This window comes from Streptomyces sp. NPDC090083 (genome assembly GCF_044747445.1).
Classification (GTDB): Bacteria; Actinomycetota; Actinomycetes; order Streptomycetales; family Streptomycetaceae; genus Streptomyces.
This window is the reverse complement of record NZ_JBIVED010000004.1, coordinates 286962-402304: the sequence shown is the minus strand read 5'-3', so window position 1 is coordinate 402304 and position 115343 is coordinate 286962. Positions and strand designations below refer to the sequence as shown.

96 protein-coding genes and 2 pseudogenes (2 of these 98 cut by a window edge) are annotated in these 115343 nt (G+C 71.2%); 42 read left to right on the top strand and 56 right to left on the bottom strand.

Annotation, left to right across the window (positions count from 1 at the left end; genetic code table 11):
* The 5 genes from ACIPTO_RS17085 to ACIPTO_RS17065 all read right to left on the bottom strand — a co-directional run.
* Positions 1-624, bottom strand: partial view of a glycoside hydrolase family 43 protein gene (locus ACIPTO_RS17085; protein ID WP_401192720.1) — the start only. The gene continues 828 nt to the left of window position 1, outside the view; 624 of the gene's 1452 nt are visible here — the first part of the coding sequence; the start codon lies at positions 622-624; its stop codon lies beyond the left edge, outside the window.
* A gap of 63 nt (positions 625-687) precedes the next feature.
* Positions 688-1635 carry a carbohydrate ABC transporter permease gene (locus tag ACIPTO_RS17080; protein WP_401192718.1) on the bottom strand — a complete coding sequence of 316 codons (948 nt, stop codon included), beginning with the start codon at positions 1633-1635 and terminating at the stop codon, positions 688-690.
* 1 nt (position 1636) lies between these two features.
* The gene (locus tag ACIPTO_RS17075) at positions 1637-2542 is read right to left on the bottom strand and encodes a carbohydrate ABC transporter permease (RefSeq protein WP_401192715.1); all 906 of its coding nucleotides are present in this window, start codon (positions 2540-2542) and stop codon (positions 1637-1639) included.
* A gap of 35 nt (positions 2543-2577) precedes the next feature.
* The gene (locus tag ACIPTO_RS17070) at positions 2578-3924 is read right to left on the bottom strand and encodes an extracellular solute-binding protein (RefSeq protein ID WP_401192713.1); all 1347 of its coding nucleotides are present in this window, start codon (positions 3922-3924) and stop codon (positions 2578-2580) included.
* Positions 3925-4062: 138 nt separating this feature from the next.
* Positions 4063-5889 (bottom strand): glycoside hydrolase family 2 protein, encoded by a 1827-nt coding sequence (locus tag ACIPTO_RS17065; protein ID WP_401192711.1) that lies wholly within the window; start codon positions 5887-5889, stop codon positions 4063-4065.
* A 175-nt stretch (positions 5890-6064) separates the two neighbouring features.
* Between ACIPTO_RS17065 and ACIPTO_RS17060 the strand changes: the two genes are divergently transcribed.
* Entirely contained in the window at positions 6065-7081 is a 1017-nt protein-coding gene (locus ACIPTO_RS17060) for a LacI family DNA-binding transcriptional regulator (protein WP_366317992.1), read from the top strand.
* Between the two features lie 50 nt (positions 7082-7131).
* On the opposite strand, the gene ACIPTO_RS17055 is transcribed toward ACIPTO_RS17060, so the two are convergent.
* The 3 genes from ACIPTO_RS17055 to ACIPTO_RS17045 form a co-directional block, all read right to left on the bottom strand.
* On the bottom strand, positions 7132-7839 hold the full coding sequence (locus tag ACIPTO_RS17055) for a beta-glucanase (RefSeq protein ID WP_401192708.1): 708 nt from the start codon (positions 7837-7839) through the stop codon (positions 7132-7134).
* A 201-nt stretch (positions 7840-8040) separates the two neighbouring features.
* Positions 8041-9219, bottom strand: coding sequence for a macrolide family glycosyltransferase (locus ACIPTO_RS17050; protein WP_401192706.1), 1179 nt, complete (start codon positions 9217-9219; stop codon positions 8041-8043).
* Positions 9220-9271: 52 nt separating this feature from the next.
* Positions 9272-9925, bottom strand: coding sequence for a CatB-related O-acetyltransferase (locus ACIPTO_RS17045; RefSeq protein WP_401192703.1), 654 nt, complete (start codon positions 9923-9925; stop codon positions 9272-9274).
* A gap of 97 nt (positions 9926-10022) precedes the next feature.
* Here ACIPTO_RS17045 and ACIPTO_RS17040 point away from each other — a divergent pair, with 97 nt between their 5' ends.
* A complete protein-coding gene (locus tag ACIPTO_RS17040) occupies positions 10023-10631 on the top strand; it encodes a TetR/AcrR family transcriptional regulator (protein ID WP_401192701.1) in 609 nt (202 codons plus the stop codon).
* A 50-nt stretch (positions 10632-10681) separates the two neighbouring features.
* Here the strand turns inward: ACIPTO_RS17040 and ACIPTO_RS17035 are convergent, their stop codons facing one another.
* Positions 10682-11857 (bottom strand): S1 family peptidase, encoded by a 1176-nt coding sequence (locus ACIPTO_RS17035; protein ID WP_401192698.1) that lies wholly within the window; start codon positions 11855-11857, stop codon positions 10682-10684.
* Between the two features lie 638 nt (positions 11858-12495).
* Between ACIPTO_RS17035 and ACIPTO_RS17030 the strand changes: the two genes are divergently transcribed.
* Complete coding sequence (locus ACIPTO_RS17030; RefSeq protein WP_401192695.1) at positions 12496-13374, top strand: oxygenase MpaB family protein; 879 nt, start codon at positions 12496-12498, stop codon at positions 13372-13374.
* A 111-nt stretch (positions 13375-13485) separates the two neighbouring features.
* Here ACIPTO_RS17030 and ACIPTO_RS17025 read toward each other — a convergent pair whose 3' ends face one another.
* The 7 genes from ACIPTO_RS17025 to ACIPTO_RS16995 form a co-directional block, all read right to left on the bottom strand.
* Entirely contained in the window at positions 13486-15075 is a 1590-nt protein-coding gene (locus ACIPTO_RS17025; protein ID WP_401192693.1) for an alpha-1,2-mannosidase, read from the bottom strand.
* Between the two features lie 299 nt (positions 15076-15374).
* Positions 15375-15947, bottom strand: a complete 573-nt coding sequence (locus ACIPTO_RS17020; RefSeq protein ID WP_401192691.1) for a hypothetical protein — start codon at positions 15945-15947, stop codon at positions 15375-15377.
* Positions 15948-16029: 82 nt separating this feature from the next.
* Positions 16030-17652: a cellulose binding domain-containing protein gene (locus tag ACIPTO_RS17015; RefSeq protein WP_401192688.1), complete on the bottom strand. Its 1623-nt coding sequence runs from the start codon at positions 17650-17652 to the stop codon at positions 16030-16032.
* A gap of 253 nt (positions 17653-17905) precedes the next feature.
* Entirely contained in the window at positions 17906-18907 is a 1002-nt protein-coding gene (locus ACIPTO_RS17010) for a nitronate monooxygenase family protein (protein ID WP_366318011.1), read from the bottom strand.
* Between the two features lie 51 nt (positions 18908-18958).
* Positions 18959-20113 (bottom strand): acyl-CoA dehydrogenase family protein, encoded by a 1155-nt coding sequence (locus tag ACIPTO_RS17005; protein WP_366318013.1) that lies wholly within the window; start codon positions 20111-20113, stop codon positions 18959-18961.
* Positions 20097-22220: an acetate--CoA ligase family protein gene (locus ACIPTO_RS17000; RefSeq protein WP_401192684.1), complete on the bottom strand. Its 2124-nt coding sequence runs from the start codon at positions 22218-22220 to the stop codon at positions 20097-20099. The genes ACIPTO_RS17005 and ACIPTO_RS17000 overlap by 17 nt, the downstream gene beginning before the upstream one ends.
* 94 nt (positions 22221-22314) lie before the next feature.
* Positions 22315-23856 (bottom strand): APC family permease, encoded by a 1542-nt coding sequence (locus ACIPTO_RS16995; protein ID WP_401192681.1) that lies wholly within the window; start codon positions 23854-23856, stop codon positions 22315-22317.
* Positions 23857-24037: 181 nt separating this feature from the next.
* Here ACIPTO_RS16995 and ACIPTO_RS16990 point away from each other — a divergent pair, with 181 nt between their 5' ends.
* The 3 genes from ACIPTO_RS16990 to ACIPTO_RS16980 all read left to right on the top strand — a co-directional run bounded on the left by ACIPTO_RS16990 (position 24038) and on the right by ACIPTO_RS16980 (position 27945).
* Positions 24038-25408: a flavin monoamine oxidase family protein gene (locus tag ACIPTO_RS16990; protein ID WP_401192679.1), complete on the top strand. Its 1371-nt coding sequence runs from the start codon at positions 24038-24040 to the stop codon at positions 25406-25408.
* Positions 25409-25437: 29 nt separating this feature from the next.
* The gene (locus ACIPTO_RS16985) at positions 25438-26328 is read left to right on the top strand and encodes a TetR family transcriptional regulator C-terminal domain-containing protein (protein WP_401192676.1); all 891 of its coding nucleotides are present in this window, start codon (positions 25438-25440) and stop codon (positions 26326-26328) included.
* Between the two features lie 300 nt (positions 26329-26628).
* Positions 26629-27945: a cytochrome P450 gene (locus ACIPTO_RS16980; RefSeq protein WP_401192673.1), complete on the top strand. Its 1317-nt coding sequence runs from the start codon at positions 26629-26631 to the stop codon at positions 27943-27945.
* Here the strand turns inward: ACIPTO_RS16980 and ACIPTO_RS16975 are convergent.
* Positions 27939-29834, bottom strand: a complete 1896-nt coding sequence (locus ACIPTO_RS16975; protein ID WP_401192671.1) for a glycoside hydrolase family 5 protein — start codon at positions 29832-29834, stop codon at positions 27939-27941. The genes ACIPTO_RS16980 and ACIPTO_RS16975 overlap by 7 nt on opposite strands.
* Positions 29835-30056: 222 nt before the next feature.
* Between ACIPTO_RS16975 and ACIPTO_RS16970 the strand changes: the two genes are divergently transcribed.
* Positions 30057-30629: a MarR family transcriptional regulator gene (locus tag ACIPTO_RS16970; protein WP_366318027.1), complete on the top strand. Its 573-nt coding sequence runs from the start codon at positions 30057-30059 to the stop codon at positions 30627-30629.
* Positions 30630-30632: 3 nt separating this feature from the next.
* On the opposite strand, the gene ACIPTO_RS16965 is transcribed toward ACIPTO_RS16970, so the two are convergent.
* The 10 genes from ACIPTO_RS16965 to ACIPTO_RS16920 form a co-directional block, all read right to left on the bottom strand.
* Positions 30633-31364: a gamma-glutamyl-gamma-aminobutyrate hydrolase family protein gene (locus ACIPTO_RS16965; protein ID WP_401192669.1), complete on the bottom strand. Its 732-nt coding sequence runs from the start codon at positions 31362-31364 to the stop codon at positions 30633-30635.
* A complete protein-coding gene (locus ACIPTO_RS16960; protein ID WP_401192666.1) occupies positions 31361-32851 on the bottom strand; it encodes an aldehyde dehydrogenase in 1491 nt (496 codons plus the stop codon). The genes ACIPTO_RS16965 and ACIPTO_RS16960 overlap by 4 nt, the downstream gene beginning before the upstream one ends.
* 133 nt (positions 32852-32984) lie before the next feature.
* Positions 32985-34445 (bottom strand): APC family permease, encoded by a 1461-nt coding sequence (locus ACIPTO_RS16955; protein WP_401192663.1) that lies wholly within the window; start codon positions 34443-34445, stop codon positions 32985-32987.
* A 160-nt stretch (positions 34446-34605) separates the two neighbouring features.
* Positions 34606-35205 carry a TetR family transcriptional regulator gene (locus ACIPTO_RS16950; protein WP_366318035.1) on the bottom strand — a complete coding sequence of 200 codons (600 nt, stop codon included), beginning with the start codon at positions 35203-35205 and terminating at the stop codon, positions 34606-34608.
* A 28-nt stretch (positions 35206-35233) separates the two neighbouring features.
* Positions 35234-36079, bottom strand: a complete 846-nt coding sequence (locus ACIPTO_RS16945) for a fumarylacetoacetate hydrolase family protein (RefSeq protein ID WP_401192661.1) — start codon at positions 36077-36079, stop codon at positions 35234-35236.
* 9 nt (positions 36080-36088) lie between these two features.
* Complete coding sequence (locus ACIPTO_RS16940) at positions 36089-37042, bottom strand: 3,4-dihydroxyphenylacetate 2,3-dioxygenase (protein ID WP_401192659.1); 954 nt, start codon at positions 37040-37042, stop codon at positions 36089-36091.
* Entirely contained in the window at positions 37035-38495 is a 1461-nt protein-coding gene (locus tag ACIPTO_RS16935; protein WP_401192657.1) for an aldehyde dehydrogenase, read from the bottom strand. Before ACIPTO_RS16935 ends, ACIPTO_RS16940 begins: the two co-directional genes overlap by 8 nt.
* A gap of 130 nt (positions 38496-38625) precedes the next feature.
* Positions 38626-39438, bottom strand: coding sequence for an acetoacetate decarboxylase family protein (locus ACIPTO_RS16930; protein WP_401192654.1), 813 nt, complete (start codon positions 39436-39438; stop codon positions 38626-38628).
* A 12-nt stretch (positions 39439-39450) separates the two neighbouring features.
* Positions 39451-40662, bottom strand: a complete 1212-nt coding sequence (locus tag ACIPTO_RS16925) for an NAD(P)/FAD-dependent oxidoreductase (RefSeq protein ID WP_401192652.1) — start codon at positions 40660-40662, stop codon at positions 39451-39453.
* Positions 40662-40850 (bottom strand): ferredoxin, encoded by a 189-nt coding sequence (locus ACIPTO_RS16920; RefSeq protein WP_366318047.1) that lies wholly within the window; start codon positions 40848-40850, stop codon positions 40662-40664. The genes ACIPTO_RS16925 and ACIPTO_RS16920 overlap by 1 nt, the downstream gene beginning before the upstream one ends.
* 372 nt (positions 40851-41222) lie before the next feature.
* Here ACIPTO_RS16920 and ACIPTO_RS16915 point away from each other — a divergent pair, with 372 nt between their 5' ends.
* Both ACIPTO_RS16915 and ACIPTO_RS16910 read left to right on the top strand, forming a co-directional pair.
* Complete coding sequence (locus ACIPTO_RS16915) at positions 41223-42536, top strand: glutamine synthetase family protein (protein ID WP_401193637.1); 1314 nt, start codon at positions 41223-41225, stop codon at positions 42534-42536.
* A 28-nt stretch (positions 42537-42564) separates the two neighbouring features.
* Positions 42565-43851, top strand: coding sequence for a cytochrome P450 (locus tag ACIPTO_RS16910; RefSeq protein WP_401192650.1), 1287 nt, complete (start codon positions 42565-42567; stop codon positions 43849-43851).
* Positions 43852-43942: 91 nt separating this feature from the next.
* On the opposite strand, the gene ACIPTO_RS16905 is transcribed toward ACIPTO_RS16910, so the two are convergent.
* From ACIPTO_RS16905 to ACIPTO_RS16895, 3 genes are all read right to left on the bottom strand, one after another.
* Complete coding sequence (locus ACIPTO_RS16905; protein ID WP_401193634.1) at positions 43943-45019, bottom strand: glycoside hydrolase family 19 protein; 1077 nt, start codon at positions 45017-45019, stop codon at positions 43943-43945.
* A 152-nt stretch (positions 45020-45171) separates the two neighbouring features.
* Positions 45172-45990 (bottom strand): lectin, encoded by an 819-nt coding sequence (locus ACIPTO_RS16900; protein ID WP_401192648.1) that lies wholly within the window; start codon positions 45988-45990, stop codon positions 45172-45174.
* A 229-nt stretch (positions 45991-46219) separates the two neighbouring features.
* Positions 46220-47335: a serine hydrolase domain-containing protein gene (locus ACIPTO_RS16895; protein ID WP_401192646.1), complete on the bottom strand. Its 1116-nt coding sequence runs from the start codon at positions 47333-47335 to the stop codon at positions 46220-46222.
* A 123-nt stretch (positions 47336-47458) separates the two neighbouring features.
* Here ACIPTO_RS16895 and ACIPTO_RS16890 point away from each other — a divergent pair, with 123 nt between their 5' ends.
* A complete protein-coding gene (locus tag ACIPTO_RS16890) occupies positions 47459-48340 on the top strand; it encodes a GyrI-like domain-containing protein (protein WP_401192643.1) in 882 nt (293 codons plus the stop codon).
* A gap of 214 nt (positions 48341-48554) precedes the next feature.
* Positions 48555-49790, top strand: coding sequence for an MFS transporter (locus ACIPTO_RS16885; RefSeq protein ID WP_366318054.1), 1236 nt, complete (start codon positions 48555-48557; stop codon positions 49788-49790).
* A 74-nt stretch (positions 49791-49864) separates the two neighbouring features.
* Here the strand turns inward: ACIPTO_RS16885 and ACIPTO_RS16880 are convergent, their stop codons facing one another.
* Together ACIPTO_RS16880 and ACIPTO_RS16875 are read right to left on the bottom strand one after the other, a co-directional pair.
* The gene (locus ACIPTO_RS16880) at positions 49865-50950 is read right to left on the bottom strand and encodes a dipeptidase (protein WP_401192641.1); all 1086 of its coding nucleotides are present in this window, start codon (positions 50948-50950) and stop codon (positions 49865-49867) included.
* On the bottom strand, positions 50947-52260 hold the full coding sequence (locus tag ACIPTO_RS16875; RefSeq protein WP_401192638.1) for an amidohydrolase family protein: 1314 nt from the start codon (positions 52258-52260) through the stop codon (positions 50947-50949). The genes ACIPTO_RS16880 and ACIPTO_RS16875 overlap by 4 nt, the downstream gene beginning before the upstream one ends.
* Before the next feature lie 184 nt (positions 52261-52444).
* Here ACIPTO_RS16875 and ACIPTO_RS16870 point away from each other — a divergent pair, with 184 nt between their 5' ends.
* Positions 52445-53278 carry an IclR family transcriptional regulator gene (locus ACIPTO_RS16870; RefSeq protein ID WP_401192636.1) on the top strand — a complete coding sequence of 278 codons (834 nt, stop codon included), beginning with the start codon at positions 52445-52447 and terminating at the stop codon, positions 53276-53278.
* Positions 53275-54231 carry an ornithine cyclodeaminase family protein gene (locus ACIPTO_RS16865; protein ID WP_401192634.1) on the top strand — a complete coding sequence of 319 codons (957 nt, stop codon included), beginning with the start codon at positions 53275-53277 and terminating at the stop codon, positions 54229-54231. Before ACIPTO_RS16870 ends, ACIPTO_RS16865 begins: the two co-directional genes overlap by 4 nt.
* A gap of 51 nt (positions 54232-54282) precedes the next feature.
* Here the strand turns inward: ACIPTO_RS16865 and ACIPTO_RS16860 are convergent, their stop codons facing one another.
* Positions 54283-55395 carry an aminotransferase class V-fold PLP-dependent enzyme gene (locus tag ACIPTO_RS16860; protein WP_401192631.1) on the bottom strand — a complete coding sequence of 371 codons (1113 nt, stop codon included), beginning with the start codon at positions 55393-55395 and terminating at the stop codon, positions 54283-54285.
* A gap of 424 nt (positions 55396-55819) precedes the next feature.
* Positions 55820-57532: an MFS transporter gene (locus ACIPTO_RS16855; RefSeq protein ID WP_401192629.1), complete on the bottom strand. Its 1713-nt coding sequence runs from the start codon at positions 57530-57532 to the stop codon at positions 55820-55822.
* A gap of 289 nt (positions 57533-57821) precedes the next feature.
* On the opposite strand from ACIPTO_RS16855, the gene ACIPTO_RS16850 reads away from it, so the two are divergent.
* On the top strand, positions 57822-58595 hold the full coding sequence (locus ACIPTO_RS16850; protein WP_401192626.1) for a TetR/AcrR family transcriptional regulator: 774 nt from the start codon (positions 57822-57824) through the stop codon (positions 58593-58595).
* Between the two features lie 163 nt (positions 58596-58758).
* Here the strand turns inward: ACIPTO_RS16850 and ACIPTO_RS16845 are convergent, their stop codons facing one another.
* Positions 58759-59928: a glycoside hydrolase family 75 protein gene (locus ACIPTO_RS16845; protein WP_401192623.1), complete on the bottom strand. Its 1170-nt coding sequence runs from the start codon at positions 59926-59928 to the stop codon at positions 58759-58761.
* 651 nt (positions 59929-60579) lie between these two features.
* Here ACIPTO_RS16845 and ACIPTO_RS16840 point away from each other — a divergent pair.
* A complete protein-coding gene (locus ACIPTO_RS16840; protein WP_401192620.1) occupies positions 60580-61863 on the top strand; it encodes a CBM35 domain-containing protein in 1284 nt (427 codons plus the stop codon).
* Between the two features lie 86 nt (positions 61864-61949).
* Here the strand turns inward: ACIPTO_RS16840 and ACIPTO_RS16835 are convergent, their stop codons facing one another.
* The 4 genes from ACIPTO_RS16835 to ACIPTO_RS16820 form a co-directional block, all read right to left on the bottom strand.
* On the bottom strand, positions 61950-62807 hold the full coding sequence (locus ACIPTO_RS16835) for a dioxygenase (protein WP_401192617.1): 858 nt from the start codon (positions 62805-62807) through the stop codon (positions 61950-61952).
* A 55-nt stretch (positions 62808-62862) separates the two neighbouring features.
* On the bottom strand, positions 62863-63705 hold the full coding sequence (locus ACIPTO_RS16830; RefSeq protein ID WP_401192614.1) for a citryl-CoA lyase: 843 nt from the start codon (positions 63703-63705) through the stop codon (positions 62863-62865).
* Positions 63698-64888: a CaiB/BaiF CoA transferase family protein gene (locus tag ACIPTO_RS16825; RefSeq protein ID WP_401192611.1), complete on the bottom strand. Its 1191-nt coding sequence runs from the start codon at positions 64886-64888 to the stop codon at positions 63698-63700. Before ACIPTO_RS16825 ends, ACIPTO_RS16830 begins: the two co-directional genes overlap by 8 nt.
* Positions 64889-64960: 72 nt before the next feature.
* On the bottom strand, positions 64961-65782 hold the full coding sequence (locus ACIPTO_RS16820) for an IclR family transcriptional regulator C-terminal domain-containing protein (RefSeq protein ID WP_366318080.1): 822 nt from the start codon (positions 65780-65782) through the stop codon (positions 64961-64963).
* A gap of 276 nt (positions 65783-66058) precedes the next feature.
* On the opposite strand from ACIPTO_RS16820, the gene ACIPTO_RS16815 reads away from it, so the two are divergent.
* From ACIPTO_RS16815 to ACIPTO_RS16805, 3 genes are all read left to right on the top strand, one after another.
* Positions 66059-67507: an amidohydrolase family protein gene (locus ACIPTO_RS16815; RefSeq protein WP_401192607.1), complete on the top strand. Its 1449-nt coding sequence runs from the start codon at positions 66059-66061 to the stop codon at positions 67505-67507.
* A 93-nt stretch (positions 67508-67600) separates the two neighbouring features.
* Positions 67601-68737, top strand: coding sequence for a serine hydrolase domain-containing protein (locus ACIPTO_RS16810; protein WP_401192604.1), 1137 nt, complete (start codon positions 67601-67603; stop codon positions 68735-68737).
* A gap of 283 nt (positions 68738-69020) precedes the next feature.
* Positions 69021-69515, top strand: a complete 495-nt coding sequence (locus ACIPTO_RS16805) for a helix-turn-helix domain-containing protein (protein WP_401192601.1) — start codon at positions 69021-69023, stop codon at positions 69513-69515.
* A gap of 206 nt (positions 69516-69721) precedes the next feature.
* Here the strand turns inward: ACIPTO_RS16805 and ACIPTO_RS16800 are convergent, their stop codons facing one another.
* Entirely contained in the window at positions 69722-70687 is a 966-nt protein-coding gene (locus ACIPTO_RS16800; protein ID WP_401192598.1) for a PepSY domain-containing protein, read from the bottom strand.
* A gap of 145 nt (positions 70688-70832) precedes the next feature.
* On the opposite strand from ACIPTO_RS16800, the gene ACIPTO_RS16795 reads away from it, so the two are divergent.
* The 3 genes and pseudogenes from ACIPTO_RS16795 (at position 70833) to ACIPTO_RS16785 (ending at position 74248) form a co-directional block, all read left to right on the top strand.
* Complete coding sequence (locus tag ACIPTO_RS16795; RefSeq protein ID WP_366318090.1) at positions 70833-71522, top strand: response regulator transcription factor; 690 nt, start codon at positions 70833-70835, stop codon at positions 71520-71522.
* 544 nt (positions 71523-72066) lie between these two features.
* Positions 72067-73149, top strand: a pseudogene (locus ACIPTO_RS16790) (sensor histidine kinase); the annotation flags it as partial.
* A 235-nt stretch (positions 73150-73384) separates the two neighbouring features.
* Positions 73385-74248, top strand: coding sequence for an endo alpha-1,4 polygalactosaminidase (locus ACIPTO_RS16785; RefSeq protein WP_401192595.1), 864 nt, complete (start codon positions 73385-73387; stop codon positions 74246-74248).
* A 27-nt stretch (positions 74249-74275) separates the two neighbouring features.
* On the opposite strand, the gene ACIPTO_RS16780 is transcribed toward ACIPTO_RS16785, so the two are convergent.
* The 3 genes from ACIPTO_RS16780 to ACIPTO_RS16770 form a co-directional block, all read right to left on the bottom strand.
* Positions 74276-75316 (bottom strand): LacI family DNA-binding transcriptional regulator, encoded by a 1041-nt coding sequence (locus ACIPTO_RS16780; RefSeq protein WP_366318096.1) that lies wholly within the window; start codon positions 75314-75316, stop codon positions 74276-74278.
* A gap of 84 nt (positions 75317-75400) precedes the next feature.
* Positions 75401-77179, bottom strand: coding sequence for a discoidin domain-containing protein (locus ACIPTO_RS16775; protein WP_366318098.1), 1779 nt, complete (start codon positions 77177-77179; stop codon positions 75401-75403).
* An 11-nt stretch (positions 77180-77190) separates the two neighbouring features.
* Entirely contained in the window at positions 77191-78285 is a 1095-nt protein-coding gene (locus ACIPTO_RS16770) for a DUF1996 domain-containing protein (RefSeq protein WP_366318100.1), read from the bottom strand.
* A 626-nt stretch (positions 78286-78911) separates the two neighbouring features.
* On the opposite strand from ACIPTO_RS16770, the gene ACIPTO_RS16765 reads away from it, so the two are divergent.
* Positions 78912-81461: a discoidin domain-containing protein gene (locus ACIPTO_RS16765; RefSeq protein ID WP_366318102.1), complete on the top strand. Its 2550-nt coding sequence runs from the start codon at positions 78912-78914 to the stop codon at positions 81459-81461.
* A 224-nt stretch (positions 81462-81685) separates the two neighbouring features.
* On the opposite strand, the gene ACIPTO_RS16760 is transcribed toward ACIPTO_RS16765, so the two are convergent.
* Positions 81686-82309, bottom strand: a complete 624-nt coding sequence (locus ACIPTO_RS16760) for a TetR/AcrR family transcriptional regulator (RefSeq protein WP_401192590.1) — start codon at positions 82307-82309, stop codon at positions 81686-81688.
* Between the two features lie 171 nt (positions 82310-82480).
* On the opposite strand from ACIPTO_RS16760, the gene ACIPTO_RS16755 reads away from it, so the two are divergent.
* The 4 genes from ACIPTO_RS16755 to ACIPTO_RS16740 all read left to right on the top strand — a co-directional run bounded on the left by ACIPTO_RS16755 (position 82481) and on the right by ACIPTO_RS16740 (position 85802).
* On the top strand, positions 82481-83071 hold the full coding sequence (locus tag ACIPTO_RS16755) for a hypothetical protein (RefSeq protein WP_401192587.1): 591 nt from the start codon (positions 82481-82483) through the stop codon (positions 83069-83071).
* 303 nt (positions 83072-83374) lie between these two features.
* The gene (locus ACIPTO_RS16750) at positions 83375-84178 is read left to right on the top strand and encodes an alpha/beta fold hydrolase (protein ID WP_401192584.1); all 804 of its coding nucleotides are present in this window, start codon (positions 83375-83377) and stop codon (positions 84176-84178) included.
* Complete coding sequence (locus ACIPTO_RS16745) at positions 84175-85455, top strand: PP2C family protein-serine/threonine phosphatase (protein WP_401192581.1); 1281 nt, start codon at positions 84175-84177, stop codon at positions 85453-85455. The genes ACIPTO_RS16750 and ACIPTO_RS16745 overlap by 4 nt, the downstream gene beginning before the upstream one ends.
* Before the next feature lie 11 nt (positions 85456-85466).
* Complete coding sequence (locus ACIPTO_RS16740) at positions 85467-85802, top strand: STAS domain-containing protein (protein WP_401192578.1); 336 nt, start codon at positions 85467-85469, stop codon at positions 85800-85802.
* A gap of 149 nt (positions 85803-85951) precedes the next feature.
* Here the strand turns inward: ACIPTO_RS16740 and ACIPTO_RS16735 are convergent, their stop codons facing one another.
* Positions 85952-86620 carry a DedA family protein gene (locus tag ACIPTO_RS16735; RefSeq protein ID WP_401193632.1) on the bottom strand — a complete coding sequence of 223 codons (669 nt, stop codon included), beginning with the start codon at positions 86618-86620 and terminating at the stop codon, positions 85952-85954.
* Between the two features lie 331 nt (positions 86621-86951).
* Here ACIPTO_RS16735 and ACIPTO_RS16730 point away from each other — a divergent pair, with 331 nt between their 5' ends.
* Together ACIPTO_RS16730 and ACIPTO_RS16725 are read left to right on the top strand one after the other, a co-directional pair.
* Entirely contained in the window at positions 86952-87617 is a 666-nt protein-coding gene (locus ACIPTO_RS16730; protein ID WP_401192575.1) for a nitroreductase, read from the top strand.
* A gap of 215 nt (positions 87618-87832) precedes the next feature.
* Entirely contained in the window at positions 87833-88279 is a 447-nt protein-coding gene (locus ACIPTO_RS16725) for an ankyrin repeat domain-containing protein (protein ID WP_401192572.1), read from the top strand.
* Between the two features lie 297 nt (positions 88280-88576).
* On the opposite strand, the gene ACIPTO_RS16720 is transcribed toward ACIPTO_RS16725, so the two are convergent.
* Positions 88577-89164, bottom strand: a complete 588-nt coding sequence (locus ACIPTO_RS16720; protein WP_401192569.1) for a TetR/AcrR family transcriptional regulator — start codon at positions 89162-89164, stop codon at positions 88577-88579.
* 109 nt (positions 89165-89273) lie between these two features.
* Here ACIPTO_RS16720 and ACIPTO_RS16715 point away from each other — a divergent pair, with 109 nt between their 5' ends.
* Positions 89274-90155 carry an SDR family NAD(P)-dependent oxidoreductase gene (locus ACIPTO_RS16715; RefSeq protein WP_401192566.1) on the top strand — a complete coding sequence of 294 codons (882 nt, stop codon included), beginning with the start codon at positions 89274-89276 and terminating at the stop codon, positions 90153-90155.
* A gap of 161 nt (positions 90156-90316) precedes the next feature.
* On the opposite strand, the gene ACIPTO_RS16710 is transcribed toward ACIPTO_RS16715, so the two are convergent.
* Positions 90317-90958, bottom strand: coding sequence for a hypothetical protein (locus ACIPTO_RS16710; RefSeq protein ID WP_401192563.1), 642 nt, complete (start codon positions 90956-90958; stop codon positions 90317-90319).
* Positions 90959-91651: 693 nt separating this feature from the next.
* On the opposite strand from ACIPTO_RS16710, the gene ACIPTO_RS16705 reads away from it, so the two are divergent.
* Positions 91652-92845 (top strand): PP2C family protein-serine/threonine phosphatase, encoded by a 1194-nt coding sequence (locus ACIPTO_RS16705; protein ID WP_401192560.1) that lies wholly within the window; start codon positions 91652-91654, stop codon positions 92843-92845.
* Positions 92846-92985: 140 nt separating this feature from the next.
* On the opposite strand, the gene ACIPTO_RS16700 is transcribed toward ACIPTO_RS16705, so the two are convergent.
* Together ACIPTO_RS16700 and ACIPTO_RS16695 are read right to left on the bottom strand one after the other, a co-directional pair.
* Positions 92986-93369, bottom strand: coding sequence for a VOC family protein (locus ACIPTO_RS16700; protein ID WP_401192557.1), 384 nt, complete (start codon positions 93367-93369; stop codon positions 92986-92988).
* 1 nt (position 93370) lies between these two features.
* On the bottom strand, positions 93371-95332 hold the full coding sequence (locus ACIPTO_RS16695) for a PAS domain S-box protein (RefSeq protein ID WP_401193629.1): 1962 nt from the start codon (positions 95330-95332) through the stop codon (positions 93371-93373).
* 689 nt (positions 95333-96021) lie between these two features.
* On the opposite strand from ACIPTO_RS16695, the gene ACIPTO_RS16690 reads away from it, so the two are divergent.
* The 3 genes from ACIPTO_RS16690 (at position 96022) to ACIPTO_RS16680 (ending at position 99976) form a co-directional block, all read left to right on the top strand.
* Positions 96022-97410 carry a hypothetical protein gene (locus ACIPTO_RS16690; protein WP_401192554.1) on the top strand — a complete coding sequence of 463 codons (1389 nt, stop codon included), beginning with the start codon at positions 96022-96024 and terminating at the stop codon, positions 97408-97410.
* Positions 97411-97544: 134 nt separating this feature from the next.
* The gene (locus tag ACIPTO_RS16685) at positions 97545-98228 is read left to right on the top strand and encodes an alpha/beta hydrolase (protein ID WP_401192551.1); all 684 of its coding nucleotides are present in this window, start codon (positions 97545-97547) and stop codon (positions 98226-98228) included.
* Between the two features lie 446 nt (positions 98229-98674).
* Complete coding sequence (locus tag ACIPTO_RS16680; protein WP_401192548.1) at positions 98675-99976, top strand: class I SAM-dependent methyltransferase; 1302 nt, start codon at positions 98675-98677, stop codon at positions 99974-99976.
* A 384-nt stretch (positions 99977-100360) separates the two neighbouring features.
* Here the strand turns inward: ACIPTO_RS16680 and ACIPTO_RS16675 are convergent, their stop codons facing one another.
* Positions 100361-101095 carry an SDR family NAD(P)-dependent oxidoreductase gene (locus ACIPTO_RS16675; protein WP_401192545.1) on the bottom strand — a complete coding sequence of 245 codons (735 nt, stop codon included), beginning with the start codon at positions 101093-101095 and terminating at the stop codon, positions 100361-100363.
* A gap of 114 nt (positions 101096-101209) precedes the next feature.
* Between ACIPTO_RS16675 and ACIPTO_RS16670 the strand changes: the two genes are divergently transcribed.
* The 3 genes from ACIPTO_RS16670 to ACIPTO_RS16660 all read left to right on the top strand — a co-directional run bounded on the left by ACIPTO_RS16670 (position 101210) and on the right by ACIPTO_RS16660 (position 105862).
* Positions 101210-101830, top strand: a complete 621-nt coding sequence (locus ACIPTO_RS16670; protein ID WP_401192542.1) for a TetR/AcrR family transcriptional regulator — start codon at positions 101210-101212, stop codon at positions 101828-101830.
* A 1042-nt stretch (positions 101831-102872) separates the two neighbouring features.
* A complete protein-coding gene (locus ACIPTO_RS16665; RefSeq protein WP_401192540.1) occupies positions 102873-104777 on the top strand; it encodes an alkyl/aryl-sulfatase in 1905 nt (634 codons plus the stop codon).
* Positions 104778-104947: 170 nt separating this feature from the next.
* The gene (locus tag ACIPTO_RS16660; protein WP_401192537.1) at positions 104948-105862 is read left to right on the top strand and encodes a hypothetical protein; all 915 of its coding nucleotides are present in this window, start codon (positions 104948-104950) and stop codon (positions 105860-105862) included.
* Here the strand turns inward: ACIPTO_RS16660 and ACIPTO_RS16655 are convergent.
* A pseudogene (locus ACIPTO_RS16655) lies at positions 105859-106835 on the bottom strand (sensor histidine kinase); the annotation flags it as partial. The gene ACIPTO_RS16660 and the pseudogene ACIPTO_RS16655 sit on opposite strands and share 4 nt — an antisense overlap.
* A 61-nt stretch (positions 106836-106896) precedes the next feature.
* Here ACIPTO_RS16655 and ACIPTO_RS16650 point away from each other — a divergent pair.
* A complete protein-coding gene (locus ACIPTO_RS16650) occupies positions 106897-107019 on the top strand; it encodes a hypothetical protein (protein ID WP_401192534.1) in 123 nt (40 codons plus the stop codon).
* 133 nt (positions 107020-107152) lie between these two features.
* Here the strand turns inward: ACIPTO_RS16650 and ACIPTO_RS16645 are convergent, their stop codons facing one another.
* Entirely contained in the window at positions 107153-107557 is a 405-nt protein-coding gene (locus ACIPTO_RS16645) for a type II toxin-antitoxin system PemK/MazF family toxin (protein WP_401192531.1), read from the bottom strand.
* 268 nt (positions 107558-107825) lie between these two features.
* Entirely contained in the window at positions 107826-108521 is a 696-nt protein-coding gene (locus tag ACIPTO_RS16640; RefSeq protein ID WP_401192528.1) for an SDR family NAD(P)-dependent oxidoreductase, read from the bottom strand.
* Between the two features lie 102 nt (positions 108522-108623).
* Here ACIPTO_RS16640 and ACIPTO_RS16635 point away from each other — a divergent pair, with 102 nt between their 5' ends.
* The gene (locus tag ACIPTO_RS16635) at positions 108624-109502 is read left to right on the top strand and encodes a helix-turn-helix domain-containing protein (protein ID WP_401192525.1); all 879 of its coding nucleotides are present in this window, start codon (positions 108624-108626) and stop codon (positions 109500-109502) included.
* Between the two features lie 12 nt (positions 109503-109514).
* On the opposite strand, the gene ACIPTO_RS16630 is transcribed toward ACIPTO_RS16635, so the two are convergent.
* Complete coding sequence (locus tag ACIPTO_RS16630) at positions 109515-111116, bottom strand: ArnT family glycosyltransferase (RefSeq protein ID WP_401192522.1); 1602 nt, start codon at positions 111114-111116, stop codon at positions 109515-109517.
* Between the two features lie 152 nt (positions 111117-111268).
* Between ACIPTO_RS16630 and ACIPTO_RS16625 the strand changes: the two genes are divergently transcribed.
* From ACIPTO_RS16625 to ACIPTO_RS16610, 4 genes are all read left to right on the top strand, one after another.
* Entirely contained in the window at positions 111269-111664 is a 396-nt protein-coding gene (locus ACIPTO_RS16625; protein ID WP_366318151.1) for a GntR family transcriptional regulator, read from the top strand.
* Positions 111665-111674: 10 nt separating this feature from the next.
* Positions 111675-112640, top strand: a complete 966-nt coding sequence (locus ACIPTO_RS16620) for an ATP-binding cassette domain-containing protein (RefSeq protein ID WP_401192519.1) — start codon at positions 111675-111677, stop codon at positions 112638-112640.
* Entirely contained in the window at positions 112637-113653 is a 1017-nt protein-coding gene (locus tag ACIPTO_RS16615; protein WP_401192516.1) for a cell wall protein, read from the top strand. The genes ACIPTO_RS16620 and ACIPTO_RS16615 overlap by 4 nt, the downstream gene beginning before the upstream one ends.
* A gap of 98 nt (positions 113654-113751) precedes the next feature.
* On the top strand, positions 113752-114519 hold the full coding sequence (locus ACIPTO_RS16610) for a Stf0 family sulfotransferase (protein WP_366318157.1): 768 nt from the start codon (positions 113752-113754) through the stop codon (positions 114517-114519).
* Here ACIPTO_RS16610 and ACIPTO_RS16605 read toward each other — a convergent pair.
* Positions 114484-115131 (bottom strand): DUF5825 family protein, encoded by a 648-nt coding sequence (locus tag ACIPTO_RS16605; RefSeq protein WP_401192514.1) that lies wholly within the window; start codon positions 115129-115131, stop codon positions 114484-114486. The genes ACIPTO_RS16610 and ACIPTO_RS16605 overlap by 36 nt on opposite strands.
* Positions 115128-115343 carry the 3' portion of a RiPP maturation radical SAM C-methyltransferase gene (locus ACIPTO_RS16600; RefSeq protein WP_401192512.1) on the bottom strand. It continues 1740 nt past the right edge of the window, so the window shows 216 of its 1956 coding nt (coding positions 1741-1956); its start codon lies off the right edge, out of view — the gene reads right to left on this strand; its stop codon occupies positions 115128-115130. The genes ACIPTO_RS16605 and ACIPTO_RS16600 overlap by 4 nt, the downstream gene beginning before the upstream one ends.

The following is a 115343-nucleotide window of genomic DNA, read 5'->3' as shown; positions in this document are numbered from 1 at the left end:
GTCGATCGCGACCGCGTCGCCGGAGACGGTGTACGGGTTCGACAGGGGCGCGATGTTCAGGCCGTTGTGCTGGTAGGCGTTGATGCCGCTGTAGGCCAGGTACAGGCGGCCGTTGTGGGTGAAGACGCTGGGGTCGATCGCGAAGTCGCTCGTGTGGTTGGGCGGGATCAGCGCCGACTTGAAGTGGTAGGGGCCGGTGGGCGAGTCGGCGTCGGACTCCAGGACGTAGACGCGGTGGTGGTCGTCGACGCCGTCGTCCGCCGTGTAGTAGAGGTACCAGCGGTCGCCGAAGCGGTAGAACTCCGATGCCCAGATGTTCTTGTTCCGCGAGGAGTCGGTGTCGGTCCAGACGGTGACCGGGTCCGACTCCAGAAGGGTGGCCAGGGACGCCGAGCGCCACATGCGGATGCTGCCGCCCTGGGTCGTCGTCATGTAGTACGAGCCGTTCCAGTACGTCAGATACGGGTCGGGCCCGGTGTTGAGCGGATTGCGGAACGTCTTGGAGGTGACGGCCGCGGCCTGGGGCGCCGCGGTCGACGTCGGGGTGGAGACGAGCGAGAACACCACGGCCAGCAGCAGGGCGACCAGCGCCGCCGTGCGTGCCGTGCGGGGGGACGAACTCATGTGCGGCTCCAATGGATCGTGGTGGTGAGTGGGGTGGTCGCGCCTTTCAGGAAGGGGGCCGGCTCACTGGCCGCCGAGGCCCGTCGTGGCGACGGACTTGACGATGTGCCGCTGGAAGAACAGGAAGACGACCACCAGCGGCAGGGCGGCCAGCACGGCCGAGGCCATCGACTGCGCGTACTGGACGCCGTAGGCGTCCTTCACCGACGTGATGCCGACGGGCAGGGTCATCAGGTCGGGGTCCGAGGTGGAGACGAAGGGCCACAGGAAGTTGTTCCAGGCGCCGATGAACACGAAGATCGCCACCGCCGACAGCATCGGACGGGACAGCGGCAGCAGCACGGACCAGAAGATCCGGAAGTGTCCCGCGCCGTCTATGCGGGCCGCCTCCTCCAACTCCTTGGGCAGGGAGTCGAAGTGCTTCTTCAGGATGAACACCATCACCGGCGCCACCGTCTGCGGCAGGATCACCGCCGCGTAGGTGTCGAGCAGGTTCAGGCTCAGCATCTGCTGGAACCACGGCACGATCAGCATCTGCGGCGGCACCAGGACGGCCGCCACCGTGACCGTGAACAGCCATCTGCGGCCCGCGAAACGGGTTCTGGAGAAGGCGTAGCCGGCCATCGCGGACACCGCCACCGTGATCACCGTGACGACGGCCGCGACCAGGAAGCTGTTGAACATCCACAGCGGCAGCTCCCCGCGGTCCCACACACTGCGGAACCCGGCCAGCGTGAACCCGTGCTTCGGCCACAGCCAGTGCACCGGATCGCTCGCGTCCTGCTCCGACTTGAACGCCGTCAGCAGCCCCCAGGCCATCGGCAGCAGCCACAGCAGCGCGAGGACGGTCAGCACCGCGAACGTGAGCACCCGCGCGGTACGGCTCTCGCCCAGGGAGAGATGGGTGCGGCGGGCCTCGGCGCGGTAGCGGCGGGCCGCCACCTCCCGGATGACCGGAGAGCGGGGCGCCGACTTCGGCCGGGGCAGGGGCAGTTCGGTGGTGGAGGTCATGTCACTTCTCCCGGCGACGGAGGGCGGCGTACTGCGCCGCGGAGGCGAGGATGACGAGGGCGAAGAACACGTAGCTGATCGCCGAGGCGTAACCGAGCCGGTAACCGGTGAAGCCGACGTCGTACATGTACTCGATGACCGGGCGCGTGGAGTTGTCCGGACCGCCCTTGGTCAGCAGGTAGATCTGGTCGAAGACCTTCAGCGAGGCCAGGATCTGGAGCACGGTGACCACCACGGTGATCCGGCTCAGCTGCGGCAGCGTGATGGAGAACAGCCGCCGCCAGGCGCCCGCGCCGTCGATCGCCGCCGCCTCGTACAGATGGTCCGGCACCGACTGGAGGGCCGCCAGGTACAGCAGGAAGTTGAAGCCGACCGTCCACCACAGGGTGGTCAGCACGATCGCCCACATCGCGACCGACGAGTCGCTCAGCCAGGCCACCGAGTCGAGGCCCACGGCGTTCAGTACCTGGTTGAACAGGCCGAGATCGCCCTGGAAGAGCCACACCCACAGCAGGCTCACCACACCGACGGGCAGCAGGTACGGGGCGAAGAACGCCAGCCGCCACACCCACTGGCCGGGCAGTCCGGTGTGGACCAGCAGCGCCATGCCGAGAGCCACCACGACCAACGGGACGGTCGACAGGACGGTGAACCACACGGTGTGGCCGAGCGCCCGCCACATCTCGGCGTCCCGCAGGGCCTCCGAGAAGTTGTCCAGGCCGACGAAGCCCGGCGTGTGGGCCGACAGCGAGGTGTCGGTGAGGCTCATCCACAGTCCCTGGACCAGCGGCCAGACCATGAAGAGGGCGAACAGGACGAGGAAGGGCAGGGCGAACAGCAGGCCGGGGGAGAGGATCCGGCGCGCGGTGAGCGTCCCGGTCCGGGACGGGGGGAGGGGAGAGGACATCGTTGTGCCTCCTGCGCGGATGGTTCGCGGCCGGATCAGGCCGGGCTGGGCTTGGAGAGGAAGGTGTTGAGGCGCCGGGTCATCGCGCGGGCCGCGCGGTCCGGGCTGGTGTCGCCGAGCAGGGCCTGCTGGAGGACCTGGCACATGGCGTTCTGGAAGTCGGAGCCCGCCCCGGCGAACCACACCGACGGGTCGAGCACGACATGGCCGGCGGCCTGGGCGTAGTGCGCCTGCGGCTGGAGCGCCGCGTAGGCGGCGGTCCGGGTCACCGGCTGGAACGCCGGGATGTGGCCCGCGGTGGCCCAGATCTGGCCGGCCTTCAGCAGCGCGGCCACCGCGCGGTGGGTGCGCCTGCGGTGCTCCTCGTCCGGGTGGTCCCGGTGGGGGAGGACGAAGGAGTGCGAGTCGGCGTAGACGGCGGGGGTGTCGAACACCGTCGGGAAGGGGGCGGCGCCGACGTTCTTGTCGCCCGCGCGGAAGGTGCCCAGTTCCCATTCGCCGGAGAGGATCATCGCCGTCTGGTTGTTGACGAAGGAGGCGATGGCGGACGCGTAGTCGAGGCTCTTCGGGTTCACCTTGCCGTCGACCACCTTGGCCATGAAGGCGATCACCTCGGCCATCCGGTCCTCGTCCACCTCGGCCGGTCCGCCCGCGGGCAGCTCGAACCGGCCGCCGGTCTGCCGGTACAGGCCGTAGAACAGCCGCCAGCACTGGGCGGTGTCGGTGACGTAGCCGAACGCGATGCCCTGCTTGCCGGAGGCCTTGGCCAGTTCCCTCCCCGCGGCGAGGAAGCCGTCAGGGGAGGAGAACGCGTCCGCGTCCAGCGTGCCGTCGGCGGTCAGCAGGCCCGCCTTCCGTGCCGGTTCCTGGTGGTAGAAGACGATGAAGGGGTGGGTGTCCAGCGGGACGGCGTAGGTACGGCCGTCGAGCTGGGTGCGTGACCACACCGCGTCCGCGAAGTCGTCCGGGGCGATGCCGTACTCGGCCAGGACGTCCAGGTCCCACGGGTCCAGCAGCCCGGTGGGCGCGTACCCGGCGAGACGGGACAGGTGCGAGACGGCCACGTCGGGCCCGCGCCCGCCGGCGGAGGCCATGGCGAGCTTCGTGTAGTACGGGGTGCCCCACTCCAGGACGGTGCGCTCGATGTGCGTGCCCGGCATGTTGGGCCGGGCCTTGGCCACCATCTCGTTGAGGAGACCGCCGTCGGCTCCGCTGAACAGGTCCCAGAGACGGACCGTCGACCCGTCGTCGGCCGCGAGAGCCGATCCGCAGCCGCTGAGCGCCCCGGCGCCGAGGGCCGCGGCGCCGGCGGCGAGTGCCGTCGTCAGGACACGGCGTCTGGTCGGTCCGTGGCGGGGGACCTGGGCGGGTGTGCCGGTCATGTGCTTCCTTCCCGGTGGGCGGCGACGCGTCGGACATCTCGGTCCGTGCGGCCACGCCGCCCACCATGCGTTCTTACATCGATGTAAATCTTGTGCGGAGTGCGGTGTGTCCGCTCACGTGGAGCGGGACACCGGCTCCTACGGCGTGTCCTCGTACGCCGCCGGGCGCAGCTGGGCGGCGCGCAGCTGCGCGGTGTCGGCCTTCTCGGAACGGTCGAAGCGGTAGACGCCGTTGCGTTCCTGGAAGACGTCGGTGAGCTGCGTGTAGCAGTAGCCGAACATCCCCGGATCGCCGAGCAGCACGCCGGTCAGACCGCGGAACCGCTCCACGAACTCGTCCTCGGTGCGCGGCCGTTCGCCGTACCCCCAGGAGGTGCCGGTGTCGTCGCCGGCCGCGGCGGCGGTCTCCGGGTCCCACCAGATGCCGCCGAACTCGCTGCAGAAATAGGGCTGTCCGCGGTACGGCACCGACCACGCGCGGCCCTCGGGGCCGGTGTTGACGTACGGCCGGTCCTCGGCGAGCCCGGCCATGATCTTGGCGAACGCCACCGGGTCCTGCTCGTAGCAGTGCGAGTCGTAGACGTCGGTCTCCGGCACCCGGTGGGCGTAGCCGGAGGCGTCGACGACCGGCCGCGTCGGGTCCGCCTGCTTGGTGGCGAGGAACATGCCCCGCGTGACGTCGTCCAGCACGGTGATGCGGTCGTGCAGGTTCTGGTACGTCTCGTTCAGCGGGCACCAGCCCACGATCGACGGATGCGAGTGGTCCCGCTCCAGCGCCTCCAGCCACTGCGTGAGGTACGAGGCGTCGGGCCGCTGGTTGTCGTCGCGGACGCCGGTCTCGCAGCCCCAGTCGCCGAACTCGCCCCACACCAGGTAGCCGAGCCGGTCGGCGTGGTAGAGGTAGCGCTCCTCGAAGACCTTCTGGTGCAGCCGGGCGCCGTTGAACCCGGCCTCGATCCCCAGCTCGATGTCCCGCAGCAGCGCGGCGTCGCTGGGCGCGGTCATCAGCCCGTCCGGGTAGTAGCCCTGGTCCAGCACCAGCCGCTGGAAGACGCGTTCGCCGTTGAGCAGCAGTTCCTTGCCGCGTACGGAGACCGAGCGCAGACCGGCGTAGGACCGGGCGCTGTCGACCGCCTCGCCGTCCGGGCCGAGGAGTTCCAGGGTGAGGTCGTACAGGTGCGGGTCGGCCGGTGACCAGGTCCGCTGCCGGTCCGTGGGGACGGTCAGCACCAGGCGCGGGCACAGGTCCAGATCCGCCCGGCCCTCGGCGGTGACGACCGTGCCGCCGGCGTCGGCGAGCGTGGCGCGCACCCGGTGCCCGGCGATGTTCGCCGACAGCGGCAGCTCCACCAGGAAGGACCCGGTGGCCAGGTCGGGGGTGATGCGGGGGCGGCGCAGGGCTACGGCGCGGGGGACCGGCTCCAGCCACACGGTCTGCCAGATGCCGGTGGTCCGGGTGTAGTGGCAGTGCGAGTTGGCGTACCAGGTGGCCTGCTTGCCGCGGGCCTGCACGGTGTGCCGGCTGTCCCGGGCGCGCACCACGACGGTCAGTTCCTCGCCCGCCGCGGCCACCGCGCCGAGGTCGGCGGTGAACGGGGTGAACCCGCCGCGGTGGCGGGCGACCTCCTGGCCGTTCGCCCACACCGTGGTGTCGTGGTCCACCGCCCCGAAGTGCAGGAGGACCCGGGCGTCGGCCCACTCGGCGGGCACGGTCACCGTGCGCCGGTACCAGACGGCTTCCAGGAAGTCCGTCTCCGCGATGCCGGACAGCTCGGACTCGGGGCAGAACGGGACGAGGATGCGGCTGCTCAGTTCGCGGTCGGTCAGTCCGCGTTCCAGGCCGGTGTCGGACCGGTCGGTCTCGAACTGCCACTCGCCGTTGAGATTCAGCCAGGCGTCCCGCGTGAACTGCGGCCTGGGGTACTCGGGGCGGGGTGGCGCGTCCGGGAGGTACGGGTCGGGCATGGTGCTCCTCGTGACGAGAGTGCAGGTCGGTGCGTGGTGGAGGTTGTGCGGGGTCATGGCACCATGGCGATTACATCGATGTAAATAGTTCGGACGCAGTTTGTGTGCGAGCGACTGGCCGGAAAGCGATACTCGACGGTCGGTACGATCAGCCAAGTTCGGAAGGAAGGGCAGCGTGGCGGCCAGACCGAGGATCAAGGACGTGGCGGAGTACGCCGGCGTCTCGCCCAAGACCGTCTCCAACGTGATCAACGACTTCGAGCACGTCTCGGAGCAGACGCGCACGGTCGTTCGCGAGGCGATCGACGCCCTCGGCTACCGCGTCAACATGGCCGGCCGCCAGCTGCGCCAGGGCCGAACGGGCATGATCACCCTCGCGGTGCCCGAGCTCGACGTCGCCTACTTCTCCGAGCTGGCCCGGCACGTCATGGAGGCGGCCGGGAGCAACGGCCGCACCGTGCTGATCCACCAGACCGGAGCGGAACGCGACCGCGAACTGGCCGCGCTGCACGGCTTCGACACCCAGTTCTGCGACGGCGTCATCCTCAGCCCGCTCTCCCTGCTGCCCCGCGACCTCGCCACCCGGGACCGCCGGATGCCCGTGGTGCTGCTCGGCGAACGCTCCGCCGAAGGACACACCGACCACGTCGGCATCGACAACGTGCGCGCCGCCCGGGAGGCCACCGAGCATCTGCTCGCCCGAGGACGCCGTCGTATCGCGGTGATCGGCGGCGCGGTGCGCGGTCAGCAGGGCACCGACCGGCTGCGCACCGACGGCTACCGCCAGGCCCTGGCGGCGGCGGGCGTGGCCTTCGACGCCGGTCTGGTGATGCCGGTGGAGGCCTACCACTGGCGGGACGGCGCCGAGGCGGCGGCGCGGCTGATGCGGGACGGATCACCGCCCGACGCGCTGTTGTGCCTGAACGACAACATGGCGCTCGGGGCCCTGCGCACCCTGTACGAGAGCGGGGTGCGGGTGCCCGACGAGATGGACGTCGTCGGTTTCGACGGCATCGAGGCGACCGGCTTCAGCGTGCCCAGCCTCACCACCGTCTCGCCCGACAAGCGGGAGATCGCCCGCGCGGCGGTGTCCCTCCTGCTGAACCGCATCGACACCCCGGACTCGGGCCTCCCGTACCGGGACGAGGTGATCGGGCACCGGATCGTGGTCCGGGAGAGCAGCGGAGGCTGACACCGGCGGAGGGACCCGCAGTCCGTGGCGGTGACGGTCCCGGGTCCCGCCTACGGCTCCGTGCCGGCCGCCGACGCGTCGACACGGGATTCCACCGCGTGCGGTAGCGCACGCCGACGCACCGTCAAGTTCTCGACGCGGTACGACAGTTCGGTGGTCCCGGGGGCGGGGCCCGGGTGGTAGCGGCCGGCGCACACGGACAGGTTGACGATGAGGTAGGCGTACCAGCCGGAACCGACGCCCCGGCCGTCGGCGAAGACCCGGGCGCCGTTCAGGGTCCAGACGACGCTGCGTCGGCCGAAGGTGACCCCGAGGTCGACGACCGCCCCCGGACGGACCGCCGGGTGACGCAGATAGCTGTGTCCTTCGCGGACGTGGTTGCTGAGTTCGAGCAGGTCGGGGTTGTCGGGGTGGTACTCGAAGACGTCGACCTCGTTGCCTCCGTCGCGCCAGGTCCAGACGGCCGGCCAGGCACCCAGTCCCGTGGGCAGGCACACACGGACCTGGAGCCGGTCCCCGGTACGGACCGTGAAGGCCTCGTCGCTTCCCTCGGTGGTCAGCAGCCCAGTGTCCCACGAGCCGTCGGTCCTGGGGGTGGCGCGGAAGGTGCCGGTGCGGGAGTAGGCCGGGTCGGGGGTGAGGTGGTCCAGCTTGTTGTCGCCGGGGTTGGTGGGGCCGCCGTCGGGATAGGCCCAGGAACGGCCTGCCACCCATTGGCTGGCGGAGGTGAAATCGGCCGTGAAGACGACATCGCTCACATACGGCTCCCTCGGTGGCGGAGACGGCGTCGGGTGCCGCAGTGCTGCCCGGCCCGGCGGCCGGCCATGCGGTGGCCGCCCGAGCCGCGGGAATCCTCGCACCTGCGGGTGACGGGCCCGCGGCCCCGGCCCGAACGCCCGGGTGGGAAACGAACCTGTGCTCCCGCACCGACCGGGTACCACCTCGGCCGGAGCGCGGGCTCAGGCGGGCAGCAGCTCCTCGATGAGGTCGGCGGCGCGTGCGGTGCCGCCCTCGGTCCGGGCCTCGGCCCGCAACCGGCGCGAGCGGTCGACGCGCCGGGGATCCGCGACAAGCCCGGTCAGCGCCGTGCGAAGGGTCTCGGCCGTGGCGTCGGCGGTGTCCACGCGGCGGCCGACGCCCAGTTCCACGAGCCGGTCGGCGTTCATGAACTGCTCGGCGCCCTGCGGTACGGCGATCATCGGCACCCCGGCGAGCAGCCCTTCGCCGCATCCGCCCATGCCGGCGTGGGTGACGAAGGCGTCGGCCTGTTCGAGGATCGCCCGCTGCGGCACCCAGGAGTGCACTTCGACGTTGGGCGGAACCGTGCCGAGTTCCTCGGGGTCGGTGTGCCTGCCGATCTGGAGGACTACGTGCCAGCCGGGCAGGTCGCCGAAGGCCGCGAGGCACTGGCGGTAGAACGCGGGCCGGTGGGTGTACGCCGAGCCGAGCGAGATCAGCAGGACGTTGTCCGCGGACGCTGGGCGGGTCCAACTGCCCAAGTCCGCCGGGGTGTCGAAGCACGGGCCGACGAAGGTCACCGTGTCGGTGTCGACCCGGTCGGCGTGGGGCTGCATCGCTCGCGGGATCAGGGCGAGGGACCTGGCGGGCGGCCCGGCGAACGCGTCCACGTCCTTCGTGGTCGCCCCGCAGCCGGCGAGCCACCGCGCGAACCTGTCCCGGTACGCGTCGGCGCCCGGCAGCTTCCGCAGGTGCACCGCGACGTCCTCCTCGTAGCCGTCCCAGCCGACGAAGGTCGGGGACAGCTGCACCAGGGGGCGGCCCTGGGCTTCGGCGAGGGCGCGGGCGGCGTAGGCGCCGATGTCGTAGAGATACAGGTCGGCCGGATCGTCGTCGTAGGCGGAGCGCAGTTGCGGGAGCGCCTGGACGGCGTCGTCGAGGAAGAGGCCCGCCGCCGCGATGGGATCGTCGGGCCAGTTGTCGTCCGCGAAGGGCAGCGTGGAGGTGCAGCGCACCGGTTCCGCGCCGGTGGCCTCGATGCGCTCGGCCATGAACGGGTCGTTGGCGTAGGTGACGCGGTGTCCGCGGGACACCAGTTCGCGGATGACCGCGAGGCTGGGCAGGACATGGCTGACGATGGGGACGCCGACCATGGCGACATGGGCACGGCGACGGGGCATGGGCGATCACTCGTCTCTCGCGCGGAGGCGCGGGTGGGGTGAGGGCGTGCGGTCAGGGCCGGTCGAGCCGTGCGGCGGCCTCCTCCAGGTCCGCGACGGAGCCCGACATGATCGTCCGTACGTGCTCGGTGATGTGCCGCACCGGCCAGTCCCACCACGCCACGGCCAGCAGGCGGGCGGTGTCGGCGGCGTCGTAGCGGGTGCGGATGAGCCGGGCGGGGTTGCCGCCGACGATGCCGTAGTCGGGGACGTCGCCGGTGACCACGGCGCCGGCGGCGATGATCGCGCCGTGCCCGATGCGGACCCCCGGCATGATCGTGGTGCCGTGGCCGAACCACACGTCGTGGCCGACGACCGTGTCGCCCCGGCCGGGCAGACCGGTGATCAGGTCGAAGTGCTCCGCCCAGGAGCCGCCCATGGTCGGGAACGGGAAGGTGGAAGGGCCGTCCATGCGGTGGTTGGCGCCGTTCATGATGAACCGGGTGCCCGTCCCCAGTGCGCAGTACCTGCCGATGACGAGGCGCTCGGGACCGTAGTGGTAGAGCACGTTGCGCGTCTCGAACGCGGTCGGGTCGTCGGGATCGTCGTAGTAGGAGAAGTCGCCGACCTCGATCAGCGGGGACTTCACCAGGGGCTTGAGCAGCACCACGCGCGGGTGCTCGGGCATCGGGTGGAGCACGGTGGGGTCGGCGGGGACGGGCGGCATCGCGGGTGCGGTTCCTCTCCGGACGCTATGGCGACAGTTGTCGCGTTAGGATGCTTGCACAGCCCTGCCGCCGTGCTCAACCGGATACCGGGTGCCGATGACAGACCCACTGGACACGACGTCGGACCGCCGCCCGGGCGGCCGTAGCGCCCGGGTGCGCGCCCAGGTTCTCGACGCGGTGCGCGCCGAACTCGCCGAAGGCGGTCACGAAGGGCTCACCATGGAGGCCGTCGCGTCCCGGGCCGGAGTGCACCGCGCCACCGTCTACCGGCGCTGGCGCGATGTCGGCGGGCTGCTCGTCGACGTCATCGAGGCCGCAGGCGAGATGGACTGGCGACCGCCGGACACCGGCTCGCTGCGCGGCGACCTGACGGCCCTCAACCAGGAGATCCAGGAGTCCCTGGTCGTGCTGCCGTCGTTCGCCGTCGCGCTGATGGCCGCCTCGTTCCACTCCGAGCGGGCCGCGCGGGCCCAGACGCGGCTGTGGGCCGACCGGTACGCCCAGTGCGAGATCCTCGTCGAGCGGGCCGTCGAGCGCGGTGAACTCCCCGCGCGGCGCCAGGACGCCCGGAGTCTGCTGATCGCCGCCACGGCGCCGCTCTACCACCAACTGGTGCTCATGCGCGCCGATCCGGACCCCCGGCTCCCGGAACGGGCCGCGGAGACGGCGGTCCTGGCCGCCGCGGCGGGCGCCTTCTCCCGGTGAACGGACGCCCGCCCGGCTCTCGATGAGCCGGGCGGGAATTCTCCGCTGGATCAGGCGGTGACGAGGGTCAGGCCGTAGGTGCTGAGGATCTCGTTGACCGGCTGGAACCAGGTCTGGCCGCCGTTGGTGCAGTCGCCCCAGCCGCCGGAGGTCACGCCCTGGGCCTGGTCGCCGGTGATGAACGAGCCGCCGGAGTCGCCCGGTTCGGCGCAGACGTTGGTGCCGGTCAGCTGGTAGACCGATCCCTGGCTGTAGTTGACGGTCTCGTTCTGGGTGAGCACGGTGCCGCAGTGCCAGTGCGTCGTCGAGCCGGAGCGGCAGATCGACGAGCCGACCGGCGCCACCGCTGAGCCGCGCACCAGGACATCGCTGACGGTGCCCCAGCCCAGCACGACCGGGACGGTCCACCACCCGTTGCCGATCCGGATGTACGAGTAGTCGTTGCCCGGGAAGGAGGAGCCGGCGAAGGTGCCCATCGCCGAACCGTCCCAGCCGACCACCGAGCTGCCGGGCGTGCCGCAGTGTCCGGCGCTGACGAAGCCGCCGACGACGGAGAAGCCTATGGAGCAGCGGGTGTTGCCGTTGATGTAGTACGGGTCGCCGCCGACGGTGCCCGCGGCGAAGGTCTGCGGCCTCCGCTCCGTGGCGACGCCGGTGAGGGTGAGCAGTCCGGCCGCGCGCGCCGGGGCGAGGAACTTCGTCACGGCCGCGCTGTGTTCGGCCCCCTTGCGCACCTCCGCCACGACCTTGCTGGTGCGGGGGTCGACATGCCAGCTCTGGACGGCCGTGGGGGCGCCGTCCGCCTTGGCGACGGCGTCGAGTGCCGACTTGGTGGCGTCCAGGGTGTGTGCGCTGTGCGCGACCCGCACCACGGTGGCGCCGGTGGACCGTACGGAGTCGGCCGCGGCGCCACCGGTGTCGGTGAGCCCGACGACGAGGGTGCCGTGCGCCGCGTCGTACCAGGAACCGCCGAAGGTCCGTCCCGCGGCCCGTTCGGCCTGAGGAGCGAGCTGGGTGGCGGCGGCCTCGTGTGCCAGCCGTGTCCGGGCCTGCGTCGCGGTGAGTCCGAGGTCCCGTTGGAGGGCGGTGGTCAGCCCGGGGGACAGGGTGGTGACCGACGGTGTCGACTGCGACGGCGAGGCGGCGGCGGGTGACAGGCCCAGGGCTCCGGTGCCCAGGGCCAGCAGGACGGACAGGCCCAGGCAGAGTTTCGTGGGGGTTCTCATGGAGCGCTCCTTCATTTCCGTGTGGGGCGGGAAGAGGGGTGGAGCTGTGCGGCGCCGGTCTCCGGTGTGGTGTGCCCATGTCAGTCGTGGGGGTGGGTCGGTCGAGCTGCCAGAGGTGGTCGGAGGTGCCGTTGTCGTTCCGCTGCGTCGACGAGCGTTCGACATCGTTGTCAGCGTTCTGTGCTGACGAGGTGTCACGACTGAACGTTTGTCATGTCGACAGTGCTGAGGGCGGACGGACCGGTGTGGGGCGGGCCGTCGCATGCGGGTGCTGCGCCAACTCGCCGTCTGTGGACGGCGAGTGCGGTACTCAGGGATGACAGCAGTCCTCGGGACCGCTGTCCAGCCCTCGCGCAACACCCGCCCCTTGCCGGGGAGTTCAGGACCGGCACCGGAGTCCCGGTCGATCGGCCGATGGGCATGGTTCCCGGGCAGTTTCTCCCGCGCTGAGTTTCCCTTGTCGGACGACCGGTCGCCGACCGCATCCGACGGTGTCTCCGGCCCGGAAGGGAGGGCGGAGTGCGCGCTCGCGGCCCACCGCACCGGGACCCAGGGGCAGCGCTTCCCCGGGGCCCTCCTGAGTCGGGTACGGAGGGTTCCGGCAGAATGGAAGACAGGTCGGCGGAAGGCAGTGACCCATGAAACCCACCTGCGCCGGGCGGCTCGGCCCGCGTGAACGACTGGGCGCCGCCCTGTTCGCGCGTGTCGCCGGACCGGACGGCCCCCGCAACCGCGCCGAGATCCACGAGACCCCCGGCCCGCGCTGGTTCGGCCCGGAGCAGCCCGTCCGCCGGGTGCACGGTGACGCCTCGATGTTCATCGGCGGGCTGTCCGCCCTGCTCCTCCAGTCGCTGCATCCCCTGGCCATGGCGGCCGTGGCCGCCCACTCCGGCTTCCGCGGCGACCCCTGGGGCCGACTGCAGCGGACCAGCACCTTCCTGGCCACGACGACCTACGGCACCGCCGACCAGGCACAGCGGGCCTGCGACCAGGTCCGGGCCGTTCACGAGCGCGTCCGCGGCGAGACCGACCGGGGCGAGGCATACCACGCCGCCGATCCGCACCTGCTGTGCTGGGTGCACATCGCCGAGGTGGACAGCTTCCTGCGCGCCCACCAGTGCTACGGGGCGCGTCCCCTGACGGACGCGGAGTGCGACGGGTACGTGGCGGACACCGCCAGGGTCGCCGTGGCGCTCGGTGTGCCCGACCCGCCACGGAACCGCGCCGAGTTGGCCGAGCGCCTGCTCGCCTACCGGCCGGAACTGGAAGCGACCCCGCAGGCACGCGACACCGCACGCTTCCTCCTCCTGAACCCGCCCATCCCGCTGGCGGCCCGCCTCCCCTACGGCGCGCTCGCCGCCAACGCGGTCTCGCTCCTGCCGCGTTGGGCGGCGGCGGAGCTGCGGCTGCCCCGGCTCGCGGCGGTGGACACGCTGTGCGTACGCCCGCTCGGCTCCGCCCTGACCTCGATGATCCGCTGGGCGATGGCCCCCGCGCCCCGTCCGGCCGGAGCGTGACCCGGAGGCCGACGTCGTGACCCGTCGGGCGGCTGTCCGCACCCGGCGGCCGGATGTCCGGCCGCCGGGCCGCCCATGGCCCTTCGGGCCCGCGGGTCCGGCACCGGGCCGTCAGGAGTTCTTCAGGTAGGACGCCAGCTTGCCGATGAGCCGGGCGGCCTCGTCCAGACCGCGGGCGGTCTCGCCCAGGTCGCCGGCGAGCAGCTGCTGAAGGGCTTCCCCCGCTTCCTGGCCCGCCTGCTGACCGGGAGCGTCGGACCAGGGGCCGGGGACGGTCGTACCCCGGTAGCCGACGGGGTCGCCCCCGAGGACCGTGCGGTAGCCGGTGAAGTCGGCGGCGCCGTGCGTCGGACCGGAGGCCGGGGCGTCGGCGGTGAGGAACTGGGTCCGGGAGAGCTGGGTCATGTCGGAGCCGTTGTTGCCGTCGATGCTGAGGCGGTAGCGGGCGAAGGACATGGGGGAGGCGACGGGGTACTCCTTCGTCTCGTGCCTGCTCCTGAAGGACTCACCGGTGCGGGTGTCCAGGGTCGTCCAGTGACTGCCGTCGTGCGATCCCTGCAGTTCCCAGTCCCGCGGGTCCCGGTCCGGGCAGTCGTTCGCGGACGTCAGCCGGTAGACGGCCACGGCGGCGGGCCGTGCGAAGGTGAAGGTCAGCTCGGCTGTGTCCTCGTGCGCAAGCCACTTGTTGTGGGACTTGCCGAGCAGGTTCTCGGCCACCTCGCCCCACTCGGCGAACTCGTCGCTCGCCTCGACGTCCTCGACCGTGCGCGTGATGTCCCGCAGTTCGCCGCCGGGTTGCGGCGCGGCCGGTGTGCCGGTGGAGCTCGCGCCGCTCAGGGCGATCGACACGGTGGTGCCGCGCCGGTCCGTCCAGGACACGCGTTCCAGGGGTGCCCCGCCGTCGTCGAGCAGCAGTCGCAGCTCGCCCGCGGGGGACCAGGTGCTGTCCTGTCCCGACTCCGTGGAGAAGCGGTGCAGCCGGGCCCCGGCCGTGCCCTCCGGGTAGGCCCAGCGGTCGGTGAGTGAGCCGCGGTACTCGGTGACCGTGCCGTCGGCGGCCCTGCGGTGCCCGAGGAAGCCCGTCATGTCGGCGCGCAGCCCGATGGCCGCCTCCGCTCCGTCCGCCGTGCGCCAGGAGAGGTGCGAGGGCAGGGCGGACTCGCCGAGGTCGACGTGCAGGAGGAGCCGGGGCGCGGGCTGCCAGACGGTGGTGCCGGGAGCGCGGACCTCGGCGCCGAAGGCGACGACGGACCGGTGGGCCGCCCGGGCCGCCACGGCGTGCCGCGCCTCCTCCTGCCCGTGGGCCGGGGCGACGGTGACGGCACGCAGCAGCAGGAGGGTGTCCGAACCCTCCGGGCTGCGGATTTCGAGGAGGTTGGTGCCGGCGACCAGGAGGTCGCCCAGCGCGCTGAGAACGATGTCCCGCGGGTCGCCGTGGCCCTCGTCCGCCGGTATCGCGAGCCGCTCCGCGAGAGCCTTGCCGTTGAGCAGGACGTCCATCGGGGCGCTCGGACCGAGCACGGTCACCGTGACGACGGCCTCCTCGTCCTCCTTCCGTCCCTCGGCCGTGAAGTCCACCTTGATGTGACCGCCGGCGCCCAGAGCGAGGTGCGAGGGCGCGATGCCGCAGCGGTGGTGGGTGACCACGGCGTTCGAGAGCTGGGCCGGAGTGGTGGAGAAGTCGGCGAATACGGGTTGCATGCGTGTCCCTACGTCGTGCTGTCCGGGCGTACCGGGGCTGCCGGTCGTGATGTGAGTGGCGCGGCCTCGCGGTCCGCGGCACGTGCAGAACGTATCGGCTGCCACTGACAACGCGCCTCATCCGCATGTGAGTTGACCGTGTATGGACACCAACAGCCGATCTGGCCGCCGTACTTGACGAGCCGTCACAGCGTTCGTCCGCGCCGGGCGGGTCGGCGGACGGGGCCGGCGCAGGTCGGCGGGACCGTCGGCGGTCCGGGTCGCCGACCTGCGGCCTGTGTCCTGTCGGGTGGAGGGCCTCACATGTGTGGCGGCGGAGTGGTGATCAGGAGGTGCAGGAGAACGGTCCAGAGGCCGGCCGCGGTCGCCATCACGCGGAGTCTGCGGCGGCGGGCGGGTGTGACGGGATCAGGTCCCGCTCCCACCGGAAGGGCGACCGCGACCTGTGCGTGCCGGACGACGCCCCTTGGTGCCGCGGATGCCGTCGGAGGGGACGGCTGGAGTGCCGGACGCGGCTGCGGCCGGCTGCTCCGGTGCCGTGGGCGAGGCTTCGCGGCCCGCCGGGGCGGGTGCACCACGGGCGGTGCGGTCCCGGCCCCGGCCTCGGCGGCCGATGGGGCCAGCCCTTGGGCGAGGCCGCTCAGGAACGCGGCGTAGGCGGCCCGGCGCATACCCGTCGGGGTGGTGCGGCCGGTTTCCCAGGACCGCACCGTCGCCGCGGTCACGCCGAAGGCCGCGGCGACCTGCTCGTCGGTGAGCTGCCATGCCCGGCGCAGCCGGGCACGGACCTCGGGGGCGGGCAGGGGTGCTCTTCCGTCCCTGCGGCGCGGGTGGGACGGCATGGGGTGCTGGGTCGGAATCTCGATCGTCATGACCGTATGACAACCCGTCAGATGGTGATGTGACTCCGCGTCAGGAAATGCACCCGTTCGCCGTAACCCGTCCTGCCGGGGTTCAGCCCGCGTAGGCCGCGAACAGTTCGGAGAACTGGTACGGGGTCTGTGGGATGTTCGTGCACTCGCTCAGGCCGCCGGTGCAGGCGTTGCCGTCGCGGGTGACGTCCCAGAAGCCCAGCTCGCCCAGGTGGTTCTGGCGGGCGAAGGCGAGCACCTGCTGTGCGTCGGCGACGGTGAACACCTCGCTGGCGGTGTCGTTCTGGCCGAGCATCGGGGTGAGGCCGACCATGGCCCAGGTCTGGGCGGTGGTGAGGTTCGGCCAGACCGAGGCTATCTGGGCGCGGGTCGAGGTCGCGGCCTGGATGGCGTACGTACCCATTTTCCCGGACGGGCTGGGAGCGGCGCTGTCGCCGTAGTCCATGGCCATCAGGTTGACGGTGTCGACGTTCAGGTTGTGCGACTTGGCGGAGTTGAGGATGTAGAGGCCGTCCGCGGTCAGGCCGCTGGGCAGGACCGGGAGGGTGAGCGTGACCTTGAGGTCGCGGCCCTTGGCGCGCTGCGCGGCCTGGACGGCGGCGACGGCCGTCGAGCGCCGGTCGATCGAGGCGTGGTCGACCGTCGCGGCGCCTTCGATGTCGAAGTCCACGCGGTCGAGCGCGTAGGCGTCCACGACCTTCTGGTACTGCGCCTGGAGCGCGGTGGTGCTGGTGCAGGCGAGGGCGAGTTCGGTGCCCGCCTCGCCGCCGAAGGACGGCCGCACGTCGCCGCCCATCGCGCGCAGCGCGTCGAAGTCCGCCCGGTCCCAGGCCGTGCCCGGGTCGAAGGAGTTGAACCAGCTGGCGTTGCAGCCGGTCGACCCGGCCGTGATGAAGCCGAGCGAGAACTGCCGCAGCCCGGTGTCGGTGGCGATCTGTGTGAGGTTCGGCGTCGGGTAGGCGCCGAGGTCGACGAAGGGGGCCGCGACGCCGGGAGTCGCACCGCTGCCCGCGGTCCCGGTGAGCGTCGCGGAGTGCGCGGACTCGTTGGCGGAGTCGTCCAGCGCGGTCACCGTGAAGCTGTGGCTGCTGCCGGGGAGCAGGCCGGTCACCTTGAACGTGGTGCCGGTGCCGGAGGTGGTGGCGAGGACGTTGCTGCCCTCGTAGACCCGGTAGCCGACCACGCCGACGTTGTCGGTCGAGGCGTTCCAGCCCAGCGTGACACTGCCGGGGCCGGTGTCACGGACGGCGAGCCCCGAGGGGGTCGAGGGTGCGACGGTGTCGGCGGGGACTCCGGCGCACGGGCCGTTGTTGATCAGGCAGGCGCTCGGCTGGACGACCGAGCCGCTGTAGCTGAAGTCCATGCCGACGACGGGTGCGGAGTCGCCGGGGGCGAGCGGTGCCTCCCAGGTGGGGGAGGTGATCGTGTACCGGGTCCCGCTGTGGGTGACCGTGCCGTTCCACGAGCTGGTGACGGCCTCGGTGGCGGGCAGGGTGAAGGTGATGGTCCATGAAGTGACCGTGTGGGTGGACCTGTTGGTGACCGTGTAGCCGCCCTCGAAGCCGGCACCCCAGGTGGAGGTGATGCCGAAGGACGCGATCAGGCCGGTGTTGTCGGCCGCGTGGGCGGCCGGGGCGGCGGTCGTGGCCGTGCCGCCGGCCAGCAGGGCGGCGGTCAGGGCGGCACGCAGCGACGCACGTCTCATGCGGATGCTCCTCCGTGGGGCGAGGCCGCGCACGGCGTCGCGCCGGTACGCGGATTGCGGTGCCCTGCACGCCCGTCGCACGGTGGGGAGGCGCGGGTGGGAGGTGCCGTGCGTGATCAGGGCGGGATGTGGCGGGGGGAAACCGTCGAACGGCGGGTCGAGAAGTTAATCGGAAACTTTCCTTACATCTGCCTGCGTAGCGAAGCGTGGCTGGCCGCGTCGCCCGGCGTCAAGGGATCTGGAGGAGATTCGTCTAGACCAATTTCGGTTCCGTGGGCGCGAGTTGCCGCCGGAGACGGTCGCGGACGATGTCCTCGGCGTCCGCCACGATCGTGCTGACCACCGTCTCGCAGCTCTCCACGCTGTCGATCAGACCCTGCGCCTGACCGGCCCACCACATGCCGCCCTCGACGTCGCCCTCACTCAGCACCCGCTGCCTGCCGCGTTTCCCCGAGGCCAGTTCGGCGACGTCCGAGAAGGCGGCGCCGGGGCGCGCGCCGATGCGGGCGATGTCCTGCGACACCGCGTTGCGCGCCACCCGGGCGGTGTTGCCGAACTCCCGGAAGACGATCTGGGTGCCGCGCTCGTCGTTCGCGACGATCCGGGCCTTCACGTTCGGGTGGATCGGCGCCTCCTCGGTCGCCTCGAACCGGGTCCCCATGTTGATCGCGCACGCCCCGAGCGCCAGGGCCGCGACGAGCCCGGCGCCGGTGGCGAAACCGCCGGACGCGATGATCGGGACACGCAGCCTGCGGGCGGCGGCCGGGATCAGGACGAGGCCGGGGACGTCGTCCTGACCGGGGTGCCCGGCACACTCGAACCCGTCGATGCTGACGGCGTCGACACCCAGGGCCTCCGCCTTGAGCGCGTGCCGGACGGCGACGGCCTTGTGCACGACCTTGACCCCGGCCCGCCGGAACGCCGGCAGATGCGGTGCCGGGTTGCTGCCCGCGGTCTCCACGACCCGCACGCCCGAGTCGATGATGACGGCCCGGTAGTCGTCGTACGGCACCGGCTCGATGGTCGGCAGGATGGTGAGGTTGACGCCGAAGGGCCTGTCGGTCAGTTCGCGGCAGCGCGCGATCTCCCGTGCGAGCGCCTCCGGGGTGGGCTGGGTCAGCGCGCTGAGGAACCCGAGCGCGCCGGCGTTCGCGACGGCCGAGATCAGCTCGGCGGTGCCCACCGCGAGCATTCCGCCGCACACGATGGGATGGTCGACCCCGAACATCTCCGTGAACTCGTTCCGAAAGGTCATGTCACTCCTGTTGCCGGGCCACGGTCTGGGACGTCATGGGGGGCGGGGCCGTCAGAGGCGCCGCGAGATGATCAGCCGCATGATGTCCGAGGTGCCCTCCTCGATCTCCTCCAGCTTGGCGTCGCGCATCCACTGCTCGACCGGGAACTCGCGCGAGTAGCCCCATCCGCCGAGGGTCTGGACGGCGCCCCAGGTGACCGCCATCGCGGTCTCCGATGCCTGGAGCTTCGCCATCGCCGCGAGCTTCGTCGCGTCCGCTCCGGCGTCCATCCGGCGGGCCGCGTGCAGGGTGAGCAGCCACGCGGACTCGATCCGGGTCGCCATGTCGGCCAGCCGGAACGCGACCGCCTGGTGCTCGATGATCGGCCTGCCGAACTGCTTGCGCTCACGGGCGTAGCCGAGCGCGTACTCGTAGGCGGCGCGGGCCGCTCCGGTCGCCGCGGCGGCCAGCACGATCCGCGAGATGTCGAAGGTCCTCATCAGACCGCGGAAGCCCTGCCCCTCGTCCCCGAGACGGTCGGACGCGGGCACGAAGACCTCGTCGAAGAAGATCTCGCGGCAGACGATGGCGCGCTGGCCCATCTTCCGCATGGGCTCGCCGAACGTCATCCCCTCGGCCCCCTTGCGCAGCAGAAAGGCGGAGACCCCGGAGGAACCCCGGGCGGTGCCGGTCCTGGCGAAGACCACGTACTGGTCGGCCAGGCCCGCGTTGGAGATCCACGCCTTCTGCCCGCTGACGGCGTACCCGCCGTCGACCCGCACGGCGGTGGTGGCGATGGACGCGGCGTCGGAACCCGCTTCCGGTTCCGTCGTCGCCAGCGCGGTGTAGAGGGGGTTCGGGCCGGCCAGGGGACGCAGCCACTCGGCCTTCTGCTCCTCGGTGCCGAGCGCGAGCAGCGGGTCGGCGAAGAACCCGTTGGAGCAGACGAAGTTGCCGATGCCCGGGTCGCCCCAGCACATCTGCTCCTGGACCAGGCACTGGGTCACGACATCGGTGAATCCGCCCCCGCCGTACTCCTCGGGCAGCATGAAGTCGGTGATGCCGACCCGGGCCGCGGCCCGGAAGACGTCCAGCGGCGACTCGATGTCCCGCTCGTCGACCTCGCGTCCGCGCGGCCGGATCTCGTGGGCGGCGAACTCCCGGCACAGGCCGACGATCGCCCGCTGCTCGTCGGTCAGCGGCCAGGGCTCAGTGGACGTGCTCACGTGATGTCTCCTGCTCCTCGGTGGTTGTCCGGGGGCGGTGCGCCCCGGACGGGTCACTCGCGGCTCGCGCCACGACGTCCTCGGCACGCGGGACGACGAGTGCGTCCACGGCCAGCGCTCCCTCGGGCCCGACCCGGATCGGGTTGATCTCGATGTCCGCCAGGCCGGGGCTCGCCGCGATCGTCTCGGACACGGTGACCACGGCGTCGATCAGCGCGTCGAGGTCGACCGGGGGCTGTCCGCGCCAGCCGTCCAGCAGTCGGCGCGAGCGCAGACGGTCCAGCATCCCGGCCGCCGTCCGCCGGTCGACCGGTGCCAGTTCCACGGCCACGTCCTGCCAGAGTTCGGCGAGGACTCCGCCGTGCCCCACGGTCACGGTCGGCCCGAAGCCGCGGTCCCGGCGGGCCCCGATCAGCAGCTCGACGACGCCCGGCCGGGTGTCCTGCTCCTCGACGACGTACTCGCCCGGTCCGAGCCGCTCGTACATCTCGCGGAACACCGCGTCGGCGGTGGCCGGGTCCAGGCCGGTGCGGACGGCCCGGTGCTCGCTCTTGTGCTCGATCCAGCCGGCCTTGAGCACCAGCGGTGGGCGTAGCGCTGCGCAGGCCGCCGCGAACCCGGCCGCGTCGGTGACGCGCCTCGCCCGGGGCATCGCGATGCCCAACTCCGTGAGGAAGGTACGGGCCGCCCAGTAGCCGGGCGCCGGAACCGCCGCCCCGATCCGCTCGGCCGCCGGAGCGGGGCGGGGCCCCGCGCCCAGCCGGGTCACCCGGCCGAGCGCGCCCAGGGCCGCGTCGACGGTGTCGAAGACCGGGACGCGATGCTCCCGCAGCCGGGTGACCGCGGGCGAGGCGGCGCTCATGCTGTGCACGATCAGCGGTACGTGCGCCGTCTCCGCCCCCTGGCGTCGGCCGAGGCGGTCGATGACGGCGGACTCGGCGTCCACGAGGCTCGGCGAGTCCTCGCCGTAGCAGCCCAGATATCCCGACAGGACGATGGAGTCGACCTCGCCGGAGGCGGCCACCACTTCCGTGACCTGCGCGTACACCCGCAGGTCCGCCTCTCCCGCGCCCGCGAGGTCCACCGGATTGGCCACCGACGCGGCGGCGGGCAGCAGATCGCGCAGGCGCGCCCGGAGCGGTTCGCTGAAGACCGGCGCCCGCAGACCCCGGTCGGCGGCGAGGTCGGCGGCGATCCCGCCCTGCCCGCCGCTGTCGCTGACGACGGCGACCCGGTGCCCGCGCGGAGGTGCGGTGACGTCCAACACCCGTGCGGCGTCGACGAGTTCGCGCGGTGTCGCGACCCGGAGCGCTCCGGCGGCACGGCACGCGGCGTCGACGACGTCGAGCGGCGAGGTCATCGAACCCGTGTGGGACCGCGCGAGCAGACGGCTGCCCTCGCTGGCGCCGGTGGTGAGCAGCAGCGCGTGTTTGCCCGCACGGCGGAGGGCGGCGAGGGCGGTGACGATCCGCGCTCCGTCGGCGAAGCTCTCCAGATAGAGCGCCACGGTGCCGGTGTGTTCGTCGGAGACGAGCGATTCGAGTACGTCGACGGCGCCCACGTCGAGCTGGTTGCCGACCGAGTAGAAGCGCGACACACCCAGCCCGGCCCGTGCGCCGAGGCCGGCGATCTCGGAGCCGACCTGACCGCTCTGCGAGACGATCGCCAGCCTGCCGGGTGTGAAGGTGCCCCAGGCGAGCCGGAGTCGGGCGGCTGCGTTGAACAGTCCGAGGCTGTTCGGTCCGATCATCCGCGCGCCCGACGCGCGCAGCAGCGCGGCGAGTTCGGCCTCGTCGGCGCCGAGCCCCGCCGTGATGGCGAGGAAGGCGCGGCACCCCTTGGCGAGCGCGTCCCGGACGACGGGCAGGACGTGTGGGGGCGGCACGCACAGGGCGACGAGGTCGGGGGCCCGGGGCAGGTCGCCCACCGTCGGACGGCAGGACTGGCCGAGGACCTGTGCGGCACGGCGGTTGACCAGCCACACCTGTCGCCGGTCGGCCCCCGCGAGGGCGCCGGTGGCGAGCCAGTGGCCCCATTTGGCGCGGTCATCGGTGGCGCCGACGACGGCGACGGACGAGGGGTCGACGAAGGCCTGGGGAAAGGACACGGGCGGTCTCCCGGATGCGGGGCGCGGGTGGGTAAGTCCCGGACGGACGGAGGAAGTTCGGGCAGCGGACCCGGGCCCGGGCCCTGACCCGGACTCAGGAGACGCGGGCCGCGACGGCCGGGCGGCGTGCGAAGAACGCGGGATACAGGCGCCGGCAGACCAGAAGGGCGAGCAGTCCCAGCACGACCGTCCCGGTGCCGATCACGAACGTGCCGCCGACGCGGGACCCCGAGGAGAACGGGACGGTCCAGCTCGTACCGCTGTTGACGGGGTCCCACGCCTGCACCAGGCTCCAGGCGCCCGCGCCGAGCAGGACGACCCCGCCGATCGCGGGCAGGACCACGGTCAGCCAGAGGTCCGCCGTCCTGGCGCGCGGCTCGGCGCGGTGCACCCAGGCGGAGGTGAGTCCGGTGAGCCCGTAGTAGAACGCGATCAGCAGCCCGCACGCGGACACCGCGTCGCCGAGGACGAGACCGTGACCGAGGAAGTTCAGCGCGACGTACACCACCGCGCCGACGACGCCGACCGCGATCGTGCCCACGTGCGGGATGCGGAAGCGCGGGTGCACCCGGGCCAGTGCGCGGGGGAGCGCGCCCTGGTCGCCCATGGACAGCATCGTGCGGCTCAGGGTCAGCACGGTCGTCTCTGTCGAGGCGGCGGCCGAGGTGAGGACCATCAGGATCAGCAGGTGCCACAGCACCGAGCCGAAGCCGCTCGAACCGAACACCGCGGTGCCGAAGCCGTACAGGACGTCCCCGGAGTTGGCAGGGTTGTTCAGACCGATCCCGGTGGCGCCGATGCCGGCGAAGGAGAGCGCGGCAACCGTGGCGAGGAGGTAGAGCGCCACCAGCAGCACCGTGGACCAGGTCGCGGCCCGGCCGGGGACGCGGTGCCGGTCGGTGGTCTCCTCGTTGACGGTGAGTGCGGTCTCCCATCCCCAGTAGATGAACAGCATCAGCACCAGCGCGCTGACGAACGCGCTCAGGGACGCGCCCTCGAACGGGTTGAGCCAGGACAGGCTCGGCCGCCGGGACCCGGCCGGCGCGGAGCCGCCGTAGGCCCTGACGAGGGCGACTGCGGAGAGGACCACGAGCATGCTGAACTCCAGGAACAGCAAGGCTCGTTGGACCGCTGCGGCGATCTCGATGCCGCGGTAGCAGATCAGGGTCATCAGCGCGAGCCAGCCGAGGCCGGCCAGCAGGACCCGCCAGTCCGCCGGTGCCGAGCCGATGCCTTCGGCGCCCACCAGGAGGAACACGTACTGTCCCGCGACCTGGGCGAGGCTGCCGATCACGAGGACGAACGAGGCGATGATCGCCCAGCCGCCGAGGAAGCCGAGGTTCGGGTTCAGGGCGCGGGTGGCCCAGGTGAAGATCGTGCCGCAGTCCGGATCGCGCCGGTTGAGCGCGGCGTAGCCGAAGGAGACGAACAGGATCGGGACGAAGGCCAGCACCACCACGGCCGGGGCCTGGAAGCCGACGTAGCCGACGACGAAGGCCAGGGTCGCGGTGAGGCTGTAGGCGGGCGCCGCGGACGCCACGGCGAGGATCAGGCTGGTGGCCATGGAGAGCGCGCCGGAGCGCAGTCCCTTGTCCGTCTGGACCTCGCGTATGTGGAGTTGCGAATCAGAGGTCATTGCCACTCCCGATCTATTGGTCTACGGGTACCGACAAGAAAACGCAATGACTGATTGGCGAGTCAGCCTGGCTCCGGCCGGAGGTGCTGTCAAGACTTCGATCGCAATTTCGTGGAGCATCTTGACTGATGAGTCAACATTGCGACACGGTGACGGTGTGACGACATCTGACACTTCTGCCGTGGACGCCGACGTCGTGGTCGTGGGCGCCGGATACGCGGGACTGACCACCGCGTGGCGGCTGGCCGAGGCCGGCGTCGACGTGATCGTGCTGGAAGCGGCCGACCGCGTGGGCGGCCGGGTGCTCAGCCAGGTGACCCCGTCCGGGGTGCGCGTCGACCACGGCGGACAGTGGATCGGACCGAGCCAGCGACGCTTCCGGGCGCTGGCGGCCCGGTTCGGCTGCCGGACCTTCCCCACCTGGGAGACCGGCCGGCACGCCGAGATCCGGGCGGACGGCACGCGCGTCGACTACGCGGGCGGCGCACCGGACACCGGACCGGGCATCGAGGAGTACGAACGGGTCACTGCCCTGCTGGACGACCTCGCCCGTACCGTCGACCTCGAACTGCCGTGGGCCACCCCGCGGTTCACGGAGTTCGACGCCCTGTCGGCCGAGGACTTCTTCCGCGCGCAGACCGACGACGAGGACGCCCTCGACCGGCTGGCGCTCGCCGTCCAGGGCGTCTGGTGCGCCGAACCGCACGAGATCTCCTTCTTCCACGTGCTGTTCTACCTGGCCTCGGGCGGCGGCTACGAGCAGCTGATGGAGACCCGCGATTGCGCCCAGGACGCCCGGTTCGCCGACGGGGCCGACGCGGTCGCCCACGCGCTCGCGACATCGCTGGGCGACCGGGTCCGGCTCGGCGAGCCGGTGCGCTCCCTGCGGCAGACCGCCCACGGAGTGGAGGCCCGCACCGGCCGTACGACCGTCCGCGCGCGGCGGGCCGTGGTCGCCGTACCCCCGGCGGTGACCGAACGCATCGCGTTCGACCCGGCCCTGCCCGTCGCGCGGCGCGGCTGGGTGCGCCACTCCCCGATGGGACGCGTCGCCAAGGTGCACGCCGTCTACGAGGAACCCTTCTGGCGCACGGCGGGACGCTCCGGCATCGCGACGCTCTACGGCGACAGCCCGACCGGCGTCGTCTTCGACAACTCACCGGAGGACGCCTCGCACGGCGTCCTCGTCGCGTTCGTCTACGGCGACCGGCTCGACCGCTGGTCCGCAGGCACCGACACCGAGCGTCGACGTGACGTGCTGACCGCCCTGTCCGCGGTCGTCGGCCCCCGGGCCGGACAGCCCGTCGACTACGTCGAGAAGATCTGGCCGCGCACCGGCTGGACCGTCGGCGGCTACGCGAGCTTCCTGACCCCGGGCGGCTGGACCCGGCACGGCAGGCACGGCTGGCGTGAGCCGTCCGGGCTCGTCCACTGGGCGGGGACCGAGACCGCCACGGTGTGGAACGGCTACATCGACGGGGCCATCTCGTCGGGCGAGCGCGCCGCGGCCGAGGTGATCGACGCCCTGGCGGCCGTCGTCCACCCGGGGTGAACCGCCTTGGCTGACATACTGACCGCGTTATGACCAGCATCGAAGAGCGGCCGGCCGGGACCGCCGACACTCTGCCGGAACGCGTCCGGACGGCCATCCGTGCCGCCGCCGTCTCACAGCGCGAACTCGCCCACCGGATCGGAATGGACCCCACCGCCCTGTCCAAGGCGCTCCGCGGAAACCGGCGGCTGCGCGACGAGGAGGTCGCCGCCATTGCGAAGGCCTGCGGGGTGTCCACGGCGTACCTCGTCGAGGGCGCCGGCCCGGCACCCGTGCTCCCGCCCGAGACCGGACGGGACCGGGCACAGCCGGTGACCGGGCAGGAACGCCGGGAACAGATCCTGGAGGCCGCGACCGTCCTCATCGCCCGCCGCGGCTACCACAACGTGCGGGTCTCGGACATCGCCCGCTACTGCGGGACCAGCACGGCGACCGTGCACTACCACTTCCCCAGCAAGGAAGCCACGCTGCACGCGGCGCTGGAGTACTACGCGCAGCGGTTCCGCACCCGGCTGGAGGAGGAGTTCGGCCGGGCGACGTCCGCGCGTGACAAGGTGCGCCGTCTGATCGAGGTGCAACTCCCGCTCGACGCGGCGGACATCGACGAATGGTCGGTGTGGATCCAGTTCTGGAACCAGGCGATGCTCGAACCCGGCCTGCGGTCGGCGCAGCGGCGGATCTACGCGGGCTGGTACCGGGTCGTGGTGGACGTGCTGCACGAGTGCCGCTCCGAGGGCCTGGCACCGGAGGCGGACGTCGAAGCGCTCGCCGACCGGTTCACCGCCATGGTCGACGGCCTGGCGATCCAGATCCTCGCCGGCTCGACCCACATGCGGCCGGACCGTATGCGCTCGCTGCTGCTGCACGCCTTCGAGCCGCACCTCGACCTGACCGACCGGCCCTCGCCACCCGCCGCCTAAGTCACCAACTCCCTTTTGCTCAACCACATCTGACCTCATGTCACCACATCTGGAAAGCGCCGGACGCGATATTGCCGGACGCACGAGACCGTGGCACGATCGAAAAAATATTCGCCCTGACGGCAGTGAGGTGTTCATGAAACGGACACGGCGCCTGATGGCCCACCTGGTGGGCCGCAAGCGGGTCAGCGGACGCTACATCTACTGGCCCTACCACGCCCGCTAGCCCGACCTGTTCAGCGCGAACGCCGATCGCAGGATCCCCGACAAGGGGTCCTGCGATTCACCGGGGGAGGGCGCATGGCGCAGAGCGAGGAGCGCAGCCGGCCGCCGGGCCCGCGCGGACACCGTCTGACGGGCAACACCCGCGCGTACGAGGCCGACCGGATCGGATTCCTGCGCCGCTCCCACCGCGAGTACGGCGACGTCTTCTCCTACGACGCCCACACCCTCTTCGTCATCGACCCCGACCTCGCCCACGAGGCGCTCCTGCGCACCGGCGACACGTTCGTCACCGAGCTGGCGCCGTTCGACATGGAGCGGGACACCGGCCGGGCCGCCCAGCACGCCGCCTCCTGGATGCCCGAGCGGCGCTCCGCGTGGCCCGGCCTCAACCGGACGGCGGCGGCCACCACCGACGAGCCGACCCTCACGATCCTCGACGCGGTCCTCGCCGACGGGGCCGGGCAAGAAGTCGACGTCCTCGCCACCATGCGGACGCTCACTGCCCGGACGATCGCCGAGTACTGCTTCGGCGCGGATCACGCCGGAGTCCCCGAGCTGCTCCAGGAGACCGTCCGCGCCACCCAGCCCTTCGCGGAGGTGTCCCGGGAGTTCCCCGCGTGGCTGCCGCTTCCCCGCCATCGCCGCTACTTCCGCACCTATCGGCGCCTGACCGCGACACTGACCGCCCTGGTCCGCGAGCGGAGTGCGTCGCCGTCCGGACGGTCACGCGACGACCTCCTCGGATTTCTCCTCGCCGGGGAGCCGGCCCCGTCCGTGGACACCATGGTGTCGACGCTGCACAGCGTCCTCATGGGCGGCCACGGGGTCCCCGCCGCCGCCCTCACCTCCATTGTGTGGGAACTCGCCCGCCGCCCCCGGCTCGTGCGGGACCTCCGTGACGAGGCGGACGGAGCGCGGGACGGCGCCACCCCGCTGGCCGAGGCCGTGGTCCGGGAGACCCTGCGGCTGTATCCGCCCGCGTGGCTGATGACCCGGACCGCCGCCGCGGCGACCACCCTGGGCGCGTGGTCGCTCAGCCCCGGCGACGACGTGCTGCTCAATCCCTACCTGATCCACCGTGACCCCCGCTGGTGGCCCCGGCCGGACGAGTTCGACCCCACCCGATGGCTGACGGGGCAGGCGGCGCCGGGACGGGCCTACCTCCCGTTCGGCGCCGGACCGCGCGTGTGCCTGGGTGCCGCGCTGACGCTGCGCCAACTGACCCTGATCACCTCCTGGTTGGCCCGCGGCTTCACCGTCGAGTCACCGAACGCGGCCTCGGTGACACTGGAGTTCGTCGACCGACTGGCCCCGGCACACCTCAGGGCCCGCTTCCTGCCGGTCGAGCGCGCGAGTCGACATGACGACCGGATCGACATCCCCCTTCAGTGAGCCAGTTGGCGGCAGAGCAGGGCGGCGGGACCCGGAGAGCTGCCGAGGCGGGCGGTGTAGGCGATGCCCGCGGCGTACTCGTCGTCCGCGCACTGGCCCTTGTAGTCGCCGCTGGCGAAGTCACCGCCGCCGGCGGGCCGGTTGTCGGACCGGTCGAACCACACCGTGCGTCCCGTGCCCGCCAGCGCGACTCCGGCGGGCACGCAGAGGGCGGCCGATGTCCGCACCCCCCGGTGGCTGTAGCCGATGAGGAACTGGCCCTGGGCGCACTGGAGTTTGGTGTATCCGGAGGCCCAGTCGCCGCCCTGTGGGACGTTGCGTTCGTCGGTGACGACCGACTGGGCGCCGTCCGCGGCGCGCAGGTCTCCGGCGGTGACGTCCGTGCACAGACCCCGGCCCGAGGTGTGCCCGAGACCGATCAGCCGCAGACCGTCCGGGCAGGCGGCCTTGCTGGCCCCCGAGTCCCAGTCGCCGGTCGCGCGCACCCGCACGGACTCGACGTAGTCGCCGTGGTCGGTGTCGAGCATCTGCCAGGCGGGGACCTTGGCGACCGGACCGGTGAGCGAGGCGGCCGACATCAGCCGCTGCCACCCGGCCCCGCGCCAGTCCGCGTCGTCCAGCAGGCCGTGCCGGGTGCCGTCCGTGTCGTAGCGCAGCAGGGCCCAGTCGTCGTGGCCCTGCCAGCCGACCAGCGGCCAGTAGGCGAAGTCGGCGTCGTGGTCGGCGAAGTAGTCGGTGACATTGCCGAACCATGCGCGGGCCGCGGCGCCGGTCTCGCCCGCTCCGATGCCGAACTCGCTGATCCAGACGGGCGCGGTGTAGTGCTTGCCGTCGTCCTGGGAGACGAAGAACGCCTCGTCGTAGAGGGCTTGGAACAGATCGTCGCGACTGAGGTCCTGGTAACGGGGGTCGCTGGTCTCGCCGATGCCGGTGGCACCGCTGTGGTGGGGGCCGGTGTAGCCGTAGAAGTGGGCCGAGTAGACGAGTTTGTGGGTGGCCACCAGGGTGTGCGACAGGGTGCGCGCGGGGGTGAGCACGGGGCGGCCGTGGGCGAATCCGTCGATGGGCAGGCCGGTCCAGTTGATGCCCTCGATGACGATCAGCAGGTTCGGATCGGCCTCGGTGAGGATGCGGTCGGCGGCGAGTTGGGCGGCGGCGAACCAGTCGTGCGCGTCGCCGCTGCCCCAGTTCGGGTCGTCCCAGACGTCACGGCGCACCTCGTTGTAGAGGTCGGCGCCCACCACCCGGGGGTCGGAGGCGTAGCGGCGCGCCATGAACACCCAGTCGTCCGCCCACTGTTGGGTCGACTGGCTGCTGTTCCACCGCTCGTTGCCGTCGACCCCGCAGCACCAACGGGATGTGTTGGTGTGGTTGTTGAGGATGACGGCGAAGTCGGCCGAGGTCAGCGCGGAGACCACGGCGTCGAACACCTGGAGCGGAGTCAGGCCGCGCAACTGCGGGTTGGCCGCCACGGCGGCGTCCGGTACGGCGGTGGTGTCATGGATCATCGCGTTGGAGAACGGCAGCCGGACGCTGTTGATGCCCACCGCGTGGAAGTCGGACATCAGTTGGGCCAGGGGCACGCGGTCCAGGCCCAGGGGGATGCCGTACGAGTTCTGTCCCGCGTGGTGGTTGGCGCTGTCGGCCTGGCTGCCGCTGCCCGTCCATGAGCCCTGGGCGCCGTCCCAGTTGGCGGATTCGAGCCGGAAGCGGTTGCCGTTCGCGTCGACGATGTAGCGCCCGCGCGTGGACAGGGGCGGTTGCCAGGTGCTGGTGCTGGTGGCGGGCGCGGCGGCGGCTGTCGGAGACGTGGAGGCCGCTGCGGTGGGCGGGAACAGGAGAGAGGCACCCAGGACAAGTAGTGTCAGGTACCGGACAAGTCTGGCCATGGAGTGCCCTCCGTGCTGATACCGGCAGATGGCGACGCTCCCGGAACGTGGGGGAGCGGTGGCCTGTGGGAGATTACCCGCGGCCTGCGGACCTGTCGACGTGGTCGTCCGCCGGCGACTTCCGCACGCCGCCGGCCCGCGACGGCCCGTCCCCGGGCGGGGCTCCGTACAATTTGATCCCGAACGATCAGTGCCAGTGTCCGTGAGAATGAGGGAGGGCCCGTGCCCGGCCATCGATCGATTACCGAAGCCGAGAAACTCGCCGCGCAGAGGCTCGGCGGTTTCCCGATACGCCGGGATCAGATGGCGGCGGTCGCCAACATCCACCGGGCCGCGGCGGCGGTGCGCCAGCACCTGGAGAACTCCGTGCTACGGGGCTCCGATCTGACCTGGACAGCCTTCGTCGTCCTGTGGGTCGTCTGGGTGTGGGACGAGTCCGAGACCCGGCACGTCGCGGAGGAGGCGGGAATCTCCAAGGGCACGCTGACGGGTGTGGTCCGCACGCTGGAGTCGCGCGGGCTGCTCAGGCGGGCCGGTCATCCCACCGACGGCAGGCTGGTCCTGCTCAGCCTCACGGACGAGGGCGAGCGGCTGATGCGGCGGCTGTTCCCCGAGTTCAACGAGGAGGAGGCCTTCGTCACCGGCCAGCTCAGCGACGAGGAGTGCCGCGGCCTCGCCGACATGCTGCGCCGCGTCGTGCTCCAGGTGGAGGACCACGGCGAGGACCGCCGGGAGTCCCTGCTGGACGGCGCGGAACCGGCTCCCCGCCGCAGCGGGCGACGGCCCAGGGCCTGAACGTCAGCGTGCGCGCCGAGCCGCCCCGACGAGCGCGTCGAACAGGCCCTGCTGCGCCGCCTTCTCGGGCGCGGTGTCCTCGGGATGCCACTGCACGGACGTGAACCAGCCGTGGGCGCCCGGGAGTTCGAGCCCTTCCACGGTCCCGTCGGAGGCCCGCGCCACCACCCGCAGTCCGCCGCCCAGCCGGTCGACGCGCTGGTGGTGGTAGCAGGAGGCGTCCACCTTCTCCGCGCCCGTCGCCCGCGCGAGGAGCGATCCCGGCTCCAGCGCCACCGGATGCACGACATGCCGGTGTTCGCGCTCCGGTCCGCCCATGTCCTGCTCCAGGGTGCCGCCGAGGGCCACGTTGACGACCTGGAGGCCGCGGCACACCGCCAGCAGCGGCAGGCCCGACTCCAGTGCCTGCCGGGCGACTTCGAGGTCGAAGCCGTCCTGCCGGTCGTCGACGTCGTACACGCTCGCGTGGGCCGCGTCCGCTCCGTAGCGATACGGAGCGAGGTCCCCGCCGCCCGGCAGCAGTACGCCGTCGAACCGGGCCAGGCGGGCGGCGACCTCCGCCGGATCGGCGGTGCCGCCGGGGGCGTGCGGGTGCAGGGACGCCGGTTCGCCACCCGCCCGCCACACCGCCTCGACGAGAGCGCGGGCGTTGACCTCGGCGGCGTACCGCAGCGCGGAGGCATTGGCGGAGAAACGGGCGGGCAGCGCGATCAGCGGGCGCGCCGGGACGGTCACAGCTGGATCCAGGTCGTCTTGAGCTCCGTGTACTTCTCCAGGGCGTGCGCGGACTTGTCGCGGCCGTTGCCCGACTGCTTCATCCCGCCGAAGGGCACGGTCAGATCGCCCTCCTCGTAGCAGTTCACCCAGACCGTGCCCGCCCTCAGCGCGCGGGAGACCCGGTGCGCGGTGCCCAGGTCCGAGGTCCACAGCCCGGCGGCCAGGCCGTACTCGGTGGCGTTGGCCAACTCCACCGCCTCCTCAAGGGTGTTGAAGGAGACGATGGACAGGACGGGCCCGAAGATCTCCTCGCGTGACAGCCGGGTGCCGGGGTCGACCCGGTCGAAGACGGTCGGTTCGAGGAAGCTGCCGCCGGAGTCGGCACGGGTGCGCCCGCCGCCCGTGCGCAGCCGGGCGCCCTCGTCGACACCCTGCCGCACATGGCCGAGTACGCGGTCCAGGTGCCTTTCTCCGACCAGCGCGCCCATCTCGGTCGCCGGGTCCAGCGGATCGCCCACCCGCAGCTCCCGGGCCCGTGCGACGACGGCCTCGGTGACCCGCTCGGCGACGGAGGAGTGCACGAGCAGCCGGGACGGGGCGGTGCACATCTCGCCCTGGTTGAAGAAGATGCCCCATGCGGCCGTCGCGGCGGCCTTGTCCAGGTCGGGGGCGTCCGGGAGCACGATGTTGGGAGACTTGCCGCCCAGCTCCAGCCAGACGCGCTTCAGGTTGGAGTCGGCGGAGTAGCGCAGGAAATGCCGGCCGACGGCGGTGGAGCCGGTGAAGGCGAGCACGTCGACGCCCGGATGGAGTCCGAGCGCGCGACCGGCGCCCGGACCGTCCCCGGCGACCACGTTGAGCACGCCCGCGGGCAGCCCGGCCTCGGTGGCCAGCCGCCCCAGGACGAGCGCCGACAACGGCGAGTTCTCGGACGGCTTCAGCACGACCGTGCAGCCGGCCGCGAGGGCCGGGGCCACCTTCCAACTCGCCAGCGTCAGAGGGAAGTTCCACGGGACCACGGCGCCGACGACACCGGCGGGCTCACGGGTGACGAGCGCCAGCGCGTCCGGTGCGGTGTGCGGGGACTCGTCCGTCAGCTTGTCGGCCACCTGCCCGTACCAGCGGAAGGTGTTGATGGCCGCGCGCAGCTCGATGTCATGGGCGTCCGTGACCGGCTTGCCCATCTCCAGGCTGACCGTGAGGGCCAGCGACTCCCGCTGCTCGTCGAGGAGTTCGGCGAGGCGGAGCAGGACCCGGCCGCGTTCCGCGGGGGCCAGGCGTGGCCACGGGCCGGTGTCGAAGGCGCGGCGGGCGGCGGCCACGGCCGCGTCCACCTCGGCGGGGCCGCCGTCGGCGACCTCCGCGACCACCTGGCCGTCGCGGGGCGAGACGACCCGGAAGGTGCCACCGGCTCCGGGCTCGTCGGCACCGTCGATGTGGTGGGCGCCGTCCACGTGGAACGCCTTGGCGCGACGGAGCCATTCGTCATGGGTGACGGCCGGCATGGGGATCTCCACTTCGTCTTCGTCTTCGTCTTCGGGTGAAGGGGGTTGGGGGTTGGGCGGTGCGGCCCGGCTGCGCGCTGTGCGCGCCCCGGTGCGCGCCCGTGTCGGGGGACGCGCACCGGGGGAGGGGCACTCAGCCGTCGGCGCTCGCCGTGCCGCGGCGGGTCAGCCGGGCGGCCACGACGCTCAGCGCCATGACCGCCGGGACCGACAGGGCCAGCCAGAGGGCCGTGGTGCTGTCGCCGCCGATGAGGGTGGTGAAGTTGGCGAGGATGAGCCACACGGCGCCGGCGACCGCGATCGTGGCCAGGACCGGGGCGACCAGCGTGTTCCACAGCCGCACCTCCAGGCGTTCACGGCGGAAGAAGAGCACCACGGACACCGAGGTCAGCAGGTACAGGAGCATCATCGCGAGGACGGCGACCCCGCTGAACCAGGAGAAGAGCGTCAGCACCGGGTCCTTGCCCGCGATGGCGAACGGCACCACCAGGGCGACTGCGACGACCGTCTGCACACAGCCGGCCGTCCAGGGCGCGTGGCGGCTGTTGAGGGTGCACAGGCGCCGGGGCAGCAGACCGTCGCGGCCGAGGGAGAAGAGGTAGCGGTTGGCCGAGTTGTGGAAGGTGAGCAGACCGGCGAAGAGGGAGGTGGCGAGCAGGACCGGGAGCACGTCGTTGACCCAGCCGCCGAACTGCGCGGCGATCGGCGCGAAGACGAACGCCGTGGAGTCGCCGCTCGCCAGTGCCTTGCCCGCCGCGGCGGCGGCCTTGGAGGGGCCGTAGGCGGAGACCAGCATCCAGGAGGTGAGCGCGAAGAAGCCGACGACCACGACGACCGCCAGGTACGTGGCCCGGGGGACCGTCTTCTTCGGCTCGCGCGCCTCCTCGCCGTAGATCGCGGTGGCCTCGAAGCCGAACATGGACGCGACGGCGAACATCACGGCCACGCCTGGTGCGCCCTGCGTCACGGCGCTCGGTGAGAAGGACTTCGTGAAGCCGAGGCCCTCGGGGCCGCCGCCCTTGAAGAGCGTGACGAGGCTGAAGGCCAGCAGGATGCTGAACTCCGCCAGGACGAACACGGCCAGCAGCTTGGCGCCCATGTCGATGCCGGTGGCGCCGAGGACCTGGACGACGGCCATGGTCAGCAGCGTCCACACCCACCACGGCAGATCGAGTCCCGTGTGGGCGTCCACCAGTCCGCTGACGATGGAGCCGTAGAGCCCGTACATGGCGGCCTGGATGGAGCAGTACGCGAAGAGGGCCACGCCCGCGCTGCCGGCCCCGGTGGTGCGGCCGAGCCCGGTGCCGATGTAGGTGTAGAAGGCGCCCGCGTCGACGACGTGCCGGCCCATGGTGACGAAGCCGACCGAGAAGAGCAGGGTCACCACGCCGACCAGCACGTACGCGCCGGCGGTGCCGGGGCCGTTGCCGATGCCGACGGTGATCGGGACCGCTCCGGCGATGCCGGTGAGCGGCGCCTGGGCGGACAGAACGAGAAAGAGGATGCCCAGCACGCCGAGCGCGTTGGGTTTGAGCGTGCCTGCCGTGGGTTCGTCCCGCACGGACCGCTGGGATGCGACCGCCTGACTGTCCACTCGGATCACCTGCCAGATAAGGGGAGGGTCGTTTCAGGCCAAACGAGTTGCCTCATCGTGGGGCTGAACTATCCGTTTGGCAAGGGGGTGGCGCGGAGAATCCGGGACCGACGCGGATTTCTTACGAGGCCGTAACGGGCCGGGGAGGAAGGGCGGGAGGTCAGCTCCCGTCGCGCTCCCGCGCGAGCAGCCGCAGCACGTTGCGCAGCTCGTCCAGGGCGCCCTCGATGACCTCGCGCTCACCGAAGACGAGCTGGTGCAGCACCAGACCCTCCAGGGTGGCGAAGACCATCCGGGACAGCCCCTCGTCGACCGGCCCGGGCAGCATCTGGGTCAGCTCGCGCCGGGTGGCGGCGAAGTACTCGTCGTACAGCGCGCGGAGGTGGGACAGCAGCTCCGGCCTGCGCCGGGCCTCCAGGAGCAGTTCGTACTGGAAGGCCTGGAGGTCCGGCCCCGAGTCCACCATCTCGGTCAGCCCGTGCGAGAAGTCCTCGGGCCGTCCGGTGCCGGGTTCGAGATCGCTGCTGCCGAGCGACGCGTGGATGGCGTGGGCGAGCGCCGCCTCGATCAGCGCGTCGCGGGTGCCGAAGTGGTGCACCACGAGCCCGTGCGTGACCCCCGCCTCCTCCGCGACGGCACGGTAGGTGAGCCCGCGCAGCCCGCCGCGTGCCACCACGCGCACCGCGGCGTCCAGCAGGGCCTCGCGGCCCTCGCCGTAGGTGACGCGCTTGCGGGGGCGGCGGCCGGCGGGCTCGGTCATGCAGCTGACCCTACCGGCGACGGGGTGCTCACCTGCGCGGCGGCCGGATGCCACGGAATTCCCAGTCGCCGCCGAGCGCCGTGGACAGCACCTCTTCCGACTCGGTCGGCTGGGCGCCGACATCGGTGCGGACCGGGACGGGGCCGTCCACGACGTGGTTGGTGAGCCGGCCCAGTCCCTCGACCTCGACCTCGACGACGTCCCCGGGCCGGACGGGACGCGAGTGGGCGGGCGTGCCGGACAGCAGCACGTCCCCCGGGTACAGGGTGATGGTGCGGGCGATGTCGGCGACGAGATAGTGCATGTCCCACTTCATCTCGTCGGTCGAACCGTCCTGCACCACCTCGCCGTTGACGTACGTCCGCAGCCGCTTGCCGTGGAAGTCCCAGTCGGTGACCAGCCCCGGGCCCAGCGGGCAGAGGGTGTCGGAGCCCTTGACGCGCAGCATGGAGCCCGCGTCGGTGTCCCGGAAGTCGTGCAGGCCGTAGTCGTTGGCGACGGTGTAGCCCGCGATGAACTCCCCTGCTTCCTCGGGGGAGATGTTGCGCGCGGTCCGCCCGATGACGATGGCCACCTCGCCCTCGTAGTTGAGCCACTTGCAGCCCTCCGGGCGGACGATCGCGCCCTTGTGCGCGTTGAGGGAGGACGTCGGCTTGTGGAAGTAGGTCGGGGTGTCGGGGAGGTCGATCCGGAACTCCTCGACGCGGCTGCGGTGGTTGAGGTGGACGGCGATCACCTTCGACGGGGCCACCGGGGGCAGGTGCAGTGCCTCGTCGGACGTGACGCGGCGGCCGTCACCGGCGACGAGTGCGTCGCCGTCGACGGTGACCTCCACGGTGGCGCCGTCCAGCAGAATGCGGCGGTACTCGGGCATGTCGCTCTCCTAGGCGCGGCTGTGCGGGGTGCGGGGCGCGGGCGGTGCGGCGGGCACGGGCAGGCCGGCGCCGGTCCAGCCGTCGGCGGGCCGGTCGAACCAGAGGTGGACCTGGCCGGTGCCGACGGAGTTCTCGTACTCGCCGTACTGGCGGGCCCTGGCGGTGCAGGCCTGTTCGCCGAGGGCGCCGGCCATCATCAGGTAGTGGAAGAACTTCGCCTCGGGCCTGTGCTTCCAGAACTCGTCCATGGTGTCGAGGACCTTGTCGTGCCGGCCCTCCTTGAACCAGGCGATCCGCTCACGGTCGGCCTCGCGGGCCTCGGGCGTACGGATGTGCGCGGGGTCGCTGGCCTCGTGGTCGCGGATCTCGCGCAGCGGCCAGAAGGTGTGCGAGAGGGCGCCGGAGGCGATCAGCAGGACCCGGCGGCCGGGGGTGGCCGCGATGCCGTCGGCGAGCGCGCGGCCCAGGCGCAGATGGTCCTCCATGTCCCCGGTCTGGCAGACGCCGATGGTCACCCACCGCTTGTCCGGGAGGCCCTCGCCGAGGAACTTCCAGAGGTTGATGGTGGCGTAGTACACGGGGAGGAAGGCGTCCTCGATCGGGGTGATCCAGGTGCCGTGCCGGTCGGCGAACTCGGCGATGTTCCGGGCGAGTTCGGGGTCGCCGGGATAGTCGTACGGCATGCGGCACATCCCGCGCGGCAGTTCCTCGGAGGTGAAGAGGCCGGCGCGGCGCGGCTGGGCGGTGACGACGAACTCGACGGTGGTGGCCCAGTGGGAGTCGAGGACGACGACGGTGTCGTAGTCGTCGGCGGCAACCCCGTCGAAGACGTCCTCGCGGAGCTGGTGGAGACCGGTGACGAGGGTGATCTCCTTGCCCTCGTTCAGTTCCAGGCGGTCCGCCTCGGGCAGCACGATGGTGGGGACATGGGCCAGCAGTCCGGCCCCGACGATCTCACCCATGGTTGTTCCATCCGTTCGGGGCGGTGACGGTGTTCTTCAGGTCGCAGTAGAAGTCGAAGCTCCAGGTGCCGCCCTCGCGGCCGACGCCGGAGAGGCGGGAGCCGCCGAACGGTGCCTGGAGGTCGCGCACGAAGAAGCAGTTGACCCAGACCGTGCCCGCGACCAGCCGCGCGGTGACCCGGTCGGCGCGCTCGCGGTCGCCGGTGGCGAGGGTGGCGGCGAGGCCGAAGCGGGTGTCGTTGGCGAGCCTGACCGCCTCCTCCTCGTCGCTGAAGGTCTGGAGGGTCAGGACCGGTCCGAAGACCTCCTCCTGGACGATCTCCGCGTCCTGGGCCACGTCGGTGAGGAGGGTCGGCGCGTAGTACTGGCCCTCCGCGCGGTGTCCGCCGACGACGACACGCGCCCCGGCCGCGACGGCCCGCCGGACGAACCCGTCGATCTTCTCCAGCTGGCGCGGGTGGATGGTGGGCCCGAGGTCGGTGGCCTCCTCCCGCGGGTCTCCCTGGACCAGGGCCGAGGCCTTCTCGGTGAAGCGCCGTGTGAACTCCTCGGCGACCGACTCCTCGACGAGCAGGCGGGTGGCGGCCAGGCACACCTGGCCGGCGTTGTCGTACTGCTCGACGGCGAGGTCGACGGCGAGGTCGAGGTCCGCGTCGGCGAACACCAACAGCGGTGACTTGCCGCCGAGTTCGAGGCTGAGCGGGGTGAGGTTGGCGGCGGCCGACGCGGCGATCCTGCCGGCCGTGGGCACCGAGCCGGTGAAGCTGATCCGGCGCACGTCCGGGTGCGAGGTGAGGGCGTCGCCGATCTCCGCGCCGTAGCCCTGGACGACGTTGAGCACTCCGTCCGGCAGTCCGGCCTCGGCGGCGATGTCGGCCAGCAGCGAGGCGGTGAGCGGGGACCACTCGGCCGGTTTGAGGACGACGGTGTCGCCGGCGGCGAGGGCCGGGGCGACCTTCCAGGTGGCCAGCATCAGCGGCGCGTTCCACGGGGTGATCAGGACGCAGGGTCCGGCCGGGTCCCAGCTCACGTGGTTGGTGTGGCCGCGCGTCTCGAAGTCCTCGTGGCCGAGCGTGAGCAGCCAGTCGGCGAAGAATCGGAAGTTGTGCGCGACGCGGGGCATCACGCCCCGGCGGTGCGAGCGGAGCAGTGCGCCGTTGTCGTGGGTCTCGACGATCGAGAGTTCCTCGACGCGCTTCTCGACGCCGTCGGCGATGGCGTGCAGGAGGCGGGCGCGCTCGGCGCGCGGGGTGGCGGCCCAGGCGGGGAACGCCTCGCGGGCGGCGGCGACCGCGGCCTCGGCCTCGGCGGGTCCGCCGCGGGCGATGCGGCCGAGGACCCGGCCGTCGATGGGGGAGAGGTCCTCGAACGTGTCGGCGGAGGCGACGCGTTCGCCGCCGATGAAGTGACGGGTGTCGACGGAGACTCCGGCGACGAGCGTCTTGTCGGTCATGGTTCAGGCTCCATGTCGAAGGATTCGAAAGAGGGGAACGGTCCCCGCCCGGGGGTGCGGGCCGCATCGGTGTGCGGGTCCGCCGCGTGGGCGCGACCAGCCGCGGCGGACCCGCGGTGATCCGCCGGCCTCAGTCGGCGCCTGCTCCGGACGTGCCGGACTCCAGCAGCCGGCCGCCGTCCCAGACGACGCCCACCTGCCGGTAGTACGCGGCGATCGGTTCGCGGACCTCCAGCCGGGCCAGCTCCTCGGTGGGTGCCTCGAACAACGCCAACTCCGCCTCGCCCACCCAGGGTTGGCCGCCCTCGAAGTCGGCCGCGCCCGTCTCGATCAGCTCGTCGAGTGCCAGCCCCTTGCCCTTCTCGACAGAGGGGAGCCAGCGGTGATGGGCCATGGGATGCGCGTTGACGAACCCGTTCGTCCCGGCCGGCTCCCGCAGGGTCACCACGGTCTCGGCGAGCCGCCGGTCGGCCGCCGCGAGGGTCGCCCCGAAGCGCGCCCCCGCCTCGATGCGGGGTGCGGGACCGTAGGGGTGCGGTCGCGTCTGGTGGATGGAGCCGAGCTTCTTCGGGTAGCCCTGGTGCAGGCCGCGCGCGATGGCGAAGTCCTTGTCGACCCAGATGTACACGCACCGCGAGTACGTCCGGCCCCGGAACGAGCACCGCACGACCGCGAACGCCTCCTTGTACTGTGCGCGCACGGGGTCGAGCAGTTCGTCCCCCGGCTGCGAGCAGGACTGCCAGTCGGCCCAGATCAGCGCGACCGCGCCCGGGTCCTCGTCGGCCAACTCCAGTGGTTCGGGCAGCAGTTCACGGACCCGTGCGGGATCGGTGCGGTACTCGACGGTGAGCAGGTCGCCCGAGTAGCGCCAGGGCGGCGCGGGGATCAGCGACGACGATCCGGTCGCGGTCTTGGGGTGGAGGTAACCACGGACGCTGGCCATGACGTTGGTTCCTTACGCGGTGGGGGCGGGCTGCTGGAGGAGCGCGGCGCGGTAGCGGGCGGCCCGCGCGGCCGTGGTGGGAGCGCCGAGCGCGACGACGCCGACGAGCAGGTCCTCGTGGTGGTAGCCGACGATGACGTCCCCGGCCGGGTCGCCGTCCAGGACCCGGACGTCGTCGAGGCCGAGCAGGGGCGAGCCGAAGGACTGCAACCGGAAGTCGTGCTGGTCGCTCCAGAAGGTGGGCAGTGGCGCGAAGGCCGCCAACTCCGCCCGGGCGCCGGTGAGATGGGCGACGAGGGCGCGGGCCGCGTGCTTGGCGCTGTCGGTCGGGATGGACCAGTGCTCGACCCGGCGCGGCACCCCGTCGTAGCGGGCGTTCGGGAAGCGGGCCACGTCGCCGACCGCGACGACGGACGGCAGTCCCCCGACCCGCAGCAGCGCGTCGGTGAGCACGCCGTCGCTCAGGTCGAGGCCGTTGCCCTCCAGCCACTCGGTGTTGGCGAGCGAACCGACCGACTCCACCACCACGTCGGCGGCCAGGACGGTGCCGTCGCTCAGTACGACACCCGTCACCCGGTCGTCGCCCTCGAAACCGGCGACCCCGGTGCCGAGCGCGAAGCGCACCCCGCGCTGTTCGTGCCGCCGCAGCAGCGCACCGGCGAGCAGTCGGCCGAGCGGCCCCACCATGGGCAGCGGCAGCGGATCGACCACGGTCACCTCGGTCACGCCGAGGCCCATGGCGGTGGCGGCCACCTCGCAGCCGATGAACCCGGCGCCGACGACGACCACGCGCACCCCCGGCCGGGTCAGTTCGGCGCGCAGGCCCTGGGCGTCGGCGAGGGTGCGCACGGTGTGGCGGCCGGTGAGCGGTCCGGGGCAGCGCAGCCGCCGGGGGCGCATTCCGGTGGCGACGACGAGACCGTCGTAGGGGAGCGGCGAGCCGTCGTCGAGGGTGAGGACGCGTTCGGTGAGGTCGGACGTGACGGCCTTGCGGCCGAGCCGCCACTCGACGTCGGCGGCGCTCGCCTTGGGGGTGAACGCGAGGGAGGCGAAGGACGCCTTGCCGGCGAGGACGTCCTTGGAGAGCGGGGGCCGGTTGTAGGGCATGTGCGGTTCGTCGCCGACGACCGTCACGGACCCGGTCCAGCCCGCGGTCCGCAGCTGTTCGGCGGCGCGCAGGCCGCCCATCGAGGCGCCGACGACGACCACGCTTCCGCCGGTCATCACTCCTCGATCCGGATGGCCTGGAGCGGGCAGACGTCCGCGGCTTCCTCGACCTCGTCGCGCAGGGCGTCGTCGGGGTCGGGGACGTAGCCGAGGTGTCCGTCGGCGTCCAGGTGGAAGACGTCGGGGGCGGCGAAGACGCACTGGCCGTGGTCCTGGCACTTGTTCATGTCGACGACGACCTTCATGGCCGGTCCTCCTGGGGTGAGGGCGTCGGAGAGGTGGTGGGAAGAGGGGCCCGGCGCGATGGCCGGGCCCCCGGCCAAAGGGGCTCGAAGACCGGCCCCTGACTCGTTTGGCTTCAAACAAGATAGGAAGCGGCGGGGGTGGGGTCAATACCTATCCGGATGGATAATTTTATTGCCGTCGCCTCTTGCGGGACGCGTGGACCGCTCCTACCGTTTGGCGTCAAACAGCGTTGCCGGGGTCGCCCGTGACCATCACGTCCGGGCCCCTCATTCCCCCGCCGCCCGCCTCCGGACCCCGAACCGGAGGTGCCCCACCGTCCGCCCGAGGAGACAACGGTGAGCGTTCAAGACATCCCGGAGGTCCGCCGCCACATGGAGCGACTCGCCGCCGACGGCATCGACGTGGTCCGCGTGACCTACCCCGACCTCATCGGCACCGACCGCGCACGCGACGTCCTGCTGGAGGAGCTGCCCCGGGCCGTGGAACACGGACTCGCCTTCTGCCGCGCCGTCTACCACACCAGCCCGCAGGGCGACGTCGTTCCGGTCCGCGGCGGCCTGGACGCCGGCCTGCCCGACATCTGCGTCCGCCCCGACCTCGACACCCTGCTGCCGCTCCCCTGGGAACCCGGCGTGGCCACCTGCCTCGGCGAGGTCGTGGACCCGGCGACCGGGGAACCGGCCCCCGAGTCGCCCCGCGACCTGCTCAAGTCCGTCCTCGCCCGGTGCGCGGAACACGGACTGCGGCCCGTCGTCGGACCGGAGCTGGAGTACTTCCTGTGCGAACGCGACCTCGCCGCGGGCTGGCGCCGCTACGCGTCCGACCCCGGTGTCGTCTACACGGCCGGGCTGCGCGCCGACCCCGACAACCACCTCCTGCGCACCCTGCGACAGGTCCGCGACCTCAACATCGGCGTGCTCAGCGGCAACCACGAGTTCGACGGCGGACAGTTCGAGATCAACCTGGTCCACTCCGAGGCCATGTCGGCCGCCGACCGGGCCTTCCGCTTCAAGGCGGCGATCAAGGAACTCGCCCGCAAGGAGGGCAGACTCGCCACCTTCATGGCGAAGCCGTTCAACGACGCCGGAGGATCCGGCTTCCACCTCCACCTGTCCGGCGACGACACCGAGGGCCGCAACGCCTTCGACGACCCGTCCGGCGCCTACGGCCTCTCGGCCACCGCACGGCACTCCGTCGCCGGAGTGATGGCCCACGCGCCCGCCCTCGCCGCGCTGCTCAACCCGACCGTCAACTCCTATAAACGCTTCGGACCCGACACCCTCGCACCCTGGCTGATCGACTGGGGCCTCGACAACCGCAGCGCCATGGTCCGCATCCCGCCCGAACGCGGCTCCGGGGCCCGGCTCGAACTGCGGCTCGGCGACGCCAGCGCCAACCCCTACCTCGCCATCGCCGGCACGATCGCCGCCGCCCTGCTCGGCGTGACGGCCGGCGAGGAACCGCCCGGCCCGCTGGAGGGCTACGGCTACGACCCGGCCCGCTCCGCCGTGCTGCCCGGCACCCTGGCCGAGGCCCTCGACGCGCTGGAGGCGGACACCGCCCTCGCGGAGATGCTCGGCAAGGACTTCACCCAGTCCTTCCTCTCCTACAAGCGGAACGAGGTCGAGCGCTTCCAACGGCACGTCACCGACTGGGAGTTCACCGAGTACGCCTACCACCTGTGACCCGCCGTACCACCCCGAGGAGCCACCGATGACCGAGACCGCACTGACCGCCGCGGCGAACGAACCACTGCCCCTCGCCGACGTCGACCTCGCGAACCTCGACAACTTCACCGACGGCGTGACCCCGTGGCGCATGTTCCACACGCTGCGCCACGAGGAGCCCGTCCACTGGCAGCCCGAGGAGGCCCCCAACTCCGGCTTCTGGTCGGTGACCCGGCACGCCGACATCGCCCGCGTCGACCGCGATGCCGAGACGTTCACCTCCACCCGGTTCGTCAACCTGGAGGAGGTCGACGACGACCAGATCAAGAAACGCGCCTCCATCCTGGAGCTCGACGGCGTCCGGCACCGGGCGCTGCGCAGCCTGATCCAGCGGCAGTTCGGGGCCGGGGTGATCAACAGCTACGCGGACTTCCTGCGCGGTCTGACCGCGCAGACCCTCGACGCGGCCCTGGCCAAGGGCAGCTTCGACTTCGTGAAGGAGATCTCCGCCGACTTCCCCATCAACGTGCTCGCCCGGCTGCTGGACGTCCCGCCGGAGGACAACCAGCAACTCATCGACTGGGGCAACCGGATCATCGGCAACACGGACCCGGACTACGCCGACGTCCTCCTGCACAGCGAGGAGAGCGAGAAGTACCGCGACCTGCCGTTCCGTTCCCCCGCCTCACTCGAAGTCTTCGCGTACGGAAGGGAGTTGGCCCGGCAGCGGCGTGGCGGCGACGGCACGGACCTGGTCTCCAAGCTGGTCAACACCGCCCCGCGCGACGGTGTCCCGCTCTCCACGCAGGACTTCGACAACTACTTCCTGCTGCTTGTCGTCGCCGGCAACGAGACCACCCGGCACACCATCACCCACTCCATGCTGGCCCTGCTCCAGCACCCCGAACAGCTCGCCCGCCTCAAGGACGACCCCTCCCTGATCCCCACCGCCGTCGAGGAGTTCCTGCGCTGGGCGTCCCCGGTCTACCACTTCCGCCGCACCGCCACCCGCGAGGTCGAACTCGGCGGCAAGCGCATCAAGGAGGGCGACAAGGTCGTCATGTGGTACGCCTCCGGCAACCGTGACGAGGAGGTCTTCACCGACCCCTACGACCTCGACGTGGCCCGGCAGCACAACGACCACGTCACCTTCGGCAAGGGCAGCCCCCATCTGTGCCTGGGCAACCTGCTGGCCCGCACCGAGATCCGCATCATGTTCGAGGAGCTGATCCCGCGCCTCGCGGACATCCGGCTGACCGGCGACGTCCCGCGCGTGCGCTCGAACTTCGTCAACGGCATCAAGAGACTGCCGGTGGAGGTGACCCTCGCCTGAGGCGGAGCCCCGTCCGGCCGCAACGGCCGTGGCGCGAGGGCCGGTTCGCGGACGAACCGGCCCTCGCGTCGGACGGGGTCGAGGGCAGGCCTCAGCAGTAGAGGTTGCTACCGGGGCTGACCCCGAGGATGGAGGTGAACCGGTTGTAGGCGTCGACGCGGCTCTGGACCTGCGCGGGGTTGCGGCCGTCGCACTCCAGGGAGCCGTTGATGGACCGGATGGTCTGGCCGAAGCCCGCGCCGTTCACCATGGCGTTGTGCGGGGTCATGGTGCCCGGTCCCGACTGGGTGTTCCAGTACCACAGGCCGGTCTTCCAGGCGACGGCCGAGTCGTTCTGCACCAGCCAGGGGTTGTTGAGGAGGTCGATGCCCAACGCGTCGCCCGCCGCCTTGTAGTTGAAGTTCCAGGACAGCTGGATGGGGCCGCGTCCGTAGTAGGCGGCCTGTCCGGCCGGGCAGCCGTAGGACTGGCTCGTGTCGCAGTAGTGGGGGTAGTTGGCGGTGTTCTGCTCGACGACGTAGACGAGGCCGCCGGTCTCGTGGTTGACGTTGGCGAGGAAGGCGGCGGCCTCCTGCTTCTTGACCGTGTCGGAGCCGGTCTTGGCGAAGCCGGGGTACGCGGACAGGGCGGCGGTCAGGCCCTGGTAGGTGTAGAAGCCGTTCCGGCTCGGGAACATCTGGTTGAACTGGGCCTCGCTGACGACGAAGCCGGACGGGGTGGTGCCGCCGCCGCTCGCCGGGGCGTTCCACTTCTGGTTGGCGCCGCCGGTGCAGGTCCAGATCTGCAGCCGGGTGCTGTTGGCGGAGTTGTTGCCCGTGACGTCCAGGCACTTGTTGGCCTGCGGGTTGACGATGTCGTTGGCGGAGCTGACGGCCCACTTCTGCGCGGCGGAGCCGTTGCAGTCGTAGAGCTGGACGGCCGTGCCGTCCGCCGTGCCGCCCGAAGTCACGTCCAGACACTTGCCGAGGGCGCGCAGTGTTCCGTCACCGGGGTTGGACCAGGTCTGGGCGCTGGTGCCGTTGCAGTCGTAGAGCTGTACGGCGGTCCCGTTGGCGGTGTTCGCCCCGGCGACGTCGACGCACTTGCCGGCCAGGCCGGTGATCCTGCCGTCCGCCGCACGGGCGGGGGAGACGGTGAACAGGGCGGACAGGGCCGCGGCGAGCAGCATGACGAGGGTCAGTCTGCTCAGAGCCGTGAGTCTGTGGAGACCCGGTATGAAGTGGGGGGTGGACATGGGGCGTTGCTCCTGTGGTCGAGGGGCGGAACAGGCGGTCGTGCTGCTTCGGCCGTCCGGTACGCGAGCCGGGCGGGCCGCACTCGTCAGCCCAGAACCGTCTGGGTGACGACGATGTGTCCGGCGTCCGGGTCGAGGACGCCTCCGAGGCGGCCGAAGGCGCCGTCGGTGAGATCGAGGCACTTCGGTTCCTGCGGGGTCTGGGCGAAGGTCCCGCGGTCGTTGATCCGCACGGTCAGGGAGCGGCCGTTGGCGACATTGGTGACCTGGACCCGGGTGCCGAAGGGCAGTTGGGGCTGGCGCGAGAGCGAAGTGGCCGCCGTGTCCGCGTTGTTGTCGAAGACCTCGCCGCTGGCGGTGAGGGCACCGGCGGGCTGGGGGCCGTAGTGCGTGGCCCAGCACTGCTCCCCGGACGGTTGCGCGGGGGCGTTCCACTTCTGGTTGCTTCCTCCGGTGCAGGTCCAGATCTGGATGCGGGCCCCGTTGGCGGAGGAGTTGTCGGAGACGTCGAGGCACTTGTTCGCGGCCGGGTTGACGATGTCGTGCGCGGCGGTGACGGTCCAGCGCTGGTTCGCTGCGCCGGTGCAGGTCCACAGCTGGATCCTGGCGCCGTCGGCGGTCGAGTTGCCGGTGACGTCGAGGCATTTGCCCAGCGCGCGCACGCTGTTGTCGGTGCCGACGGTCCACTGCTGGGCGCCGGTGCCGTTGCAGTCGTAGAGCTGGACCGGTGTGCCGTCGGCGGAGTCGGCTCCGGCGACGTCGAGGCACTTTCCGGCGAGGCCGGTGATGGAGCCGGTCGCGGCGGCGGCCGGTGTCGCGGTGGGGAGGCCGATCAGCAGGGCGAGCAGCGCGAGGACGGGCGTGCTGCGCAACGCGAGGCGGGGGAGGGGGGAACGACTGGCCATGGGGGTGGCGGGCCCTTTCGAGCGGTTCGGCGCGCACGGAAGAGGGCGCCGGTCTCAACTGGGCGCGTGCCGATAGGAGTTGACCACTCGAAAGTAAAAGTCTAGACCAATAAGGTCAAGGTGTGTGCATGACAGTTGTGGCGGGAGTCCTCAACGCGTCCGGGTGCGGGGGAAGTTGATGAATGGGGGCCTCCGTCCGGACCAACTCTGACTCCAGGAAAGCGAGTTGTCACCGGAGCCCACCGTAGGCGGCCATGATGATCTCCATGCCGCGGTTGTCCTCCTGCCGCTCCCGGTCGATCATCTGGTTCATCACGTAGGCCACCGTCATCCGCGCGTCGGGGTCGCTCACCACCAGCGAGCCGCCCCATCCGCCCCAGCCGAAGGCGTTGCCGAACTTCCCGAAGCCCACGGTCCAGGCCATCGGGGTCCGCAGCACCCGGTCCTCGCCGCGGAACACCTCCTGCCACGCGGGCGCGCAGCCCTCGGGGGACAGCAGCCGCACGCCACCGGCGGAACCCCGGTTCGCCAGGACCGACTGGACGAGCGCCACGGACCGGGCGTTGCCGAAGCCGTTCACCGCGGGGATCTGCGCACGGCGCCAGGCAAGGGAGTTGGCATCCCGGACCCGGACCGCGACACCGTCGTACTCCTGTCGGGTGCCGTCCGGTCCGGGCGGTGCGACGGCGGTGTGGTCCTCGGTCAGTGACGGTGGCGGGATGAGCGGTGCGACGCGGTGGTCGTCGTCCGGGGAGAGCCCGATGTGGAAGTCCGCACCCAGTGGTCCGGCGACCTCCTCGGCGAAGAAGTCGCCCAGGCTGCGGCCGGTGACGCGGCGGACGATCTCACCGATCAGGAACCCGAAGGTAAGCCCGTGGTACCCGGCGGCGGTGCCCGGTTCCCATGCCGGGGTCTGCGCGGCCAGCGCCGCCGTCACGCCCTCCCAGCCGTAGAGGTCCTCCACCGTCGTCGCCCCGGACAGGTCCGGCAGCCCCGCGGTGTGGGACAGCGCATGGCGTACGAGCAGACGCTCCTTGCCCGCCACCGCGAACCCGGGCCAGTAGTCGGCGACGGGTGCGGACAGGTCGAGCAGGCCACGGTCGGCCAGGACGAGGGCGCACAGGGCGGTCATGTTCTTGGTCGTCGAGTTCACGCACACGAGGGTGTCGCGCTCCCAGCGGGCACTGCGGTCCGCGTCGGCGTACCCGCCCCAGAGGTCCACCACCGGTTCGCCGTCGAGACGGACGGCGACCGAGGCGCCCACGTCGTCCTTGCCGAGCGACGCTTCGAGAGCCGCCTCGACCGCGGCGAACCGCGGCTCGCACCACCCCTTGAGATCAGTCATGTGCGCAAGCCTCGGGCAGGGCCGAGGACCGCGGCCCGACAATTCCCGTACGGCTTCTGTCGGGCCGGGCGCGGATGAACCACCCGCACCATCACCTACCTACCTTCCTAGGGACGGACCCACGTGCTGGAGCGGCTGAACGAGGCGCTGAACCATCTGGAGGCCGGTCTCGACCGCGAGGTCGACGTGACCGAGGCGGCCCGGATCGCCGCGGTCTCGGAGTACCACTTCCGGCGGTTGTTCTCCGCTCTCGCCGGGATGCCTCTCCCCGTCTACGTGCGGCGCCGGAGGATGACGCTCGCCGCTGCCGAGGTGCTGGCCGGTGAACGCACCCTTCTCGACATCGCGGTGCGGTACGGCTACGGCTCGGGCGAGGCCTTCGCCCGCGCCTTCCGGTCGGTGCACGGCATCGGGCCGGGCGAGGCCCGGCGCACGGGCGCGTTGCTCACGGCCCAGCCACGCATGTCCTTCCGTGTCGTCGTCGAGGGAAGCACGACCATGCGGTACCGGATCCTGGAGAAGGAGGCGTTCAGGGTCGTCGGCAGGAAGGCCCGGGTCCCGCTCGTCCACGAGGGGCTCAACCAGGCCGCCGCCGCGCACCTGGAAAGCCTCGACGAGCGGACGATCGTACGGATGAAGGAACTGGCCGACCGGGAACCGGAAGGAATCCTGTCGGCGGCGGTGTACCTGACCGGCGGACGGGAGGAGGGCGACGAGGCGGACTACTGGATCGGCGTGGCCACCGGTCCGCGGACGGTCGCCGCGGACCTCGACGCCCTCGACGTGCCGGCCGGGACCTGGGCTGTCTTCGACAGCGACGGCCCCTATCCGACCGCGCTCCAGGAACTGTGGCGGGACGTGTTCACCCAGTGGTTCCCCTCGAACCCGTACACGAGCAGACCCGGTCCCGAACTCCTGCGGACGCGGCCGGTGGAGCTCGGCGCGGAGACCCGCTCCCAGCTGTGGATCCCGGTCGAGCGGAGCAGGGGCGCCGCCGACGTGTGACGCAGACCACGACGCGCGTCGCCCGATCTTGGAATGCGTGAGCGCCTGCCACCGCTGAAACGGTTGTAGACCTTCTCTGCCCTCAGGGGCGCATCGGGCAACGGTGGCCGGCGCGACAGGCTACAGAAACAGGGCGAACGGGACGTACGACAGTCATCCCCGCTTCACCCGCGTCCGCACGCAGACCACCGCCCGCGAAAGGTACTCGCGCTCCATGCCACTGGCCCTGCTGGCCCTTGCCCTCGTCGCGTTCGGAATCGGTACGACCGAATTCGCCACGATGGGACTCCTGCCCCAGATCGCCGACGGAGTCGGTGTGTCCGTGCCGCACGCCGGCAACCTAGTCTCCGCCTACGCGCTCGGTGTCGTTGTCGGGGCGCCCGTCCTGACCGGCATCGGGGCGCGCATCGCCCACAAACGGCTGCTGCTCCTGCTGTCCGCACTGTTCGTGATCGGCAACGTCGCCTCCGCTCTCGCCCCCAACTTCGGCCTGCTGTTCGCCGCCCGGTTCCTGGCGGGCCTGCCCCACGGAGCCCTGTTCGGCGTGGGAGCCGTCGTCGCCTCCCGGCTGGTCGCCCCCGAACGAGCCGGGCGGGCCGTGTCGAGGATGTTCCTCGGCCTCACCGTCGCCAACATCGTCGGGGTCCCGGCCGGCACCGCCCTCGGACAGCAGCTCGGCTGGCGGTACGCCTACTGCGCGGTCGCCGTCATCGGCCTGGTCGCGCTCGCCGCGCTGGCCGTGTTCGTCCCCCATCAGCCCCGCACCGGCCAGGCCGGCATCCGGCACGAACTGCGGGCGATGGGCAACCGGCAGGTCGCCCTCGGCCTGGCCACCGCCGTCGTCGGATTCGGCGGCTTCTTCGCCGTCTACAGCTATCTGGTGCCGATCCTGACCCATGTGACCGGCATGGCCGACTCCTCCACCACCTGGGTGCTCGCCCTCTACGGCATCGGAATGACGCTCGGCACCCTGATAGCGGGCCCGCTCACCGACCGGGCCCTGCGGCCGACGCTGTACGGCGGTCTCTTCCTGCTCGGCGCGGCGCTCGTGGCCTTCTACTTCACCGTCCACAGCACCGTCCCCGCCCTGGTGACCCTCGCCTTCATGGGCGCGATGGGCGCCCTGGTCACCACCCCCGTGCAGATGCTGCTCATGGCCAAGGCGAAGAACGCCCCGACGATGGCCGCGGCCTCCAACCACTCCGCCTTCAACCTGGCCAACGCCGGCGGCGCCTGGCTCGGCGGCCTGGCCATCTCCGCCGGGTGGGGCTGGGCCTCACCGGCCCTGGTCGGCGCGACGCTCGCCGCGGCCGGTCTCGGCCTCGCCCTCTTCGCGGGCTTCACCGACCGGGACACCGGCAGCTCCACACTGATCACGTCCTCACCGGCCCAGCACCCGGCGGAGCCGGTGCCTACGAAGTCCCAGGCGCAGACCGGCAGCGAGGCCTGACCTCGCGCCGGACGCCGGCTTCGTCGGACCGGACGGAGCCGGATGCCGGACTCCTGGACCGCGGGCGCTGACGCTCAGGGCGTCCAGACGCGGTCGGCGTAGTCGAGGAAGTTGCGGCCGAGGATCTTCTCGACACGTGCGGAGCGGTAGCCGCGCTTCTCCAGGAGGCGGGCCAGTTCGCGGAACTGGTCGACGCCGCGCAGGTCCACCACGAAGGGGTAGGTGTCGGCCCGTTCGCCCGCCGCGCCGACCCCTGCCGCCCGGCGGGCGGCGACGTGTTCGGCGAGAGCCGCGCGATAGGCGTCGAGATCGTCCACGGCGGTGACGCTGCCGTCGGTGCCGATGCCCACGTGGTCCTCGCCGCAGACGTCGACCGCGTGCACGATGTGGTCGACGACGTCGGCCGCCGTGGCGTGACCGGTCGGGTTGAGGAAGGGCATGAAGTAGATGCCGACGAACCCGCCCCGGTCGGCGACCAGGCGGAGTTCCTCGTCCGTCTTGTTGCGCGGGAGGTCGGCCAGGGCACGGCAGCCGGTGTGGTTGATCGACACGGGCTGCCGGGAGTGCCGGGCCGCGTCCAGGCAGGTGTTCTCCCCGCTGTGGGAGAGGTCGACCATCAGGTGGTGGTCGTTGAGGGCCTCGACGACCTGGTGGCCGAACGGGGTCAGGCCCCGGTTGGCGCCGGCCATGGAGCCGTCGCCGAGGTGGTTGGCCTGGTTGTAGGTGAGCTGGACCACCCGCACCCCCGCCTCCGCGAACCCGGCGACACGGCTCTCGACGAGGGCGGGGTCCTCGCCGACGGCGACGGCGTTCTGGAAGCCGTAGACGACACCGATCCGCCGCTCGTGGTGGGCGCGCCGGATGTCGTCGGCCGTACGGACCTTGAGCAGGTCGGCCGGGTGCGCGTCGAGGATGCCGTCCCAGACCGCGATCTCGTCCAGCGTGTGCTCGTACGGCGGGAGGTCGCCCATGGTGTAGCCGAGGGTGATGTTGACGGCGGTCAGGCCGGAGGCGCGGGCTTCGGCGATCGCGCGCGCGTCGACCGCGAGCTGCGCGCTGTCGGGATTGAGCTGCGTGGCGGCGGCCCGGGCTTCGGGGGTGTTGGGGTTGTCTAGCTGCCCCAGCGCGTTGACGATCATCGGGTGGGCGGCGGTGGTCACTGGCTGTCCTTCTCGAAGTCGGCGCGTGTGTAGCGGTGGCCGCGCTTCACGGTGAGGGTGATGGTGCGCAGGTGGGCGATGTCCCGCAGCGGGTCCTCGTCCAGGACGGCGAAGTTCGCGAGCTTTCCGGCTTCGACGCTGCCCATGTCCGCCTCGGTGCCGGCGGCCCTGGCGCCGATCAGGGTCGCCGCGCGCAGGGCGTCGGCGGTCGACATGCCGCACCGGTCGACGAGGAAGGCGAGTTCGCCGTGGAGGGCGGGGAACGGGTCGCCGGGGTCGGTCTCGAAGTCCGTGCCGGTGCAGACGGCGACTCCGGCGCGATGCGCCTGAGCGGTGACGGCGGCGGCCAACTCGCTGTTGCGGCGGGCCCGTTCGACGGACTCGGCGCTGTCGCCCCGGAGCTCGTCGCTGGTCCACATGGACGCGGTGGCGTCGAGGACCGTGCCCCGGCGGCGCATCTCGGCGAAGAGCGCGGCCAGTCGAGGGTCGTCGCCCGCGGTGAAACGGTCGTGGTCCACCGGGGGCTTGGTCTTGTAGCTGCTCAGCGGCTCGCCGGCGTGCTCGAAGGCGAGCAGGGTGACGTGGGAGACGCTGTCCACGCCCGCGGCGACGACCTCGCCGGGCGCGGCCGGGAACACGGTGGCGTGCGCCCACACGGCGATGCCCTGGCGGTGCGCCTCGGCGGTGACGGCGGCGACGGTCGCGGCGTCCAGGTCGGCGTAGACCTTGATCGCGGCGGCGTGGGTGCCGCGGGCCAGGGCGACGGCGACGGTGAGGTCGGTGTCGGGGGTGACGGCCTGCATCCAGGGGACGGCACCGGGCGTGGCGCCCCGGGAGACCTCGTGGGTGCGCGGGTCGTCGAAGAAGGACGGTCCGGCCATGAGCGCCGCGTAACGGATGTCGGGGCCGGGGATCTCGCCGACCAGGGTGGCCCGGGCGAGGTCGCCGATCTGCCGCAGGTCGTCGGCCATGTCACGGACGGCGGTGACCCCGCTGTGCACCAAGCGGCGGAGGACGGCCTCGGCGACGGGCCGGTCGGGCGGGGTGGCCAGGTGCTGGTGGCTGTCGATCAGGCCGGGGACCACGAACCTTCCGTCGAGGTCCACGCGGGGCGCGTCGGCGGCGAGCGGGGGCAACGGGTCGCCGTCGGCGACGACGGCGTGGATCCGGGCGCCGTCCGTGACGATCGTGGTGTCCGCGCGGGACCGGTCGCCGGTGCCGTCGAAGAGGGTGGCGCCGGGGTAGACCGTGACGGTTCCGGCGGGCGGTGCGGCCCAGGGGGTCGGGGCACCCGGGGGCAGTTCGGTCATGGTCACCTTCGGTCCGCGAGAGCTGTGTTGTTACGCTCTATGCAACATCTGTATCGTGTGATGAAAACGCGGTAACTGTACTCCGCCACCGTCGGATCACCGCAAGGACCCGAACCGGACAGGCCGCCGTGCCCGGACCCCCGGTCCGTGGCCGCACCGCGGACGAAAGGGAAGAACCGCCGCCATGCCCGTCGCCCCCCGTGCCCCGGCACCGCCCCGGTCCGCCGTCGACAAGGCGCTCGACCTGGTCGAGGCCGTCTCGCGCGCACCCCACCCGGTACGGCTGACCGATCTCGCCGCCGAGGTGGACCTGCACCGCGCCACCGCCTACCGGATCCTGCTGGACCTGGTCAGGCGGGGCTGGGTGCTGCGGGCCGGTGACCGCTATCTGCCCGGTGCCGCCGTGCTCCGGATGTCGGCCTCGGCCGCGGGCAACTCGCTGACCGCGCTGGCCCGTCCGGTGCTGGAACGGCTGTCCGCCGCGACCTCGATGATGGTCAACCTCCAGGTGCTGGAGGAGGGCGGCGCCCGGGTGATCGACGTGGTCAGGCCCGAACGGCTGGCCATGATCAGCCACTTGCGGGGCGACCTGCTTCCGGTACGACGGTTCGCCGGGCCGCTGGCCCTGGTCGCCGCCCTCGAACCGGACGCCAGGGCACGGTGGTTGGCCGGACTCGGCGATGAAGCAGCGGACGTGGAAAGGGAGTTGGCCGAGGTGGAACGGACCGGCGTCGCCGTGGAGCGCGGGCGTAACGACAAACTCGTGGCCTCCGTCAGCAGGGCGGTGGTGCCCGACCCCGGCGCTCCGGTGTGCGCCCTGACGGTCGTGGGACCGGTCGCCGAGTTCGACGGACCCGAACTGGCCTCGGTGGAACGGGAGTTGCGCACGGCGGCGGATGAGCTGGGCGCGGCACTGACCGCCGGCACGGCCCCGACGGCCGGTACGGCCCTGATGGCGGGTACGCCTCCGACCGCCGGAACGACCCTGACCGCCGGTAGGACGGAGGCCGGCCGGTGAACGGCCTCCTGGTGCTGGACCGTCGGCAGACGGCCGCCGCCCTGCTGCCCGACGCCGTCCTCGACGCGGTGGGCCGAGCCCTGGTCTCCGTCGCCCGCGACGAGGTCTCCGTACCGCCACGGATCGCCGCACGGACCCCGACCGGCCTGCTCGGCGCGATGCCCGGCTATGTCCCCGGGCTCGGGCCGGCCGCGAAACTGGTGACCGTGACCGCCGACCCACGGCACCCCGGGCGCGGTTTCCACCGGGGGCTGGTGGCACTGTTCGACGAACACGACGGACGGCCGCTGGCGCTCGTGGACGGCGAATCGCTGACCGAGGTCCGCACGGCGGCCGTCGCCACCCGCGGCGCGCTGGCCCTCGCCGCCCGCCCCGGACTCGGCCGGGTGACCGTGGTCGGGACCGGCGCCCAGGCCCGCGCCCAGCTGGCGCTGCTCGCGACGGTGCTGCCGGAGGCCGAGGTCACGGTGGCGGGCCGCGATCCGGTACGGGCCGGTGCGGCGGCAGCGCTCTATCCGGGCGCACGGGTCGCCGCCGGTGTCGAGGAAGCGGTCCGCGAGGCCGATGTGGTGTTCTGCTGCACCGACGCCACCGCGCCCGTCGTCCGACGCGAGTGGCTCGGTCCCGGCGTCCATGTCTCGTCGGTCGGCGGCTCCCACGGCCCCGAACTGGACCCCGGCATCGTCCGGGACGCGGTCCTGTTCGCCGAGTGGACCGGCGCGGCCACCGAACCACCACCGGCGGGCGCGCATGAACTCCAGGATCTCGCCCCCGGCCGGACGGTGACCCTCCTCGGCTCCGTGCTCGACGGAAGCCATCCGGGCCGTGCCGGTGACACCGATGCCCTCACCGTCTTCAAGTCCACCGGCCACGCCGCCCTCGACGTCGCGGCGGTCCGGGTCGCCTACGACGTGGCGCTCGAACGGGGGTGGGGCGTGCGCGTGGACCTGTGAGGGACGGGGCCGGGTGACAGCCGTACGCCTGGCGTTCGGCGCTCGGTCGGGTCAACTCCCCAGCGAGGCAAGCGCCGTTGCCACCCGGGCGCACGCTTCAGGCGGAGTCGAGGCGTGCGGGGAGAAGCGGAGGGAGTCGGCGCGGACGGTCGGCGTGACCCCCTCGCCGTGCAGCGCCTTCGCGACGACGGACGGATCGTGCCCCGGCATCGCGAAGGAGAGGACGCCCGCCCGCCGCGCCGGGTCGGCGGGGGAGAGCACGCGACCGCCGTGCTCCTCGACGACCTCGGTCAACTCGGCGACCCGCAGGGCGATCGCGGCCTCGATCTCCGCGACCGTGTAGCGCTCGACCAGCCCGAGGGCGGCAGCGAACGCGGTGGCCGTCACCGGGCTCAGGTTGGTGATCGACCAGCGCCGCGCGTCCCCGGCGGGCGCGTGCTCGGTCCCGTCGAAGACACCGACGTCCTCGACCCCCGTCCAGCCGGTGAGGACCGGTTCCAGGGACTCCAGGGCACGGCCCGACAGGATCGCGAAGCCGGTGGCCCACCCCGCGCGCAGCCATTTCTGACCGCCCGCGACCACCACGTCGGCCGCGTCCCAGGCCATCCGCGCCACCCCGAACGCCTGGATGGCGTCCACGATCAGCAGCCGGTCCGGTCCGATCGCCTCGCGCAGTGCGGCGAGGTCGGCACGGAAGCCGGTGCGGAAGTCGACGGCACTGACGGACACACCGACGACGTCGTCGGTCAGCGCGGCGCGGACGAGATCGGGGGTGACTCCCGCACCGGGTACGGGATCGAGCCAGCGCGGTTCGGCCCGGCCGAGTTCGGCGCTGCGCCGCCACGGATAGTGGTTGGCCGGGAAGTCGGTGCGCGGTGCGAGGACGACGCCCGCAGGGATTCCGAGAGCGGCGTGGAACAGCCCGGTGGACGCGTTCGGGAGAAGCACCGTGTGGCGGCCGTCGGTACCGGCCAGGCGGGCGGCCGTGTCGCGTGCCACCGCTTCCGCGTCCATCAGACCGTCCACGGTGGTGTGGTCGGCACGAGCGGACTCCTCCATGGCCCGCGCCGTCGCGGCCACCACGTCCCGCGACGGCGGCCCGAACCGCGCGAAGTCGAGATATCCCGCAGGCGTGTCGAAGTGATCTGCGTACGACGTGAGCACGGGGCACGTCCTTCCGGGAGGGTGCGGGATCCGCGGGATGCGTGGGGTCCGCGGGGTCTGCTGGGGTTACGGCGGTTGTGTGCGGTCGTGTGCGGCGGGCTGCCGCGCGGCTCGCCGAGCGGTCTCCGCCACCGGTCGGCACGCGCGTGTTCCCGCCTGCCCGCACGCTACGCGGCGCGCCCCGCTCGGGCCTGACCGGGGTGAACGGACATCGTCCCCGCGCGACGGACCACGGCCGGCGAATGGTCCGCGTGAGTCCCGCGTGCCCTCCGCGATCCCGGACCGTACGGCGCGGAACCCGGCCCGGGACCACGCACCGCAGGCCCGACCCACCCCACCGCTTGCCGTGCCGACACGGACCACGAGGCGGTCGTAGCCTCGAAGGTTCTACGACCGCCCCGTGCGTGCCGGTTGCCGGCCGGGCTCAGTGACCGGCGGAACCCTCGGGGCGGGCGTGGCGCGGCAGGAGGAAGGAGAGCAGGAGGGTCAGTGCGAGCATTCCGTCGACGATCCAGAGCAGCGTCTGCATGACGGAACCGAAACCGCTGCGGAAGGCAGACGAGGCGGTGGTCTCCAGGGCGGCGGATATCCGGGCGCCTGCCTCGGGCGTGGTCACCGCAGAGCGGGTGTCCTTCCCCAGGAGAGCGCAGGACGCCGGGGTCGCCGCGGGGTCCTTGGCAGTGGCACGGTCGGAGGCGCACCGGCGCAGGTCGGCGACGACGCGGTCCTGCGTCGCCGGAGCGACGTGGGCCACGGTCAGCTGGCCGCGCAGGTCGTCCGAGTGGTGGTCCACCGCACCGGCGATCCCGCCGCCCAGCAGGCCGAAGAACACGGTGCCCAGGATGGCCACGCCGAACGCGCCGCCGAGCTGCTGCACCGCGGTCATCGTGCCGGACGCCGAACCGGTCTCGTGCTGTTCGACGCTGGCGAGGACGATGTCGAAGAAGGGCGCCATGAGCAGACCCATGCCGATGCCGGTGACCAGCAGTGACGGCAGGAGCTGCCAGGGGCCGACGCCGGACCCGACCTGGTCGAGGGTCAGCCAGACGCCGAACACTCCGAGCGCCATGACCACCGTGCCCGCCTGGAGCACGGCGCGACCGAAACGGACGAAGCCCTGCGCGACCCCGAAGCCGACGATCATGCCGCCGGACCAGGGCACCATCACCAGGCCCGCCTTGAGCGGCGAGTAGCCGAGGCCGATCTGCGTGTACAGGTTGAACACCAGCATGAAGCCCTGCATGGTCGAGAAGAAGACCAGGCCGAGGACCATGCCGCCGCTGAAGCCGCGCTTGCGGAAGAGACTCGGGACGACCAGCGGGTCCTGGCCGTTCCGGCTGCGCGACGACTCGTACTGGGCGAAGACCGCGAAGACGGCGATCGACGCGGCCATCATCACGAACGTCCACACGGGCCAGTCGTACTCACGCCCCTGCACCAGCGGGAAGATGAGGAGCAGTGCGGCCAGCGAGACCAGGAGCATGCCGGGGATGTCGAGCCGCGGCTTGGTCTCGGAGCGTCCGCGCGGCAGGTAGCGCAGGGCGCCGAGGATCGCCGCGGCCCCGAGCGGCAGGTTGATCAGGAAGATCATGCGCCAGCCGGTGCCGAAGTAGTCCGCGTCGACGAGCCAGCCCGCCAGGATCGGCCCGCACACCGCGGACAGCCCCATGACCGGGCCGAACATGCCGAACGCCTTCTGGGACTCCTTCGGCGGGAACATCTCCTTGATCATGCCGAGGCCCTGCGGCAGCATCACCGCGCCGAACAGGCCCTGCACGATCCGCGCGCCGATCAGCATCTCGGGCGACACGGAAATCGCGCAGAGCAGGGAGCCCAGCGTGAATCCGGCAGCTCCCACCAGGAACATCCGGCGGCGGCCGTGGATGTCCCCGAGCCGTCCGCCGGTGACGAGCCCGACCGCCATCGACAGGGTGTAGGCGGCGGCCAGCCATTGCAGCGTGGAGGCTCCGCCGCCGAGGTCGGCCCGCATGGAAGGGCCGGCGATGTTCGTGACGACGGCGTCGAGGAGGTCCATCACCTCGGCCGCCAGGATCACGAAGAGCGCCGCCCAGCGCCACCGGTAAGGCGCTGGTGAGTCGATGGGCGTCTCCGTGGACGCGACACCGGTGGTGGACATCGGAACTCCTCGAATCGGAAAGGGCACGCCCGCGGGAACGACCCGCGGGTGCGGTGGAACGGACGGTTGCTGCGTCTCGGCTCCCTGGGGGAGACCGGGGTGAAGCGGGGGAGAAGTAACCGAGCCCCGGAGAACAGTGTTCACTTTAACAGAACACCGCTCACCGAGAGAACGGCGTTCATTAAGATATAGCGCAAGTGCTCGGCGAAGACAAGATATATCGCGTGTCTCGCGGTGAACGCTGCTCACCCGAAGAGAACACCGCTCTCCCGGCGCCTAGACTGTCCCTATGACTGACGCGGCCGCCGACACCCCCGCATCGCCCCCGCCCTCCCCCTGGGAGCGCGAGCGCCCGGCACCTGCACGTGTCACCCCGGCCCGTACCCCCCTGTCACGCGAGCGCGTCGTCGACGCCGCCTTCACCGTCCTCGACCGGCAGGGGCTCGAGGGCCTGTCGATGCGTCAGGTCGCGGCCGAACTCGGGGTCACCGTCTCCGCCCTCTACGCCCACGTCAGCTCCAAGGACGACGTCCTGGAACTCATGTACACCCGCCTCTTCGACGGCTTCGAGCCACCCGAGACCGACCCGGAGCGCTGGCAGGAGGAGGTGCGTGCGTACGCCGTCGAGGGGCGGCGGCGCCTGCTGGCGCACCGGGACATGGCCAGGATCTCCATGGCCCACGTCCCCTTCACCGCCGAACTCCTGCCCCATGTCGAGGCGCTGCTGGGGGTGTTCCGTACCGCGGGGCTGCCCGACCGCATCGCGGCGGAGGCCAGCGACCTCATCTCGACCTACATCGACGGGTTCGTGCTGGAGGAGGGCATGTGGCGGGACCGGGCCGAGCAGCAGAACGCGGACGCCTCCTCGCCCGCCCGCCCGGACTGGCGTGACATGGCCGGCGAGATGCAGAACTACTTCGCGGCCCTGCCCGCCGAGGACTTCCCGCATCTGCGCGCCCTCGCCGGGGTCATGGTGACGGACTCCTCCGACGAACGGTTCGACATCGGCCTGGAGATCATCCTGCGCGGCCTCGCGAGCTACCTGCCGCGCGACCCGGCCTGACCCGGACCGGCTTCACCCGACCTGAACCGGCCTGACCTGAACGGGCCGCGCTCCTCGGCCGGTTGGTCCACCTCACGCCGGAGTGACCGGTGGCTTGTGGGCCACCGGTCACAGGTCGGGGATCAGGGTTCAGGTCCGTAGACGGGGTGGTTGGGGCATTGGGTCACACGATGATGCGGTCGAGGTTGGGTGCCCCGGCGGAGGGGTTGGAGAACTCGATGGTGTTGGTACCGGCCTTGAGCTGCACGGTGACGTCCTTGGTGACCACCGTGTTGTAGTCGGGTGTCTCGGGGAAGTTCACGGTCTGCTTGACCCCGTTGACCGTCACGACCGCGCTACGGGCCTGGCCGACACTCATGAACGACACACTCATGGTGTAACTGCCCGCCGCCGGCTCGGAGACATTGCTGAAGGTCGCCGTCCCGCCACTGCCGAGATAACTCAGCTTCTTCCCGCCCGAGCAGTGCGCACAGTTCGTGACCGTCGTCCCCCCGGCCAACGTCGCCGCCTCAGCCTCGTACGACACACCGCCCCCACCCGACGGAGGTGAGGTGGGCGGCGGGCTTGTCGGGGGAGTCGTGCCACCGTTCATGCTCGCGCCGAGGCTGTCCAGGGCCGTCTGGACCAGGGCCTGGGTGTTGGTGTTGAGGCTGGAGTTGGTGCCGTTGACGACCCACTTCGAACCGGAGAACATCACCACGGTCACGCCGTCGTCGACACCGCCGGTGGTTCCGCTGCTGGGTATGCCGAGCAGTTGGGCCGCCTTCACGGACGCCTCGCCCAGTTCGCGGGAGTCGTTGTCCGAGGTGGTCTGGCTGTTCGCGGTCTGGGTGTCGCCGAAGATCGAGCCGATGACCTTGCCGTTGTAGAACATCAGCGCGAACTGCCGGCCCGACATCCCGCGCTCTTTGTAGTAGAAGTGCGGGCAGGGGCTCTTGCGGTCCCAGCAGTCGTCGCCCAGGACGTAGAACGGCACGTGATGGGCGCCCAGCGCCTGGCCGTTGCTGTCCTCCCAGGTCGTCTCGCCCTGGTGGTCGGGATCGGGGTCGGAGTCGCTGCCGTCGGTGTCGATGGCCATGCCGGAGGTGTAGGAGTACACGCCCGGGGCGACCTGGTACACGTTGACGTTCTGAGCCCGCGTCATGGTGTTGATGTGCGGTTTGGTGTTGACCTGGTTGGCGGCCGTCGAGTTCTGCTTGACGCCCGCCAGGACCTGGGCGGCGGTGTACGAGGTGGCGGCCTGGGCCGCGTTGGCTGCTGTGGGGGTCGTCGCGGCGTCGGCGTGGCCGACGGCGAACGGAGCGGCGAGCGCGACGGCTGAGGCGGCTGCCACAGCGAGGCGCGTACGGATCGATGACATGGCGGTGTTTGGCCTCCGTGGTTCGTTAGTAACGTTTCCTAACAGACGGAAGCAGGGGTGGCCGCAGTCACACAATCGTCTCGTTAAGGAGCTTTACTAAGTCCATACCTCCAACGAGAGGCCCGGCCCGCCGTCCTGACGCCATGTCAGTCTTTAAGTGTGCAGGTCAACCAGTACTTGGCGTGGCGGCTGCGGCGGCAATCGGGGCGGCGCCCTCTCCTGGCCCCGCCTCGGCCCCGATCCGGGTGGCGGCGGCCGGCCAAGTGGCCCTCGGGGGGCGCCGGTTGTCGGCTTCCGGCTGTCGCGGAGTACGTCCCTCTGGGGTCCGACTCCGTGTGCGGATGCTCTGTTAGGAAACTTTCCATTCCATTGTATTGACGGGTCCCGTCACGGAGGGATTGACTGCGGGCGCCGCCGACGAGACGTCACCGCATCCCCCACGCCATCGCCTGTGCACCCATCACCTCGACGCGGCTCGCGGCGCTCTGACTGCGTTTGAAAACCCGGCAGTTGCTGTCAAGGGCCGGCTTCTCGGGCATGCCCTGTCTCGATTCCCACTGGAGGACCCACGTGACATGGTCACGACTTGCCAAGGGGCTTGTTTCGACACTTCCGATAGCGGTGGTGGCGCTGAACATCAACGCGACCGCCAGCGCCAGTCCTCAGGCGGCGAACGCCTTCCCGGCCCACTACGCCGCGCCCTACCTCGAACTCTCCAGCGGCACGGCCGGTGACATGGCGGCCGACATGAAAGCCACCGGGCTCAACGACTACACTCTGGCCTTCCTCATCCCCAAGTCGGGCTGCACTCCGCAGTGGGAGGCGGGCAACAGCGCACTGGGCGCCTTCACCTCGCAGGTCAACTCCCTCAAGGCGGCCGGCGGAAACGTCATCATCTCCTTCGGCGGAGCGGAAGGCGGAGAACTGGCGCAGACCTGCACGTCCGTCTCGGCACTCACCGCCGCCTACGCCAGTGTGGTCAACACGTACGGCATCACCCGGCTCGACTTCGACATCGAAGGCGACACCCTGGGCGACACCGCGGCCAACACCCGGCGCAACCAGGCCCTCGCCGCCCTCCAGGCCCAGAACCCGAACGTCGAGGTCGACTACACCCTGGCCGTCGACCCGTCCGGCCTGGAGTCCGACACGCTCAACCTGCTCAAGGACGCCAAGAGCAAAGGCGTCAAGGTCAACCTGGTCAACATCATGACCATGGACTTCGGCGACGGCGAGAACGCCCTCAACGACTCGCTGTCCGCGGCCAAGGCCACCGCCGCCCAACTCGCCTCGCTCTACGGCATCTCGACCGCCCAGGCCTACGGACGCATGGGCCTGACCCCGATCGCCGGCAAGAACGACGACGACGAGAACTTCACCCAGGCCAACGCCGGCACCCTGGAGTCCTTCGCCGCCACCAACGGCGTCCAGGAACTGTCCTTCTGGGAGGTCGACGGCTACGACAAGGGCACCGGATACGCCTACTCCCGGATCTTCAACAAGATCACCGGCGGCGGTACGACTCCTCCGTCGGGTGGGGGCGGTGTGTCGTACGAGGCTGAGGCGGCGACGTTGGCCGGGGGGACGACGGTCACGAACTGTGCGCACTGCTCGGGCGGGAAGAAGCTGAGTTATCTCGGCAGTGGCGGGACGGCGACCTTCAGCAATGTCTCCGAGCCGGCGGCGGGCAGTTACACCATGAGTGTGTCGTTCATGAGTGTCGGCCAGGCCCGTAGCGCGGTCGTGACGGTCAACGGGGTCAAGCAGACCGTGAGTTTCCCCGAGACACCGGACTACAACACGGTGGTCACCAAGGACGTCACCGTGCAGCTCAAGGCCGGTACCAACACCATCGAGTTCTCCAACCCCTCCGCCGGGGCACCCAACCTCGACCGCATCGTCGTGTGACCCAACCGCCGCGTCCACCGTCCTGAACCCGTGACCGGTGGCCCACAAGCCACCGGTCACACACGTCAGCCGTCAGCCGTCAGCCGTCAGCGGGGCTGGAGGGCGAAGTCGTACTCGGCGTGCAGGTACGGCACTTCGAGCGTGCCGCCGTCGGGTGCGGTGCCGGCCGGGTGTTCGCTGAACGGGATGATCAACGCGTCCTTCGTGCCGAAGACGACGTCGGAGTCGAGATAGTCGCTGCCCGCCTGGAACAGATGGGTGATGAGTTTCCGGTAGCCCGGCTCGTCGATCAGGAAGTGGACGTGGGCGGGCCGGAAGTGGCTGATGTCCGTCCTGCGCATCAGGTCGCCGACGGGACCGTCCATGGGGATGGCGTACCCGCGCGGCGCGATGGTGCGGATGCAGTAGGTGCCGTCCTCCCGGGTGCGGTACTTGGCCCGCAGGCGTGCCTCGTCGATCTCGGGGAGCTGGGCCTCGTAGGCGCCTTCCGCGTCGGCCTGCCAGACGTCGAGCACGGCGCCGGCGAGGGGCTTGCCCTCGGTGTCGGTCACCTTGCCTGTGATGAACAGCGGTGTGCCCGGGACGCCGTCCGACATGTCGAAGCCGTGGGGCGCGGTCGGTGAGCCGTCGATGTGGAACGGCCCGAGCACCGTGGCGGGGGTCGCCTGCGGGGTGAACGTGTTGTTCAACTGGACGACCAGCGTGCTCAGTCCGAGCACGTCGGAGGTGAGGATCAGTTCCTGGCGCTTCTCGTCGCTGATCCCGCCGGCCGCGGTCAGCCACTCGATCGCGGCCATCCACTCGTCCTCGGTGAGCCGCACCTCGCGCGAGAAGGCGTGCAGATGGCGGACCAGCGCGGTCATCAGCTCGCCCAGCCGCGGGGAGTGAGCCGTGGCCCACCGCTCGACGGCCAGCTCGGTGATGTTGTCCTCGTCGACGAACACGGTCGTGGCTCCTTGGTCTGCGGTGCGGGTGGATGGTGGCGGGGCGGGCGCGGGGTCAGTCCCCGCGACGGTCCCTCGTGAGCGGGTCCGGGGTGTAGGGCTCCGGCCGGACAGGGGAGTTGTTGAGGTCGACGGAGAGGAAGACGTCCTGTGCGACGGGGTGGCGCAGTTCCTCGGCGAGTTGGCCGATCAGTCCGGCGGTCCGGGCCAACAGCGCGAAGCCGCGCAGGAGTTCGAGCGGGAGGCCGAGATCCGCGAGGGCGGCGCCGCACACTCCCGCTCCGTTCAGCGGGAGCGTCCGGTGCAGCACCTTCGGGTGCACCCGGCCGATGGCGGCGAACAGCCGCAGATGCGGGCCGTAGACACCTTCCTCCTGGGCGATCCGGATCAGCCTCGGTGTGCGGGGGTCGCCCTCCTTGTGCACATGGTGCCCCAGTCCGGGGACGAACTCCCCGGCCGCGCGCCGCCGTTCGACCGTGCGCAGCGCGACCGCGTCCCAGCCGGCCTCGTCGGTGGGCAGGTCTCCGTCGAGGGACTCCAGTACGTCGTGCAGGAAGCGGCCGGTGTCCTCGGTGACGCCGAGGAACCGGGAGCCGCCGCCGAGCAGTCCGGCGGCGAGTGCGCCCTGGACCGAGTCGGGGGCGGAGAGGTAGGTCAGGCGGGTGACGATGGCCGTCGGGGTGAAACCGTGGTCGGCCAGGGCCGCGAGCACGGCCTCGAAGACACGGGTCTCGCCGGGTGTGGGCCGCCGCTGGGTGGCGAGCCAGAACGCGAGTTCACCGAAGCCGACCGAGCCCATGATGTCCTCGGCCAGGTCGTGCCCGAGCAGGGTGATGGTCCGGAGGCTGGAGGCGCCGAGTGCCGTGGGGTAGACGGGGCGGGGTGTCGGCTCAGCCATGGTCGGCCTCCTGCGGTCCGGACAGCCAGGCGCGCAACTCCGCGCCGTGTTCGTCGAGTTCGGGCGGCGGCAGCCGATAGGAGGCGGGCGTGGCGGAGAGCCGGATGGGATGCCGTGTGGTGGGCACCGCGCGGTCCCCTTCTCCTACGGTGACGACCGGGTCGAGTCCGAAGCGGTCGGCCATGGCGAAGCCGCCGTCGATGGTGTTGATCGGTCCGCTCGGTACCCCGGCCTCCACCAGCGCCTCGAACCACTCGGTGGCGCCGCGCGTCTTCAGCCGCTCGGCCAGCAGCGGCCGCAGCAGGTCCCGGTGGGCGGTGCGGTCGGCGTTGCGCGCGAACCGCGGGTCGTCGGCCACTTCGGGGATGCCGAGGACCTCGCACAGCTTGCGGAACTGGCCGTCGTTGGCGGCCGTCACGATGAGGTCGTTGTCGGCGGTGGGCAGCGGTTCGTAGGGGAAGACGCTGGGGTGGGCGTTGCCCATCCGGTAGGGCACGGTGTCGCCTGCGACGTAGGCCGAGCTGTGGTTGACCAGTCCGGTCAGGGCCGAGGACAGGAGGTTCACCTCGACGAGCTGGCCCGTGCCGGTGGCGTCGCGGTGGCGCAGTGCGGCGAGGATGCCGATCGTGGCGTGGTTGCCTGCCATCACGTCGAACACGGATATCCCGGCCCGGTAGGGCGGTCCGTCCGGGTCGCCCGTCAGGCTCATCAGCCCCGAGATGGCCTGCACCATGAGGTCGTAGCCGGGGACGTGCCGGCCGGGTCCGGTGCCGAAGCCGGTGATCGACGTGTAGACGAGCCCGGGGTTGTCCTGCCGGAGCGAGTCGTAGTCCAGGCCGTACTTCGCCATGCCGCCCGGTTTGAGGTTCTCGATCAGGACGTCCGCGCGGCGGGCGAGGCTCCGGGCGATCTCGGCGTCGTCCGCGTCCCGCAGGTCGAGGGCGATCGACCGCTTGCCCCGGTTGACCCCGAGGTAGTAGGTCGACACCTCGTCCCGTGTGGGCGGCATCCAGGCGCGGGTGTCGTCGCCGGCCGGTCCCTCGACCTTCACGACGTCGGCCCCCAGGTCGGCGAGCAGCATCGTGGCGTACGGCCCGGCAAGGATGCGTGAGAAGTCCGCGACCAGCACCCCGGAGAGCGGGCCCACCGGGCCCGGCGGTGTGTGCTCGGCGTTCTGCGACATGAACCGCGCCTTCCTGTCCGTACACCGGACAGTCGTCCGGACAGCGATTCTCTGTCCAGGACGGCGGAGGCGTCAAGACGTCACGGTCGCGCCGGACGGCCGGACGGCATGGGGTGCGGACTCCAGTCGGGCGAAGTCCACGCTGATCTCGCCGGCGGCCTGGAGGAGGAGCGGCAGGTAGTCGTTGAGCAGCACCTCCACGGAGGTCTCCGCCGCGTGGGCGTTCACGTTGACGCTCGCGACGACGCGGCCAGAACCGTCGCGCAGCGGAGCGGCCACCGAGCGGATGCCCCTGGCCAGTTGCTCGTCGGTCATCGCCCAGCCCCGCGCGCGCACCTCGCGCAGCTCCGCCTCCCATTCGGCCCGGCCGGGGTGCCACACGGAGTCCAGGCCCGAGCGGCTCGGCTCCGCGAGGACCCGCGCCGCCTCGTCGGGCGGCAGCGCGGCCAGCAGGACCTTGCCGAGCGAGGTGGGCAGCGCGGGGAAGCGGGTGCCGATCTGCACGGCGAGGGTCACGATCCTGGGCACCGAGACCCGGGCGACGTAGACGATGTCGGAGCCGTCGAGCTGGGCGATCGAGCAGGACTCGTTCGTGCGCTCCACCAGCCACTCCAGGTGCGGGCGGGCCACGTCCCACAGTCCCGTCGAGCGGACGTAGGCGACGCCGAGGTCCAGCACGCGCGGGGTCAGCACGAAGCCGCCGGACTGCTGGCGCACGTAGCCCAGTTCGGTCAGCGTGAGCAGGATCCGGCGGGCGGTCGGCCTGGCCAGCCCGGTCGCGGTCGCCACGTCGGACAGTGACATCACGGGCTGCCGGGGCCGGAAGGCGGTGATGACCTCCAGACCCCGGGCCAGCGCCTCGATGAAATCGGGTCCGGTTCCTTCGCGCGGCATGGTGGCTCCTCTGGTCGCCGTGGGCTTCGCTCCGGGGTGTCCGCCGTACGGACACCTTGTCGAGGGCACTCTACGCAGCGGGGAAGGTGAATGTCCCTGCCGCTCGGGCGGGGCGGCCTCTGGTGGGACCGTGGAGCGGACAGCTGAGGACATTCCCGGGCGGAATTCGGAATCCGCGGAGTATTGACACCGGACGACACCCTGACGACGATCGGTCACCAATCAGCAGTAGCCGTCATGCGGACAGGCGTCCGGTGTCGAGTGGGAGATCCAGTGATGAGTCAGTCCACCCCATTCCAGAAGGGACGCCCCGTCGTCCTGCGCGGCGGCACCGTACTGCCCATGGACCGTGCGCGCCGGGTGCTGAGCGACACCGACGTGCTCGTGACCGGCGACCGGATCACCGCCGTCGGCCCGAACCTCGCCGTACCGGAGGGCACCGCGGAGATCGACGCGTCCGACGGCATCGTGATGCCCGGCATGATCGACACCCACCGGCACATGTGGCAGACGGCGATGCGCGGCTACGGCGCCGACTGGACCCTGACCCAGTACTTCGTCTGGTACTACCTCGAACACGGCAGGGCCTTCCGGCCCGAGGACGTGCACGCGGGGAATCTCCTGGCCGCCGTCGAGGCGCTGGACGCCGGGGTGACCACGGTCGTCGACTGGTCGCACGGACTGCAGACGGCCGAGCACGCGGACGCGGCCGTCGACGCCCTCCAGGCCGTCCCCGGCCGCTTCGTCCTCGCCTACGGCAACATCCAGCAGGCCCCGGCGGAATGGACCGCGGCACCGGAGTTCCGGGACTTCGTGCGCCGCCGCATCACCGGCGACGACATGCTCGGCTTCCAGCTCGCCTTCGACGTCACCGGTGACCCGGCCTTCCCCGAGAAGCCCGCCTTCGAGGTCGCGCGCGACCTGGGCGTGGCCGTCACCACCCACGCCGGGGTCTGGGGCGCCACCAACGACGACGGCATCCGGCTCATGCACGAACACGGCTTCATGACCCCCGAGACGGTCTACGTCCACGCCTCCACCCTGTCCACCGACTCCTACCAGCGCATCGCGGCCACCGGCGGCTCGGTCTCGGTGTCCACGGAGAGCGAGCAGAGCGCGGGCCAGGGCTATCCGACGACCTGGGCGGTCCGCTCCCACGACATCCCCGTCTCCCTGTCGATGGACACCAGCGTGTGGTGGAGCGGAGACCTGTTCTCCGCCATGCGCACCACACTCGGCGCCGACCGCGCCCGCGAGCACCTGGAGGCCCACGCCGGCGGCGAGACCGTCACCCATGTCGCGCTGCGTGCCGACCAGGTGGTCGAGTGGGCAACTCTCGGCGGGGCCAGGGCACTTGGCCGCGAACGCGACCTGGGCAGCATCGAGGTGGGCAAGAAGGCCGACCTCGTCCTGCTGAAGAACGACCACTCACCGGTCTCGTTCCCGGTGCTCAACCCGTACGGCCACGTGGCCTTCCAGGCCCAGCGCGGCGACGTGCACACCGTCCTGGTCGACGGCCGAGTCGTCAAGCACGAGCACCGCCTGCTCGACACCGACCTCGCCGCGGTCCGGCGCACCGTGGAGCAGACCGTCGACCACCTGCGGTCGACGATGGGCGAGGACGCCTGGGAGAAGGGCATGAACCCGGACGTCCCCGAGGCCAAGGTCCTCGACAACCCCTACACGTACACCGACTACCGCAGCACCTCGACCCACGGCAGTTGAGGAGGCGTGCGGGCCTGCACCGATGAGTTCCGGTCCGGCGGCCGGTCGTAGAGACATACCGACCGCCGGCCGTGACACGAGGGGCAGAGCCTGATGAACGACCTGACCGCACTGTTGGAGAAGCACGTCGCCGAAGGAGCCTTCCCCGGAGCGGTCGCCCTCGTGGACCGCTCCGGCGAGGTGGAGATCGCGGCCGCCGGAACCACGGAACCCGATGGCACGACCCCGATGCAGGCCGACGCCCTCTTCCGGCTCTCCTCGGTCACCAAGCCCGTCACCGCCGCCGCCGTGCTGGCCCTCATCGACGACGGCGTGCTCACCCCGGACGCGCCGATCGCGCGCTGGCTCCCGGAACTGGCGTCCCCGAAGGTCGTCCGCACTCCCGCGAGCGGACCGGACGACGTGGTGCCGGCCGACCGTCCCATCACCGTGGAGGACGTCCTGTCGTCGCGCTCGGGATGGGGCTTCGGGGCCGACTTCACCGCGCCCGCCGTCCAGCCCCTGTTCGCCGACGTGGCCGTGTACAACGGAGGACCCCGCTCGCCGCTGGACCCGGACGAGTGGGTCGCCGCCCTCGCCGACGTGCCCCTGCTGCGGCAGCCCGGAGAGGCCTTCCTGTACAACGCCAGCTCCGACCTGCAAGGCGTGCTGGTGGCCCGGGCCGCCGGGCGCGGGCTGCCGGAGTTCCTGGCCGAGCGGATCTTCGAGCCGCTCGGGATGAAGGACACGGCCTTCGCCGTACCGGCAGCGCGCCGCCACCGTCTCACCCCCTACTACCTGACAGCCCCCGACGGCACCAGGACCTTCGCCGACGGCGCCGACGGCGCCTGGTCCACCCCGCCCGCCTTCGCCTCGGGCGCGGGAGGCCTGGTGTCCACCGCCGCGGACTGGCGCGCCTTCGGCCGCATGCTGCTCGCCGGCGGCGGAACGGTCCTCTCGCCGGAGTCCGTACGCCTCATGACGACGGATCACCTCACCGCGGACCAGCGCGCCGAGGCCGATCTCTTCCTCCAGGGCCAGGGCTGGGGATACGGCGGCTCGGTCGACGTCACCTCCGTAGAACCGTGGAACACCCCCGGCCGTTACGGCTGGGTGGGCGGCACCGGCACCGCCGCGTACGTCGACCCGACGACCGACACGGTCACCGTCCTGTTCACCCCCTGCGGCCTGTCCGGTCCGGCCTTCCCCGGGTGGATGGGCGACTTCTGGACGTACGCCGCGACCGTGTGAGCGTCCCGGGACGACCGGCCGTGCGGATCACCATGCCCTTCGGGACGGGCCCGCCGGACGGCCGGATCGCCCGAACGGGCAGGTCTGAGGTACGGCAGGGCAGGAGTGCCCGCACACGTCACGGTCCCCGTGATCCGGCGACGAAACTCTCTTTCCAAGATCACGACCGTCCGGGGTGCCCGTGCGGAGGGCTCGCCTCCGCGCTCGCGTCTCCCGACCTCCGGCAGGAGCCTCCGGGACGCACGGACCCGGTCCGTGGCAGCAGCGACAGAGAGGCCGACCAGTGAACCGACCGCCGTTCTCCCCTGACACCGCCAGGTCGGCCAGGCAGGGCCTGGGGCTGACGCCCCACCAGGTGGCGGAACAGATGAACGCCTGCGGAGTCGTCGTGGACATCCCGCTGGTCCACGCCTGGGAGGCCGGCGAGTACCGCCCCACGGAGGACGAGCTGTTCGCCCTCGCGGACGTCCTCTGGTGCCGGACCCAGGACCTGATGGGGATCGAGTCGCCGCGCACCCTGACGGAACACCGGCTGGTACGGCAGTTCAGCACGGACAGACTGGCCCGGACGATCGGGATGGACCCGGCGCAGTACGAGCGGGCCGAGGAGACGAACAAGTGGAGCGGCGACGGACGGCAGACGTCAGCGCTGCTGCGCGTCCTGGACCTCACCCCCCTCCGGCTGGCCCAGGCCACCGGGCAGCCCGTCGTACCGCAGCCTGCGGTCCCGAGACCGCGGCAGTCGAGACCGACCTGGAGCCGTGGCGGACCACGCTGACTCCGGCCGCTCCACGGCCGGTTGAAGAGGGCCGCGCCTGGTCCCGCGTCCACCGGTGTCAGTTAGACGCGACCCAGTGACGGACCGCTGACGGGATCGCGGCCCGGACAGCACCACCGGGACCGCGACCCTCACGCGACGGCCGGCCATGAACTCACGCGCGATGCCCGAAGCGTGAACACCCTTGGCCGCAAACGCAGTTCGGGCTACGCGTCGTCAGATCCGCGCCCCCTGCCGTGACCTGACGTGTCGTCGGATCCGTGCCCGCGCCCGTGCCCCGACCCGTCATCGGACCCACGCCCACGCCCGTGCCCCGACCCGTCGTCCGTCCCCTCGTGCGACCGGTGGTGAATCGTCGTGTCGTCGTCGGTCCCCGCCCCCGACCGGTCGTCGTCCGCGTCGTGGCGGGCCGGGTCGTCCTCGACCGCGTGCCGGCCGGGACGGTCCTCGGGAGTGGAGTGGCGAGCCCTGCCGTCGTCCGTGGTCCGGCCGGTCAGGCCGTCGTCGCCGCCGTGGCGGCCCCGGTCGTCGTCCGTACCGTCGGCCGAGCGGCCGTGGTGGTGGGCGTCGTAGGTCCGTACGGCGGTGACCTTCCCGGAGGAGGCGGCGACCGTCACCTCGTGTGCCGTGCCGTCCTTGCCGGCGATCTCCACCTCCCAGGCGGCCGACCCGCCCAAGTCGTCGACCTCCACGGACGTGGCCGAGCCGGGGACCCGGGCCAGCGCGGTGCGGACCGCCGCCGCCAGATCCGTGCGGGCCGCGCGGGCCAGGGCGGCCTCGCCGTCGTCGGCGCCGTCGGACCTGCTGCCGGTGACCGTGCCGTCGGCCGCGTTCACGGTCACCTCGTGCCGTGCGCCCCCGGCGGCGACGATCTCCACCTTCCAGACGGTCCGTCCGCGGTGCTCGTCGAGTTCGACGGCGGTGACCGTACCCGGCAGTTCCGCCACGCCCGCGGTGACGGCCCGGACGAGGTCGGTCGCCGTACCCGTCGACCGGGAGTCGTCCGCGCCCTCCGTGCGGTGGGTGCCGGGTGACGTGCCGTGGTGACCGCCGTCGTCGGCGACGGCCACCGCCGTGACGGCCCCCGCCCCGCCGAGCACCGCGGTCACCGCGAGCACGGCCACCACGGTGCGCCGACGGCCGGTCGTGAAGCCCTGGGAAGCGTTCATCATCTGTGGTCCTTTCCCTCGGTCACGGCCGGGACGTGCCCCGCAGGAGCACGCCCGGCCCGATGTCGACCACCCTGCGGGAGCGACCCTGAAGCCACGCTGAAGCTTCCTGAAGACCGCTTCAGGAACGGTCTGCGACCCTGTGCCCATGCGCCTGCTGATCGTGGAGGACGAAAGACGCCTCGCCGCCGCCCTCGCCCGCGGCCTGTCCGCCGAGGGGTTCGTCGTCGACGTGGCCCACGACGGGCTCGCCGGTCTGCGCCTGGCACAGGACCGGGACTACGACCTGATCGTCCTCGACATCATGCTGCCCGGCCTCAACGGCTACCGGATCTGCGGCCGGTTGAGGGCCGAGGGCGACGAGACCCCGATCCTGATGCTCACCGCGAAGGACGGCGAGTACGACGAGGCGGAGGGCCTCGACACCGGCGCCGACGACTACCTCACCAAACCCTTCTCCTACGTCGTCCTCCAGGCCCGCATCCGCGCGCTGCTCCGCCGCCGCAACCGCGCGGGCACCGCCCCCGTCCTGCGCTTCGGAGACCTCGCCGTCGACCAGGCCGCCCGCCGCGTCGAACGGGCGGGGACCGACATAGCCCTGACCGCGCGGGAGTTCGCGGTCCTGGAGCATCTCGCCCTGCACGCGGGACAGGTGGTGTCGAAGACGGACATCCTCGCCCAGGTCTGGGACTTCGCCTACGACGGCGACCCCAACGTCGTCGAGGTCCACGTCAGCGCCCTGCGCCGCAAACTCGACACCCCCTTCGGCCGACGCGCCATCACGACCGTGCGGGGCGCCGGATACCGGCTGGAGACCGACGGCGGTCTCCATGCCTAGGCCGCTCGCCTCCGTCCGCGCCCGCGCCGCGCTCGCCGCGACCCTGGTCGTCTCCTTCGCCCTCGTCGTCACCGGCATCGCTGTGATCGCCGTCCTGCGCCACAACCTGACCGACCGGGCGGCCCTGGAGTCCGAGGTCACCGCCCGTACGGTGGCGGGCGCCCAGGCGGCGCTCACCGGGGACTTCACCGCCCTGGACCTGCCCGACGACCGGGACCGGCTGGTCCAGGTCGTCGACTCCGGCGGCCGGGTCCTCGCCGCCGGCGACGCGCTGCACGGACGCGGCGCCCTCACGGACTTCGCGCCCGCCCCCGCCGCGACCGGCACACCGAGCACCGCGCCCACCGGCTCCGGTGCCGCCACGGCCCCCACCGCCACGGCTGCTTCGACCGACGACGACGATGACGACGACGGCGGTGGCGACCGCCACGGCGGCCGGGGGAGTGGCCGGGGCAGCGGTCGCGGAGGCGACGGGAGCGACGACACGAGGACCGACGACTCGGCGACCCACGACACCACGACCGACGACAGCGCGACCGGTGCCCCGGCACGCGGCAAGGTGAGCACCGACGTGGACCGCGAGACGCTGGCGGTGCGGCTCGGCGACCGCAGCCACGACTACGGTTTCGCGGCCGTGCAGGGCACGACGTACGACGGCCGCTCGTACACCGTCTACGCGGGCACCTCGCTCGCGGACGAACAGGTCACCCTCGACCAGGTCACCCGCACCATGCTCGCCGCGCTGCCGTTCCTGCTGCTCGTGGTGGCCGGCGTGACCTGGCTGGTCACCCGGCGGGCCCTGCGCCCGGTGGAGGGCATCCGCGCCGAGATGGCCGCGATCACCGGCAGCGGGGACCTGACCCGGCGGGTCCCGGTTCCCCGTTCCCGGGACGAGATCGGCCGCCTCGCCCGCACCACGAACCAGACCCTGGCCGCGCTGGAGCAGTCCGTCGAACGCCAGCACCGCTTCGTCGCCGACGCCTCCCACGAACTCCGCAGCCCCATCGCCTCGTTGCGCACCCAGATCGAGGTCGCCGACCAGCATCCCGGGCTGCTGGACACCGGGGATCTCCACCACGACGTCGTACGCCTCCAGCACCTCGCCGCCGACCTGCTGCTGCTCGCCAGGCTCGACGCGGGCGAACAACCCGGCCACGCCCGCCTCGACCTGACGGCACTCGTACGGGAGGAGGTCGCCCGGCGCGCACCGACGGACCCGGTGGCCCCCGAGATGCGGGCCGACGACGAGGACGTACCCCAAGTCCTGGGCAGCCGAAGCCAGTTGACCCGTGTCCTCGGCAACCTCCTCGACAACGCGCAGCGGCACACCGCCACCACGATCACCGTGACCCTGGCCCGCGCGGGTGACGACGTCGTGCTCACGGTCGCCGACGACGGCCACGGCATCGCGCCCGCCGACCGGCCCCGGGTCTTCGAGCGCTTCGTCCGCCTCGACGAGGCACGCAGTCGCGACGACGGCGGGGCCGGACTCGGACTGGCCATCGCACGGGACGTCGTGCGCAACCACGGAGGCGACCTCACCGTCACCGAGGCCGCGTCGGGCGGCGCGGCCTTCCTGGTCACCCTGCCGCGCGCACCGCACGACACCGGCGGCGCCCCCGCCTGACCGCAGCCCCTCGCCGACGCCCGCACACCCGCCGACCAGGTCTTCGGCCGCCACGAACGGCTCGCGTCGGCTTTGATATCGTCACGGCACCGGACCGCCCACCACCCCCACGGTCCGCACAACCAAGGCATTCCCAGCCGGTGACCCAGGCCTTCGAGCCGTCAGTCCGGCCCCAGTCGCCAGGATGCAGCGTGTCCGAGGCGGGGCATGCTCCCGCATCCAGAGGCAGACCGTCATGCGCAAGTCCCGGGCCGGCTCCCGCCGCGTCACCGTGCCCCTCTCCGCCGCCCTCACCGCGACCGTCCTCGCCGCCGCCGGCTGCTCCGGCTCCGGCTCAGGTTCCGCCACCGACTCCTCGCCGAGCACTCCGAAGACGAAGGTGTCCGCACCTCCCGTCCACGCCGGCGTCGACTACCAACTCGGCGGCGCCTACGCCCCGCCGAAGGGCGTCTCCGTCGTCTCCCGCGACCACACCGCCTCACCCGCCCCGGGCCTCTACAACATCTGCTACGTCAACGCGTTCCAGGCCCAGCCGGACGCGGAGGGGGACTGGGACGCCGACCTCCTCCTGCGCGACCGCTCCGGGAAGGTCGTCATGGACAAGGACTGGGGCGAGGCCATGCTCGACATCGGCACCCCGGCCAAGCGCGCGCGGATCGCGGAGAAGGTCGACGACTGGATCGACTCGTGCGCCGACAAGGGATTCGACGCCGTCGAGCCGGACAACTACGACAGCTACACCCGCGCCCCGCACGGACTGCTCACGGCGGCCGACGCCGAGGCGTTCCAGACGCTGCTCGCCCGCCACGCGCACGCCCGGCACCTCGCCATCGCCCAGAAGAACACCCTCGAACTCGCCAAGGACCACAAGCGGGTCGGCCTCGACTTCGCGGTGGTGGAGGAGTGCGGACAGTACGACGAATGCGGCTCCTACGTCGACGCGTTCGGCGACCACGTCATCGTCGTCGAGTACACGGAGAAGGGCATGGAGAAGGCCTGCGCGGGCTGGGGCGACCGGATCAGCATCGTGCGGCGGGACCTCGACGTCACCCCGGCCGCCCACGACGGCTACGTCCGCGAGACCTGCGCCGACTACTGACGACCGGCCGGGGCGCCGGCGCCCGCGCTAAGCCGAATCGCGAACGATCAGTTCCGGGTCGAAGACGACCGACGTCGGCTCGGCGCGTACGCCGTGGATGTGTTCGTCGAGCAGGCGGGCCATCTCCGCCGCCATCTCCTCGACCGGCTGGCGGATCGTGGTCAGCCGGGGGTGGCAGGTCACGGCGACGCTGGAGTCGTCGAAGCCGACCACCGCGATGTCTTCGGGCACCCGGAGTCCCTGCTGCTGCACGGCCTCGCAGACGCCCTGCGCCATGAGGTCGTTGGCGGCGAACACACCGTCCAGGCCGGGTTGCCGGGCCAGCAGGTCCGACATCGCCGCGAGTCCGCTGTCGAGGGTGAACTCGCCCTCCGCGACCGGGACATGAGGGTGGCCGTGGCGGGCGAGCGTGTCACGGAACCCGGCCAGCCGCTCCTGGCTCGCCGCCACGTCCAAGGGGCCGCAGACCGTGGCGGGCCGACGGCAGCCGCGGGCGAGGAGATGCTCGGCGGCGAGGCGCCCGCCGTCCCGGTGCGCCAGGTCCACATAGCTGAGCGGGACCGGACGGGAGGGGCGGGCGAACAGCACCGCCGGCAGCCCGGCGTCGGCGAGCAGCGCGGGCAGCGGGTCGTCGGCATGGGTGGAGACCACCAGCGCGCCGTCCGCGCGGCCTTGACGCAGATAGGTCAGCACCTCCTCCCGCGCCTCGGCCGACTCGGAGAACATCAGGACGGGGTGCATCGAGCGGGGGCGCAGGAAGCCGACGATGCCGCCGACCACCCGTCCGAAGAACGGATCGGCGAACACCCGTGTGGCGAAGGTGTCCTGGCCCTCCCCGGTGATGTCCCCGGCGCCGGACACCACCAGGGCCACGGTCTCGGCCCGCCGGGTCACCAGGGAGCGGGCGGCCCTGTTGGGCGCGTAACCCGTCCGCTCGATGGCCCGGCGGACCACTTCCTGTATCTCCGGATCCACGTTGCGGATGCCGTTGACGACCCGGGACACGGTGGCCCGGGAGACGCCGGCCTCCCGGGCGACGTCCTCCAGCGTCGGGGCCTGTCTGCTCATGCGGGCACCCTAACGGACGTGCGGTGCGGGGCAATAGAGCGCTCTCCCGGAGCGGTCAGGACACTCCGGGAGAGCGCTCGTCCGTCAGGCGTAGACGCCGAACTCGTACAGCGAATACCCCCAACCCGTGCCCCGCGCCGTGCCGTTGACGCGGACGTAGCGGCCGGTCCCGGTGACGTCGAAGTCGTCGATCCCTCCGTTGCCGTCGGAAACGGTGCGCACGGTCTGCCAGTTCTGGCCGTCGTCGGAGGTCTGGATCGTGTAGGCCTTGGCGTACGAGGCCTCCCAGGACAACTGGACGTGCCGGAACGTGGTGCGGGTGCCGAGATCGACCTGGAGCCACTGGGGATCGCTCCAGTCACTGGCCCACCGCGTGGCCTGGTTGCCGTCCACGGCGTTGGCCGCCGTACAGGGGCAGTCGCCGTAACTCGCCTGGTAGGACGAGGCGGTGGCGGGTCTGCCCCGGGCCACGTCGGTACCGGACGGCACCGGTGGGACGACCCGGATCGAGCGGGTCTCGACGCCGACGTTGCCCCGTCCGTCCGTCGCCTTGACGTACACCTTCCAGACGCCCGGACGGTCCGGTGCGGTGATCCTCAGCCGGCCGCCGCCCAGGTTCGTGGACGGCAGTGAGACCAGGTTCTTGCTCTGGTCGATGTAGTTGCTGTTGTCGAGGACCTCGTACGAGATCGGGTCGCCGTCGGGGTCGGTGGCCCGCACGGACAGCACCAGGTCGCGTCCCGCCTGCACCTGGCCCGCGCCGCCCTCGACGGTCAGGTCGGAGATGACCGGCGGGGTGTTGTCATGGCTGGTGTCACCCCCGTAGGCGCGCTTCACCGCGTAGTACGACAGCCGCTTCTGGCCCGCGGGCAGCAGGTTGAACCAGATGCCGCCGAAGTCGTACTCGGTGCCATAGTGGAACATCGTGGCGCCGAGCGCGACCCCCTTGTGCCCGGTGACACAGTTCCAGGCGCGGGTGTAGCCGTCGGCCTTGGCCTGGTCGGAGGGCTCCAGCGGAACGCCGTTGGCGTCGTTCGGGACCTCCCACTCGCCGGCCGGGCCGGTCTCGGTGACGATGTAGGGCTTGGTGTAACCCCCTTGCTGCCAGGCGGACTTGATGTCGCAGACCGCGTTGTAGGAGTTGACGGCGTACAGATCGAGGTCCGGCGCGTTCTTCTTGAAGTAGGGCCAGGCACCGACCCAGGCGTCGGTGGACGTGACCGGGTGGTTGGGGTCGACGGCGTGGATCTTCTTGGTGATGTCGTTGACGAGGGTGGTGTAGGCGTCGCGCTGCCGCTCCAACTCGTCGCCGCTGTAGCAGTTCTGGAGTCCGAGCACCGACTCGTTGCCGACGTCCCACATGAGCACGCCGGGGTTGTCCTTGTAGGTCTGGACCCACTGGGGGAACTCGGTGAGGACCTGGTTCTTGTAGGCGGTGTCGGTCAGGTAGTTGACGCAGCCGCCGCTGCCGGGTCCGCCGCCCGGCTGGAGCCAGAAGCCCGCGACGACCTTGATCCCGTGGGCCGCCGCCGAGTCGAACAGCGGCTTGCTGGAGGCGTCGGTGCCCCAGGTGCGGATCGTGTTGACGCCCATGGACTGCAGGTCCGGCAGGTACTTCTCGGCGTCGGCGACGCTCGGGCCCCAGGTCAGTCCCTTGACCTGGTACGGCTGCCCGTTGACCGTCAGCTGCCAGTTGCCCTGGCCGCCGGTCACCTTGACGACGCTGCCCGCGGCGTGGGCCTGGGCGGCGGGCAGTGCGGCGAGGAGTCCGGCCGTCAGCACGCCGGCGGTGAGGGGTGCCGCGATACGGCGTGTCCGGGTTCGGGTTCGCGTTCGGGTACGGATGCGGGTGCGTGGGGGCATGCGCGGGCTCCTTACGGCAGTCGGTAGTTCGCGTCGAGCGCGGCGCCCGCCTCCGGGTGGGTCTGGTCGTAGCCACGCGCGTCGCACTGCAGCCCGCCGACCACGCAGTGGTCGACCAGTGCCTTGAGCGTGCGGTCGTCCCAGGCGTTGAAGAAGTCGTAGTGGAAGCTGTGGCCCGTTCCGCTGGAGAGCCGGACCTGCGACATGTCGCCGTTCACCGGGAAGGCCATCTTGAACTCGATCATCGGCAGCGCCACCGGGTGGTCGGCCGGGCACATGTTGTCGTTCGTGCCGGGCTTGACCACGGGGTAGGCCATGTGGCTCTTGTGGTCGGGGGTGTCGAGGTACTTGCCGTCCCAGCAACTGGGCGCCTGGAAGCGGATGTTGAGCTGGACGTCCGCGCGGTTCGGGCAGGTCGCGGGGAACTCGGTGTTGAAGAAGCTGTCCCCGCACTCCCAGCCCTCGACGAAGCCGGGGTGGTGCCGGAACTCGTCGGCGCTCTGGGTGGGGCTGCCGACGACGAAGCGCAGGCCCTTGGGGAACGGCCGGACGCTCGTGTAGTCGGTGACCCCGGCCTTGTAGTAGATGACCTGCGGGCCGACGGGAAGGATCTGCTGGCTGCCGTTGTACAGCGTGGGCATCCAGTAGCCGGACAGGTCGCCGGGCGCCTTGCACGTGGTGCCGCCGGCCGACAGCGAGGCGGTGGTGCTGTTGGCGTCGGTCGTCGTGTTGCCCATGAAGGTGTGGTCGTGGGACTTGCCGGGCTGCTGCGGATAGACGATGGGGTCGTCCGGCCGGGTGTGCGTGACCGAGCAGTTGGCCTGGAACTCGTGGAAGTAGCGGTGCGGCGGATTCTGCGTGGACGGTGTCACGCCGGTGACCGGCGGGTTCGCGGGGATGTAGCCGTCGCCGTCCGGGTCCTCCGGGGAGTTGGCCGTGGACGCGGCCATCGCGTGACCGGAGTGGGTGGCCGCGAACGACCGCGCGGCCGCGGTGTGCGGTGCGGGTGCGCCGGCGCTGATGGCGACGCCGCCGAGGCCGAGCGTGGTCAGCAGGAGCGCGCCGGATATCAGCGTGGCTGACAGACCTTTCGATCTCCTGGACATGGAGACCTCCTCCTGAACGGTGGGGGTGTCAGAGGTGGTGGCCCGGTGCCCTCATGACGTGACGTCGACGTCATGGCGTGATGACGTGAACATCGGTCGCGGTGGTGCGAGGGGATGCCGGGAGACGATGGGAGAGCGCTCTCCCGCCGAGGAGTGTTGGGGCCATGTCATCAAGGTGTCAAGGGATCCGGCGGAAGTGGGCCCCGCCGGTTTTCAACTCCCGTAGCGCGGCCGGACGTTGAGACTCATGTGTTAAATCAGGTCATGAACTAAGAGTCCCGGGTGAGACCTTGACGGATCGGTCCGCCTCGCCGCGCCCCGACCTGCCTCCATCCGCTTCGCCTTCAAGGCCTGACGGGATCTTCGCCGCGTCCGGTTCGTCCGCCCGGTCTTCGTCCAGGTGGCGCCGTTCGCGGCGGTGTTCCGACTCGGCGTTCATGAAAGGAAGTTGAAGAAACTCGCGTCACGAGTCTTGCCACCCCAATGGTTCATTACTTAAATCAAACCGTGAACTAAGCAGGTAGCACGGCCAGTTCATGCACGCCGAGCGCTGGGCAGAGCCTGCCCCCGCGTTCCGGTTCCGTGTGTCCGCTTCGCTCGTCACCCCACCCGCATGGAGTCACGGCATGAAACTCAGATCCTTGGGTGTCGCGCTGGCCGCAATGGCCGCGCTCGTCACCCTGCCCCTGCACAGCAGCCCGGCCGCGGCGGCGGACCTGCCGCTGTCCCAGGGCAAGACGGCCACCTCGTCCTCCGACGAGAACGCGGGCACCGTCGCCGCCAACGCCGTCGACGGCAACACCGCCACCCGCTGGTCCTCCGCAGCCACCGACAGCCAGTGGCTCCAGGTCGACCTCGGCTCCACGGCCACCATCACCCAGGTCGTCCTCAACTGGGAGACCGCGTACGGCAGCGACTACAAGATCCAGACGTCCGCGGACGGCGCCACCTGGACCGACATCAAGTCGGTGACCGGCGGCGACGGCGGCACCGACACGCTCGACGTCTCCGGCACGGGCCGCTACGTCCGGATGTCCGGCGTTCACCGCGCCACCCAGTACGGCTACTCCCTCTGGGAGTTCCAGGTCTTCGGCAGCACCGGCGGCACCACCCCGCCGACGGGCTGCGACACGGCCAACGCGGCGCAGGGCAAGACGGCGACCGCCTCCTCCACCGAGAACGCCGGCACCCCGGCGTCGGCCGCCTTCGACGGCAACACCGGCACCCGCTGGTCCAGCGCCGCCTCCGACCCGCAGTGGATCCAGGTCGACCTCGGCTCGTCCCAGAGCCTGTGCCGGATCGACCTCAACTGGGAGACGGCGTACGGCAAGAGCTTCCAGATCCAGGCCTCGGCCGACGGCCAGACCTGGACCACCCTCAAGTCCGTCACCGACGGCACCGCGGGCTCGACGTCCTACGACGTCTCCGGCCAGGGCCGCTACGTACGGATCAACGGCACCACGCGCGGCACGGTCTACGGCTACTCGCTCTGGGAGGTCGCCGTCCACACCGGTTCCGGAGGCGGCAGCGGCCCGGTGCAGGGCGGCGGCGACCTCGGCCCCAACGTGATCGTCGTCGACCCCTCGACGCCCAACCTCCAGGCGAAGTTCGACCAGGTCTTCGCACAGCAGGAGTCGAACCAGTTCGGCACCGGCCGCTACCAGTTCCTCATGAAGCCCGGCACCTACAACGGGATCAACGCCCAAGTCGGCTTCTACACCTCGATCTCCGGCCTCGGCCTCAACCCCGACGACGTCCACATCAACGGGGACATCACCGTCGACGCGGGCTGGTTCAACGGCAACGCGACCCAGAACTTCTGGCGTTCGGCGGAGAACCTGTCGATCACGCCCTCCAACGGCACCGACCGCTGGGCGGTGGCCCAGGCGGCCCCGTTCCGCCGCATCCACGTGCAGGGCGGCCTCAACCTCGCCCCGAACGGCTACGGTTGGGCCTCCGGCGGCTACATCGCCGACTCCAAGATCGACGGTACCGTCGGCCCGTACTCCCAGCAGCAGTGGTACACCCGCGACAGCTCCGTCGGCGGCTGGACCAACGGCGTCTGGAACATGACCTTCTCCGGCGTCCAGGGCGCCCCGGCCACCAACTTCGACTCCGGCCCCTACACCACCCTGGACAACACTCCCGTCTCGCGTGAGAAGCCGTACCTCTACCTGGACGGCTCCACGTACAAGGTGTTCGTGCCCTCCAAGCGCACCAACGCGCGCGGCGTCTCCTGGCCCAACACCCCCGGTACGTCGCTCCCGCTGGACCAGTTCTACGTGGTCAAGCCCGGCGCGACCGCGTCGACCATCAACACCGCGCTCGCCCAGGGCCTGAACCTGCTCTTCACCCCGGGCGTCTACCACCTCGACCAGACCATCAACGTGACCCGGGCGAACACCGTCGTCCTCGGTCTCGGCCTGGCGACGATCATTCCGGACAACGGCGTCGACGCCATGCACGTGGCGGATGTGGACGGAGTCAAGCTCGCCGGCTTCCTGATCGACGCCGGCCGCACCAACTCCAACACCCTGCTGCAGATCGGCCCGGCCGGCAGCTCCGCCGACCACTCCGCCAACCCGACCACCATGCAGGACGTGTTCGTGCGCATCGGCGGCGCGGGCCCCGGCCTCGCCACCAACTCCGTCGTCGTCAACAGCGACGACGTCATCGTCGACCACACCTGGCTCTGGCGCGCCGACCACGGCGAAGGCGTCGGCTGGGACACCAACAGAGCCGACTACGGCCTCGTGGTCAACGGCGACGACGTCCTCACCACCGGCCTGTTCGTCGAGCACTTCAACAAGTACGACGTGCTGTGGAACGGCGAACGCGGACGCACGATCTTCTTCCAGAACGAGAAGGCCTACGACGTCCCGAACGCCGCCGCCATCACCCATGACGGCATCGTCGGCTACGCGGCCTACAAGGTCGCCGACTCCGTCAACGTGCACGAGGCATGGGGCCTGGGCAGCTACTGCAACTTCACCTCCGACCCGTCGATCGTGCAGGCCCACGGCTTCCAGGTGCCGGTCAAGACAGGGATCAAACTGCACGACATCCTGGTGATCTCCCTGGGCGGCAAGGGCCAGTACGCCCACGTCGTCAACAACACCGGCGCACCCACGTCGGGCACGGACACCGTTCCCTCGAAGATCACGTCGTTCCCCTGACGGTGAGCGTGCCGGCGGTCTGACCGCCGGCACCGCGCACGGACCGCCGACAGGACGCGGGTGCCGGGTGCCTTCCTCCGCGGAGGGGACCCGGCACCCGCACGTCGTGGGCGGGGGAGTCGGCAGGCACCGACGCCGACGGCGGCCCGTCGCACGGCCCTCCAGGGAGCCGGATGCCATGGCCCGCCGGAGGACCGGCCGCGCGCGCCGCCCTGCCTCGGGGGTTACGCGGGCAGGGTGTCCGCGGAGTCCTGTGCGGTCGCAGCCGCCGTGCCCGTCCGCAGGATGCCCTCGACGCCGTCCAGGAACGTCTCGCAGATCAGTGACGGATCGAAGAGGCAGCCTGCCGCCATGGCGCCGTCGCGGAGCATGACGAAGTGGCGGCCCGCAGCGTCGGAAGGCTCGCAGCCGGCGTCCTCCATCAGCTGCGTGACGGTGTCCAGGAACCACTGCCGGTGAGCCAGCACGGCCTGGTGGACGGGGTGCGCCGGGTCGGGGTACTCCGCCGCCGCGTTCAGGAAGGCGCATCCGCGGAAACCGGGGGACTGGATGCCCTCGCCGATGGACCGGCCCACGGCCCGGACCGTGTCGGCCCCGGACAGACCCTGCGCCCGGACGGCTTCCACCTGGCCGCGGATGCCGAGGTCGGCTGCTTGGAGGTAGGAGAGGATCAGCTCCTCTTTCCCCTTGAAGTGCCGGTACAGGGTGGCGCGGGTGACCTGCGCCTCCGCGATGATCCGGTCCACGCCGACGGAGTGGATCCCCTCGGCGTAGAAGATCCGGGTCGCCGTACCGAGCAGCCGCGCCCGCGCCCCGGACGTGCCCTCGGCCTCTGTGCTCGCACTCATGCCGCCACCGTAGCAGCCTGCGAGGGAGAACGTTCGGTCTTGACAGCCGGAAGCGGAAGCCTCTTGAATGAGTGACGAGACCGAACGTTCTCCCTCGTCGTGAACGGCCCGTCGTTCACGCGCCGTTCGCGCCCTCACCGGCCTTCGCCGGACCTCACCGAAAGGACCGTCGTGAACACTTCGTCCGCAGCCCCTGCCTCTTCCGCCGCGCCCGCCTCCGCCCTCGCCACGAGTGACACGGCTGCGCTGCGCCGCCTGTACTTCGTGCGCTTCGCGTTCGCCGTGGTGTGGGCGGCCCTGCTGTTCGCCTCCGCGGACGACCTGAGCCCCCTCAGCGCGACCCTGCTGGTGATCTATCCCTTGTTCGACGCGGCCTGCGCGGTCGTCGACGTCAGGTCCGCCAGGGCGAACCGCGCCCCGGTACGCGGTCTCTACGTCAACATCGCGCTCAGCACCCTCACCGCCGCCGGGTTGGTGGCCGCCACGGCATCCGGCATTCCGGCCGCCCTGCGGGTCTGGGGTGCCTGGGCCGTCACCGCGGGACTCGTCCAGCTGGTCGTCGGTGTCCTGCGCCGAGGCCTGGGCGGGCAGTGGCCGATGATCGCCAGCGGCGCCATCTCCACTCTCGCCGGTTCCTCCTTCATCGCCCAGGCGGGCAAGGACAACGCCTCCCTGAGCAGCCTCGCCGGTTACGCCACCCTCGGCGGAGTCTTCTTCCTCGTCTCCGCACTCCGCCTGGGGCGAGCCAACAAGGCCGCCTGACGTCCTCCGTCTGACGTCCTCCACGTGACCTCCTGCACCTGCCGATCGATCGGCTCAGCCGGAAATCGGTTGATGGGGCTATCGGGTCGCACCGCGAGGGAAAAGCCGTCGCATTCGGTCAACAGCGGCAGGCCGGCGCCTTGGGATACGTGCGAGAGGGGAACGCGGGTGCGACTGAGACCAGCCATTTGTGTGGAATGACGGGAGAGTCGGGCGCCCGCATTTGTGAGGGCGTTGTGGGGGTAGGCGAAGGTGACCGCCGCTGTGCCGGAAGGGTGAGCGGGCTTTGAGAAAGTGGTGGGCATGGACATCGGTCACAGGAACAACGTCACCATCACCGGAAACCCCGAGGGGCGCACGGTGGTGCTGGCGCACGGGTTCGGTTGTGACCAGAACATGTGGCGCCTGACAGTGCCTGCCCTGGCCCCCGAGTACCGGGTGGTGCTCTACGACTATGTGGGCGCGGGCCACTCCGACCTCTCCGCCTTCTCCGAGGCCCGCTACTCCTCCCTGGAGGGCTACGCCCAGGACGTGGAGGAGATCTGCGAGGCCCTCGACCTGAGGGATGCGGTGTTCGTGGGCCACTCCGTCAGCGCCATGATCGGCGTCCTGGTCGCCGCCCGCGTCCCGGAGCGCATCGGGGCACTGGTCATGGTCGCTCCGTCCCCCCGCTACATCGACGACGTCGGCTATCGCGGCGGATTCAGTGCCGGGGACATCGACGAACTCCTGGCGTCGCTGGATTCGAACTACCTGGGCTGGTCGGCCGCGATGGCCCCAATGATCATGGGCAACGCGGAGCGGCCCGAACTGGGGGAGGAGCTGGCGCAGAGCTTCTGTGCCACCGACCCCGAGATGGCGAAGGTCTTCGCCCGCACCACGTTCCTGTCGGACTCGCGAGTCGAGCTGAAGAGCGTGCGGGTGCCGACGCTGGTGCTGGAGAGCAGTCAGGACGCCATCGCTCCCCGCGACGTCGGAGCCTTCGTCCACCGGGCGATCCCCGGCTCGACCCTGGTTACCCTGGAAGCGACCGGGCACTGCCCGCACCTGTCCGCGCCCGAGGCCACCAACCAGGCGATCACGGAGTTCCTGGACGGTCTCCGATGACGTTCCGAACCGACCAAGAGCCCGACCCCCAGCAGGACGGCGGAGGTGGGCACACCTCCAACGCGGCGTTCGCGGCGCTGCTGGAGGACAGCGCCGAGGAACTCTACGAGAGCGCCCCGTGCGGTTACCTGTCCACCCTGATGGACGGCACCATCGCCAAGATCAACACCAGGCTGCTCGAATGGCTCGGGCTGGCCGAGGACGACGTGGTGGGCCGCATGCGGTTCACCGACCTGCTCACCGTGGGCGGCAGGCTCTACCACGAGACGCACTTCGCGCCGCTCCTGCAACTGCACGGTGAGATAGGGGGTATCGCTCTGGAGATCAGACAGGCCGGCGGCGGCCGGATGCCCGTCCTGGTCTCCTCCGTCGTCAAGCACGGCGCCACCGGCGGGCCCCTGCTGATCCGCACCACCGTCTTCGACGCCCGCGACCGCCGCGCCTACGAAGAGGAACTCCTGCGCGCCCGCAAGGCGGCCGAAGCCGCCCACCGTCAGGCCGAGGCGGACCGGGCCCGCCTCCAGGACGCGCTCGCCGCACTCCAGCAGTCCCTCCTGCCCGACCGACTGCCCCCGGTGCCCGGCGTGGAGACAGCCGTCCACTACCGCGCCGCGTCCCCCGACCACCTCGGCGGGGACTTCTACGACCTCTTCCCCATCGACGGCAAACGCTTCGGCTTCTTCCTCGGCGACGTGTGCGGCAAGGGCCCCCAGGCCGCCGCGGTCACCTCATTGGCCCGCTACACCCTGCGCGCCGCCGCCCTGCACGACCCCGATCCCATCTCCGCCCTGTCCACCCTCAACCAGGCGGTCTACGAGCGCTACACCACCGGGGACCCGCGCTACTGCACCACCATCTTCGGCACCATCGAACCCGACCTCGCCACCGGGCAGGCCACCGTCCACCTCGCCTCGGGCGGCCACCCTCCCGCGCTCGTCCTGCGCGCCGACGGCGCCGCCGACTTCCTCCACACCCCGGGCGGCCTCCTCGTCGGCATCCTTCAGTCCGCGCACTTCGTCAGCGCCACCGCCACCCTCGAACCCGGCGACACCCTGCTGCTCTACACCGACGGTCTCACCGAGGCCCGTACCGGCGAGGACCGCACCGCGCTCTTCGGCGACGAGGCCCTGCGCGGCTTCGCCGCCCGGCACGCGGGCCGGCCCGCTCGGGTCGTCGTCGAGGCGCTGATCGGATTGCTGGACGACTTCGCCGACGGATTGGAGGACGACACAGCCTTGCTCGCACTCGGAGTGCCCGCCCCTAAGCCACAGGAGTGAAGCCCCTTCCCATGAGTCCTCTGAACCTCACCGTCCATTCGTCCGCGAACAACACCGTCGTCGAGGTCGTCGGCGAACTCGACTACGCCACGGCCTCCGAGCTGCGGGAACTGATCACGAGTCTGACGCTCCGCCCCGGCCAGCACCTTGTCCTGGACCTGGGCGGCATGGACTTCTGCGACTCCAGCGGTCTCACGGCCCTGATCATCGCGCACAACGTCACCGAGGCCGCCGGCGTCGGCCTCGTCCTGGCCGCCGTCCCCGCCCACACCCGGCGCGTACTGCGCACTGTCGGCCTGGACCAGATCTTCGTCATCCGCTCCACCGACGACGCGGCGACCGCCTGAGCCGGGTGCGGTGGTGCGGGTCGGCGCCGAGGGCGCGTTGGCCGCGGGGTGCGCGTCGGCGGCGGGGGAGGGGACACCTCTGACTCTCTGAACTCCTCACAAACTCGACCAACTCCGCCGAGGAGCGCGCTTACTTGCTCACCCGCGGATCATTCGCGGAGTTCCTTCGCTTGCGTGTCCCTGCGTGAGCGGTATACCTCGGCGGCGAGTGGGACCAGGGACAGGGCCACGATCACCGCGACCATCGGCAACAGATACCGGTCCACGTTCGGCACGGACGAGCCCAGCGCGTAGCCAGCCAGGGTGAGACCCAGGCTCCAGACCAGGCCGCCGGTCACCTGCCACACGGTGAACGTCCGCACCGGTACCCGCAGGGCGCCCGCCATCGGATTCAGCACCGTGCGCACCACCGGGACGAAGCGGGCCAGCACGATCGCCTTCGCGTACCCATAGCGCTCCAGCAGCTCCTCGGCGCGCTTCGCGCCTTGGTGCAAGCGCGCCGAGCGGCTGCGGGCGAGCAGGGCACCGCCCGCTCGTCTGCCCAGGAAGTACCCGCACTGCGAGCCGGCCAGCGCACCCACCGCCGCCGCGACCAGCAGCGGGGTCAGTGACAGCTTCAGGCCGCGGTCGGCGGCACCGGTGCACAGCAGACCCGCCGTGAACAGCAGTGAGTCGCCCGGGAGGAAGAAGCCGACGAGCAGTCCCGTCTCCGCGAACAGCACCACCCCCACACCCAGCACGCCGAAGGCGGACAGCAGGGAGCGCGCATCCAGCACATTGACAGCGAGCTGCGATGCCAGGTGCGGGGTTGTGGTCATCATGGAGCCTCTTCGTCCTTCGTTCTTCGTCGTTCGTCCGGTCCGTCGGAACGCTGCGACGCCGACATCCGCCATCCGCTAAATGACTACAATCCTGTAGACGGTCTACTGAACTGTAGACGAAAGGGGAGCGAGGATCGTTCCCATGGCCCACGCGAGTTGCGAGAGGTGGCCGCTCGGCGAGCACAAGACGGCGGCCATGGCCCGGACCACGACAGTGACAGCTTCACTGTGCAGACGCCCCGGTTCCCGCTGAGACACCGGCTGGCCGGGTGCGACGATCATCCTCGTGTCTTCACTGCCTGCCATGGAGTGAGAGGACGGGGAAGGCGTGGATGTGTACGAAGCCGTGGACAGTCGTAGGGCTGTGCGGGCGTTCAGTGGTAGGCCGGTGCCCAAGGAGGTTCTCGAACGTGTGCTGGCGGCAGCGGCACGGGCCCCGTCGAGCGGGAACCTCCAGCCGTGGCATGTGTACGTCGTCACTGGCGAACCCTTGGCCGAGCTGAAGAAGCGCGCGACGGCCAAGGCGCTTGCGGGAGACCCTGGTGACGAGCGCGAGTATCCGATGTATCCGGCTGGACTGGCGTCACCGTATCTGGACCGCTTTTCCGCAGCGGCCGCCCAGCGGTACGAGGCCTTGGGGATCGAGCGTGACGATCCCGCCCGGCCCGTGAAGATCGCCGTCTTGAACGCGGAGGCGTTCGGGGCGCCGGTCGTGCTGTTCTGCTACCTCGACCGGACGATGGGGCCCGGGCAGTGGGGGGACGCGGGGATGTACCTGCAAACGGTCATGCTGTTACTGAGGGCGGAAGGGCTGCACAGCTGCCCGCAGGTGATGTGGACGACGTATCGCGAGACCGTCAGCGAGATGGTCGGAGCCGATGACGAACTCGTGCTGTTCTGCGGCGTCGCGGTGGGATTCGAGAAGGAGGGTGCGCCCCAACTGCGCACCACGCGGGCGGACATGACAGAAACGGTGAGCTTCGTCGGAACGTGACCCACCAACCGGCCGGCGTAGTCCGAGACGGTGCGGGACAGCTTCGCGTATCCGCCATCAGACAGGGATGAGGGCAGCAAACAGCGCCTCATCGAGACTGTCCTGCGTACCGCCACCCTGAGGCCGCCCATGTGGAAGAAACCAACTCCGCGTACCCGCCGCGTACCGAGGTCGACGACACCTCACCACGTAGGTCGGGGCCTTAATCTCTGTCCATGAAGCGGCGGTTGAGGAAGAAGTTCTCGCGACGTTTGTTCGGAGCGATTCAGGCGGGCGATGTGGTCGCCGTGAAGGCCTTGCTGGGGGCGGGAGTTGACCCGGAGGAATCCGACAGTGAGGGCACTACGGCGCTCTATGCCGCTGCGGTGAATGGCAGGGCCGCGATCGTCGGATTGCTCCTGTCGGCAGGCGCATCTCCCGAGGTCGAAAGCAGGGGGATCGGCGCGGAGGGTACGCCGTTGTGCGCGGCTGCCTGTTGGGGGCATATCGAGACGGTGCGTGAGTTGTTGGCCTTCGGGGCTGATCCGAACGCAAGGGAGGATCGTGGCACCGGCCGGTCGCCTCTGGAGTGGGCGAACAACGGTCCCCATCCCGAGACGGCCGCCCTTCTTGTTGCGGCGGGGGCGATCGACAGTCAGCAACAGGTGGGCCAGGGGCGGTAGTTCGGCACTGTGCACCCCGGTAGCGGATTGCTCGCGGTTCGCGCCATGGCGCTTCGTGGGGGCGCTGAGGTGGGCGGTCGTGGCGCGCTGGTGGGTGGGCGTGGTGTCTCCGGATTTCCGCGGTCGGGTTGAGGACCCACTACTTGTGGCCCGAACGGCCGGCGGTGACCGTCGGTTGTCCGCAGGTTGTCCGCGTGTATCCGGACGATCTCAGGGCCCGGCGATAGTGGGTCAGTTCTCCAAGCCGATGCCTGCCTCAGGGGCCAGGGTTCCCGCGTCGGCGCTCGACACGACTCTCTAGGTGGACGCCGACTTGCCCGCCCCGTGCCGCAGGCCGTCCAGGAGTAGGTCGAGGATGCGGCCGGCCCGTTCGCGTTGGTCGGGGGCGCTGGTGATCAGGGCGACGCCGGCCAGGCCGAAGCCGACGTCGAAGGGGTCGACGTCCGGGCGCAGGAGTCCGGAGTCCGCGCCCGCGCGCAACAGGGTGCCGAGTGCGGTGCCGAGTCTCTCCAGGGTCTCGGCGAAGGGGTCCGCACCGGATGCGATCGCGGCCCGCAGGGCGTCCGCCATGCCCTGCTTGGCGGCCAGGTAGTCGATGAAGCGGTCCATCCACAGGCGGAGCGCCCGGTCCGGCGCATGCTCGGCGAGCAACTGGGTCGCGCTGTCGCAGACGCGCGCCAGTTCGTTGCGGTAGGCCGCTTCGACCAGCGCCTCGCGGGTGGGGAAGTGGCGGTAGAGCGTGGCCGAGCCGACGCCTGAGGCCTTGGCGATCGTGTCGATCGCGACGTCCGGGCCCTGCTCGGAGAACGCGCGTACCGCCGTCTCGAGGATGCGCTCACGGTTGCGGCGGGCATCGGCGCGCAGCACGCTCGGCTTGGTGGTCAAGGCGGCTCCTTCCGTCGAGGGCCAGTCTAACTGGACAAACGGGGAGTTCCCCGCTTAGTTTGACGGTAACCGGGGAACTCCCCGATTACGAACGCCGAACGCCGGCCCGTTGTGCGCCGCTACTCCCCAGGCAAGGAAGAGCCTCATGACCTCCCCGAAGACGGTTCTGATCACCGGTACGTCCTCCGGCATCGGACTGGCCGCGGCCATCGGCACCGCCCGGGCGGGCTGGCTGACCGTCGCCACCATGCGGGACACCGGCAAGGCCGAGGCCCTGCGCGAGGCCGCCGCCGAGGCGGGTGTCACCAACCGGATCCAGGTCAAGCGTCTGGACGTGACCGACGCCGCCGGCGTCACGGCCTGTCTGGACGAGGTCGTCGCCGAACACGGCCGCCTGGACGCGCTGGTCAACAACGCGGGCGCCGCCCAGGTCGGCACCATCGAGCAGAGCAGTGTCGACGACGTCCGCGCGGCCATGGAGGTCAACTTCTTCGGCGTGGTGGCGGCGACCCGGGCCGCGCTGCCGCATCTGCGTGCCTCAAAAGGCCGGGTGATCACCGTCAGCAGCGTCGGCGGAGTCGTCGGCCAGCCCTTCAACGAGGCCTACTGCGCGGCCAAGTTCGCGGTCGAGGGCTTCATGCAGTCCCTCGCACCGGTCGCCGCGACCGTCGGTGTCGATGTCACCGTGATCGAGCCCGGAGCGGTGGCGAGCGAGTTCGTCGCCAATCTCGGCCTGGACGTGCCCGCTCTGATCGCCGCCGCCGGGCCCTACGGCCAGGCTCTCGAGGCCTACATCACCCGCACCCAGCAGTCGTTCAGCAACGCCCAGACCCCGGCCGAGGCAGCCGCCCCGATCATCGAGGCCCTGACCGTCGCGCAGCCGCCTTTCCGTATCCAGACCTCGCAGTGGGCCCGCGACTTCGTAGCCACCAGCCTCGCCGACTCCGACGGCTCCGCCGTCCAGAACCTCACCGGCGGCTGGGTGCGCTGACACCGCCCTGCCGGGAACTCGGCTGGAGTGCGGGATGCTGGGCCGACGGCGGCTCACGGTCGTAGTCCGTCCACCCACCCCTTCGGCTCCGTTCTTGCGGTGTGACCGTACGGAAGTGGCAGCAGCGGAAAGGCGTCGATGGGCTTCGGAGGCCGGATACGTCAGGCCGGTGAGTCCTCGGGCTCCTGGGTCCGCTCGGGTTCGGGCTCCGTCCTGGCGGCCAGTCGCTCCGCCGTTCCCTGGAACGCTGCCCACGCCAGGAACAGGATCTCGACCGCCGCCGTGATCCCCGCCGCCAGGAATTTCCCGGAACCCGTCGGCCGCTCACCCCGGTAGAGCGGGATCTTCCCCTTGGGGTCCACGGTGACGGTGACCGTCTGACCGACCTTCAGCTTCTCGCCGTAGATCGTGCCGGGTATCGGTCGGCCCGACGGGTCCTTGAACTCCGCGGCGAGGAGGGGCGCGCTCGGCCCCTCGTCGACCCAGTACGTGTCGCTCACCGTCGCCCGTATCTCCTGGCCCCGGTCGTGCAACGCCCGCTGGTCCAGGCCCGAATAGGTCAGGTGCACCACGGCCAGTGCGCTGATGGGTATCACGATCATCGCCAGGACGCCCCAGCCCTCGGGTTTCTCCATGCTCGGCACCATCGTCAGGAGGACGCCGAGTGCCAGGAGGAAGACCACCGGATAGAGCAGCAGCGCCAGCCAGACGTTTTGCGTCACGTGCAGCAGGCTGCCGACGGCGACCTCGGCGCCCAGGCACACCGCCCCCGAACCCGCCAGGGCCAGTGCGATCAGGCCCACCTGGCGGATCGTTCTGCGTATACGTTCACCCACAGTGCTCACCGGCTCTCCCCCCTCCGCGATCACCGTGCCCACTCCCCAACTGGCAGGAGGAGAAGGGTGATCCATACCTTGATCGTGCCCGCGATCGGGATCACTTTCCCTGCTGCTTAAAGGTGCGCACCACTGGTTTTGGTTCCCTGACACGGCTCTGCACCGTGCTGCACGTGAGTCCGGCCTCTTGCGGGTAGGGCGCACGCCCGTATTCCGTGCGCCGATTCACCTCTCCGGCCTCCGGTCTCCGGCCGCAGGTCTCTGGTCTCTGGTTTCGGCCGTGTCGATCGCGTCTCCCACCAGGGCACTTGGATGGGCGCCCAGCCGCTGCGGGCTGGCATGGCCCGGTCATATGTGAGGAGCGTGATGGCATCGACCGGGCTTCGCTGAGCATACGTAGGGCATGAGAGCCGCGATCTCCGGGCGCGCCATGGGCGCCGGCGGAGCACGGTGGCGCGGCTCTGAGGTGGATGAAGGACTGTCGCATACCGGGGTATATGGTCACGGACCGGTTCAAGAACCTCTGTGATCAGGTTCCGGATTCTGATAATGGTTGTCCTGCGACAATGACTCGTGGGAGTCGGCGAAGTCCGGTCGCCTCTCGCCTGGGGCACCTGCTGTCACGTCGGCGAGACGGAGGCTGTGACGCGAGGAGGCGGTGTGGCGAGGGATCGGATCGGGCTGGCCGAGGTTCTGGCGGCGGCGGAGAGCGCCGCGCCGGTGTCCTCCCTGGACGTCGTGGCGCACAACCTGCGCGACCGGTTCGGCGCGCGATACGTGTCGTTCCTCTTCGTCGACGTCGTCGGACGGCGCCTGCTGCGGGTCAACGACACGGCGGTCCGCGACCACGAGGAGCAGACCGAACAGGTCCCTCTGGCCGGCAGCGGTGTCTACGACGATGTCCTGCGGACCCAGAAGCCGGTGCTGGCGCCGCAGGGCGAGGAGGGGCAGCGGGTACTGGCCCCGGTCACCAATCGCGGCGATGCCATCGGCGTCCTGGAGCTGTTCCTCACCGAGGTCACCGAGGACGTGCTGGAGCAGGTCGAGGAGGCCGCGCACGCGCTGGCGTACATCATCGTCACCGACCGGCGCTTCACTGACCTCTATCACTGGGGCAACCGCACCACCGCGGTCAGCCTGGCCGCTGAGATCCAGCGCCAGTTGCTGCCCTCGGCTCCCTCCTGCGAAGCTCCCGAATTCACCCTCGCCGGCGCTCTGGTGCCGGCGTCGGACATCGCCGGCGACACCTACGACTACAGCCTCGACACTGACACGCTGCACCTCTCCGTCACCGATGCCATGGGCCACGACGTGGACGCCTCGCTGATGGCGACCCTCCTGGTCAACGCCTCCCGCGGTGCCCGCAGGGCCGGAGATGACCTCGCCGAGCAGGCCCGCCGGACCCACCGTGCCCTCCTCGACCACGGCCGACGCACCTTCGCCACCGGCCAGTTGCTGCGCATCGCCCTGGACGGAAGCGGCGGCCACATCGTCAATGCCGGCCACCCCTGGCCGTTGCGGCTGCGTGACGGAGCGGTCGAGGAACTGCGCCTGGTCGTGAACATGCCCTTCGGCTTCGTCGAGCAGGGCCCCTACCAGGTGCAGGATCTCGACCTGCGCCCCGGTGACCGCCTTGTGCTGTACACCGACGGAATGCAGGAACGCGAGGCCCACGCAGTCGACCTCTCCGGCCTTCTCCGCGCCACCGCCGCCGAGCATCCGCGTGAGGTCGTACGCACGATGGTCACCGCCGTCACCGACGCCTACGAGGGCCGATCACCGAAGGACGACGCGACCGTCGTGTGCCTGGACTGGCACGGTCCCCGCCGTGGAAGCAGCCACGTGAAGGCCTGACGCGTCGTCCGAGCGGGAGGCGTCACCTGTGGTGAGGTGAAGACCTCGGCGCGGCGCGGACAGGGTCCCGGTCGGCCGGGGCAGGCGCGGGTGTTGGCCGCTTCCTTCCCGTCCTGTCGCTCTTCAGGCTGACGGGTCGTTCATCCCTCGTCCAGGCACAGGCAGAACGGATGTCCGGCCGGGTCGACGAGCACGCGGACGTTCTCCTGCGGCTGGAACTCCGCCACCGTGGCGCCCAGGTCCACCGCTTCGGCGACCGCCGAATCGAGATCGCCGACCTGGAAGTCGAAGTGCATCATGGGCCGTTGCTCGCCCTCCGTCGGCGGCCACACCGGAGCCTGGTAGCCGTCCGCCTGCTGGAACACGAAGAACGGACCTTGCGGGGAGGCGGCGACGACGGCCGTGCCCGGCTCCTCGTGTCCGATGTGCCAACCGAGCAGGTCGGCGTAGAACCTCGCCAGGGCGCTGGGATCCGGCGCCTCGATCGAGGTTCCCCACCACATACCGCCGGTTCGAGATCTCATGTCAGCAGCCTGCCCCATGATCCCGGGCTTGTCGTGGGTGACGGACGCCAGGTCGCGATTGCTCGGGGGCGTTCGCCGAGGTGACCGTCTTTGAAGCAGGAGCGTCGGACAGAGGCAGGGAGAACCACACGATCTTGCCGTCCTCCGAGAGCAAGTTGCCCCAAGTGGAGGCCAGTTGGTCCAGGAGGGCCAGTCCGCGACCCGACTCCTCGTCGGGGGCGGCGGTCCTGGCGCGAGGCAGGACCGGGCTGCCGTCGCACACCTCGATGTGGAGTTCGTCCCTGGTACGGCGCAGCCGCAGCCGCAGCGGATCGCAGGCGTGGCGTACCGAGTTGGACAACAGCTCGGAGGCCAGCAGACAGGCCGTGTCGGCAAGATCCTCGCAGTCCCAGTCCCGCAGGGTGTGGCGCAGGAACCGGCGCCCTTCCCCCACGCTGATGGGCTGCGCCGGAAGGAGCGCGGACACCGCGGTCACCGACGCGGGAGGCATACGGGCCAGCAGCAGGGTCACGTCGTCGCTGTAGTCCTGGGGCTCGTGCAGCAGGGCGGTGAGGACGGAGTCGGCGGCGCGCTCAAGGCAGGCGGTGTCGGCGACGGCCTTCTCGAGAGCTGTGCCCAGAGCGTCGATCTGCAGCTCGATGTCGCTGGTGGGGGTCTCCACCAGGCCATCGGTGTAGAGGGCGAGGACCGAGTCCGGCGGCACGGTCAGCCGGGTCTCCTGATGGGGTACGTCTCCGACGCCCAGCGGGACACTGACGTCGACCGGGAGCCTGTGGACCTGCCCGCTGGGATCCACCGTCAGCACCGGCAGATGGCCGGCCGAGCACACGGTCAGGGCGCTGTCGTCGGGGTCCAGTACCAGGTAGCAGCAGGTGACGAGTTGGTCGGGCAGTTCGCTGACGACCGCGTCAAGGGCCCGCATCAACTGCCAGGGCGGCATACCGGTCTTGGCCAGCGCATGGGAGGCCGAGCGCAACTGGCCCATGACCGCGGCGGCTTCCAGACCGCGGCCCATGACGTCGCCGATCAGGACGCCCATGCGCCCGCCGCCCAGGGCGATCAGGTCGAACCAGTCGCCGCCCACGCCGGGCCCCTGGCGGGCGGGGAAGTACCGGCTGGAGGTGTCCATGCCGGGCAGGGGAAGAGGTGAGCCCATCAGGCTGCGTTGCAGGGTCAAGGCGACATGGCGCTGCTGTTCGTAGAGTTCGGCGAGCTGCGCCTCGGCCTTTTTGCGTTCGCTGACGTCGCGGATGGCGGCGGAGACCAATGTCCCTTCCGGCGTCTCCAGAGGGCTGAGGCTGATCTCGACCGGGAACTCGACGCCGTCGCGGCGGAGCCCGTACAACTCCAGCCCGGCGCCCATGGGGCGCACGCGCCGGTTGTCGACGTAGCCGTGCCGGCGGGCGGGATGGTGACCGTGGAACCGCTGGGGGACCAGGATCTCCACCTGACGCCCCAGGAGCTCTTCCCGCCGGTAGCCGAACAGGGCCTCCGTCTGCGCGTTGACCAACTGGATGACACCCGTGTCGTCCACGATGACGATGGCGTCCGGAGCCGCCTCCAGCAAGGCGCGGAAGCGCGCTTCGGCTGCCTTGCGTTCGCTGACGTCACGGACGGCGGCGGAGATCAACAACCCGTCGGGGGTCTGCAAGGGGCTGATACTGATCTCCACCGGGAACTCGGCCCCGTCCCGGCGCAGCCCGTACAGGTCGAGATTGGCGCCCATGGGGCGGACCTGCTGGTTGGTGGAGTAGCCCAGGCGGTGACCGGGGTGCTGAGCGCGGAAGCGGTGCGGGACCAGCATCTCGATGGGACGGCCGAGCAGTTCGTTGCGGGGATACCCGAACAAGGCCTCGGTCTGCGCGTTCACCAGGCGGATGATGCCGGCGTCATCCACGATCACCATCGCGTCGGGAGCCGCCTCCAGCAACGCCCGAAACGGCTCCTCGGCCACGGGGATCATGTTCGGGTGCGGCTCACGCCTGCCTGTTCGCATGACGTATCTGAGCACTGAACACGGCGAAGCGAGGTGCTTTGTAGGGAAGTGGCCGTACATGACGGTTTATGCCCGCCATGGATTCGCTCGCCGTCCGTTCCCGCGTTCGCACGGCGCGTATCGAGGAGATCGTGGATGCCGGGAGCGCCTGCCGAGGGTGGGTCACCTGCGGGTCCCGTCCGGAGACGGTCCCGGGCTCGCTTACCTGCGTCCGTGGGCCGAGCCACTCGGGTCAAGCGCATCCTCCGAGCAGGCTTCGACGCTGCCCGTTGGTGGAGATCCAGCGTTGAGAGCGAAACGCCGCAGACGCCGAGACTTCGTACGTCGCGGTAACGAGACTTCGTACGCCACGGTAATCCAGCCGATTCCCGCCAGTAGTGTGGGATCGCTTGTGCGGGTGCGCAGTTGGGGGTCCGACCAGGGGGATACCGGACATGCCGGAGGGGTTGGCCCAGTGGGGGCCAGAGCTTTTCATGACGCGGGAACGGGAGCTACGCAGCGGCCCGGCACCGGAGCACCACTGGGGAAGCGGTTTTCCGCAACGGGGCTTCACACCTTGCCTGTTGGCTGTTCTACGGCTGTCAGCGGGCAGGGAATCAGACGCCGGCCCCACCCTTGAGGTGTTGCCGAGGGAGCTTGCCCGCACTGGCCACCTCGTGCGCGCGGCCGAGATGGCGTACACGATCAGTGACGAGCTTGAGCAGGGCACGGAACTTCTGGAACTGGTGCGTGCCGGGGCGGCAGCCGGAGACCTGAGCGGCGCCCAGGCGGTCGCCGAATCCATTCCCGTGCGGCAGGTGCGGGATCTGGCGCTGGTCGGCCTCGTGCCGGAGTGGGCCCGCGCCGGTGAGCGTGACCGGGCCGTCGCTCTGGCGGAGGGCATTCGCTACCCGCACAACTGGGCATGGGCCTGGGCCCTGTTGGCGAAGGCGGTGGCGGACGGCGGGGATGGCGACGCGGCGCTCGGATTCGCCGCTCGCGCCGAGGACGAGGTGAGTTCCTGCGCCGTTGAAGGGGCCGAGCGGGTACTCGCCCTTCTCGTGGAGGTGGCCGTCACCGTCGGCGACCACGCTCGGGCCGTCGCACTCGCCGACCGTGTGGAGGCCCTCGCCCGGTCAGGCGAGTCGGCGGTGTGGGCCGAACCCCGCGCGCTGGTGGTGGTGTTGGTCCGTGAGGTGCTTGCGGGAGATCTCGGTCGGCTCGACGCACTGCTGCGTCGCCTGCCCGTTCCGGTCGTCGCGGCCGGGACGGCGCTCTGTGGGTGGGCGCTTGATCCGGACGAGGACTCCGCTGGCCCGGCCCTCCTCCCATCTCCTCTCACCGCCTGGGACTTGGCGCATGTGCTGGATGCGGTCACCGCGTCCGTCGACCATGCCGTCGCTTTGGCCTTGGCCGACCGAGCCGAGGCACTGCTTGAGACGGTTGGCGGTCGTGGCCACGACGTTCTGCTGAGGTCCGTGACGCTCCTGTTGGCCCGGCACGGTCAGACCGAGCGGGCCATGGCGCTCGTCGAACTCCTCGGTGGCGATCAGTCCATGGCTCGGCGTGCCGAGGTGGTCGGGGAAGTGGCTCGGTCCGGCGACACGGGAGGGGCCGAGGTTCTGGCGCGCGCGATCACCGACTGCCGCGCACAGGACAGGGCGCTGATCGAAGTGGTCCGGGAACTGGCTCGCCGCGGGAATCTGCGTCGAGCGGAATCCCTCGTCCACTCGATCAACGACCGTTGGGCCCAGGGCGAGGCACTGGTGGCGATTGTCCGGGCAACGGCACGGCATGGTGATCCGGACGCGGCGGTGATGCTCGCCCGTTCGATCGCCTACCGTGCGACGCGGGCCCGTGCACTGGCCGAACTCGCGGAACTGGCCGAGCCGTTCCAGGCCCGCAGGCTCGCCGCACAGGCCGTGGCTCTCGACAGCTGGCGTACCGTCCTGCCGGTTCTGGAGCGGATCGTGCCCCAGTCGTTGGCGTTGATCGCCGATCGCGTTGATCGCCGATCGGATGACGAGCTGATGGATGCCGAAGGGCGTCGTCCTGACGAGCCGTAGACCAATGCGGCCACCAGACGACGGTGTCCCTACGGGTTCACCCGATCGAGTCCCTGATCCGGGGCAAGCCGGTACGGCGGTCGCAACGGATTCCCCGCGGCGCGAGATCCGCGTTCGTGCAGGGGAGAGGTCTCATGTCGGTGTGGTGGGAGTCGGCGCATGGCGCGGCGCTGTGGGTGCGTCACGTGCCGCAGCGGACGCGCGCGGCCGTGATCACCCTGCATGGCGGACCGGTTGTCGGCCACGGTCCCGCCCGGCCCTGGCAGTTGGCGGCACTGCGGATGAGGCCCGTGCTTCGGACCTCCGCGGCGGCCGTGTCCCTGCATGAAGTGCTGCTGGGCCAGGTCCGCTACAGGTGCCGCGGGTGGAACGACGGCGACGCGGAGCAGGACGCGCTGCGCGCCCTGAGCGAACTGGGACGACTGGCCGGTGATGTGCCCGTGGTCCTGGTGGGGCATGCGATGGGTGGTCGTGCCGCACTGCGGGTCGCGGCTCATCCGCAGGTGCAGGGGGTGGTGGCACTGGCGCCGTGGGTGCCCGTGGAGGAGTCCGCCGCCCACCTGGCCGGCCGGAGCGTGCTGCTTGTGCAGGGGCACGACGGCCGGGCCGCCGACGTCGAGGCGTGGTGCTATGCCGAGCGGGCGCGCGCGGCCGGCGCCCGTGCCGGTGTCGTGGTCATCCGGGGCGGTGGTCCGTGGATGATGCGCCGGGCCGGAACTTGGCATCGGACCGTGCTGACCGCCGTACGCCAAGTGCCGCAGTCCCGGGCCGCGGGACCGCATCGGGCCTGGTCCAGCGGAGGGCCCGTCCTCGTCTAGCACTGCTGACCCGGAGCTTCGGCGGAGGAGGCTCGGTTCTCCTTTGCGCTGCGGAGAGAGCGCGGTCTCCTGACCAATCCGTTCCCGTGGCGGCTTCGGATTACGGACGAGACGAGGGTCCGCCGCGGGTTTGGAGGCAAGCGATGTCACGCGCGCCAGGGGCGCCGAGAGGAGTGGTGCGAAGTCGCCGTCTGTCTCGCCGACGCCTCGGGCGGTGGATCCACGCGGTCGCGGCCGGCACCGCGAATCCGGTCAACTCGCCCGCTTCCAAGCCGGATTGCCGAATCCGCGGATCCCCGAATCTCCGAAGCTCAGAATCCCCGGACTCCCAGATCTCCGGACTCCCGGGATTGGCGGGATTTTCGGACCGTGCTCCGGATGCGCGGACTTCGCGCCGGACATCTCGACGTACAGCAATACCTGACCACCAAGGAGAACCCCGCACGATGAACACCCCCCAGACGACCCGCGCGCGGTCCGGTGTCGCCCACCGGCTCGCCGCGCTCGCCGAGACCGCGCTCGGCGGCCCCCTCCCGCTGCGGTTGCGGGCCTGGGACGGCAGCGAGACAGGCCCGGCCGATGGACCCGTCGTCGTGATCCGGTCCCGGCGCGCGCTACGGCGCCTGCTGTGGCAGCCCGGCGAACTGGGTCTGGCCCAGGCGTACGTCACCGGGGAGATCGATGTCGACGGAGACCTCGCGCAGGGACTGCGGATCATGTGGGCGGCGGCGCGGGAACGCCGTCTGGACTCACCCCGGTTCGGACTCCAGGATGTGGCGCGCGCCACCGGGACCGCTGTGCTCCTCGGCGCCGCAGGACCGCGCCCGCCCGCGCCCGCCTCACAGGCACGACTGCGCGGCGGCCTGCACAGCAGGAGCCGGGACAGGGCCGCCATCAGCCACCACTACGACCTGTCCAACGACTTCTACCGCCTCCTCCTGGACGAGACCATGGCGTACTCGTGCGGGTACTGGACCAGCGACGAGGCGGACTTCACCCCGGCCGACGCCCAGCGCGCCAAGCTGGAACTGGTCTGCCGCAAGCTCGCTCTGCGGCCCGGTTCCCGGCTGCTGGACATCGGCTGCGGCTGGGGCTCGCTCACTCTGTACGCGGCGGCCGAGCACAAGGTGCGGGTCACCGCCGTCACCCTGGCCAAGGAGCAGGCGGCCCACGTCCGCGAACAGGTCGCCGAGCGGGGTTTGGAGAACCTGGTCGAGGTGGTGTGCCAGGACTACCGCGACATCACGGGCGGCGGCTACGACGCCGTCTCCAGCATCGAGATGGGCGAGCACGTCGGGGACGCGGAGTATCCGGCGTTCACCGCCGCCCTGCACCGGCTGGTCAGGCCGCAGGGACGTGTCCTGGTGCAGCAGATGTCCCGCGGGGCGAAGGCACCCGGCGGCGGCGCGTTCATCGAGGCGTACATCGCACCCGACATGCACATGCGCCCGCTCGGCGAGACGGTCGCCCTGCTGGAGGCGGCCGGTCTTGAGGTGCGCTCGGTGGAGTCGCTGCGCGAACACTACGTACGGACTGTCGCCGCCTGGCACCGCACGCTTGAGGAGCGGTGGGACGACTTCGTGCGGCTCGTGGGCGAGGAGACGGCCCGGGTGTGGCGGCTGTATCTGGTCGGCGGCGCCCTGGCGTTCGAGGAGTACCGCATGGGAGTCGACCAGATCCTGAGCGTACGTCCGACACTCGGCGGGAACGCGGGCATGGCTGCGACGCCCCGCGACTGGTACGTGTGACGGACCGGAGGCGAGTCGCTCCGGCAGGGCAGGGCGGGGTAGGTGGAGCAGGCGGCGGGACCGCTGGTGTGCCGGTGCAGCGGTGAGGGGCGGGGAGTGCGCCCCGCCCCTCACCGTCTCCCCGTCACAGGAGCTGGTGGCCCGTCAGCTGGTGGGCATCAGGCCGGTGCCGATGATGGAGACGACCGCGTCGGCGGCATCGCGTCACCGGCGTCCCGGCCCGCGGTAAACGGGTGCTCCGAGCGGGAAATGGACTGCCGGTCCGGCGGATCGCTCGGTGACCGTGACCGCCGGTCCGGCCGGGCCGCCAGTGCGCGGAAGGCACGCGGCAGCCGCACCCCCGGCTACCGCTCTCTAGACAGCCGCACCCCCGACGCGGCCGCTCTAGACGGCGGTGCGTCCCGCGTCGGCCGCGAGGGTGGCGCCGGTGAGGTAGCTCGCGCGGTCCGACGCGAGGAAGAGGATCACCTCGGCGATCTCGCGCGGCGACGCGAGCCGGCCGAGCACGGTGGTCTTCGCGAACTGCTCGGCGTTCTCCTCTCCCATGTTGGAGAGGACCATGTCGGTCCGCGTAGGACCTGGCGCGACGGTGTTCACGCGCACGCCGGCCGGACTGAACTCGGCCGCCCAGGTGCGCGTCAGCGACTCCAGCGCGGCCTTGGAAGCGCTGTAGACGGACAGTCCGGGGAGGCCGATCCGGGCCGCCATGGTGCTGACGTTGACGATGCTGCCGGAGCCCCTGGCGATCATGGCGGGGACCAGGGACGCGGTGAGGAGGTACGGGGCGCGGATGTTGGCGGCGAGGGTCTCGTCGAGCGTGCCGGGGTCCTGGTCCACGGTCGGCGCTCCCGGGAAGATCGCCGCGTTGTTGACCAGGATGTCGACGGGTCCGGCCTCTTCGGCGAGGCGGCGCAGAGCGGCCGGGTCGGTGAGATCGGCGGCGATGAAGCGCGCCCTGCCGCCGGTTTCCTTGATCGATGCCACGGTCGCCGCCCCGCGCTCGGCGTTGCGGCCGGAGACGATCACCTCGGCACCGGCCGCTGCCATCAGGCGGGCCGTCTCGGCCCCGATACCGCCGGTGGAGCCGGTGACGAGGGCGACCTTGTTCGAGAGTTCCATGCTGGGTCCTTCCAGGGTTCCCGGCCGCCGAACGCGGCCTGACTGGGTTGCCTGACCCACAATTGTCCGCGAAAAATGGGTTGTCCAATCCAGAATCTGCTAGTGTCGTGCACCATGAGCACCGAGACGCGACGGTCCGCCGAGAAGAAGCTGACCCGCAAGGGGCAGGAGACCCGGGGCCGCATCGTGGCCGCCGCCGCACAGCTCATGTACGAGCGGGGCGTGACCGAGGCGACGCTTGAGGACGTGCGGGCGGCGGCCGGGGTGAGCGGTTCGCAGATCTACCACTACTTCGCCGACAAGCAGGAACTGCTGCTCGCCGTGATCGAGTTCCAGACCGAGGCGGTGCTGGACATGCAGAAACCGCTCTTCGCCCGCCTCGACACCATGGTCGGCCTACGGCGGTGGCGGGACGCGCTGGTGGAATACCAGCTGCGGCTGCAGTGCCGGGGCGGCTGCCCGATCGGCTCCCTCGGCAGCGAGGTCGCGGAGACCAACCCCGAGGCCCGTCTCGCCGCTGCCAGTGGCTTTCTGCGCTGGGAGTCGGCGATCCGTGAGGGTCTCCAGGCGATGCACGACCGCGGTGAACTCGACGCGGACCCCGACGACCTCGCCCTCGCGACACTCGCCGCGCTTCAGGGCGGCCTGCTGCTCACCCAGTTGCAGCGCCAGGTCCGACCGCTGGAGGTGGCGCTCGACGCGATGCTCGACCACATCGAAGCCAGCAGGAAGTGACCGTGACGGCCGACCGTGGTTGCGCATAGTGTGAGGACACTTCGTCCCGCGTTCCGGGGCGTTCGGTGTGCCGGGAAGTCTGGTCGGCGACAGGTTCGTCGCGCCCGGAAGGCTTCCCATGCAGGTCAGATCTCCGCCCCGCCTCCGGCCCGGACGGGCCACGGGTCCGGCGGGAGCCGTCCTCCGGCAGGACCCTGCGCGTCCTGAGGGAGCCTTCCTGCGGGCCTGCGCCCGAGCCCCGACGTCACGGGGGCAGCCCATGACGAGGTCACCCGCATCGCCCATGCGTCACCGCGGCCCGCGTGTTGCGGCCGAGCCGACCATGCGGCACCGCGAGGACACGCCCCTGCTTCCTCCTTCCTGCCCGTAGTTCCGCAATGAGACGAGAACCTCGCGATGCCGTCTTCGAACGTCCCGTCCGCTCCGCCTCCGTCCTCACCGCATGAGCGTGCGGTCCAGGAAGTGCTGACGCGCTTCGACGCCTATGCCCGAATCCGCGTGGTGCGCGACAGCATCATCGGCGCTCCGCAAGTGGGGCCCCGGGAGGAGGAACGGGCCTTCGACGGGCTACGGCAAGCCGTCGCGAGGCTCCGCGCCACTGCCAGATAGCACCGTCAACCGAGCGGTGCCGACCCGGTCCCGCGACAGCCGAGCGTCAGGGACTCGGGTCCGACCGGTGTCCGCGCGGTCTCACGGTCCCCGCGCCCTCTCCTCGGATGCCGGCCCCTCACCGCGAAGGCGTTCAGAGCCTGTCGGAGCCGCTGGCCCGAGGGGCCGGCCAGGGCGAACAGGGCGCGTGGGCGAGGAAAGCCCGCGCGGTGGGCCGGGTGGCCGCGCAGCCGAACGCGTCGTAGGAGAGCGAAGGCGGCCCCGCTGCCTGACGGCCAACGGGGCTGAGGGAGGGCGCTCGATGGACTGTCTCCGGGTTCACCCCTACGGAGTGGACCCGCTCGTGCGTGCGGGGGCGTCGGGTGAGGGTGGCACTGGCCGTGTTCAGCGTGGTGGCGGCCTTCGGACCGTCGTCAGCGAGGGAGAACGCCCGATGCCCCAGGGGACCGAGGCCAAGCCCGCCGAGCCGTCCGTCGTGCGCGGCAACGAGGCACTGCTGAGCCGTTTCGCGTTCGACGACACCCAGGACCTGGAGGACGCCCGGCGCGGCTTCCTCGGCACGGCTGCGGACAGCGTCGTCAAGGACGCCGACGGACGCGCGGTGTGGGACCTTGGCGCCTACGGGTTCCTCGACGGCGAGTGCCCGGCCACGGCCAACCCGAGCCTGTGGAGGCAGAGCCGGCTCTGCTCGGACCACGGCCTGTTCCAGGTCACCGAGGGCGTCTACCAGGTGCGCGGGTTCGACCTGTCCAACATGACGATCGTGGAGGGCGACCGCGGGGTTCTCGTCATCGACCCGCTGATCAGCTCCGAGACCGCCGCCGCCGGGCTGGCCCTGTACCGCGGCCACCGCGGCGACCGGCCGGTCAGCGCCGTGCTGTACACGCACAGCCACGTCGACCACTTCGGCGGGGTGCGCGGGGTCGTCACCGACGCGGATGTGGCGGGCGGAGTCCTGGTCCTCGCCCCGCAGGGCTTCCTGGAGCACGCGGTCAGCGAGAACGTCTACGCCGGTACGGCGATGGGCCGCCGGGCCGCCTACATGTACGGCGCCGCCCTGCCCAAGGGAGAGCGCGGACAGATCGGCGCGGGCCTGGGACAGACGACCTCCACCGGCACGGTCGGCCTGATCCCGCCGACCACGTACATCACCCGCACCGGGCAGACCGAGACCGTCGACGGCATCCGCATGGTCTTCCAGCTCACCCCGGGCACCGAGGCCCCGGCCGAACTGAACATCCACTTCCCCGACCACGCGGCCCTGTGCATGGCGGAGAACGCCACCCACAACCTGCACAACCTGCTGACGCTCCGCGGAGCGCAGGTCCGCGACCCGCGGGTGTGGGCCCGCTATCTCACCGAGGCCATCGACCTGTTCACCGCGTCCTCGGACGTGGCCTTCGCCTCCCACCACTGGCCGGTCTGGGGCCGTGAACGGATGGTGGAGTTCCTCTCCCAGCAGCGGGACGTCTACGCCTACCTCCACGACCAGACCCTGCGCATGCTCAACCAGGGCCTCACCGGCTCGGAGATCGCCGAGCTGATGGAACTGCCGCCCACCCTGGAACGGGCCTGGCACACCCACGGCTACTACGGCTCGGTCAGCCACAACACCAAGGCCGTCTACCAGCGCTACATGGGCTGGTTCGACGGCAACCCGGCCCACCTGTGGGAGCATCCGCCCGCCGAGGCCGCGCAGCGGTACGTCGAGTTCATGGGCGGTGCGGAGGAAGTGCTGCGCCGGGCCCGGCAGTCGTACGCCGACGGCGACTTCCGCTGGGTCGTCCAGGTCGTCAACCACGTCGTGTTCGCCGATCCGGACAACGCCGAGGCCCGCGGCCTCCAGGCCGACGCCCTCGAACAGCTCGGCTACGGCAGCGAGAACGGCACCTGGCGCAACTTCTACCTGATGGGCGCCCACGAACTGCGCCACGGCCCGGTCGGCACGCCCACCGTCACCGCCGCACCGGACCTGCTGGCGGCCCTCACCCTGGAGCAGCTCTTCGACGCCCTCGCCATCCGGGTGGACGGGCCGGGCAGTTGGGGCGCCGACATCGCGGTGCGCTGGAACATCACCACCGGCGACCCCGTGACCATGCGGCTGCGCAACGGCGTCCTCACCTCCGTCACCGGCACGGGGCCGGCCGCCGACGCCGACCCGGACGTCGAGATCACCCTCACCGAGGCCGACCTGCGCGCCGTCCTGCTCGGTGCCGTCCCGCCGACGGATCTGACCGCCCGCGACGACGTCGAGATCTCGGGAGACCTCGCGAAACTGACCGAACTCCTGGGCCATCTCGGCACACCGGACCCGGACTTCACCATCGTCACGCCGTGACCTCCAGCACGGCCCACCTTGCGGCCCTCGCGTAGGGCGACCGGGTCGACGAACGCCTCGATGGATCCAGGCCGGCCGAGGCCTTCGTAGGGGCGAACGTGGGATCCCCCTCCCGCGTCGTAGTACGGACAGTCAGGAAATCCGTCGTCGGCAACACCCAGGGGGACTCCATGAACACGCAGGCCAACCGCGTCGTCGGCCGACTCCTCACGCCCCTCCTGGCCGTCTGTCTCCTCGCCGGTTGCGGCGGTGGCCGGAGCACGGACGGCGGGCGCGCGAGCGGTCAGCCGGCGCCGGCGCAGGAGAAGCGCGCCCGTGAAGTGGCCGACGCCTGGCGGGAGTCCGAGGCCGCCGCTGCCTGGAACCAGGGCTACTACCCGATGGCCGACGCGATACAGCCTGTCGATTCCGGCTGGCACACCACAGCGGACGAGCGGGCCTACAAGACCGGGAACATCTTCCTGAGCGACAGCCTGCCGACCACTGCGATCACACAGGGGACAGTGAAGTGGCGCGACGGAGGGAGCCTGAACCGTCCACTGATGGAGGCGACCAAGGCGTACCAGTCGTTCGCCCGCACCCACAACGCCGAGCGACCCAGGCTCACCGTGACGGCAGCGAAGCTCGGCGAGACAACGCTCACCACGAGCCGAGGACCGGCAACCGTTCCCGCCTGGCTGTTCACCATCGAGGGCTACGACGCCCCGCTCAAGCGCGTCGCCGTCACCCCGTCACCGCTTCCCGAGCCGCCGATCGAACCGACTCCAGAAGGGTTCGCCGACGGCATCAGGAGTGTCACCCGGCTGGCCGGGACGGCGGTGGACGGCCGCTCCATCACAGTGGGGGCGACACACGGGGCCTGCGACGACGGCCCCGTCGTAAGAGCGCTGGAGACGGACGAGAGCATCGTGCTGTACGCCTCCGTGGCGCGGGAGCGAAGCGGCCCCTGCACCGCCCAACTGATCGAACAGAACGTGACGTTGAAGCTGAGGCAGCCGCTCGCCCACCGCATCCTCCTGGACGCCCGCACCGGACGACCGGTCCCGTACGGCCTGCCCAACGGGCCTACGCCCAGCTGGACCTAGGCCTGGCGTCCCGTCCCCGACCGGTCGGCCGACACTCCGGCCTCCCCGGGTCCGTCACCGGCCATCGTGAGAGCTATGGGCAGTCGGAGGACGAAGACCGATCCCGCGCCGGGGGAGCTGCGCACGTCTGTCGTGCCGCCGTGCGCCGCGACGAGTTGGCGCACGATGGCCAGCCCCAGGCCGCCGCCTCCTGTCTGCCGGCTGCGCGATTTCTCGGCTCGCCAGAAGCGGTCGAAGTCCAGCGGCAGATGCTCCGGCGCGATGCCGCTGCCGGTGTCGGCGACCTCGATGACGACCTGGCTCCCGGTCCGCGCGGCGCGCAGCGTGACCCGGTCGAGGTGTGCCGGATGGCGTTGGACACCAGGTTGCCGACGGCCTGCCGCAGCCGTACCGGATCGGCGCTGAGTGCCGGGTCTCCCTCCGCGTGGACGTCCAGCCGGAGTCCCGCCACGTCCGCACGGGCCTGGTGGGCGTCCGTGACCTGGTCGAGGAGGTCGCGCACCTGGACCGGTTCGCGATGCGGGCGGAGCGCCCCGGCATCGGCGGCGGCGAGGTCCTGGAGGTCGTCGATGCTGTGCTGGAGCAGCAGTGCCTCGTCGAGGAGGGAGGAGACGAACGCCTGGTCGGACACGGCGAGGCCGTCCTCCGCGGCCTCCAGCCAGATCCGGATGTTGCTCAGCGGGGTGCGCAGCTCGTGGGCGACATCGCTGACCATGGCCTTGCGCTGTTCCTCCATGAGGGCCCGGCGTTCCGACAGTTCGTTGAGCACGGTGGCCAGGTGGCCGATCTCGTCCCGGGTCGTGACGGGGACCCGTACCCGGCCGTCGCCGGGGCGCAGCGCGGCCTCGGTCAGCGCCCGGCGCGGTCGTACCAGGCGGCTGCCGACCAGTACCGTCACCGACACGGTCAGCAGCACGACCAGACCCGCGACCCCGGTGATCCGGGCGGTGTTGGCCGGGGACAGCCGCTGGCCAGCGCGCCCAGCCGGTCGAGCGACGCTCGGCTACGCCCTGCGGCAGGGCTGGCCTCCCGTCGTGCCCCCGCTCGCCGTGGCGGGCGGATTCGGCGGAGCGGTCCTGGTCGGCGTGGTGGCCGGCGTCTACCCGTCGGTCTGGGCGGCCCGGCTGACGCCGACGGAGGCACTGACCACGGCGTAGCGCGCGCCTTCGGCGAGGAAGCCGCACTCATGCCGCGGCCCGAGGATGTCTTCGTTCATGCGGCTGCCCGGCGAGCGTGCCGCGGACCTGAACCGGGAGGAGCAGCACCACGTACCGTCGACTCCCTCTCCCTCTAACCGAGTTCACCACGGCGGAGGGCGTCCCTCATCTCGCTGAGCCTCGCGGTCATCGCCGGGGTCTGCTCCTGCGGTTGTTCAGCGAGTCGCAGGGCGTCGTCAACCTCGCTGAGCTTCGCCGAGGACAGCACGGCCGCCCGCTCGATGAGGTCGTCCCGTGACACAGTGGTCAGCCATGTGCAGGGAACAAAGCCCAGATGCCTGAACGCGAGCCGCAGCACGCCCTCGATGGGCAGCCCTTCCTCGGCGCCGACGCGCACTTCGACGCCCAGACCGCTCATGTCGACGCCCGCCGGTGCGACAACCTGCATCGCCCGGATCCCGGACGCGTCGCCTGCCGACAGCAGCACGTACAGCCGTCGCTCGTCGGCCCCCACCCACCAGACCTCGCCGCGTTGCACAGGTCCTCCTGACACGGTGCGGCAGGCGAACCTGCGCGCCTCTGACGCACGGTGGAGACGGATGTGGCCACCATCGACCGTCAGTCGGTACTGACAGACGATCACGCGGTGGCCGCAGGTCACACTCTATCCAGCGCGCCGGGGAGGCGATCGAGGGCCTGATGAGCCGACTCGCAAGCCCCGTCTCGCGTCTCCTCGTGCGGCGCCGTGGCCGCCCCCGAACCCGCGCGACCGGCACTCGTGCCGGCCGCTCACGGGGCGGGGTGGATCACCAGCCGAGGTCACCGTGACGGTCGCGGAGGGTTCCCGTCGGGCCGTCCGCTCCAATCGTGGCCAGTTCGACGATGGCGTCGGTTCCCTCGGTCACGGTCTGTGTGCCGCTGTGTCCGTTGAAGTCGGTCGCGGTGTAGCCGGGGTCGGCCGCGTTCACCTTCACGTCCGGCCACGCCTTCGCGTACTGCGTGGTCAGCATGGTGACGGCGGCCTTCGACGCCGTGTAGAGCGGCGCGACGATCCGCGCCTCGACGCGCTCGGGGTCATGGGTGGCGGCGAACGACCCCATGCCGCTGGACACGTTGACGATGACCGGGTTCGCCGATGTGCGGAGCAACGGCAGGAAGGCGTGTGTGACCCGGACGATCCCCACGACGTTGACCTCGAACACGTCGCCGGCGTCAGCGGCCGTGATCTGGTCGGCGGGGCTGTGCGTCCCGAGGACGCCGGCGTTGTTGATGAGGACGTCGATGCTGCCCTCGCGCGCCTTGACGTCGTCGGCGGCCGCGGCCACCGACGCGTCGTCCGTCACGTCGATCTGGACGAAACGGGCACCGAGCGCGTCAGCGGCGGCCTGGCCGCGCCCCGGGTCGCGGGCACCCAGCAGCACGGTGTGGCCTGCCGCGATCAGACGGCGGGCGGTCTCGTACCCGAGGGACTTGTTGGCTCCTGTGATGAAGGTTGTCGTCATGCCTCCAATCTCCGCCCGGGACGGGAGGACAGACAGTGCCCCCTGCGACGGTAGGACGGCCAGTACCAGGTACAACGGCCGTCGGACGGGGACAATGGCCGAGTGGACGAGACCCTTGGCGCGGCACTGCGCCGCTGGCGCGACCGGCTTTCTCCCGTCGACGTCGGGCGGGCGACGCGGCCCGGACGACGTGCGGCGGGGTTGCGGCGCGAGGAACTGGCCGAGCTGGCGGGGCTGTCGGTCGACTACGTGGTGCGGCTGGAACAGGGGCGCGCCACGAACCCTTCGGCGCAGGTCGTCGCGAGTCTGGCCAGGGCGCTGCAACTCCAGCCCTTGGAGCGCGACTACGCCTACCGGCTGGCCGGCCTCCTGCCTCCGCAGGAAGGCAGGATCTCCGCACACGTCCCCGCGGGAGTCCAGCGGATGCTGGCTCGCCTCGGGGAATTCCCGGTGGGCGTGTTCAGCGCCGACTGGACCCTGCTGTCCTGGACCCCGGCGTGGGCGGCGCTCATGGGCGACCCCAGTACGCGGACACCGGCCGAGCGGAACCTCGTGCGGGCGGTCTTCGCCGCCGGGCCGACCGGACTCTCGTCCTGGCCCGTCATCCACGACGGCCACGCCCTGAACACGGCCCTCGTCGCGGATCTGCGCACGGCTCTCCTCAACTACCCCGACGACCGGACACTCGCCGACCTCGTCACGGAACTGCGCACCACCAGCGCGGAGTTCACCCGGCTGTGGGACGGGGGTGCGGTGGGTCCGCACGTCTCGGCACGCAAGACCGTCGTTCACCCGCAGGTCGGCGATGTGACCTGCGACTGCGATGTGCTCACCGTCCCGGGCAGCGACATCCGCCTGGTCGTCTACACGGTGGCCGCGGGTTCCGTCGACGCCGAGAAGCTGGAGTTCCTACGGGTGGCCAGCGGCGTTCGCGTCGGCGGTTCCCCGCCTTCGGGGCCCGGGCTGTTCTCGGCACCGTGACCACCGGACCGCTCAGCAGTCGTTGCGGCGGTACACGCGTGCGCCCTGGATGTCGGCGACGCGCCGGTAGCCGTCGGCCAGCAGTGTCCTCAGTTCGGGGTAGTCCGCGAGGGGGTAGGGCGTGTCGGCGGAGTCGTCCACCAGGACGCACGGCGGTGTGTCCGCCAGTTCTCGACGGAAGACGGGCCAGCTGCCGGGGACGGCGTACTCGGGGCCGACGCGCCGGATGTCGGCGCCGCCGCTGAAGTTCGTCAGCAGACCCGCGGTGAGGTAGCGGCTCGCCGGAGTCCGGCCGGACAACCAGTAGGTCTCGGGGTGCATGCCCCAGACGAACAGTGACGCTCCCGGTGCGCTGTGATTACGTACCGCGTTCGCCACCGCGAGCGTCCTGTCCAGCTGCGGCGGCCGGGTCTGCCACGCCGCGGTCGTCCAGCAGACGGCCACCAGCAGCGAGCACGCCGCCGCGGACAGCGCCACGCCTCTGCGCCCGGCACGTTCCACGAGGTGGCGCAGGACGGCCGGCCCGCCGGACGGCCGCTCGCAGGACACGGCGATGACGCGTAGGGCCAGCAGCGCGGCAGGAGGTACGAGCTGGAGGAAGTAGTGGCCGTAGAAGTGCCAGCCCACCGACACTCCGCCGGCCGAGGCGAGCAGCCACACCACCGGCAGCCGGTCGGTACGGCGGGAATGCGCCGCGCTGCGACGAGGCCGGGCGCCCCTTCGACGCGCCACCCGCAAGCTGTGGGTGCGTCGGCGCCACGGCAGTAGCGGGAGCAGGACCAGCACGGCAGCGAACGTGGTCAGCAGGGACACGAGGCCCGATGCGGCGTGTTCCGCGATCACCTGTGCGCCGGGCGGTGACGAAGCGTACGACCCGGAGGAGAGGAACACCCAGAAGGTGAACCGGTGGACGCCGAGCACCAGCGCGCAGATCGCCACCGGAGCCACGGCACCCAGCGCCAGGGCCACGGTGTTCCTTCGCCGTCGCGGCCCTTCGAGGGCGAGCGGCAGCAGCGGCAGCAGGGGAGCGAGTCCGACCTGCTTGGTCAGCACCGCGACCGACACGGCCACTCCCGCGAGCAGGAAACGGTCCTTGACGCCGCAGTAGAGCGCGGCCGCGGTCGCGGGCAGCATGAAGATCTCGAAGGTGGCGGCCATCGCGTCCGGCGCCGGCAGTGCCACCGAGGCGGTGACCGTGAGCACTCCCGCGGGCAGTGCCGCCCACGCGCCCAGCAGCTGGTCCGCCGTCCTCGCCGTGAGGACCGCGGTGGCACCGAGCGCGGCCACCGCCGCGATCCGCACGGCGGTCAGCCCGCCGTCGCCGGCGAACGCGAAGCAGGCCTCGTACAGCCACGGCATCACGGGCGGCTTGCGGTCCACGACGTTCTGGTACAGCCGGCCGCCGGTGCGCAGCATCATCGCCTGCGTGGCGAGGTAGCCCTCGTCCGGACTCCAGAACGGGCGGCGGAAGGACGGCAGCCGCAGCACAAGGGCGAGGAGGCAGAGCAGGACCGCCTCGGTGACCCGGCGCGGGCCGCCGGGAACCCGGGCGCGGGGACGGACGGAACGCGGAAGGTCCACCCTCGGCGCGGGCCGTCGCGTGTCCGTCAGCATGATGAATCCCCTCACCGAGTCCACTAGTTAACTAGTGGAGTGAGTGTTGGGTGGGGATGATTGATCTGTCAAATCACCAGACCAGCAGGGGAGTTCTCGTCTAATGTCTCCATGCAGGTCCATCACTCAGCTAGTGGTGAGATAGTGGAGTCGTGGAGTATCGAATCGAACGGAACAGCGGCGTGGCCCCGTATCAGCAGATCGTCCAGCAGACCAAGCAGGCCCTGCGGCTGGGCCAGCTCGTGCCGGGCGACAGGCTGCCCTCCGCGTCGGCGGTGGTGGCCGCGACGACGGTCAACCCGAACACCGTCCTGAAGGCCTATCGCGAACTGGAGCGGGAAGGCCTGGTGGACACCCGGCAGGGCCGAGGGACGTTCGTGCGGGCGTCGCTCGCACAGCCCGGCACACAGGCCGGCTCCCCCCTGCGTGACGGACTGCGGGTCTGGATGGCCACCGCCCGGGCCGACGGACTGGAGCGCGAGGACGTGGCCGCCCTGCTGGCCGCCGAACTCGACGTCTTCTTCCCCCGCCCTGTCGGCTCACGATGACGGGGAAGTGATGAACCCCTTTCCCGACCCGGCCCCCGAACCCTCCGACGACAGGACGCCCGCGCTCGAAGCCGTCGGCCTCGGTCTGCGCGGACGCGACGGATGGACACTGCGCGACGCGGGCTTCACCGTGCCCCGCGGAAGCGTCGCGGCACTCGTAGGACCCAACGGCGCGGGCAAGACCACGCTGCTCGCCGTGGCGGCCGGGCTGCGGTCGGCCGACGCGGGAACCCTGCGCGTGCTCGGCCACGACCCCGGCAGTCCCGCCGCGCTGCCCCGCGTCGGGACACTGCTCCAGGACCGCCCGCTGGAGAAGGGGTTCACCGTCGCGGAGACACTCCGCGTCGGCCGGGAGCTCAACCCGAACTGGAACGAGGCGGCGGCCCGCGCGCTCGTCGAGGACTGCGACGTACCCCTCAGGGCCCGTGTCGGTCGTCTCTCCGCCGGCCAGCGCACCTGCGTCGCCGTCGCCCTGGTGCTGGGCAAACAGCCGGACCTGCTGCTGCTCGACGAGCCGATGGCCGACCTCGACCCGCTACGCCGCCACGCCCTCACCGGGGCGCTCATGACCCGCGCCGCCGAGCACGGCACCACGATCGTGATGTCCTCCCACGCGCTGTCCGACCTGCACCTCGTCTGCGACTACGTCCTGATGACGGCCCGCGGACGCGTCCTCGTCGCCGACGACGTGGAGTTCGTGGAGGCGGCGCACAGCCTGATCACGTACACCTGCCCCGACTCCGCCGATCCTCCGACGCTCCCGGATGCGGGCACGGTGATCGAGACCCGTCGCAGCGGTCGCGTCCTCACCGCGCTGGTCCGCTTCCCCCTCTCCACCGAGGGAGCCGTGAGCGTTGCCTCGCCCTCCCTGGAGGAAGTGCTCCTCGCCTACCTGCGCAACCCGCGCATCCCACCACTGATAGCCGCTGCCCAACCGGCCGGCGCCCCGGACCCTCACGAACGGCCCGCACGATGATCACGCGCGCACGCATCCGCCGCCCGTCGGCGGGCCTCGTCTGGCTGGCGTGGCGGCAGCACCGAGCCGCCCACTGGACGGCGCTCGCCCTGGCCGCCCTCGCCGGGGCCCTCGCCCTCTGGCTGCACCACCAGATGGTCACCGCCGTAGGGGAGTGGGCGGCGACCTGCCCGCAGGGCCTCGACTACAGCGACTCCGCGACCGTCTGCGGCCGTACACCCGACGCCGTCAAGACCGTCATGGAGACGGCCCACACCCCCTTGCGCTACCTTCCCGTCGCGGTCGGCGCCCTGCTCGGTGCCCCTCTGTTCGCCCAGTCCCTCCAGGACGGCACACACCGGCTCGCCTGGACCCAGTCCGTCGGCCGAGGCCAGTGGGTCACCGCCAAGCTGTGCGTCACCGGTGCCGTCACCGCCCTCGCCGCTCTCCTGATCACAGCGCCGGTCACCTGGTGGTGGTACAGCATCCGGCACGGCCGATCCGCTTCCGGTCCCCTCGGTACCGCTTGGCAGGACAGCACGTCGCAGAGCGACTGGTCCTACCTGCCCTACACCGGACCCGCCGGGATGGCCCACCTGCTCCTCGCCTTGGCCGTCGGTGCCGCCGTCGGCCTGCTGTTGCGCCGTGTGCTCCCCGCGGTGGCGGTCTCGGCCGGGGTCGTCCTCGCTCTGCAGACCGGACTGGAGTCGCTGCGTCCGCACCTGCTCACGTCGGCCCTCGCACGGACGTCCACCAGGGCATTCCCGGAACGGCCCGCCAACTCCTGGTATCTCAGCGACGGTTACACCCACGTGGACGGCACGCTGACCGCGAACTCCCCGTGCCCGATGGGCGTGTGGGAGAAGCTCCTGCGATGCGAGGCCGCGCAGCACATCAATGGCAGGTACAGCCGGTACTTCGTGCCGCACCAGTTCGCCACCCTCCAGTGGCTGGAGTCCGCGATCTGCCTCACCGCGAGCGCGCTCCTCGTCGCCCTCTGTCTCGTGCACGTGCGCCGTATGAGGACCCGCTGACAGCAGGAGGGGCGCGGACCCGGCCCGGATCGTCCACGTACGGGATCATCGAGGTGCGGGGACTGACAACGACCGGTGCCGGGCGCGAAGATGCCTTCATGGTGCTGCGCTATCGGACCAACGGCCCGGAGTTCGACTTTCCTCACTTCACCGGGCTGCCGCCGGTCCGCTACGTGCTCGCGTCGACGCCCCGGTGCGGCAGCAACATGCTCGCCCGCGCCCTGTGGCACACCGGGGTGGCCGGCTTCGCCGAGGACTACTTCGCCGATGCCTTCGCGCTGGACTACTTCGAGCGGTGGGGGTTCGACTCCGACGATCCGCAGGAGCTGGCGGCGGGCTATGTGCGGCGCCTGATGACGTGCAGGACCAGCCCCAACGGCGTCTTCGGGCTGCGGATCCACGCGGGGCACCTCGCCGGCCTGGAGGCCGACCCGTACGACATCCTCCAAGCACCCCGGTACATCTGGATCCAGCGCAGGGACCGGTTACGGCAGGCCGTGTCCTACGCGATGGCCGAGCAGACCGGTGTCTGGATCCTGGACGGGACCTTCCTGCCGGAAGGGCGCACACGCGCAGAACCCCGGTACGGCTACGAGGAGATCCGCCGGCATCTGCGGATGCTCGACCGTGACGCGGCGGTCTGGGAGGACTACTTCGCACGGCACCGGGTCGTCCCGCACACCGTCGTCTACGAGGACCTCGTCGCCGACTACGAGGCAGGACTGCGCGGCTGCCTGGACTTCCTCGGCGTCGGCGCGCCCGCGTCCCTGCCCGCTCCCGGCATCAGACGTCAGGCGGACGAGCTGACGGAACACTGGGTCGAGAGGTACCTACGGGATCGTCGTGCTGAGCGGCCAGCGCCGTAACCGGTACGGCGTCCACCACACGTAACGCCCGGCGCGATGGACCAGGTTCTCGCGCAGATGACGTTCCAGGGCTCGCTCCGTGGACGCCGACAGCACCGCCGGCACGCCGTCCAGCAGCCTCTGGAACGCCGTGCTGCGGGGGGCGTTGACGACCAGGCGCCGGAGGGAACCCCAGCGATGGTCGCGGATCTCCAGGAAACCGGGACCGCGGCGGTAACCGCACTTCGCGATGTGGAACGAACCGCGCCACGCGGTGACCACGCCCGCGTCGCACGCCTCTCCCGCGGAGCCCCGGAGGACGGCCGCCGGAGGGTACAGATGACTCAACGCCTGCCACTGGGCCGGGTCGGCCGTCCGCAGCGTCCAGTCCACCGCGATGCCCTGGCCCGTGAGCTCCCGGACCAGGAGGAGGACCGCGACCGCGGACGCGCCGTCCGGATCCGTGAGATCCACGGGCTCCGGCACCCGCACGAACTGGACGCCCTCGGACGCCAGTTGGGCCACGGCGTGCACCGGGTCGTCGGGCGGCCGGTCGAGGGCGCCGTGGTAGATGCCCGGCAGGCGCATGGCCGCTGCGTCGCGGTCCTTCCACAGCGTCAGTTCCGTGGTCACCGGCTGCCTCCCGCGCCGCCCGTGGCCGCCAGGGCGGGGACCAGCGATGTGCCGTCGCCGTGCAGTCCCGCGCCGTCCAGGCGCAGCAGGTCCTGGTTGGCCACGGCGGGCGCCACGTGCACGTACTGGCCGCCCTCGGCGAAGACGAGGCCGAGCCGGAGCCAGTGACCCAGCAGGTCGCCGACTCTCTCCCGCGTCACCTCTCCGGGCAC

Bases quoted from the DNA above. Each gene is read 5' to 3' on its own strand.
- ACIPTO_RS17045 (WP_401192703.1), bottom strand. From the start codon at position 9,925: ATGCCGCCCGTCCCCGCCGACCCCACCGTGCTCCACCCGATGCCCGAG.
- ACIPTO_RS16660 (WP_401192537.1), top strand. From the start codon at position 104,948: ATGAACACGCAGGCCAACCGCGTCGTCGGCCGACTCCTCACGCCCCTC.
- ACIPTO_RS16940 (WP_401192659.1), bottom strand. From the start codon at position 37,042: ATGGGTGAGATCGTCGGGGCCGGACTGCTGGCCCATGTCCCCACCATC.
- ACIPTO_RS16825 (WP_401192611.1), bottom strand. From the start codon at position 64,888: ATGTCGCAGAACGCCGAGCACACACCGCCGGGCCCGGTGGGCCCGCTC.
- ACIPTO_RS16910 (WP_401192650.1), top strand. From the start codon at position 42,565: ATGACCGAGACCGCACTGACCGCCGCGGCGAACGAACCACTGCCCCTC.
- ACIPTO_RS16680 (WP_401192548.1), top strand. From the start codon at position 98,675: ATGAACACCCCCCAGACGACCCGCGCGCGGTCCGGTGTCGCCCACCGG.
- ACIPTO_RS16745 (WP_401192581.1), top strand. From the start codon at position 84,175: ATGACGTTCCGAACCGACCAAGAGCCCGACCCCCAGCAGGACGGCGGA.
- ACIPTO_RS16675 (WP_401192545.1), bottom strand. From the start codon at position 101,095: ATGGAACTCTCGAACAAGGTCGCCCTCGTCACCGGCTCCACCGGCGGT.
- ACIPTO_RS16700 (WP_401192557.1), bottom strand. From the start codon at position 93,369: ATGAGATCTCGAACCGGCGGTATGTGGTGGGGAACCTCGATCGAGGCG.
- ACIPTO_RS16670 (WP_401192542.1), top strand. From the start codon at position 101,210: ATGAGCACCGAGACGCGACGGTCCGCCGAGAAGAAGCTGACCCGCAAG.
- ACIPTO_RS16830 (WP_401192614.1), bottom strand. From the start codon at position 63,705: ATGGCTGAGCCGACACCCCGCCCCGTCTACCCCACGGCACTCGGCGCC.
- ACIPTO_RS16795 (WP_366318090.1), top strand. From the start codon at position 70,833: ATGCGCCTGCTGATCGTGGAGGACGAAAGACGCCTCGCCGCCGCCCTC.
- ACIPTO_RS17080 (WP_401192718.1), bottom strand. From the start codon at position 1,635: ATGACCTCCACCACCGAACTGCCCCTGCCCCGGCCGAAGTCGGCGCCC.
- ACIPTO_RS16895 (WP_401192646.1), bottom strand. From the start codon at position 47,335: ATGACTGATCTCAAGGGGTGGTGCGAGCCGCGGTTCGCCGCGGTCGAG.
- ACIPTO_RS16930 (WP_401192654.1), bottom strand. From the start codon at position 39,438: ATGGCCAGCGTCCGTGGTTACCTCCACCCCAAGACCGCGACCGGATCG.
- ACIPTO_RS16980 (WP_401192673.1), top strand. From the start codon at position 26,629: ATGGCGCAGAGCGAGGAGCGCAGCCGGCCGCCGGGCCCGCGCGGACAC.
- ACIPTO_RS16750 (WP_401192584.1), top strand. From the start codon at position 83,375: ATGGACATCGGTCACAGGAACAACGTCACCATCACCGGAAACCCCGAG.
- ACIPTO_RS16800 (WP_401192598.1), bottom strand. From the start codon at position 70,687: ATGATGAACGCTTCCCAGGGCTTCACGACCGGCCGTCGGCGCACCGTG.
- ACIPTO_RS17065 (WP_401192711.1), bottom strand. From the start codon at position 5,889: ATGCCCGACCCGTACCTCCCGGACGCGCCACCCCGCCCCGAGTACCCC.
- ACIPTO_RS16620 (WP_401192519.1), top strand. From the start codon at position 111,675: ATGAACCCCTTTCCCGACCCGGCCCCCGAACCCTCCGACGACAGGACG.
- ACIPTO_RS16725 (WP_401192572.1), top strand. From the start codon at position 87,833: ATGAAGCGGCGGTTGAGGAAGAAGTTCTCGCGACGTTTGTTCGGAGCG.
- ACIPTO_RS16855 (WP_401192629.1), bottom strand. From the start codon at position 57,532: ATGTCCACCACCGGTGTCGCGTCCACGGAGACGCCCATCGACTCACCA.
- ACIPTO_RS17050 (WP_401192706.1), bottom strand. From the start codon at position 9,219: ATGCCCCGTCGCCGTGCCCATGTCGCCATGGTCGGCGTCCCCATCGTC.
- ACIPTO_RS16810 (WP_401192604.1), top strand. From the start codon at position 67,601: ATGAACGACCTGACCGCACTGTTGGAGAAGCACGTCGCCGAAGGAGCC.
- ACIPTO_RS16985 (WP_401192676.1), top strand. From the start codon at position 25,438: ATGACCAGCATCGAAGAGCGGCCGGCCGGGACCGCCGACACTCTGCCG.
- ACIPTO_RS16640 (WP_401192528.1), bottom strand. From the start codon at position 108,521: ATGACGACAACCTTCATCACAGGAGCCAACAAGTCCCTCGGGTACGAG.
- ACIPTO_RS16870 (WP_401192636.1), top strand. From the start codon at position 52,445: ATGCCCGTCGCCCCCCGTGCCCCGGCACCGCCCCGGTCCGCCGTCGAC.
- ACIPTO_RS16975 (WP_401192671.1), bottom strand. From the start codon at position 29,834: ATGGCCAGACTTGTCCGGTACCTGACACTACTTGTCCTGGGTGCCTCT.
- ACIPTO_RS16770 (WP_366318100.1), bottom strand. From the start codon at position 78,285: ATGTCCAGGAGATCGAAAGGTCTGTCAGCCACGCTGATATCCGGCGCG.
- ACIPTO_RS16900 (WP_401192648.1), bottom strand. From the start codon at position 45,990: ATGGCCAGTCGTTCCCCCCTCCCCCGCCTCGCGTTGCGCAGCACGCCC.
- ACIPTO_RS16775 (WP_366318098.1), bottom strand. From the start codon at position 77,179: ATGCCCCCACGCACCCGCATCCGTACCCGAACGCGAACCCGAACCCGG.
- ACIPTO_RS16735 (WP_401193632.1), bottom strand. From the start codon at position 86,620: ATGACCACAACCCCGCACCTGGCATCGCAGCTCGCTGTCAATGTGCTG.
- ACIPTO_RS17010 (WP_366318011.1), bottom strand. From the start codon at position 18,907: ATGACCTTTCGGAACGAGTTCACGGAGATGTTCGGGGTCGACCATCCC.
- ACIPTO_RS17075 (WP_401192715.1), bottom strand. From the start codon at position 2,542: ATGTCCTCTCCCCTCCCCCCGTCCCGGACCGGGACGCTCACCGCGCGC.
- ACIPTO_RS17020 (WP_401192691.1), bottom strand. From the start codon at position 15,947: ATGACGATCGAGATTCCGACCCAGCACCCCATGCCGTCCCACCCGCGC.
- ACIPTO_RS16950 (WP_366318035.1), bottom strand. From the start codon at position 35,205: ATGACCGAGCCCGCCGGCCGCCGCCCCCGCAAGCGCGTCACCTACGGC.
- ACIPTO_RS17035 (WP_401192698.1), bottom strand. From the start codon at position 11,857: ATGAGAACCCCCACGAAACTCTGCCTGGGCCTGTCCGTCCTGCTGGCC.
- ACIPTO_RS16765 (WP_366318102.1), top strand. From the start codon at position 78,912: ATGAAACTCAGATCCTTGGGTGTCGCGCTGGCCGCAATGGCCGCGCTC.
- ACIPTO_RS16780 (WP_366318096.1), bottom strand. From the start codon at position 75,316: ATGAGCAGACAGGCCCCGACGCTGGAGGACGTCGCCCGGGAGGCCGGC.
- ACIPTO_RS17015 (WP_401192688.1), bottom strand. From the start codon at position 17,652: ATGAGACGTGCGTCGCTGCGTGCCGCCCTGACCGCCGCCCTGCTGGCC.
- ACIPTO_RS16915 (WP_401193637.1), top strand. From the start codon at position 41,223: ATGGAGCGACTCGCCGCCGACGGCATCGACGTGGTCCGCGTGACCTAC.
- ACIPTO_RS16875 (WP_401192638.1), bottom strand. From the start codon at position 52,260: ATGACCGAACTGCCCCCGGGTGCCCCGACCCCCTGGGCCGCACCGCCC.
- ACIPTO_RS16885 (WP_366318054.1), top strand. From the start codon at position 48,555: ATGCCACTGGCCCTGCTGGCCCTTGCCCTCGTCGCGTTCGGAATCGGT.
- ACIPTO_RS16935 (WP_401192657.1), bottom strand. From the start codon at position 38,495: ATGACCGACAAGACGCTCGTCGCCGGAGTCTCCGTCGACACCCGTCAC.
- ACIPTO_RS16815 (WP_401192607.1), top strand. From the start codon at position 66,059: ATGAGTCAGTCCACCCCATTCCAGAAGGGACGCCCCGTCGTCCTGCGC.
- ACIPTO_RS16820 (WP_366318080.1), bottom strand. From the start codon at position 65,782: ATGCCGCGCGAAGGAACCGGACCCGATTTCATCGAGGCGCTGGCCCGG.
- ACIPTO_RS17040 (WP_401192701.1), top strand. From the start codon at position 10,023: ATGACAGACCCACTGGACACGACGTCGGACCGCCGCCCGGGCGGCCGT.
- ACIPTO_RS16685 (WP_401192551.1), top strand. From the start codon at position 97,545: ATGTCGGTGTGGTGGGAGTCGGCGCATGGCGCGGCGCTGTGGGTGCGT.
- ACIPTO_RS16960 (WP_401192666.1), bottom strand. From the start codon at position 32,851: ATGCCGGCCGTCACCCATGACGAATGGCTCCGTCGCGCCAAGGCGTTC.
- ACIPTO_RS16925 (WP_401192652.1), bottom strand. From the start codon at position 40,662: ATGACCGGCGGAAGCGTGGTCGTCGTCGGCGCCTCGATGGGCGGCCTG.
- ACIPTO_RS16760 (WP_401192590.1), bottom strand. From the start codon at position 82,309: ATGAGTGCGAGCACAGAGGCCGAGGGCACGTCCGGGGCGCGGGCGCGG.
- ACIPTO_RS16995 (WP_401192681.1), bottom strand. From the start codon at position 23,856: ATGACCTCTGATTCGCAACTCCACATACGCGAGGTCCAGACGGACAAG.
- ACIPTO_RS16665 (WP_401192540.1), top strand. From the start codon at position 102,873: ATGCCCCAGGGGACCGAGGCCAAGCCCGCCGAGCCGTCCGTCGTGCGC.
- ACIPTO_RS16905 (WP_401193634.1), bottom strand. From the start codon at position 45,019: ATGCTGCTCGCCGCGGCCCTGTCCGCCCTGTTCACCGTCTCCCCCGCC.
- ACIPTO_RS16945 (WP_401192661.1), bottom strand. From the start codon at position 36,079: ATGCCCGAGTACCGCCGCATTCTGCTGGACGGCGCCACCGTGGAGGTC.
- ACIPTO_RS16850 (WP_401192626.1), top strand. From the start codon at position 57,822: ATGACTGACGCGGCCGCCGACACCCCCGCATCGCCCCCGCCCTCCCCC.
- ACIPTO_RS17025 (WP_401192693.1), bottom strand. From the start codon at position 15,075: ATGCAACCCGTATTCGCCGACTTCTCCACCACTCCGGCCCAGCTCTCG.
- ACIPTO_RS17070 (WP_401192713.1), bottom strand. From the start codon at position 3,924: ATGACCGGCACACCCGCCCAGGTCCCCCGCCACGGACCGACCAGACGC.
- ACIPTO_RS16615 (WP_401192516.1), top strand. From the start codon at position 112,637: ATGATCACGCGCGCACGCATCCGCCGCCCGTCGGCGGGCCTCGTCTGG.
- ACIPTO_RS17030 (WP_401192695.1), top strand. From the start codon at position 12,496: ATGAAACCCACCTGCGCCGGGCGGCTCGGCCCGCGTGAACGACTGGGC.
- ACIPTO_RS16785 (WP_401192595.1), top strand. From the start codon at position 73,385: ATGCGCAAGTCCCGGGCCGGCTCCCGCCGCGTCACCGTGCCCCTCTCC.
- ACIPTO_RS16920 (WP_366318047.1), bottom strand. From the start codon at position 40,850: ATGAAGGTCGTCGTCGACATGAACAAGTGCCAGGACCACGGCCAGTGC.
- ACIPTO_RS16610 (WP_366318157.1), top strand. From the start codon at position 113,752: ATGGTGCTGCGCTATCGGACCAACGGCCCGGAGTTCGACTTTCCTCAC.
- ACIPTO_RS16740 (WP_401192578.1), top strand. From the start codon at position 85,467: ATGAGTCCTCTGAACCTCACCGTCCATTCGTCCGCGAACAACACCGTC.
- ACIPTO_RS16695 (WP_401193629.1), bottom strand. From the start codon at position 95,332: ATGATCCCCGTGGCCGAGGAGCCGTTTCGGGCGTTGCTGGAGGCGGCT.
- ACIPTO_RS16630 (WP_401192522.1), bottom strand. From the start codon at position 111,116: ATGCTGACGGACACGCGACGGCCCGCGCCGAGGGTGGACCTTCCGCGT.